Annotated in this window: 119 protein-coding genes and 2 pseudogenes (2 of these 121 only partly in view); 70 read left to right on the top strand and 51 right to left on the bottom strand. The window is 37.1% G+C overall.

Going from position 1 to position 115343, the window contains the following annotated elements; translation table 11 throughout:
* The 3 genes in view from NDQ75_RS02095 to radC are tightly spaced (at most 2 nt apart) and all read right to left on the bottom strand, a layout consistent with a single transcriptional unit that may run on beyond the window.
* Window positions 1–406, bottom strand: the 5' portion of a protein-coding gene (locus NDQ75_RS02095) for a YjjG family noncanonical pyrimidine nucleotidase (RefSeq protein ID WP_202029104.1). It extends 290 nt beyond the left edge of the window; only the first 406 of its 696 coding nucleotides appear in the window; its start codon is at window positions 404–406; its stop codon lies beyond the left edge, outside the window.
* Window positions 403–1701 (bottom strand): polysaccharide deacetylase family protein, encoded by a 1299-nt coding sequence (locus NDQ75_RS02090; RefSeq protein ID WP_202029103.1) that lies wholly within the window; start codon window positions 1699–1701, stop codon window positions 403–405. The genes NDQ75_RS02095 and NDQ75_RS02090 overlap by 4 nt, the downstream gene beginning before the upstream one ends.
* Window positions 1702–1703: 2 nt before the next feature.
* Entirely contained in the window at window positions 1704–2402 is a 699-nt protein-coding gene (gene radC, locus NDQ75_RS02085; RefSeq protein ID WP_202029135.1) for a RadC family protein, read from the bottom strand.
* 132 nt (window positions 2403–2534) lie between these two features.
* On the opposite strand from radC, the gene NDQ75_RS02080 reads away from it, so the two are divergent.
* Window positions 2535–2981, top strand: a complete 447-nt coding sequence (locus NDQ75_RS02080) for a DUF1569 domain-containing protein (protein WP_202029102.1) — start codon at window positions 2535–2537, stop codon at window positions 2979–2981.
* Here the strand turns inward: NDQ75_RS02080 and NDQ75_RS02075 are convergent.
* From NDQ75_RS02075 to NDQ75_RS02045, 7 genes and pseudogenes are all read right to left on the bottom strand, one after another.
* Window positions 2978–4330 carry a UDP-N-acetylmuramate--L-alanine ligase gene (locus tag NDQ75_RS02075; RefSeq protein WP_202029101.1) on the bottom strand — a complete coding sequence of 451 codons (1353 nt, stop codon included), beginning with the start codon at window positions 4328–4330 and terminating at the stop codon, window positions 2978–2980. The genes NDQ75_RS02080 and NDQ75_RS02075 overlap by 4 nt on opposite strands.
* A 449-nt stretch (window positions 4331–4779) precedes the next feature.
* Window positions 4780–5094, bottom strand: a complete 315-nt coding sequence (locus tag NDQ75_RS02070) for a hypothetical protein (RefSeq protein ID WP_202029100.1) — start codon at window positions 5092–5094, stop codon at window positions 4780–4782.
* Window positions 5095–5270: 176 nt separating this feature from the next.
* The gene (locus tag NDQ75_RS02065) at window positions 5271–6122 is read right to left on the bottom strand and encodes a DUF2726 domain-containing protein (protein ID WP_202029099.1); all 852 of its coding nucleotides are present in this window, start codon (window positions 6120–6122) and stop codon (window positions 5271–5273) included.
* A gap of 100 nt (window positions 6123–6222) precedes the next feature.
* Window positions 6223–7119, bottom strand: coding sequence for a tetratricopeptide repeat protein (locus NDQ75_RS02060; RefSeq protein ID WP_202029098.1), 897 nt, complete (start codon window positions 7117–7119; stop codon window positions 6223–6225).
* 11 nt (window positions 7120–7130) lie between these two features.
* Window positions 7131–7655, bottom strand: coding sequence for a DUF4136 domain-containing protein (locus tag NDQ75_RS02055; protein ID WP_202029097.1), 525 nt, complete (start codon window positions 7653–7655; stop codon window positions 7131–7133).
* Window positions 7656–7698: 43 nt separating this feature from the next.
* Window positions 7699–8709, bottom strand: a complete 1011-nt coding sequence (gene obgE, locus NDQ75_RS02050; RefSeq protein WP_202029096.1) for a GTPase ObgE — start codon at window positions 8707–8709, stop codon at window positions 7699–7701.
* Between the two features lie 190 nt (window positions 8710–8899).
* Window positions 8900–10007 (bottom strand): annotated as a pseudogene (locus NDQ75_RS02045) (adenylate kinase).
* A 259-nt stretch (window positions 10008–10266) separates the two neighbouring features.
* On the opposite strand from NDQ75_RS02045, the gene NDQ75_RS02040 reads away from it, so the two are divergent.
* On the top strand, window positions 10267–11421 hold the full coding sequence (locus tag NDQ75_RS02040; protein ID WP_202029093.1) for a 5-(carboxyamino)imidazole ribonucleotide synthase: 1155 nt from the start codon (window positions 10267–10269) through the stop codon (window positions 11419–11421).
* 211 nt (window positions 11422–11632) lie between these two features.
* Here NDQ75_RS02040 and NDQ75_RS02035 read toward each other — a convergent pair whose 3' ends face one another.
* Window positions 11633–13147, bottom strand: a complete 1515-nt coding sequence (locus NDQ75_RS02035) for a GH3 auxin-responsive promoter family protein (RefSeq protein ID WP_202029092.1) — start codon at window positions 13145–13147, stop codon at window positions 11633–11635.
* A gap of 40 nt (window positions 13148–13187) precedes the next feature.
* Here NDQ75_RS02035 and NDQ75_RS02030 point away from each other — a divergent pair, with 40 nt between their 5' ends.
* Window positions 13188–13988 (top strand): DUF2797 domain-containing protein, encoded by an 801-nt coding sequence (locus tag NDQ75_RS02030; RefSeq protein WP_202029134.1) that lies wholly within the window; start codon window positions 13188–13190, stop codon window positions 13986–13988.
* Window positions 13989–14159: 171 nt separating this feature from the next.
* On the opposite strand, the gene NDQ75_RS02025 is transcribed toward NDQ75_RS02030, so the two are convergent.
* Complete coding sequence (locus NDQ75_RS02025) at window positions 14160–15437, bottom strand: replication-associated recombination protein A (RefSeq protein WP_202029091.1); 1278 nt, start codon at window positions 15435–15437, stop codon at window positions 14160–14162.
* 216 nt (window positions 15438–15653) lie between these two features.
* Between NDQ75_RS02025 and NDQ75_RS02020 the strand changes: the two genes are divergently transcribed.
* Entirely contained in the window at window positions 15654–16397 is a 744-nt protein-coding gene (locus NDQ75_RS02020; RefSeq protein WP_202029090.1) for a rhomboid family intramembrane serine protease, read from the top strand.
* Window positions 16398–16438: 41 nt separating this feature from the next.
* On the opposite strand, the gene rlmB is transcribed toward NDQ75_RS02020, so the two are convergent.
* The 10 genes and pseudogenes from rlmB to NDQ75_RS01980 form a co-directional block, all read right to left on the bottom strand.
* Window positions 16439–17173 carry a 23S rRNA (guanosine(2251)-2'-O)-methyltransferase RlmB gene (rlmB, locus tag NDQ75_RS02015; protein WP_202029089.1) on the bottom strand — a complete coding sequence of 245 codons (735 nt, stop codon included), beginning with the start codon at window positions 17171–17173 and terminating at the stop codon, window positions 16439–16441.
* A gap of 126 nt (window positions 17174–17299) precedes the next feature.
* On the bottom strand, window positions 17300–18850 hold the full coding sequence (locus tag NDQ75_RS02010; RefSeq protein WP_202029088.1) for a SusD/RagB family nutrient-binding outer membrane lipoprotein: 1551 nt from the start codon (window positions 18848–18850) through the stop codon (window positions 17300–17302).
* A gap of 12 nt (window positions 18851–18862) precedes the next feature.
* Window positions 18863–22012 (bottom strand): SusC/RagA family TonB-linked outer membrane protein, encoded by a 3150-nt coding sequence (locus NDQ75_RS02005; protein ID WP_251762019.1) that lies wholly within the window; start codon window positions 22010–22012, stop codon window positions 18863–18865.
* Between the two features lie 505 nt (window positions 22013–22517).
* Window positions 22518–22655 carry a hypothetical protein gene (locus tag NDQ75_RS15960; protein ID WP_317191291.1) on the bottom strand — a complete coding sequence of 46 codons (138 nt, stop codon included), beginning with the start codon at window positions 22653–22655 and terminating at the stop codon, window positions 22518–22520.
* A gap of 48 nt (window positions 22656–22703) precedes the next feature.
* On the bottom strand, window positions 22704–23021 hold the full coding sequence (locus tag NDQ75_RS15955) for a RagB/SusD family nutrient uptake outer membrane protein (RefSeq protein ID WP_317191290.1): 318 nt from the start codon (window positions 23019–23021) through the stop codon (window positions 22704–22706).
* Window positions 22951–23979: a RagB/SusD family nutrient uptake outer membrane protein gene (locus NDQ75_RS02000; RefSeq protein WP_317191289.1), complete on the bottom strand. Its 1029-nt coding sequence runs from the start codon at window positions 23977–23979 to the stop codon at window positions 22951–22953. The genes NDQ75_RS15955 and NDQ75_RS02000 overlap by 71 nt, the downstream gene beginning before the upstream one ends.
* Window positions 23980–23991: 12 nt before the next feature.
* The gene (locus NDQ75_RS01995; RefSeq protein WP_202029086.1) at window positions 23992–24138 is read right to left on the bottom strand and encodes a hypothetical protein; all 147 of its coding nucleotides are present in this window, start codon (window positions 24136–24138) and stop codon (window positions 23992–23994) included.
* Window positions 24139–24267: 129 nt separating this feature from the next.
* Window positions 24268–25617, bottom strand: a pseudogene (locus NDQ75_RS01990) (TonB-dependent receptor domain-containing protein); the annotation flags it as partial.
* Window positions 25584–26183, bottom strand: coding sequence for a hypothetical protein (locus NDQ75_RS01985; RefSeq protein ID WP_202029085.1), 600 nt, complete (start codon window positions 26181–26183; stop codon window positions 25584–25586). The pseudogene NDQ75_RS01990 and the gene NDQ75_RS01985, both read right to left, overlap by 34 nt.
* Before the next feature lie 218 nt (window positions 26184–26401).
* Window positions 26402–26824 (bottom strand): hypothetical protein, encoded by a 423-nt coding sequence (locus tag NDQ75_RS01980; RefSeq protein WP_202029084.1) that lies wholly within the window; start codon window positions 26822–26824, stop codon window positions 26402–26404.
* A 507-nt stretch (window positions 26825–27331) separates the two neighbouring features.
* On the opposite strand from NDQ75_RS01980, the gene rpsL reads away from it, so the two are divergent.
* From rpsL to NDQ75_RS01765, 43 genes are all read left to right on the top strand, one after another.
* Window positions 27332–27706, top strand: a complete 375-nt coding sequence (rpsL, locus tag NDQ75_RS01975; RefSeq protein WP_143954394.1) for a 30S ribosomal protein S12 — start codon at window positions 27332–27334, stop codon at window positions 27704–27706.
* Window positions 27707–27728: 22 nt separating this feature from the next.
* Window positions 27729–28205 (top strand): 30S ribosomal protein S7, encoded by a 477-nt coding sequence (gene rpsG / locus NDQ75_RS01970; protein WP_202029083.1) that lies wholly within the window; start codon window positions 27729–27731, stop codon window positions 28203–28205.
* A gap of 12 nt (window positions 28206–28217) precedes the next feature.
* On the top strand, window positions 28218–30347 hold the full coding sequence (fusA, locus tag NDQ75_RS01965; protein ID WP_202029082.1) for an elongation factor G: 2130 nt from the start codon (window positions 28218–28220) through the stop codon (window positions 30345–30347).
* Window positions 30348–30358: 11 nt separating this feature from the next.
* Window positions 30359–30664: a 30S ribosomal protein S10 gene (gene rpsJ, locus NDQ75_RS01960; protein WP_008613600.1), complete on the top strand. Its 306-nt coding sequence runs from the start codon at window positions 30359–30361 to the stop codon at window positions 30662–30664.
* A gap of 233 nt (window positions 30665–30897) precedes the next feature.
* Window positions 30898–31515: a 50S ribosomal protein L3 gene (gene rplC / locus NDQ75_RS01955; protein WP_202029081.1), complete on the top strand. Its 618-nt coding sequence runs from the start codon at window positions 30898–30900 to the stop codon at window positions 31513–31515.
* Window positions 31515–32144: a 50S ribosomal protein L4 gene (gene rplD / locus NDQ75_RS01950; RefSeq protein ID WP_202029080.1), complete on the top strand. Its 630-nt coding sequence runs from the start codon at window positions 31515–31517 to the stop codon at window positions 32142–32144. Before rplC ends, rplD begins: the two co-directional genes overlap by 1 nt.
* 7 nt (window positions 32145–32151) lie before the next feature.
* Window positions 32152–32442: a 50S ribosomal protein L23 gene (rplW, locus tag NDQ75_RS01945; protein WP_202029079.1), complete on the top strand. Its 291-nt coding sequence runs from the start codon at window positions 32152–32154 to the stop codon at window positions 32440–32442.
* 13 nt (window positions 32443–32455) lie between these two features.
* On the top strand, window positions 32456–33280 hold the full coding sequence (gene rplB / locus NDQ75_RS01940) for a 50S ribosomal protein L2 (protein ID WP_202029078.1): 825 nt from the start codon (window positions 32456–32458) through the stop codon (window positions 33278–33280).
* Between the two features lie 9 nt (window positions 33281–33289).
* Entirely contained in the window at window positions 33290–33568 is a 279-nt protein-coding gene (gene rpsS, locus NDQ75_RS01935) for a 30S ribosomal protein S19 (protein WP_008613595.1), read from the top strand.
* Between the two features lie 9 nt (window positions 33569–33577).
* The gene (gene rplV, locus NDQ75_RS01930) at window positions 33578–33985 is read left to right on the top strand and encodes a 50S ribosomal protein L22 (RefSeq protein ID WP_202029077.1); all 408 of its coding nucleotides are present in this window, start codon (window positions 33578–33580) and stop codon (window positions 33983–33985) included.
* Between the two features lie 9 nt (window positions 33986–33994).
* A complete protein-coding gene (gene rpsC / locus NDQ75_RS01925) occupies window positions 33995–34714 on the top strand; it encodes a 30S ribosomal protein S3 (RefSeq protein WP_202029076.1) in 720 nt (239 codons plus the stop codon).
* Window positions 34715–34733: 19 nt separating this feature from the next.
* On the top strand, window positions 34734–35153 hold the full coding sequence (gene rplP / locus NDQ75_RS01920; RefSeq protein ID WP_202029075.1) for a 50S ribosomal protein L16: 420 nt from the start codon (window positions 34734–34736) through the stop codon (window positions 35151–35153).
* Window positions 35154–35170: 17 nt separating this feature from the next.
* Window positions 35171–35362 (top strand): 50S ribosomal protein L29, encoded by a 192-nt coding sequence (gene rpmC, locus NDQ75_RS01915; protein WP_202029074.1) that lies wholly within the window; start codon window positions 35171–35173, stop codon window positions 35360–35362.
* Between the two features lie 17 nt (window positions 35363–35379).
* A complete protein-coding gene (gene rpsQ, locus NDQ75_RS01910) occupies window positions 35380–35637 on the top strand; it encodes a 30S ribosomal protein S17 (protein ID WP_008613590.1) in 258 nt (85 codons plus the stop codon).
* Window positions 35638–35639: 2 nt separating this feature from the next.
* Window positions 35640–36008 (top strand): 50S ribosomal protein L14, encoded by a 369-nt coding sequence (gene rplN / locus NDQ75_RS01905; RefSeq protein WP_202029073.1) that lies wholly within the window; start codon window positions 35640–35642, stop codon window positions 36006–36008.
* A gap of 11 nt (window positions 36009–36019) precedes the next feature.
* On the top strand, window positions 36020–36334 hold the full coding sequence (gene rplX / locus NDQ75_RS01900) for a 50S ribosomal protein L24 (RefSeq protein WP_202029072.1): 315 nt from the start codon (window positions 36020–36022) through the stop codon (window positions 36332–36334).
* Between the two features lie 2 nt (window positions 36335–36336).
* Complete coding sequence (gene rplE / locus NDQ75_RS01895) at window positions 36337–36888, top strand: 50S ribosomal protein L5 (RefSeq protein WP_202029071.1); 552 nt, start codon at window positions 36337–36339, stop codon at window positions 36886–36888.
* A gap of 1 nt (window position 36889) precedes the next feature.
* A complete protein-coding gene (gene rpsN / locus NDQ75_RS01890; RefSeq protein ID WP_202029070.1) occupies window positions 36890–37159 on the top strand; it encodes a 30S ribosomal protein S14 in 270 nt (89 codons plus the stop codon).
* Window positions 37160–37223: 64 nt separating this feature from the next.
* The gene (gene rpsH / locus NDQ75_RS01885; protein ID WP_202029069.1) at window positions 37224–37622 is read left to right on the top strand and encodes a 30S ribosomal protein S8; all 399 of its coding nucleotides are present in this window, start codon (window positions 37224–37226) and stop codon (window positions 37620–37622) included.
* Between the two features lie 19 nt (window positions 37623–37641).
* Entirely contained in the window at window positions 37642–38184 is a 543-nt protein-coding gene (gene rplF, locus NDQ75_RS01880) for a 50S ribosomal protein L6 (RefSeq protein ID WP_202029068.1), read from the top strand.
* An 11-nt stretch (window positions 38185–38195) separates the two neighbouring features.
* Complete coding sequence (rplR, locus tag NDQ75_RS01875) at window positions 38196–38552, top strand: 50S ribosomal protein L18 (protein ID WP_202029067.1); 357 nt, start codon at window positions 38196–38198, stop codon at window positions 38550–38552.
* A 6-nt stretch (window positions 38553–38558) separates the two neighbouring features.
* Window positions 38559–39083, top strand: a complete 525-nt coding sequence (rpsE, locus tag NDQ75_RS01870) for a 30S ribosomal protein S5 (protein ID WP_178949693.1) — start codon at window positions 38559–38561, stop codon at window positions 39081–39083.
* Between the two features lie 12 nt (window positions 39084–39095).
* A complete protein-coding gene (rpmD, locus tag NDQ75_RS01865; protein WP_202029066.1) occupies window positions 39096–39275 on the top strand; it encodes a 50S ribosomal protein L30 in 180 nt (59 codons plus the stop codon).
* Between the two features lie 13 nt (window positions 39276–39288).
* Window positions 39289–39741, top strand: coding sequence for a 50S ribosomal protein L15 (gene rplO / locus NDQ75_RS01860; RefSeq protein WP_202029065.1), 453 nt, complete (start codon window positions 39289–39291; stop codon window positions 39739–39741).
* 13 nt (window positions 39742–39754) lie between these two features.
* Window positions 39755–41110, top strand: a complete 1356-nt coding sequence (gene secY / locus NDQ75_RS01855; RefSeq protein ID WP_202029064.1) for a preprotein translocase subunit SecY — start codon at window positions 39755–39757, stop codon at window positions 41108–41110.
* A 2-nt stretch (window positions 41111–41112) separates the two neighbouring features.
* The gene (infA, locus tag NDQ75_RS01850) at window positions 41113–41328 is read left to right on the top strand and encodes a translation initiation factor IF-1 (protein WP_008613577.1); all 216 of its coding nucleotides are present in this window, start codon (window positions 41113–41115) and stop codon (window positions 41326–41328) included.
* 4 nt (window positions 41329–41332) lie between these two features.
* Window positions 41333–41449, top strand: coding sequence for a type B 50S ribosomal protein L36 (ykgO, locus tag NDQ75_RS01845; protein WP_178949689.1), 117 nt, complete (start codon window positions 41333–41335; stop codon window positions 41447–41449).
* 3 nt (window positions 41450–41452) lie between these two features.
* Window positions 41453–41827, top strand: a complete 375-nt coding sequence (gene rpsM / locus NDQ75_RS01840) for a 30S ribosomal protein S13 (RefSeq protein WP_202029063.1) — start codon at window positions 41453–41455, stop codon at window positions 41825–41827.
* A 105-nt stretch (window positions 41828–41932) separates the two neighbouring features.
* On the top strand, window positions 41933–42325 hold the full coding sequence (gene rpsK, locus NDQ75_RS01835; protein ID WP_178949687.1) for a 30S ribosomal protein S11: 393 nt from the start codon (window positions 41933–41935) through the stop codon (window positions 42323–42325).
* A gap of 83 nt (window positions 42326–42408) precedes the next feature.
* Window positions 42409–43014 (top strand): 30S ribosomal protein S4, encoded by a 606-nt coding sequence (rpsD, locus tag NDQ75_RS01830; protein ID WP_202029062.1) that lies wholly within the window; start codon window positions 42409–42411, stop codon window positions 43012–43014.
* A 21-nt stretch (window positions 43015–43035) separates the two neighbouring features.
* A complete protein-coding gene (locus tag NDQ75_RS01825; RefSeq protein WP_202029061.1) occupies window positions 43036–44028 on the top strand; it encodes a DNA-directed RNA polymerase subunit alpha in 993 nt (330 codons plus the stop codon).
* 65 nt (window positions 44029–44093) lie between these two features.
* Window positions 44094–44615 carry a 50S ribosomal protein L17 gene (gene rplQ / locus NDQ75_RS01820; RefSeq protein ID WP_202029060.1) on the top strand — a complete coding sequence of 174 codons (522 nt, stop codon included), beginning with the start codon at window positions 44094–44096 and terminating at the stop codon, window positions 44613–44615.
* A gap of 93 nt (window positions 44616–44708) precedes the next feature.
* Window positions 44709–45830: a glutamine-hydrolyzing carbamoyl-phosphate synthase small subunit gene (carA, locus tag NDQ75_RS01815; protein ID WP_202029059.1), complete on the top strand. Its 1122-nt coding sequence runs from the start codon at window positions 44709–44711 to the stop codon at window positions 45828–45830.
* Window positions 45827–47116, top strand: a complete 1290-nt coding sequence (gene eno / locus NDQ75_RS01810; RefSeq protein ID WP_202029058.1) for a phosphopyruvate hydratase — start codon at window positions 45827–45829, stop codon at window positions 47114–47116. Before carA ends, eno begins: the two co-directional genes overlap by 4 nt.
* 179 nt (window positions 47117–47295) lie before the next feature.
* On the top strand, window positions 47296–48912 hold the full coding sequence (locus NDQ75_RS01805) for a glycogen synthase (protein ID WP_202029057.1): 1617 nt from the start codon (window positions 47296–47298) through the stop codon (window positions 48910–48912).
* Window positions 48913–49051: 139 nt separating this feature from the next.
* A complete protein-coding gene (locus NDQ75_RS01800; protein WP_202029056.1) occupies window positions 49052–50335 on the top strand; it encodes a citrate synthase in 1284 nt (427 codons plus the stop codon).
* A gap of 506 nt (window positions 50336–50841) precedes the next feature.
* Complete coding sequence (locus NDQ75_RS01795) at window positions 50842–51756, top strand: dimethylarginine dimethylaminohydrolase family protein (protein WP_202029055.1); 915 nt, start codon at window positions 50842–50844, stop codon at window positions 51754–51756.
* A 21-nt stretch (window positions 51757–51777) separates the two neighbouring features.
* A complete protein-coding gene (locus NDQ75_RS01790) occupies window positions 51778–52152 on the top strand; it encodes a nuclear transport factor 2 family protein (RefSeq protein WP_202029054.1) in 375 nt (124 codons plus the stop codon).
* Window positions 52153–52238: 86 nt separating this feature from the next.
* Entirely contained in the window at window positions 52239–53171 is a 933-nt protein-coding gene (ctlX, locus tag NDQ75_RS01785) for a citrulline utilization hydrolase CtlX (RefSeq protein ID WP_202029053.1), read from the top strand.
* Window positions 53172–53208: 37 nt separating this feature from the next.
* Window positions 53209–53634 carry an RrF2 family transcriptional regulator gene (locus NDQ75_RS01780; protein ID WP_202029052.1) on the top strand — a complete coding sequence of 142 codons (426 nt, stop codon included), beginning with the start codon at window positions 53209–53211 and terminating at the stop codon, window positions 53632–53634.
* A gap of 108 nt (window positions 53635–53742) precedes the next feature.
* Window positions 53743–54354, top strand: coding sequence for a phosphoadenosine phosphosulfate reductase domain-containing protein (locus NDQ75_RS01775; protein ID WP_202029051.1), 612 nt, complete (start codon window positions 53743–53745; stop codon window positions 54352–54354).
* Window positions 54355–54474: 120 nt separating this feature from the next.
* The gene (locus NDQ75_RS01770; RefSeq protein WP_202029050.1) at window positions 54475–55131 is read left to right on the top strand and encodes a peptidoglycan recognition protein family protein; all 657 of its coding nucleotides are present in this window, start codon (window positions 54475–54477) and stop codon (window positions 55129–55131) included.
* 6 nt (window positions 55132–55137) lie between these two features.
* Window positions 55138–56607 carry a M14 family metallopeptidase gene (locus tag NDQ75_RS01765; protein WP_202029049.1) on the top strand — a complete coding sequence of 490 codons (1470 nt, stop codon included), beginning with the start codon at window positions 55138–55140 and terminating at the stop codon, window positions 56605–56607.
* Between the two features lie 39 nt (window positions 56608–56646).
* Here NDQ75_RS01765 and NDQ75_RS01760 read toward each other — a convergent pair whose 3' ends face one another.
* Together NDQ75_RS01760 and NDQ75_RS01755 are read right to left on the bottom strand one after the other, a co-directional pair.
* On the bottom strand, window positions 56647–58122 hold the full coding sequence (locus NDQ75_RS01760) for a BCCT family transporter (RefSeq protein ID WP_202029048.1): 1476 nt from the start codon (window positions 58120–58122) through the stop codon (window positions 56647–56649).
* 17 nt (window positions 58123–58139) lie between these two features.
* On the bottom strand, window positions 58140–58568 hold the full coding sequence (locus NDQ75_RS01755) for a hypothetical protein (RefSeq protein ID WP_202029047.1): 429 nt from the start codon (window positions 58566–58568) through the stop codon (window positions 58140–58142).
* A 156-nt stretch (window positions 58569–58724) separates the two neighbouring features.
* Here NDQ75_RS01755 and argS point away from each other — a divergent pair, with 156 nt between their 5' ends.
* Window positions 58725–60509: an arginine--tRNA ligase gene (gene argS / locus NDQ75_RS01750; RefSeq protein ID WP_202029046.1), complete on the top strand. Its 1785-nt coding sequence runs from the start codon at window positions 58725–58727 to the stop codon at window positions 60507–60509.
* A gap of 371 nt (window positions 60510–60880) precedes the next feature.
* Here the strand turns inward: argS and NDQ75_RS01745 are convergent, their stop codons facing one another.
* Entirely contained in the window at window positions 60881–61231 is a 351-nt protein-coding gene (locus NDQ75_RS01745; protein ID WP_202029045.1) for a DUF6686 family protein, read from the bottom strand.
* A 292-nt stretch (window positions 61232–61523) separates the two neighbouring features.
* Window positions 61524–62429 (bottom strand): DUF6607 family protein, encoded by a 906-nt coding sequence (locus NDQ75_RS01740; RefSeq protein WP_202029044.1) that lies wholly within the window; start codon window positions 62427–62429, stop codon window positions 61524–61526.
* A gap of 113 nt (window positions 62430–62542) precedes the next feature.
* Here NDQ75_RS01740 and NDQ75_RS01735 point away from each other — a divergent pair, with 113 nt between their 5' ends.
* The 4 genes from NDQ75_RS01735 (at window position 62543) to NDQ75_RS01720 (ending at window position 66909) form a co-directional block, all read left to right on the top strand.
* Complete coding sequence (locus NDQ75_RS01735) at window positions 62543–64663, top strand: TonB-dependent receptor plug domain-containing protein (RefSeq protein WP_202029043.1); 2121 nt, start codon at window positions 62543–62545, stop codon at window positions 64661–64663.
* 6 nt (window positions 64664–64669) lie between these two features.
* Window positions 64670–66082: an HmuY family protein gene (locus NDQ75_RS01730; RefSeq protein WP_242513692.1), complete on the top strand. Its 1413-nt coding sequence runs from the start codon at window positions 64670–64672 to the stop codon at window positions 66080–66082.
* A gap of 1 nt (window position 66083) precedes the next feature.
* Window positions 66084–66530, top strand: a complete 447-nt coding sequence (locus NDQ75_RS01725) for a DoxX family membrane protein (RefSeq protein WP_202029042.1) — start codon at window positions 66084–66086, stop codon at window positions 66528–66530.
* A gap of 100 nt (window positions 66531–66630) precedes the next feature.
* Window positions 66631–66909: a hypothetical protein gene (locus tag NDQ75_RS01720; protein ID WP_202029041.1), complete on the top strand. Its 279-nt coding sequence runs from the start codon at window positions 66631–66633 to the stop codon at window positions 66907–66909.
* Here the strand turns inward: NDQ75_RS01720 and NDQ75_RS01715 are convergent.
* The 4 genes from NDQ75_RS01715 to gcvP all read right to left on the bottom strand — a co-directional run bounded on the left by NDQ75_RS01715 (window position 66906) and on the right by gcvP (window position 72375).
* On the bottom strand, window positions 66906–67757 hold the full coding sequence (locus NDQ75_RS01715; RefSeq protein WP_202029040.1) for a glycosyltransferase family 2 protein: 852 nt from the start codon (window positions 67755–67757) through the stop codon (window positions 66906–66908). The genes NDQ75_RS01720 and NDQ75_RS01715 overlap by 4 nt on opposite strands.
* Complete coding sequence (locus NDQ75_RS01710) at window positions 67757–68284, bottom strand: methyltransferase domain-containing protein (RefSeq protein ID WP_202029039.1); 528 nt, start codon at window positions 68282–68284, stop codon at window positions 67757–67759. Before NDQ75_RS01710 ends, NDQ75_RS01715 begins: the two co-directional genes overlap by 1 nt.
* A 1-nt stretch (window position 68285) precedes the next feature.
* Window positions 68286–69344: a 3-oxoacyl-ACP synthase III family protein gene (locus tag NDQ75_RS01705; protein WP_202029038.1), complete on the bottom strand. Its 1059-nt coding sequence runs from the start codon at window positions 69342–69344 to the stop codon at window positions 68286–68288.
* A gap of 181 nt (window positions 69345–69525) precedes the next feature.
* Window positions 69526–72375: an aminomethyl-transferring glycine dehydrogenase gene (gene gcvP, locus NDQ75_RS01700; protein ID WP_202029037.1), complete on the bottom strand. Its 2850-nt coding sequence runs from the start codon at window positions 72373–72375 to the stop codon at window positions 69526–69528.
* 233 nt (window positions 72376–72608) lie between these two features.
* Here gcvP and NDQ75_RS01695 point away from each other — a divergent pair, with 233 nt between their 5' ends.
* The gene (locus NDQ75_RS01695; protein ID WP_202029036.1) at window positions 72609–73424 is read left to right on the top strand and encodes a UbiA prenyltransferase family protein; all 816 of its coding nucleotides are present in this window, start codon (window positions 72609–72611) and stop codon (window positions 73422–73424) included.
* Here the strand turns inward: NDQ75_RS01695 and NDQ75_RS01690 are convergent.
* Together NDQ75_RS01690 and NDQ75_RS01685 are read right to left on the bottom strand one after the other, a co-directional pair.
* Window positions 73421–73675: a hypothetical protein gene (locus NDQ75_RS01690; protein WP_202029035.1), complete on the bottom strand. Its 255-nt coding sequence runs from the start codon at window positions 73673–73675 to the stop codon at window positions 73421–73423. The two genes, NDQ75_RS01695 and NDQ75_RS01690, sit on opposite strands and share 4 nt — an antisense overlap.
* On the bottom strand, window positions 73672–74232 hold the full coding sequence (locus NDQ75_RS01685) for a sigma-70 family RNA polymerase sigma factor (RefSeq protein WP_202029132.1): 561 nt from the start codon (window positions 74230–74232) through the stop codon (window positions 73672–73674). The genes NDQ75_RS01690 and NDQ75_RS01685 overlap by 4 nt, the downstream gene beginning before the upstream one ends.
* Before the next feature lie 96 nt (window positions 74233–74328).
* Between NDQ75_RS01685 and NDQ75_RS01680 the strand changes: the two genes are divergently transcribed.
* The gene (locus NDQ75_RS01680; protein WP_242513691.1) at window positions 74329–74706 is read left to right on the top strand and encodes a rhodanese-like domain-containing protein; all 378 of its coding nucleotides are present in this window, start codon (window positions 74329–74331) and stop codon (window positions 74704–74706) included.
* An 81-nt stretch (window positions 74707–74787) separates the two neighbouring features.
* Here NDQ75_RS01680 and NDQ75_RS01675 read toward each other — a convergent pair whose 3' ends face one another.
* The gene (locus NDQ75_RS01675; protein WP_202029034.1) at window positions 74788–75753 is read right to left on the bottom strand and encodes a sugar phosphate isomerase/epimerase family protein; all 966 of its coding nucleotides are present in this window, start codon (window positions 75751–75753) and stop codon (window positions 74788–74790) included.
* Between the two features lie 185 nt (window positions 75754–75938).
* Window positions 75939–76340, bottom strand: coding sequence for a VOC family protein (locus tag NDQ75_RS01670; protein ID WP_202029033.1), 402 nt, complete (start codon window positions 76338–76340; stop codon window positions 75939–75941).
* A 242-nt stretch (window positions 76341–76582) separates the two neighbouring features.
* Between NDQ75_RS01670 and NDQ75_RS01665 the strand changes: the two genes are divergently transcribed.
* Both NDQ75_RS01665 and NDQ75_RS01660 read left to right on the top strand, forming a co-directional pair.
* A complete protein-coding gene (locus NDQ75_RS01665) occupies window positions 76583–77965 on the top strand; it encodes an alpha/beta hydrolase (protein WP_202029032.1) in 1383 nt (460 codons plus the stop codon).
* A gap of 33 nt (window positions 77966–77998) precedes the next feature.
* Window positions 77999–78733, top strand: a complete 735-nt coding sequence (locus tag NDQ75_RS01660) for a class I SAM-dependent methyltransferase (protein ID WP_202029031.1) — start codon at window positions 77999–78001, stop codon at window positions 78731–78733.
* Here NDQ75_RS01660 and NDQ75_RS01655 read toward each other — a convergent pair whose 3' ends face one another.
* From NDQ75_RS01655 to NDQ75_RS01645, 3 genes are all read right to left on the bottom strand, one after another.
* Window positions 78734–79081 (bottom strand): MepB family protein, encoded by a 348-nt coding sequence (locus NDQ75_RS01655; protein ID WP_251762017.1) that lies wholly within the window; start codon window positions 79079–79081, stop codon window positions 78734–78736.
* Window positions 79078–79248 carry a hypothetical protein gene (locus NDQ75_RS01650; RefSeq protein ID WP_242513690.1) on the bottom strand — a complete coding sequence of 57 codons (171 nt, stop codon included), beginning with the start codon at window positions 79246–79248 and terminating at the stop codon, window positions 79078–79080. The genes NDQ75_RS01655 and NDQ75_RS01650 overlap by 4 nt, the downstream gene beginning before the upstream one ends.
* Window positions 79249–79326: 78 nt before the next feature.
* The gene (locus tag NDQ75_RS01645; protein WP_202029030.1) at window positions 79327–80529 is read right to left on the bottom strand and encodes an MDR family MFS transporter; all 1203 of its coding nucleotides are present in this window, start codon (window positions 80527–80529) and stop codon (window positions 79327–79329) included.
* 238 nt (window positions 80530–80767) lie between these two features.
* Here NDQ75_RS01645 and NDQ75_RS01640 point away from each other — a divergent pair, with 238 nt between their 5' ends.
* Window positions 80768–81427: a DUF1684 domain-containing protein gene (locus tag NDQ75_RS01640; protein WP_202029029.1), complete on the top strand. Its 660-nt coding sequence runs from the start codon at window positions 80768–80770 to the stop codon at window positions 81425–81427.
* Window positions 81428–81993: 566 nt separating this feature from the next.
* Here NDQ75_RS01640 and lnt read toward each other — a convergent pair.
* A complete protein-coding gene (lnt, locus tag NDQ75_RS01635) occupies window positions 81994–83580 on the bottom strand; it encodes an apolipoprotein N-acyltransferase (RefSeq protein ID WP_202029028.1) in 1587 nt (528 codons plus the stop codon).
* 112 nt (window positions 83581–83692) lie between these two features.
* A complete protein-coding gene (locus tag NDQ75_RS01630) occupies window positions 83693–85015 on the bottom strand; it encodes a Gfo/Idh/MocA family protein (protein WP_202029027.1) in 1323 nt (440 codons plus the stop codon).
* A 239-nt stretch (window positions 85016–85254) separates the two neighbouring features.
* Between NDQ75_RS01630 and NDQ75_RS01625 the strand changes: the two genes are divergently transcribed.
* Window positions 85255–86445 (top strand): glycoside hydrolase family 88 protein, encoded by a 1191-nt coding sequence (locus tag NDQ75_RS01625; protein ID WP_202029026.1) that lies wholly within the window; start codon window positions 85255–85257, stop codon window positions 86443–86445.
* Window positions 86446–86527: 82 nt separating this feature from the next.
* Here NDQ75_RS01625 and NDQ75_RS01620 read toward each other — a convergent pair whose 3' ends face one another.
* From NDQ75_RS01620 to NDQ75_RS01600, 5 genes are all read right to left on the bottom strand, one after another.
* Window positions 86528–87937: a purine-cytosine permease family protein gene (locus NDQ75_RS01620; protein WP_202029025.1), complete on the bottom strand. Its 1410-nt coding sequence runs from the start codon at window positions 87935–87937 to the stop codon at window positions 86528–86530.
* Between the two features lie 20 nt (window positions 87938–87957).
* On the bottom strand, window positions 87958–89103 hold the full coding sequence (locus NDQ75_RS01615) for an alpha-hydroxy acid oxidase (RefSeq protein WP_202029024.1): 1146 nt from the start codon (window positions 89101–89103) through the stop codon (window positions 87958–87960).
* A 5-nt stretch (window positions 89104–89108) separates the two neighbouring features.
* Complete coding sequence (locus tag NDQ75_RS01610) at window positions 89109–90482, bottom strand: FGGY-family carbohydrate kinase (protein ID WP_202029023.1); 1374 nt, start codon at window positions 90480–90482, stop codon at window positions 89109–89111.
* A 9-nt stretch (window positions 90483–90491) separates the two neighbouring features.
* Entirely contained in the window at window positions 90492–91772 is a 1281-nt protein-coding gene (locus NDQ75_RS01605) for a sugar isomerase (protein WP_202029022.1), read from the bottom strand.
* A gap of 177 nt (window positions 91773–91949) precedes the next feature.
* Window positions 91950–94055 carry a bifunctional aldolase/short-chain dehydrogenase gene (locus tag NDQ75_RS01600; protein ID WP_202029021.1) on the bottom strand — a complete coding sequence of 702 codons (2106 nt, stop codon included), beginning with the start codon at window positions 94053–94055 and terminating at the stop codon, window positions 91950–91952.
* A gap of 198 nt (window positions 94056–94253) precedes the next feature.
* Here NDQ75_RS01600 and NDQ75_RS01595 point away from each other — a divergent pair, with 198 nt between their 5' ends.
* Entirely contained in the window at window positions 94254–95294 is a 1041-nt protein-coding gene (locus NDQ75_RS01595) for a GntR family transcriptional regulator (protein WP_202029130.1), read from the top strand.
* Window positions 95295–95373: 79 nt separating this feature from the next.
* Here NDQ75_RS01595 and NDQ75_RS01590 read toward each other — a convergent pair whose 3' ends face one another.
* On the bottom strand, window positions 95374–96384 hold the full coding sequence (locus NDQ75_RS01590; protein ID WP_202029020.1) for a helix-turn-helix transcriptional regulator: 1011 nt from the start codon (window positions 96382–96384) through the stop codon (window positions 95374–95376).
* 342 nt (window positions 96385–96726) lie between these two features.
* Between NDQ75_RS01590 and NDQ75_RS01585 the strand changes: the two genes are divergently transcribed.
* Complete coding sequence (locus NDQ75_RS01585; protein WP_202029019.1) at window positions 96727–97290, top strand: DUF1543 domain-containing protein; 564 nt, start codon at window positions 96727–96729, stop codon at window positions 97288–97290.
* Window positions 97291–97312: 22 nt separating this feature from the next.
* Here NDQ75_RS01585 and NDQ75_RS01580 read toward each other — a convergent pair whose 3' ends face one another.
* Window positions 97313–97756, bottom strand: coding sequence for an Lrp/AsnC family transcriptional regulator (locus tag NDQ75_RS01580; RefSeq protein WP_202029017.1), 444 nt, complete (start codon window positions 97754–97756; stop codon window positions 97313–97315).
* A gap of 114 nt (window positions 97757–97870) precedes the next feature.
* Between NDQ75_RS01580 and NDQ75_RS01575 the strand changes: the two genes are divergently transcribed.
* The 9 genes from NDQ75_RS01575 (at window position 97871) to msrA (ending at window position 109110) form a co-directional block, all read left to right on the top strand.
* The gene (locus NDQ75_RS01575; protein ID WP_202029015.1) at window positions 97871–98296 is read left to right on the top strand and encodes a hypothetical protein; all 426 of its coding nucleotides are present in this window, start codon (window positions 97871–97873) and stop codon (window positions 98294–98296) included.
* Window positions 98297–98369: 73 nt separating this feature from the next.
* Complete coding sequence (locus NDQ75_RS01570) at window positions 98370–99245, top strand: NmrA family NAD(P)-binding protein (RefSeq protein ID WP_202029013.1); 876 nt, start codon at window positions 98370–98372, stop codon at window positions 99243–99245.
* Window positions 99246–99398: 153 nt separating this feature from the next.
* Window positions 99399–101267, top strand: coding sequence for an ABC-F family ATP-binding cassette domain-containing protein (locus tag NDQ75_RS01565; RefSeq protein ID WP_202029011.1), 1869 nt, complete (start codon window positions 99399–99401; stop codon window positions 101265–101267).
* A gap of 66 nt (window positions 101268–101333) precedes the next feature.
* A complete protein-coding gene (locus tag NDQ75_RS01560) occupies window positions 101334–101816 on the top strand; it encodes a hypothetical protein (protein WP_202029010.1) in 483 nt (160 codons plus the stop codon).
* 551 nt (window positions 101817–102367) lie between these two features.
* The gene (locus NDQ75_RS01555) at window positions 102368–102946 is read left to right on the top strand and encodes a cob(I)yrinic acid a,c-diamide adenosyltransferase (protein WP_202029008.1); all 579 of its coding nucleotides are present in this window, start codon (window positions 102368–102370) and stop codon (window positions 102944–102946) included.
* A gap of 141 nt (window positions 102947–103087) precedes the next feature.
* Window positions 103088–103309, top strand: coding sequence for a DUF2795 domain-containing protein (locus NDQ75_RS01550; protein WP_008612884.1), 222 nt, complete (start codon window positions 103088–103090; stop codon window positions 103307–103309).
* 270 nt (window positions 103310–103579) lie between these two features.
* Window positions 103580–106936: a preprotein translocase subunit SecA gene (gene secA, locus NDQ75_RS01545; RefSeq protein WP_202029006.1), complete on the top strand. Its 3357-nt coding sequence runs from the start codon at window positions 103580–103582 to the stop codon at window positions 106934–106936.
* 211 nt (window positions 106937–107147) lie between these two features.
* Entirely contained in the window at window positions 107148–108350 is a 1203-nt protein-coding gene (locus NDQ75_RS01540) for a sensor histidine kinase (RefSeq protein ID WP_242513689.1), read from the top strand.
* A gap of 79 nt (window positions 108351–108429) precedes the next feature.
* Window positions 108430–109110: a peptide-methionine (S)-S-oxide reductase MsrA gene (gene msrA, locus NDQ75_RS01535; RefSeq protein WP_202029004.1), complete on the top strand. Its 681-nt coding sequence runs from the start codon at window positions 108430–108432 to the stop codon at window positions 109108–109110.
* Window positions 109111–109608: 498 nt separating this feature from the next.
* On the opposite strand, the gene NDQ75_RS01530 is transcribed toward msrA, so the two are convergent.
* From NDQ75_RS01530 to NDQ75_RS01520, 3 genes are read right to left on the bottom strand one after another with little or no spacing between them, the layout of a single operon-like run.
* Window positions 109609–111078: a hypothetical protein gene (locus NDQ75_RS01530; protein ID WP_202029003.1), complete on the bottom strand. Its 1470-nt coding sequence runs from the start codon at window positions 111076–111078 to the stop codon at window positions 109609–109611.
* A complete protein-coding gene (locus tag NDQ75_RS01525; RefSeq protein ID WP_202029001.1) occupies window positions 111050–111637 on the bottom strand; it encodes a hypothetical protein in 588 nt (195 codons plus the stop codon). The genes NDQ75_RS01530 and NDQ75_RS01525 overlap by 29 nt, the downstream gene beginning before the upstream one ends.
* Window positions 111621–112163 carry an RNA polymerase sigma factor gene (locus NDQ75_RS01520; RefSeq protein WP_202029000.1) on the bottom strand — a complete coding sequence of 181 codons (543 nt, stop codon included), beginning with the start codon at window positions 112161–112163 and terminating at the stop codon, window positions 111621–111623. Before NDQ75_RS01520 ends, NDQ75_RS01525 begins: the two co-directional genes overlap by 17 nt.
* A gap of 189 nt (window positions 112164–112352) precedes the next feature.
* On the opposite strand from NDQ75_RS01520, the gene NDQ75_RS01515 reads away from it, so the two are divergent.
* Window positions 112353–113309 (top strand): aldose epimerase family protein, encoded by a 957-nt coding sequence (locus NDQ75_RS01515; RefSeq protein WP_202028998.1) that lies wholly within the window; start codon window positions 112353–112355, stop codon window positions 113307–113309.
* 147 nt (window positions 113310–113456) lie between these two features.
* Here the strand turns inward: NDQ75_RS01515 and trpA are convergent, their stop codons facing one another.
* Both trpA and trpB read right to left on the bottom strand, forming a co-directional pair.
* Window positions 113457–114221 (bottom strand): tryptophan synthase subunit alpha, encoded by a 765-nt coding sequence (gene trpA, locus NDQ75_RS01510; protein ID WP_202028997.1) that lies wholly within the window; start codon window positions 114219–114221, stop codon window positions 113457–113459.
* A gap of 12 nt (window positions 114222–114233) precedes the next feature.
* Window positions 114234–115343 carry the 3' portion of a tryptophan synthase subunit beta gene (trpB, locus tag NDQ75_RS01505; protein WP_202028995.1) on the bottom strand. It continues 75 nt past the right edge of the window, so only the last 1110 of its 1185 coding nucleotides appear in the window; its start codon lies beyond the right edge, outside the window; the stop codon is at window positions 114234–114236.

The raw sequence follows: 115343 nt of genomic DNA, 5'->3' as shown, positions 1-115343 counted from the left end.
CTTCAGCAAAACCATTGGTGATAATATGAAGATTATATTTAGGAGCCAAATACTCCAATGTTTCAATAGAATCTGAAAACAAGTGGTTGAAAGTGGAAAGATGTGTAATGTAATCGTCTGAAAGTGTAGTGATAAGTTTATTGTCCACCGTAAGTTTTAATGCATCAAAAGTACTTTTTAAACGTTCATAGCGCAGTTCTTCCTTCGCAATTTTATCTTCTTGGTAGAGCTTCCAAAGTTTGAAGTTGATAGGAACATACACTTCCAAAAAAGTATCCAAATCGATATCTAGCCTATGATCGGTGAAGATTTTTTGATAAGTAAGTTTGGAGTTCTTCTCGAAATCCCAAAGTGTATGGTCCAAATCAAAAAACACATCCGTTATTCCTTCATGTATCCATTTCATGCGTTGCTGTTCATTTTTAAAAAATTGACATAAAGTTCCTTCCAAGCATTTCGTTCGTTCAAATTCAATACTTCATTGGAAAATACGACAATAAAATTCCCTTTTACATCTTGAACATGTTTCGAGATTTCTTCTATTTTTTCTTGCGCTTTGGCTAGACTCTTGAATTTATACAACGCGGTATATTGAATGCAGAAAGGATTAACTTGAATGGGAATTTGCTCTTCAAAGCTAATGTCGTAAAAATAAAACGAGCTACAAGTGCCGGCCCTAAAGCCAATTTCTCCTGTGTAACCCATGGTATAATCTTCATTGAAACCAGCATCCACCATGAGGCGATAAGTATCTGGAATATTTAGTCGGTTAAAACGCTGTCTTACACGCTTTACAGGCCGGTTGATAAAAGAGATAAGCCTTTTACGCTCTTTCTTGAGCGTTGCGATTTCATTAAAACCTTCGTACGAAGCCATTAAGGAAACAATACTGTAATCGGCCACAGATTTTACCAAAGAACGAAATGTGGGATTGATAACCGAAATGTTTTTATCGTAAGTGGAATAATCCGCCATTAAAAAAAAGAATATTGCCGGAATTTTATACCGTTTATGAAGTGCGGTAACGGCATCGAAAAAATCCAATGGGTCCTTTTTAAACCGAAGCAATACCAAATAACGTTCAACCAATCGGCGAAGCTTAAAATGGAATAAATCCAACAACGTACCGCCCACCGTTCGCATGAATCCCTTTTTTAAATAAGCATAGGCAACACCAATATCCATTACCGAAATAGGTTGATACGTTTTTTTGGGAAATACCATTTCTGGAAACCTACGTTGTAAGGCAATCCTCATTTTCTTTACCCAAATATCAATTACGGGAATCTCCAAGAAATTATGCTGAAATGCCAAACTTTCTTCCACTGGAAAACGACCGTGTTCATCTTTTACATGCGGCAAATACTCCTCGTAACGGCTGATTAAATAAAAACTAGCTGCAAAAATATCATATGGAATAGCACATTTCTCTGTAGTCGGAAAAAAACAGGGCACTTCTTCCCATTTATGGATGTTTATTTCTACATCAGAGATGCCTTGTTCAAAGAGAAGTTCGTGACTTTTTACAAAGAATTCGTTCTGCAGTGGTTGTTTTGTATACGTGATTTTCGGACCGTTATGCGCTATAAAATCTTCTACCTTCGTAGTGATATTAATTTCCACACCCAGCATTTTTGTAAAAATATGCCGCATGATGTAGGTGAGTCTAGGCGTAACTTTATAAGTGTAAACTAATAGCATTTTTATAACAATCCTTCGTCTGCAAAGCTAAAGTACGTTTTTTCAGTTACAATGAGATGGTCTAGCAGCTTTATATCCATACTTCCGGCTGCATTTTTAATTTTTTGAGTAATATCTTTATCTGCTTCGCTGGCTTTTAGCGTGCCAGAAGGATGATTGTGTGCCAAAATCATGGCAGTAGCATTAAGTTCTAGTGCTTGTTTTAAAACCAAACGAACATCCACCAACGTTCCCGTAATGCCACCTTTGCTTAATTGCAATGTTTGTAGAACGGCGTTGGAATTGTTGAGGTAGATAATCCAGAATTCTTCATGTGGAAGTTCCCCAATTCGTGGTTGCATGAGTTCAAAAACATCTTTACTACTTCTTATTTTGAATTTATCCGGTGTTTCTTCCCCACGGCGTCTGCGTCCAAGTTCCATAGCAGCAATAATACCTATCGCTTTTGCCTCGCCAATACCTTTAAATTTCGAAAGTTGGGTAATGTTCATCTTACCCAATTCGTTCAGTTGATTGTCTACGGAAGCCAATATCCGTTTAGAAAGCTCTACAGCACTTTCATTTCTACTGCCGCTTCCAATTAGAATTGCTATCAATTCGGCGTCACTTAGAAATTCTTTTCCTTTGGAAAGTAATTTCTCCCTAGGACGGTCGTTTATACTCCAGTTTTTAATCGAAAAGGAAGATTGATTTTCTTTCATCACCTAAAAATAGTAATTTATAGTAAATAAACTCTATTTTGATGCAGGTGATTTTCAAAAATTTCTGCTAGATGACAGTAGAAATTTTTTAAGTAAAAATCGTAACTTTCAAGAACGCTAAAAACCAAAAACATGAAATCCATTTTTACTGAAGACGGTTATACCGATGCTAAAGCGCGAATAGCTAGTTTAAACCCTACAACAATGCCTGTTTGGGGTAAAATGAATGTTGGCCAAATGTTGCATCATTGTCAAAAGCCTTTTGCACTAATGTTGGGAAAAGAAACTGTAAAAGTACCCTTTATGGCTAAAGTAATGTCACGTTTTTACAAACCCCTGCTGTATAACGACAAGCCTTTAAAACAAGGATTACCAACGGCTAAAGAATTCGTGGTGAAAGACGATAGAGACTTTGAAAAGGAAAAAAATGTCCTTTTAGCGTTGATGGATGAAGTACACGAATTAAAAAAACAAGACAAATTTGCGCCGCACCCTATTTTTGGGAGTTTTACCAAACAACAGTGGGGACAAATGCAATACAAGCATTTAGACCATCATTTGCGGCAATTTGGGGTTTAAATTAATTCTTTCACTTTTTCAAAATTGAGTCCGCCATAATTTCCGCTACTCATTAAAAGTAATGCGGAATTTTTCAGGTTTAGTCCGAACACAAATTCTTGAAATTCTTCCGGATTAGTAAAAACTTTCAAATCTTCCCGTTGAAAAGCTTCTTCAATCTGTGAAGCCGTCACCGATTCCAACTGTTTTATTTTTACAGCTTCCGGAGAGAAAAATACCACGGCCTCATCGGCATTATCGAGGGTATTTTTATATTCCTTCAGAAAAGTAGCACTTAAACTACTGTAGGTGTGTAGTTCCAAACAGGCAATCACTTTTCTGTCTGGGTATTGTTCCCTTACTGCTGTGAGCGTGGCCTTTACCTTGCTAGGCGCATGTGCAAAGTCCTTGTAAATTACGCTATTTTCTTTTTCAGCAAGTTTGTCCAGTCGTTTTGAGGCTCCTTTAAAAGTGGCGATGGCTTCGAAAAAATCGTCTTCATCGACACCCATGTGCTGGCAAATCCATTTGGCACCAGCAAGGTTGTTTAAATTATGTCTGCCAAAAACTTCAATTGGCATTTCGCCCTCTGGGGTTTCAAGGTAGGTTGTGCCGTCTTCAACAGTAAATTCTGGCGTGTTGTACGGGATTTTTCGAATTTGATTTTCGCTTGCCTCCACAACTTTTACAACTTCTGGGTCTTCTTCGTTGTAATTAATGCTTCCGCCTTCCACAATGGAATCAACGAAGATTTTAAATTGTTCTACATAGTTCTCATAGGTAGGAAAAACGTTTATATGGTCCCACGCAATGCCGCTGAGCAAGGCAATGTTCGGCTGGTATAAATGAAATTTTGGACGACGGTCAATCGGGGAGGAGAGGTATTCATCACCTTCTAAAACAATAAAATCGTTTTCTTCGGTAAGCTTTACCATAGTATCAAATCCTTCCAATTGCGCACCAACCATGTAATCTACTTCCCTGTCGTGATAATGGAGTACATGCAAAATCATGGAAGTGATAGTGGTTTTGCCGTGACTTCCGCCAATGACTACTCTTGTTTTGTACTTGCTTTGTTCAAAAATAAATTCTGGATACGAATAAATCTTAATGCCTAATTCTTGTGCTTTTGCTAACTCAGGATTGTTGGGTTTGGCATGCATACCCAAAATAACCGCATCTAAATCCGTGGAAATTTTATCTGGAAACCAACCAAATTCTGGAGGACAGATTCCAGCTTTTTCTAAGCGCGACTTGGAAGGCTCGTAAATAACATCGTCGCTTCCCGTGATAGTATATCCTTTTTGTTGTAATGCCAGCGCTAAATTGTGCATGGCGCTGCCGCCAATGGCTATAAAATGTATTTTCAAGACTTTATTTTTTGAAGTTGTAAAGATAAAGGTAGATTATGCCAAACACAAGAAGGAGGGAAGTTTTCATGTGTTTTTATTCCTAAATCAAGTTTCCTTTTTTGTGTTTGAGTAGAGATTGAACTTTAAAAATAGGTGGTTCATTACAATTGCGTCCTAAAATATTACATGTTCATTTCCGCATGGATTCGGACGTAGTCTCACGAAGCTTCGGGACGTCGTAATTGCAGTTATATATTTTTGTGCGCAGTTATTTTTAATTTTTCTACTCATAAAATTTAATTCCAATTTGGAGGAATGAAGCTGGAATTATTCCCCAAATCATAGTGTATATTCCAATATAAATATTCAAAGAATTCCAAATTGATAAAAAGATGGAAATTACAAAATCACGATAGAAACAACGATAACTATTTTGGCTAATTTTCTAAAATAAGATGGGTTAAAATTCAAGCCGTTCCAGTTTTATTTTCTGAAAAGGTTTTGTTGAAATCACGAACTCTTTTGTTATTATCGAAAGATTCTCGATTTTCATATTCCGCCCACCAAATTACGTCTCTTGGGTCGTTTTTTGCGGATTCTAAAAATGATTTAAAACTTTCAATTCCATTATTAGCTAAAAAAATCACACAGCGAATAATTCTGTCCGAATTCAAATAGTCGTATTTAGTCAAATATTCCGTCAAAAATTTATTTGCAGTATCGAAGTCCGAATCAAATCGGATTTTCATTTCCTCAACAATATCTTTTGCTAATTCTTTCAATTTTTCTTTTAAATGTAATGCTTGGTTGATTGTTTGAAATGGTTCTGTTTAACAGTTAGTTTCGGTTTAATATGCGTTAATTTTCGGTTTAGCACTGAAGTTAGCAATTCCGAGTGGATTCGGACGTAGTCGAATCCGCCGTAACTGCGGTTACCATTGTTGTGCGTAGGCTTTTTTCATTCTGTTAATGTTCTTATTTCTCGTATTATTTCTTCAAATTCCGCTTCACTAACAGTTTTATCACGTTTTCTAATCCGATAAAGTTTTGAATTTGAGAGGCTAAAAATTTTGTCTTTTATTTTATCCTTTTCTTTTTGCTCTTTTGTGTCATGGTAAATACTATCGAGTTCGAAGAAATAAATTGGATAATAATTTTTGAAAGGCTCAAAAACTGCAAAGTCGATAGACGATTTGAAAAAAAAATTCCGTTCAGTTTGATTTAGTTGGTCTTTAATTAAATCATATTCGATTACATTGCTCAAAGCTACATTTGGATAAACTTGGTAAGTGTCAAAAACTCTTTTTAGGGCTACAAAAAACTCACTTTCCTGATAAGAGTTAAACATTGATTTCCGAGCATCAATTCCGTTTTCGTCAAGTGTGTTTTCAGTTGTTAGAATTCGATTTTCAGAATTATTGCTAATTTCTTTCGGAAACTCTTTATGGTATTTAGTAATTATACTTTTAGAAACCTCATTGTCGGGATATTTTTTGGCATAATTATAAGCAAGAGATAAGTTGTCAATTTTTGCATTTGCAATTGCGACATTGATAGCTTCGTCTTGTTCAGGTTTTAGTTTTATAAAATGTCCAGCATTCAACAAAGTCAGTTGACCTAAATTTTCAATAAAATCTGAATCAGTCTCTAATTCCATTGCTTTTTGAACCATAACAGAAATAGTAGTATCCGATGCAGTTTGAAGTAGTGGGTCTTTTTTAATTAAATCCTTATTTTGGTAGAATATTCCGATTAGTTCAGTCCAATTTTCTTTTTGTAAAAGCTGATATATATTTTCTTGATTAATCATTCGGTTTCTTGGTTTGGTCAGCTTACGCACAACTGTAAGTTATAACAAATTACAGATATTAAAATTTAACAAAATAGGATTTTAGATTTCATTGATTTAATTACATTTTTTCAATAAGACTGGCTTCTTCGGAAACTGTTTCGCTAGAATTGCCTTCTTCTTTAGCTTTCTGAATATAAAAAAGTGCTTTTTCTTTATTTTTTTGAAGACGGTACAACTTAGCTAAATAATAAAAAACGTTGCCCTTGGGCTGTATACTTTCTGGAGTGTGAAGCTCTTCGTAAATCAACAGGTGTTTAATGCCTGTTTCCGTTTTGTAATTGTGCTGCGCCGATACCTTCCCTAATCGAAAATGAATATCTGGCCGTTTGTAGCTTTTGGTAGGATATGAGTTGTTAAAGGCAATATCCAACGCTCTTTTATTGTAAACTTCAGCTAGCTCTTCGTTGCCTTCTTCCATTTCAATAAATGCACGGGAAAGATGCCCTTCCAATGGAACAATGGATGCCAATTCTTTGGAATATTTACGCGATTTGTTGGTGCTTCCTCCCAATATGCCTGGGAGTTTTAAGTATAAATCTACAGATGCCCAACGGACGTCCAAATGATCTGGGTCGAGTTCAGCTGCTTTTTTAAAGTGCTTTTTTACATCTCCCAGTACAGAGAGTGCCCTAATTTTACTTTCTAGGGCAATCATACCTAATACACCGCCGTATTTAAAATGATATACAGCATTTTCGGGATATGTATCTACCAGTTCTTTGTAATATTTCGATGCTTCATCCCAATTATCTTCTATTCCATAAACGTCGCCCAATCGCTCTGTAACTTTTGGGTTTTTTTGTTTTTTGTAGGAAGAAATAAGCAACTCTTTAGCTTCGTTAATCTTATTTTCTGAAATTAATACGTTAGCTTCAGTAACGACATTATTCTGTGCGGATAGCAGGGCATTACTCAGCAAAAAAAATAAAACACAAAAAAGATTAGTAATATTCATTTGAAGGCGTATTATTTTTCAGGAGGGTATTTAGAAAAGATTTTTTCCGCCACTTGCTTTAGTTTTTCATTTCTTGTGGCTGGAGTCATTTGTTCGGAAACAGTGCCTTCGCTCACGGCTTGCCAAACTAACTCATCGTTTGCGGCGTCTATAACATCTATTGTAATTTCCCGATATGATTCATTGCCTCCAACGGGTACACCTACGGAAATACCTCCGCCCATATTTCTACCTGTACCGCCAATTCCAATTCCTACAGAGCTGTTGCTTGGCTTAGGTCTGCTGGCACTTACAATATTTATGTAGATATCGGGAGTAGAAGAATTTTCGTACCCTTTGGTTTCCATGATACTATCAATGCTTTTAAAAAGACGCTTTTCGTCAAGCTGACTCAAACCCGTTTGTATATCAGGATAGTAATCGTAGCTTTTATATTGGGAAAAATCGTTTTTCTTGTCGTAATCGTATGCCACCTGCACACTACCGCAAGCGGTTAGTAAAAAGCAACAGCATATGGTAATTAACTTGAGGTTCATAGCACTTCTTTTTACTAAATGTACGTAAAAAAAATACTTTTCCCTATTCTTCTTTTTTATTAAGCATTTCCCACAACTTGTCCTTTAATTGTTGAATTCCCTGTTGCGCTACGGAAGAAATAAATAGGTATTCTACATTTTTAAACTTGCCATCCAATTCTTCAGTAAGTTCTTCTTTCAATTCCTCGTCGAGCATATCCGACTTAGAAATAGCCACCAGCTTGTCTTTATCCAATAATTCGGGATTGTATTCTTTTAGCTCGTTCAGAAGAATTTCGTATTCCTTGTAAATATCTTTTGCATCGGCTGGAACCAAAAATAAGAGCGTGGAATTGCGCTCAATATGTCTAAGGAAATAGTATCCCAAGCCTTTTCCTTCCGAAGCTCCTTCAATTATTCCGGGAATGTCTGCCATAACAAAACTTCGGAAATCGCGATATTCAACAATTCCTAGGTTGGGTTTTAGCGTAGTAAACTCATAATCGGCAATTTTTGGTTTTGCTGAAGTGATAACCGATAGCAAAGTGGATTTCCCGGCATTTGGAAAGCCAACCAAGCCCACATCTGCCAACAATTTTAATTCGAGAAGAATTTCGACCTCTTCACCTGGTAATCCTGGTTGGGCATATCGCGGAGTTTGATTGGTAGACGACTTAAAATGATTATTTCCCAGTCCGCCTTTTCCACCTTTGGCTACTATTTTTTCTTCACCGTCTTCAGTGATTTCAAATAAAACTTCATTGGTTTCAGGGTCTTTAACCTGTGTTCCCAAAGGAACTTTTATAAAAACATCCTCTCCATCGGCGCCGGTGCTGGTTTGTTTTCCACCATGTTCACCATGACCCGCTTGAAAACTACGTTTAAATTTAAAATGGAAGAGTGTCCAGAGATTTTTGTCACCTTGAACAATTACGTGTCCGCCGCGACCACCATCGCCTCCATCCGGACCTCCGTAAGCTACATATTTTTCCCTGCGTAAATGCGCAGACCCCTGTCCACCTTTACCAGATGCCACTTTTATCTTTACATAATCTGTAAAATTCCCTTCTGTCATTTAAATATGTTTTTTAAAATATAAATAGTAACGTAAAATTTTTGAAGAACCTAGTGTCAGTTTGAGCTGCTGAAGGATTTCAAAATTTATACTTGGACATACTGGAGCTACGTTCAGCACAAGATACTGAAGCAATGTTCAGCACGAGGGCTCAGTACGACAGTAGTATCTATATTTTTAATTGTGCTTTTTAAAGAGCAGCAATAACCTTGCTCAATCGCTCGGTAATTTCTTCTATGGAACCAATACCGTTAACGCTGTGGAATTTTCCTTGCTCTTTATAATACTGCATTAATGGAGCTGTTTTTTCATTGTACTCCTCGAAGCGGTTTCTTATTTTGTTTTCATCTTGGTCGTCGCTTCTTCCACTTACTTTTCCGCGTTCCAACAATCGTTTAATAAGTACTTCATCATCTGCTTCCAAAGCAATGGTAGCATGGATTTTCATATTCTTTTCAGTCATTAACTCATCCAGTGCTTCAGCTTGAGCATTGGTACGAGGAAAACCATCAAAAATAAAACCGTTTGCTTCAGGGTTTTTTTCCACTTCTGCTTTCAACATGTCGATGGTTACTTCATCTGGAACCAAGTCGCCTTTATCGATATACGATTTGGCCAATGTGCCTAATTCAGTACCGTTTTTAATGTTATACCTAAAAACATCGCCGGTAGATATGTGCTTTAAATTGTATTTTTCTTTTAAAAAGTTAGCTTGTGTACCTTTCCCTGCTCCAGGTTTCCCGAACAGTACTAAATTGATCATATTATTCTTCTTTTATTTTATATACTTCTGGTAAGTTTCTTCCTAATTCGTCGTAATCAAGTCCGTAGCCTACAATAAATTCATTGGGAATCTCGATGCCTACGTAATCTATATTGTATTCCCCGCTATAAACATCGGGCTTGTAAAACATAGAAGCTATTTTAAAACGCTTCACATTAATTTTTGAAAACATAGAAACCAGTTCTTTTACGGTTTTTCCGGTATCGATAATATCTTCCAAAATTACAACACTCCTGTTTTCTACACTATCGGGTACATCAAGAAGCGTTTTTACAATTCCTGTGGAGGAAATGCCGTGATAAGAACTCAGTTTAACAAAACTAATTTCACAATCTTGGTCGTATTGCTTCATAAAATCTGAAGCAAACATAAAAGCGCCATTGAGAACACAAATAAAAATTGGTGTTTCATCTTTAAAATCGGCTTTTACCTTAGCGACCATCTCTTTAATAGCTGCGTCTATTTCTTCGGCAGAAATAAAAGGTTCAAAATATTTGTCGTGAAGCTTAATCAATGTACTAAAAATTATAAAGTTGCAAAGATACCATTAAGATTTAAATTTACTTGTTTTCGTGAAAATTTACTTCCTTTTTTGTCTAAAAATGTCATTTTTAATAGAAATTCAACAAAATAAGCCGTGCTTTTAAAGTAAATTAACTTCCTTTTAAACGTTAGTAATTTTAATATTAAGCTGTATTTTTGCAGAGATTTTAGATTGTTAAATTTTTTCTTCTGAAATCAACGTTTCAGCATGCATAACTCAAAATTAAGCGATGAATTATTTTTCTTCTGATTTTAAACTTGGAATTTTAGGTGGTGGCCAACTCGGTAAAATGATGCTTTACGAAACCCGTAAGTACGATATACAAACTTTGGTAATCGACCCGAGTCCGGAAGCTCCTTGTAAAATTGCCTGTAACGAATTCTTTCAAGGGGATTTGATGGACTTTGATACTGTTTACGAATTCGGTAAGAAAGTGGATGTGCTTACTTTTGAGATTGAAAATGTAAATGTGGAAGCGTTGGCGCAATTGGAAAAGGAAGGTAAAACCGTCTATCCATCTGCCAAAACCTTGAAAACGATTCAGAACAAAGCAAAGCAGAAGCTTTTTTATGTTGATAACAACATCCCAACAGCCGATTTTACACGTTTTGCATATCCTGACCAAATTTTATCGGCCGTAAAAAATGACACCTTGGCTTTCCCTTTTGTGTGGAAAAGTGCCCGTTTCGGTTACGATGGGCAAGGTGTGAAAGTAATAAGAACGTATTCTGATTTAGAAGGTCTTCCAGAAGGGGAGTGCATTGTAGAAAAAATGATTCCTTTTAAAAATGAATTGGCTGTAATTGTGGTGCGCGATCCCAAGGGAAATGTTAAAACATATCCAGTTGTGGAGATGGAATTTCACCCTGAAGCCAATCAGGTCGAGTATGTAATTTGTCCGGCCAGAATAGACGATGAGGTGGCTAAAAAAGCCCAATTGGTTGCTTTGAAAGTTTCTCAAGCCTATAATCATGTTGGTTTATTGGCAGTTGAAATGTTTCAAACGGAAGAAGATGAAATTCTTGTAAACGAAGTGGCTCCAAGGCCTCATAACAGCGGCCATTACAGTATTGAAGCTAGTTACACCAATCAATTTGAACAGCATATCCGTGCGATATTGGGCTTGCCTTTGGGAGAAACAAGTAGCAAAGTGGCTGGAATCATGGTTAATTTAGTGGGGCATGAAGATTATACAGGTCCGGTACTCTATAAAAACATAGAAAAAATCATGGCGATGGAAGGTGTTACTCCGCATATTTACGGAAAGCGAGAAACCCGTCCTTTTAGAAAAATGGGACACGTAACCATTGTAAATGAAGACGTTGCGCAAGCAAGAATTATTGCGGAAGAGGTAAAGAAAAGTATTAAAGTGATAAGCGAGTAGCTGGTTTATTAATGAAGCAAAATAAAATTTCTTGACGGGCTTCGACAAGCTCAGCCTGACAGAAGTATATTTAAAACCAAGTAAGAACTAATTGACCTAATTATTAATAAGGTCACACTATTTCCTTATTTTTCAATAGTTCAATTATAAATATTCACATTTATATATCGAACCTAGATGAATTGAATCCTATTATAAGTACGACATCTTTTTACTGGTTCATTCCTAATAATTCCTCCAAATAATGACGGTTACTGGAGAGACGCGGAATTTTATGCTGACCCCCAAGTTTATCGTATTTCTTTAGCCAATCGTAAAAAAGGTCTTTCCTAGCGGTGTGGACAATGGGCAAGTTAAGCGTGATGTTGTTATAACGTTTTGCTTCGTAATCGGAGTTTAAAGATTTTAAGGTGGAGTCCATAATTTCCGTAAATGTGTCGAGACTTTCCGGAAGTTTTCTGAACTCAATCAACCATTCGTGTCCGCCCTTTTCTGTTCCTTTCATAAAAATAGGACCAGCGGTGTAATCTACAATTTCAGCAGAGGTTGCTTTACAGGCCACTTGCAAAGCTTCCTCAGCATTTTCAATAATAAGTTCTTCGCCGAATACATTAATATGGTGCTTGGTTCGTCCCGTAACTTTAATTCGGTATGGATTCGTAGATGTAAAACGTACGGTATCTCCAATAAGGTAGCGCCACAAGCCTGCATTGGTAGAAATCACCATTGCATAATTTTTATTAATTTCCACCTCCCAAAGCGGAATTACTTTTTCGTTTGGTGTGCCGTAGGTGTCCATAGGAATAAACTCGTAGAAAATACCGTAATCCAGCATCAGTAAAAGTTCATCAGAATTGTTTCTATCCTGAATGGCAAAAAAGCCTTCCGAAGCATTATAAATTTCGTAGTATCTAAAATTTTTCCGAGGTAATAATCGCTCGTATTGTTCTCTGTACGGATTAAAACTCACCCCACCGTGAAAATACACTTCTAGGTTTTCCCAAATTTCGAATAAATGGTTTTTACCCGTTTTCTCTAAAACTTCGTTCAGTAAAACCAGCATCCAAGAAGGAACGCCCGCCAAACTGGTAACGTCTTCTTTTACGGTTTCTGCAACAATAGCTTCCAGCTTGCTTTCCCATTCGCTCATTAACGAAACTTTATTACTGGGCGTGCTGCTCATTTCTGCCCAAAAAGGCATGTTGTCTATAATAATTGCCGATAAATCTCCAAAAAATGTATTGTTGTCTTGGTATAATTCCTTACTTCCGCCAAGTCGTAAACTTTTTCCCGTAAATAATTTAGAGTCCTCGTTATTGTTGAAGTAAAGCGAAAGCATATCTTTTCCGGCTTTAAAGTGACAATCCTCTAAAGACTGTGTGCTCACAGGGATAAATTTACTTTTGGCATTGGTGGTACCACTACTTTTCGCAAACCATTTAATGGCGCCGGGCCAAAAGATATTGCTTTCTCCCAAACGTGCCCTTTCGATCATTGGTTCTATGTCTTCATAGCGAACAATAGGCACTCTTTCGGAGAACGTCTTATAGGCGCCCATTTCACCGAAACCGTATTGTTTACCAATCTCTGTGTCCCTAGCGGAAGTCATTAAAGAGGTAAGCACTTCCGTTTGGACTTCTTGCGGATATTTTAAAAACAATTCCATTTGGTGGAACCGCTTTTTCAAGAGCCATGAAGCAATAGAATTAAATAATGGAATTGGCATTTTTTTAGATTATATTTGATAAAAATAGGAAAAATCTTTTATCATGTTTGAAGGTGTTCTCACTAAAATGAAAACCGAATTTACACAACCCGTAAATTACTACTTAGTGTTTGAAAATAACTATATAAATTTCAATCAATTACTGGATAAAACCATAGAAATTAAGTTTGTAAAATACGAGTGTTTAAATTGCCATTTAGACAAACCTATTTATCGCCAAGGCTTTTGTAAAAGTTGTTTTTTTGATGTGCCACAAGCGGCAGATTGGGTGTTAAAACCAGAGCTTAGTCAGGCGCACCTAGATATTGAAGACAGGGATTTGGCATACGAAAAGCAGGTGCAATTGCAGCCGCATATAGTTTATTTGGCCAATTCGAGCAGTATAAAAGTGGGCGTTACCCGAAAAAGTCAAGTTCCCACACGTTGGATTGACCAAGGAGCGCATGAAGCTATTGAAATTGCTGAAGTCCCCAATCGTTATTTGGCGGGGATAACAGAAGTTGCTTTAAAAGATCATGTGTCGGATAAAACCAATTGGCGTAAAATGCTTCAAAATGATATAAAAGATGAAGATTTGGCCCAATATCGAGCAGATTTAAGGCAGTATATTCCCGAAGAAGCGATGCCTTATTTCATTGAAAATAATACGGAAACCAATATTGAATTTCCGGTAAACGCATTTCCCGCGAAACCCAAAAGTCTAAATCTCCTGAAAACACCGGAATATCAAGGTGTTTTAAAAGGAATTAAAGGTCAGTATCTAATTTTTGAAGACCAGACAGTTTTCAACATACGTTCGAATGAAGGATTGGTGGTAAATATTTCTGTTTTGCCGAGTTAAAATTGCAAGGCAGGTTTTTGTTCGGGCTTTCTTTTGATCTGAAATAGTTGTAGTCGGGAACTCTTTGTTTTAAAAATAAGGCGTCGACTCCCGAAGTTTCAGGGCAGTCTGAAAATGAATTTCAAAAAAAACTTTCAATTAATTAAAAGCTAAACTCAAATAATGCATAAATTAATACCCATACTTATCCTTCCATCTTCTTTTTAAAAACTCACGTATGGCATTTTCCCTTTGGTTGTTTCCGGGCTCGTAAAAAGAGGTTTTTTCTATTTCCTTCGGAAGAAACTCCTGTTCCACAAAATTATTTTGGTAGGCATGTGAGTATTTGTAATCTTCGCCGTACCCTAAATCTTTCATAAGTTTTGTGGGGGCGTTGCGTAGATGAAGCGGCACCGATAAATCTCCTGTTTGTTTAACGGTTGAAATTGCTTTGTTGATGGCTTCATAGGAAGCATTGCTTTTTGCTGATGTGGCCAAATAAACAGCGCACTGACTCAGAATAATTCTTGCTTCTGGATAGCCAATTGTGGTAACGGCTTGAAAAGTGTTGTTCGCAATAACCAACGCCGTGGGATTGGCATTTCCAATGTCTTCCGAAGCTGAAATAATTAATCTTCGGGCGATAAATTTTACGTCTTCGCCGCCTTCAATCATACGTGCTAACCAATAAACCGCGCCGTTTGGGTCACTTCCACGGATGGATTTTATAAAGGCGGAAACAATATCGTAATGTTGTTCACCAGTTTTGTCATACAGAACCGTGTTTTTCTGAATTTTCTTCATCACCAAATCGTTGGTAATGGTAAGCTCATCTTTGGCTTCAGAATTGATGACCAATTCAAAGATATTCAACAGTTTGCGTCCGTCACCTCCGGAAAGTCTTAATAGTGCTTCTGTCTCTTCAAGGGTTATGTTTTTTTTGGAAAGAATGGAATCTTCCATCAGCGCTCTATGAAGCAAGGTTTCAAGATCATTTTTATCAAAAGCATTTAATATATAGACTTGACACCTAGATAAAAGTGCCGGAATCACCTCAAAACTGGGATTTTCCGTAGTGGCACCCACTAACGTAATCCATCCTTTTTCAACAGCCGCCAATAAAGAGTCTTGCTGACTTTTACTGAAACGGTGAATCTCATCAATAAATAAAATTGGGTTTTTGGTGGTAAATAAACCTCCGCTTTGCTTCGCTTTTTCAATTACTTCACGAATATCTTTAACACCACTGTTTATTGCGCTCAGCGTATAGAACGGGCGTTTGCTTTCCGTGGCAATAATGTTTGCCAAAGTAGTTTTTCCCGTTCCCGGTGGCCCCCAAAGAATTAGGGAAGGAATGTTTCCCGATTTTATTTGAGCAGTTAAAGACCCATCGTCGCCAACCAAATGTTTCTGACTGATGTATTGCTCTAGAGTTTTTGGTCTTATACGCTCTGCTAAAGGTTCGTTCATGTTTTGTTTATTAAAGCTGACTTCAAAATTACAATTTTAGATATAAATGGTTAGTTCATTTAGTTCTTATTAAGCTTATACAATGTTTTGTCAGGCTGAGCCTGTCGAAGCCCGTCATGGAGCTTCACGTTGCCCCCATTAATGATTTTACTTTTTTATGAGACTGACAATTAAGCAGCAATTTTAAGTTTGTGCTAAATTTGCTATTTTCACAATATGCAAAAAGACGAATCATTGGATTTTTCATTGTGGATGTTAATTTATCCGCTCTTTTTCGGACTCACAATTTGGGCAGTCTATTGGTTTGAGCTTACTTTTGGGTACGATTTTTCCGATTTTGGTGTTTATCCGCGTACCTTAAAAGGTTTAAGAGGCATTGTTTTTAGTCCGTTTATACACAGCTCTGTGGAGCATCTCTATAGCAATACCTTGCCAATTATGATTTTAAGTTCGGCGCTTTTTTATTTTTATAATAAGATTAGTTGGAAGGTTCTTCTCTTCGGAATTTTACTAAGCGGTTTTTTTACATGGCTTATCGGGAGACCAGCTAACCACATTGGGGCTAGTGGTTTGATTTACGTGTTGGTGAGCTTTATATTTTTTAAAGGGATTTTTGCTAAAAATAAACGGCTAATTGCGTTGTCGTTAGTTACTGTTTTTGCTTACGGAAGTATGTTTTGGTTTATTTTTCCCATTGATGATAAAATCTCTTGGGAAGGACATCTGTCAGGTTTTTTTGTAGGGTTATTGTTGGCTTTAATCTTCAGGAAAGAAGTGCTTCGGAAAGAAAAGTATGAATGGGAGCGTGACGACTACAACGAAGAAAACGATCCTTTTTTAAGACATTTTGATGAAAATGGAAATTTTATTGAAAATGTAGAAGAAACAATAAGTGAAGCTGAGAGCACTCCACCAAAAGTCATCTATCATTATAAAGAAAAAGATTCAAGTACAGATTAATTCATCTCTATTCTGAAAATCGATCGTCTTAATTCGTAAATCTAAAGTCTTTGTCGGACGGCTTCGTATAAAAAAGCGCCACAAGCAACCGAAACATTTAAAGAGCCAATTTCACCAAGCAAAGGTAATTTTGCTTTTTGATCTGCAATTTTAAGAATGGAAGGTGCAATTCCTACATCTTCCGAACCCATGACGATAGCGGTGGGTATGGAAAAATCAGCATCATAAAGTGTGTTTTCGGTTTTTTCTGTAGCAGCGACTACTTGAATTCCCGAAGCTTGCATATGAAAAACAGCATCTTTTATATGATCCACTTTACAAATAGGAACTTTGAAAACAGCTCCGGCCGAAGTTTTTACAGTATCTGCGGTTACGGGTGCAGCTCCTTTCTTTTGAATGATAATTCCGTGCACACCAGTACATTCGGCGGTACGAATAATGGCTCCAAAGTTTCGGACATCCGATAGTTGATCCAGCAAAAGAAATAGGGGAGTGGCCCCTGATTCCACAGTCTTCAAAATTAAGTTGTCGAGGTCATGGAATTCAATCGGCGAAATATTCGCAACTACCCCCTGATGATTTTTTTTGGTAAGCCGGTTAAGTTTTTCAATAGGAACAAAAGAAGTGTTTAGTTGCTCTTTACGCAGAAGTGTTTCAAGTTCTTGGGAAAGACTTCCTTTAAGCCCTTTTTGTATAAACACTTTATCAATAGTTTTCCCTGATTGAATGGCCTCGATGACAGCTCGAATTCCAAAAATTTGGTAGTTGTTTTCCATTTAGCAAAAGTACATGATTTTTTTGGATTGCCCTTTGGGTGTTCGCGTATTCCTAAGATTTCGGATATAAAAAAACCACCTCAATTTGAGGTGGTTTCTTAGCTAAATTATAATAATATTCTTGGATTAGTTAATATCCCAGAAAATCTTTGAGAACATTTGGTCTCCATCACTAAGAGTGTTTCGAGCCTCTTCCCAATTCGCTTTATTTAATAATTGCTCATTTTGTGGGTAAGTTACTCTACTTGGAATTTCATTTAGACCAGGAATTAAAGTAGTGAAGGTTGCTGTAACTGTTTGAGTAGTTCCATCTTCATTTTCTACTTCATAGTCATAAGTATCGCCAGGAACTGAAAGCGTCATAGGGAATCCAGTTCTTCTGTATTCAGTCCAACTTTCCATACCATCCATGTAAAGGGCAAGATATTTTTGAGTTAGAACTGTTTCTTCAGTAGCGGCAGGTAAAGCTGAAATGTAGCTTGATGCATCACTTGATGCTACGCCCCATCTTTCCATCGAAGCTTCAACACCGTTTAAATAATGGGTTTGATCCCATCCTTCAAATTCTGAACGGATAAACTCGATTTCAGCAAACTCAATAATTGGCTGAACGAAATCAGGCTTTATAATTTCAACATCAGGAATACCTTCATCAATTACATTTCTCGCTGGAGTATCACCAAATCCGTAAGGTACACCAATAATTGCATCTGTGTCATTACGAGTATCAAAAAACTGATCAACACGAGGGTCTTCATCGTTAATACTTGAAAAAGGTCCAACACGGTTGTACATTAAATCCATTAAAGACACGGTGGGAGCGAAATCTCTTCTAGCTCCTACAGTAAAAGCATCGTGCCAAGGACCACCAGTAAGGTCGTCGGTACCAAACGTAAATGAAATATTATCACTATTGCTCATCAAAGCTTTATCTGCAGATTCTGCATATACTTGCTGAGCTAAAGTTGGATTTACTGAGTTAAGGTGTGCTGCTAGTCTCAATCTTAAAGAGTGAGCAAATTTAACCCATTTGGCTGCATCACCATTACAGAAGGTATCTCCTTCAGTGAAAACTGTTTTAGATAAATCCATCATGTTTGCAGCTTGTTGAAGCTCGTTCAATAAATCATCATAAATTACTTCGTCAGAAGTGTATTTAGGACTATTGATACCTTCATCTAGTCTCAACGCTTGAAAATCTGCATTGTCTTTTTGGCCATAACTCCAGTAAGGAACTGGTCCAAAAGTATCTACTAATTTCGAGAAGGCATATGCCATCATAATACGTGCTGCTTGGATCTGGTTGTTATTATCACCATAAGCAGACATTAGATCTGCAGTAGCAGGATCTTCATTAAGACGGATAACCTCTTTTAAATCTGTTAAAATCCTGTAAGGATCATTCCAGAAATCGTTAATCTGACTAACACGTAGTTGATATCTGTTCTCATCTGTGTAAAAAGTACCTCCCCAATATTGTGAGAATCCTAATGTTCCGCGACCGGCAAGCCATTGGTCATTAAGGTTGAAGGCTAGGTCGAACTGCGAATTATTTACTAATTGAGTTGTTGGTGCAACTTCTGGGTTGTCCGGATCTGAAATATAGTCCGTATCACATGATACTGCCCCAAAGCAAAGTGTTGCGACTGCTATAAGTTTATATTTGAATGTTTTCATTTTCATTTTTTTTTAGAATGATACTTGTATATTCATACCGTAAGATCTAGTAGAAGGTTGTAAACCACCTTCAAGCCCTTGAATATTACCTGATCCTCCAGAAACTGTTTCTGGATCGATACCATCATAATCTAATCCCCAAGTATAAAGGTTTCTACCGAAAGCACTGATTCTTAATTGATCTACAAATGGGAAAAAGCTTTTGTTGAAGGTATAACCTAAGGTTATTTCTCTCAATTTCCAATAATCAGACTCAAAAACATTTTGAGCATCTACTGTACCAAAGTGAGATTTCGCATAGGTTTTAGCAGGGATATTTGTTGTGTTTGGAGCTGTGTTAGAAACCTCGTAAGTTCCGTCAGGGTTATAGGTAATATCTCCTGTTACACCCTCCAAAACAATTCCATCTTCTCTTATGTTATTATCAACAGTTTCTTGAAGCATACCAGAGTACATACCCCATTGGTGAGAGGTAGAGAAGTACTTACCACCTTGACGTGTGTCAATCAAGAAACTAAAATCTACATTTTTGTAACGTAAGCTGTTTCTAACACCTCCAGTCCATTCTGGAAGAACAGATCCTAAATTTACTAGATCTCTTGTGGCAGCGTAAGTTCCTCCGGAAGTAATTACCTTATTTCCTTCGTCGTCATATATATAATCGGTACCCATAATCACTCCATAAGTGGCTCCTGTGAAGGCAACTAATTGTGCGCGGAATGGTGCATTACTTAGCAATAAGGTTTCTAGTCCTTCATCCAAAGAAACAAGTTCGTTGACGTTTTTAGCAAAATTAACATTGATATCCCATTGGAAATCATTTGTTTGTACAGGAGAAAGATTTAATCCAACCTCAACCCCTTTATTGGTCATTTCTCCTGAATTAATCCATTTTGCGCCGTATCCTGTTGAATAAGACAAATCAACTGGGATAATTTGATCAGTCGTTCTATTGTTGTAATAGGTGAAATCTAAACCAACTCTTCTGTTGAAAAAGCTTAGTTCAGTACCAATTTCCCAAGTAGTAGTTGTCTCGCTACGAAGATCTGGATTTAATCGAGTATTAGGTAATGTTACTCTACCAGTTCCGTCGAATGGTGTTTGAATTAGCTGAGTAGTTACTACTCTGTATGGATCAGTGTCATTACCAATTTGTGCCCAACCTAATCTTAACTTACCAAACCAGTTGCTACCACCACCAGTGAATGTGTCAGAGAAAGACCATGCTGCAGAGGCAGAAGGGTAAAAATAAGAGTTGTTGTCATCTGGTAAAGTTGATGACCAATCATTTCTTGCTGTAAAGTCTAAGAATAATTGATTCGCAATTGAGAAGCCAAGACTACCAAAAATACTGTTTACTGTACGTAAATCAGTTGATGCTGGCTGTCCGTTCGGCTGATTGTCAATTGGTCCTAAACCATTACTTATGTTATAGATTCCAGGGATAGAAAGACCTCCAGTAGTAGAAAATCCTACATAAGTTCTTTTGCTGTCTCTTCTATTAGCTCCTGCTAATGCTGTTACTTCGAAGTTATCGCTAATTGCCTTTTGGTAGTTTGCAATAAACTCGTAGTTAAATTCGTAAAAATTATAATTACGCTCTAAATAATATGATTGAGCTTGAGAACCAACTGCAGCTCTCTCAGTATTCTTAAAGGAATAAACATCTCCGTAAACCGAACCTTTCAAGCTTAAGTCATCAGTTACTTGATAGTTTAAACTGAAATTACCAAATACACGATCTCTTTCATCTGTAGGATGGTTTTCATAAACAGTCCAGTAAGGGTTGTCAGAATAGTTTGGAGTAGCATCATCCCAAGCAATTCTGTTCCATGTTCTTTGAGTTCCATCTAAGTTTTTGTAATTGCTTAGACGATCGTAATCTAATTGTCGTTGACCCCACTGAAAGAATTTTTGGGTAACACTGTTGTCCCCGTATCCTATTGTAGGACGTTGACCTTGGGTTCTCGCATAGTTTAATACACTAGAAGCAGTTAGTTTATCAGATAAATTTTGATTTAAACTAACTTTCATATTATACTTGTCTAAGTATGTATTTGGAAGTGTTCCTGTTGTATTTTGGCTACCAAAAGAAAATAGGTAATTACCATTTTCCCCAGAGGTTGAAATAGAAACATTGTTCGTGTTAGAGACACCTACGTTGAAAAAAGATTCAACATCATTTTGCGGTGCTACCCATGCTCTTGGTTTCAAGTAGTCTTGTGGAAAACTTTCTTGATCGAAAGCGTCCCAGTGAAGTACCATTTGAGATGGATCATATTTTGGCCCCCAGCTTTCGTCAACAGCATATTCAACAAGTTTGTATTGTTGGCCATTAATGGTTTGAGTATCAAAGGTAAGCTTGCTTCCGCCACCATACTCTCTTTGCAAATCTGGAAGAATTGCGACTTGATCAAAAGAGATAGAAGAATTAACAGTGATACCAAGACCCTTCTTTCTTTTTCCTTTTTTGGTGGTGATTAATATAACCCCGTTTGCAGCTCTTGAACCATATAATGCAGCAGCCGCACCTTTAAGAACAGTCATACTCTCGATGTCCTGAGGGTTAATATCGTTAATAGCACTACCCCAGTCAACTCCACCGCCACCTCTTTGAGCGTCAGTTGTGTTGAAGTTTGAGTTATCCATTGGGATCCCGTCTACTACAAACAAAGGTTGGTTATTTCCAGTTACAGAATTCACCCCTCTTATTAGAATACGTTGAGATCCTCCTAAGTTACCAGTAGGAGTATTAACGCTCACCCCAGCAACTTTACCAGAAAGTGCACTAACCATATTGTTATTTTGAGCACTATTCAAGTTTTCTGAATCAACTTTAGGAGCACTAAATGCAAGTGCTTTTTCCTTTTTAGATATCCCCAAAGCTGTTACAACAACTTCATCCATAGCAATAGCATCAAGGCCTAAAGTCACATCAATCTTGCTAGATGCGCCTACCGTTCTTTCTTCTGTTTTTTGTCCAACGAAAGAAAAAGATAGAACATCACCTGTGCTCGCTTGGATGGAGTAATTTCCATCAAAGTCTGTTTGGGTTCCATTAGAGGTACCCTTTACTACTACATTCGCTCCAGGAAGCGGGAGACCATCTTGGTCTGTAATCACCCCTGTAACGGTTTTTTCTTGTGCAAAAGTGAGTTGCACAAGCAACGCTAGTATTAGCGTCGAAAATACACTAAACTTTGTTCTCATTTTATAAATTTATTTGAATTAGCTTTCGCGAAAGTGATAATTTTATGTTAAGAATGCAAATTTCTTTAATGTTAATTTATGATAAACAAATCTCTAAGATGTTAAAACGATTGGTTCGTAAGAAAGGAATTAATTTCGATAATACAGGATTAAGGGTAATATTGATCGACAAAAAGCACTTGTAAAAAGTTGATTTACATAGGTTTTTAATTGATTGTTCAACTTTTGTTATGTTTTCTTTATTTGAAAGTCAATTATTCTTAATAGATTGTATTCTCTGTAATTATTGTAGTTTTTTATGTATTAGTATAGGTTTATTATTGTTAAATATGTATTATTATTTAACATTTTTTACCAAAATAATAGGATTTAGATAAAAAATGTTTTTGACGTGTTATTCATCAATAAAAAAAGACCTCTCAACTGGAGGTTTTTTAAATTAGCTAAATAATTCATATTAATTTATGTTCAGATTGTTTTGAATTTCTATTTGTGGAATTTCCAAAGTTAGCCTGTCGTCGTCATAGCTAAATGATTCTCCAGGATATGAAAGGTGGTTTGGCCCACGTGTTATGGTTGCTTTGTTCCTTTTCATAGCTAAGTAGCTTTTTCCTTCTCCCCAAAGCTCAATTCTTGTTTGAAGCTAGGTTTCATTTAACAAAGCGTTGCCTGAAAGGGCATCTATATATGAAGTGTCATCCATTCTTTTGTCTAGTAGTGTTTTTAGACTTGCAATGGCGCTGGCTTCATCTCCTGTTCTTGCAGCGGCTTCTGCATTTAACAAGTAAATTTCAGCAATTCTCATGTAAACATAGTCCGTCTCAATATTACGTTTCCCCTCAATCTCTCTTCCAGGGGCGTAAAACTTACCAATAGGGTATAGTACTCCATCACCATAAGCATCTACAAATTGATCTTTTTCTGATCTCTCCTTCTTTAATGTATGAATATAAATTATCATCAATAGATTTAGGGTCTCCTGCCCATGCATAACTGTATGTGAACAAGTCTACTTGCCCCCACCAAGATACCAGGTCAAGATTGTTGTCTAGTGTGATGTCAGTTCCCCACATCCAGCATGGGGTAGCAACGGTGTTAAATCCTCCAATAACTTCTTCGGCGGTCATAATTGGATAGGCGCCGCTGTTTATGATTTCTTGGGTTAGGCTTTTAACTTGGCTATACTCTCCCTGAGCAGCATAGGCGTATGCTAAAAGGTCTTTGGCGATCCATTTGTTAATTTCACTTTTGGTTCCGCTAAATCCTTCAAGAAGAACCGTTGCTTCCATGAGGTCCTTGATGATAAGGTCATATACTTCCTTTGTGGTTGAAAGCGGTTGGTTTTGATCTTCAGCTTCAGTATAAATAGGAAGTATTTCTTCTGTTGGGTTATATCCTTCAGCATAAAGGTTCGCCAAGTAGAAATATGCATAGATTCTCATTGCCTTTGCTTGCCCCATGTTGTGTTTGTCTGAAACGCTTTCTGGGGTAGTTTCATTGCCTCCTAAAGAAAGGACGATTTTATTCGCTTGGTAAATAATGCGATAATAATATCTCCAAGGTTTTGCATTGTCTGGATTAGTAAAATCAATTGTTGTTTGCAATTGAGGAACTTGAGAATACCAGCCATAGGTTAATCCAGCCAATACCATATCTCCGGAAAGTATGTCTGAATAGATATCCCATCCTTTTTGGCCGAAATCGTCATGGTCTAAATCTGTTCCTCCAGTTCCCTTGGTGGACATCAACGCGTAGAGTCCTCGAACGGTTCCTTCGGGAACTTCCGGGTTAATCTCAGTAGCATCATCTATTTGGTCTTGAGAAGTGAACTCTGTTGGTTCACTTTCCAAAAAGTCATCTCCACAGCTTGCAAGCATTAGTGTGCTTGCAAGTGCTGATAATATAATATTTGATTTCATTTTCTTCATTTTTTAAAATTTAGCTCTAATTCCAAAGGTCACTGTAGATAGTGGTGCGTAATTGTACCAGTCTGATGTTCCAGTTTCGCTTGTTGTTGGGTTGAATCCGTCTCTTTCTGAAAGAAGCATAAGATTGTCACCGCTTAACCAAAATTCCATTTGGGATAACCCAATTTGTTGAACATAGTTTTGTGGGATAGTATAGCCGAAACGAATGTTATTTAGGCTTAAGTAATTTGCCTTAGTTAAAAATCTTGTCGAAGTAGAAGCAAAATTTTGGTCACCAGTCTAATTGCTTGAAAGTCTAGGAACATTAGTGATGTCTCCAGGTTCCTGCCATCTGTTTAAAATATCTTGGTGCCAATTGTTGTTTCCTACTTGGTCGTTATCCATTAAGCGCGAGTAAACAAAGTCGTAGGAGTGTCCTCCAAGTCCGTATAAAAATTGAGCGCTTAAGTTGAAGCCTTTGTAGCCGGTAGAAAGACGGAAGGCACCGCGGATATCTGGTATAGCAAATTTGTCTACATACTTTTGCGTTGCCTCTTGGTAAACTTTTGTTTGAGTTTTGCCGATAGCGTCTTTTCTTTCAGGATATTGTGCTAAATACTCTGCCATAGAGGTAATTGTTTCCTCTCCTGATTGCAAAGCACCATCGCCATTCGCGTCAAAGTAGTATAAATTCCACATGGCAGACCCATCTGCTGAGTCAAATCCAGCCCATTCTCTTATATAAAAATCGTAAATGGAGTGTCCTACAGATTGTCCAAAGTATCCATCAATATTTAATGCTTTTTGTTCTCCGGTTGATGGATCGATGGGCATAGCGGTTAATTCGTTATTCAATATTTCACCATTAACACCTAAGTCTAAATACAAATCTTCTGTTCTAAAAATGTGTCCTTGAACGTCAAACTCAATACCGGAGTTTCGTAATTTACCATCGTTTACTTGGATAGATTCGTAACCGATGGAGGTTCCTGTTCTTCTGTCGAAAATCAGATTATCTGTGCTTTTGATATAATAATCTACAGTAACATCCAAGAAGTTGCCATAGCTAGTTTCAATTCCGGTTTGGAACATTTTAGAAGTCTCCCGAGTTAGGTCTGGGTTTCCTTTTGTGTCGAATATCAAAGAAATGTCTCCATTAAGATTCCCTACGTTATATAAATCGTAGCCGGGGTAATAGCCTACACCGCCTTGCTCACCAATTATACCGTTGCTGGTTTTTACTTTAAGGTTGTTAAAGATATTTTGATTTTGCATAAACTCTTCTCTGCTTACAACCCAAGCATCACCTACGGAACCGAAAGTTCCCCATTTATCGTTTTTAAATCTAGAAGAGCCATCACGTCTAACTGTACCAGATAAAAAGTATTTGTTTCTGAAGTTGTAGTTTAATTGAGCAAAGTAGCTTTCTAAGGTGAAATCTTCTGTATATGATAAAGGAGGGGTTGTAACCGCTGCATTGCTTAATCCGTCTCCATCTGGATCAACCAAGTTGGATTTAGAAGCTTCTAGGAATTTTTGCTCCCATGAATTAGCTTCGTGTGCTACCAAGGCTTCAATACTGTGGTTTCCAAACGTGTTTTTGTAACGGATTAAGTTTAAGATATTGTAGCTGAAAATTTTGTAGATAGAGCCGTTTTGAGAGGCGCTTGGGCCGTAAAACGGACTATTTCTATTGTTGAAGCTGTCGTAAAATACTGTAGGCCAATCGTGTTCTCAAATGTAAGATGATCTGAAAACTTGAAATTTAATGAAGCGCTCGAGTTTATTTCATGACGTTTCGTTTCGCTTGTTGAATAAATTGCATCCGCGATGGCGTTTGTTAAACCTCCGAAGCCTCTGCCTTCACCATAGTCATATTGAGGGCCACCATAAATAGGGTCTTCTACAGTGTTTCCGTTGTTGTCTCTTAAGAATAAGGGGTAAATGGACGGGATGTTGTCTACGAACAAGAAAACACTTCCAGAATCTTCAGATTGTCCGTTGTTGTTGGCATCAGAAATGGTGTAACCAACATTTACAGATCCTGACAACCATTCTCTAACTTCATGTTGAAGATTTAGACGAGTCGTGATTCTTTCATGGTCAGAATTGATTGTGTATCCGTTGTCTTTAAGGTGTCCAAAAGAGGTAAAGTACGTTCCCGTCGCCAGTCTTAAAGGTCGTCTTATGGTCTCGATATCATGCAAATCGATCATTATGGAAGCACAATCTAGAAGATGGTTGGATGAAGTTCTTTAAAATAATCTTCTTGAGGCAAAATCAGGTTGTAAAAGAGCGCAGTTTTGTGAACCGGTGTGGGCTTAATGTGTAGCTTTACGTTTTTATAATTGGATTTTAAGGTTCTTTAAAAAAATAAAGAAGGCTGTCTTTTTACATTTTAGACAGCCTCTGGTCAAGCGGATAAAATATTTAATTAGTCTGCGTGTTCGAAATCATGGAGTGGCGGATTTGGTGTTGTCCCTGGTGTGTATGGATCAGGGGTTGGAGTTTCAGGGTTAGGTTGCTGGTCTCCGTCTGGAGGCTGGTTGTTTGGATTTAGTCCTGGATAATCAATGTCTCCAATTCCGTCCGGGTTTGGGTCGTAATCGTTTGGGTTGTCAGGGTTGGTTACGGGTCCACCCTCGTCATCTGAGGGGTTGCCTCCGCCAGTAGTGGGGTTCTCTTTCAGATCATGTAATGCTTGAAATTCATTATTTAAATTTCCATAGTTAGAAGTTTCATTGATTTCTTCTTTTTCGCAGGATATGACTGCGATTATGAGAAGTGATAATGATGTTAGTTTGGTTAATAATTTTGATGTTTGGAGGGCTTTCCTTCCAAATGGCGAATTTTTCATAATTAAAGAATATTTAAAATTGATTAATGCATATTTAACAGTTAATGAATGTTATTCCAATTTTTTTAAGATAAAGTTCTTGTGTAGGTCTTATTTTAGTGAAGTAATCATTTTTTTAAATAATTAATTTTTATAATTTTAAGTTTTAACTTAAAATATTGAGGGTTTCGGCATTTTTAGAGTGAAAAGGCATTTTTTTTAACAAATACTTGTCTTTTGTTGATTGTACACTATAATTGAAGCTGTAAACCCTATTTTTTTAATATTTTATTAATAAATAATATTTGATGCTGTTTTTTGAGTACCTCCCTTCAAAGTGATTCTTATTGCTTTTTTTTGCTACAACCCTTAATTTCTTGAAAATAAATCGCTAAAGGTTTGATTTATAAATAAATATTTCTACCTTTGCCACCCTTTTAAACGAGAGGTTTGTTCAGTTGTGAGCTGAAAGCCAGCGTTTTATGAGGATTTTTTAATTAATAAAACATAATTATTGTTTAGTAGATTATGCCAACAATTTCACAATTAGTACGAAAAGGAAGAGCCACAATTACTAAGAAGAGTAAATCGGCTGCTTTGGATTCGTGTCCTCAAAGAAGAGGGGTTTGTACGCGTGTTTACACTACTACGCCTAAGAAGCCAAACTCTGCTATGCGTAAAGTAGCAAGGGTCCGTCTTACGAATGGTAAGGAAGTGAATGCTTACATCCCTGGAGAGGGTCACAATTTGCAAGAGCACTCGATAGTATTAGTAAGAGGCGGAAGGGTTAAGGATTTACCAGGTGTTAGGTATCACATTGTTCGTGGTGCGCTAGATACGGCTGGTGTTCAAGGAAGAACGCAACGTAGATCAAAATACGGAGCAAAACGCCCTAAGAAGTAATTAAAACTTTTAACAAGAAGAAATGAGAAAAAGACAGGCCAAAAAAAGACCTCTTTTACCGGATCCAAGATTTAATGATCAGTTAGTGACGCGTTTCGTTAACATGATGATGTGGGATGGTAAAAAGTCGGTAGCTTTTAAAGTTTTCTACGATGCAATAGATATTGTGGAAGAGAAAAAACAAGACGAAGAAAAAACTGCTTTGGAGATTTGGAAAGACGCATTGTCTAATGTTATGCCGCACGTAGAGGTGAGAAGCCGTCGTGTAGGTGGAGCAACATTCCAGATTCCTATGCAGATCAGACCAGATAGAAAGGTGTCCATGGCTATGAAGTGGTTGATTGGATATTCTCGTAAGAGAAATGAAAAATCAATGGCTCAAAGATTAGCTTCTGAAGTACTTGCTGCTGCTAAAGAAGAAGGTGCGGCGGTTAAGAAAAGAGTGGATACTCATAAAATGGCTGAAGCAAATAAAGCATTCTCTCACTTTAGATTTTAGTAAAAAAATAAAATGGCACAAAGAGATTTAAAATATACAAGAAATATAGGAATTGCGGCTCACATTGATGCTGGTAAAACAACAACAACAGAGCGTATTCTTTTTTATACTGGTGTTTCCCATAAAATTGGTGAGGTGCACGATGGTGCGGCTACTATGGACTGGATGGAGCAAGAGCAGGAGCGTGGTATTACCATTACTTCTGCGGCCACTACCTGTACATGGAGATTTCCAATGGAAAATGCACAGGAAACTCCAGAAACCAAAGGTTATCACTTCAATATTATCGATACTCCCGGTCACGTGGATTTTACCGTAGAGGTAAACCGTTCTTTACGTGTATTGGATGGATTGGTTTTCTTGTTTAGTGCGGTTGACGGTGTAGAGCCTCAGTCTGAAACTAACTGGAGATTGGCTGATAACTACGGTGTTCCAAGAATTGGTTTCGTGAACAAAATGGACCGTCAGGGGTCTAACTTCTTGAATGTTGCTAAGCAGGTGAAAGAAATGTTAGGATCCAATGCAGTTCCAATTGTATTGCCTATCGGTGATGAAGCTGATTTCAAAGGAATCGTAGATTTGGTTAAAAACCGTGCTATTGTTTGGCATGAAGATAACTTTGGTTCTACTTTTGACGTAGTGGATATTCCTGAGGATATGAAGGAGGAAGTTCATGAGTACAGAGCTAAACTTATTGAAGAGGTTGCTGAATATGACGAAAATCTTTTAGAGAAATTCTTCGAAGACGAAAGTTCTATTACTGAAGAAGAAATTCATGCAGCACTTAGAGCGGCTGTTATGGATAGAGCAATCATTCCTATGATTTGTGGTTCTTCATTTAAAAATAAAGGTGTTCAGTTCTTGTTAGACGCTGTTTGTCGTTATTTGCCTTCGCCGGTAGATAAGGATGGTGTAACTGGAACGAATCCTGATACTGGTGCAGAAGAAAAACGTAAGCCGGATGTTAGTGCTCCTTTTGCAGCATTAGCATTTAAGATTGCTACTGATCCTTTCGTAGGTCGTTTGGCATTCTTCCGTGCGTATTCTGGTAGATTAGATGCTGGGTCATATGTATTGAACAACAGATCTGGTAAAAAAGAGCGTATTTCTCGTATCTATCAAATGCACTCTAATAAGCAAAATGCTATCGAGTATATTGAGGCAGGAGATATTGGAGCAGCTGTAGGTTTTAAAGATATTAAAACTGGTGATACGTTGTCTGATGAAAAAGCACCTATCGTACTTGAAAGTATGGACTTCCCAGATCCAGTAATCGGTATTGCTGTGGAGCCTAAAACAAAAGCTGATGTGGATAAAATGGGTATGGCTTTGGCTAAATTGGCTGAAGAAGATCCAACGTTTACCGCTAGAACAGATGAGGCTTCTGGGCAAACTATTATTTCTGGTATGGGTGAGCTTCACTTAGATATTATTGTAGACCGTTTGAAGCGTGAGTTCAAGGTTGAAGTAAACCAAGGACAGCCTCAAGTGGAGTACAAAGAATCGATTACGCAAAAAGCACAGCACAGAGAGGTTTACAAAAAGCAGTCTGGTGGTCGTGGTAAATTTGCAGACATCGTATTTACATTGGAGCCTGCAGAAGAAGGTAAGATTGGTTTAGAGTTTGTTTCTGAAATTAAAGGTGGTAACGTTCCTAAGGAATTTGTTCCGTCTATCGAGAAAGGATTCAAGGAGGCAATGAAAAATGGTCCGTTAGCGGGGTATGAAGTAGATGCTATGAAGGTTACTTTAACTGATGGTTCTTACCACGATGTGGATTCCGATCAACTTTCGTTTGAATTGGCAGCAAAACTAGGATTTAAAGCGGCAGCTAGAGCAGCTAAAGCGGTAATCATGGAGCCAATCATGAAATTAGAAGTGTTAACTCCTGAAGAAAGTATGGGAGATATTGTAGGTGACCTTAACCGTCGTCGTGGTCAAGTTAATAACATGAGCGACAGAGCAGGTTCTAAAGTAATTAAAGCGAGTGTTCCGTTGTCAGAAATGTTCGGTTATGTAACTTCTTTACGTACCCTATCTTCTGGTAGAGCTACCTCTACAATGGAATTCTCACATTATGCTGAAACACCTTCAAATATATCTGAAGCTGTAATTAAGGAAGCAAAAGGAGTTGAAGCTTAAATTTTAAGAAAATGAGTCAGAAAATCAGAATAAAACTAAAATCATACGATTATAATTTGGTAGACAAATCTGCTGAAAAAATCGTTAAAACAGTAAAAACTACTGGTGCTGTGGTAACTGGACCAATTCCATTGCCAACTCACAAAAAAATCTTTACTGTATTACGTTCTCCGCACGTTAACAAGAAGTCTAGAGAACAGTTTCAATTAAGTTCTTACAAAAGACTTTTGGATATCTACAGTTCTTCATCTAAAACTATTGATGCTTTGATGAAGCTGGAGTTGCCAAGTGGTGTTGAAGTAGAAATTAAGGTGTGATAAATTCCCGCGTAGGTGGGAATCTCAAGAACGCCAAAAGAGGATCCTGCCTTTGCAGGAGGCGACATGTCCGGCGCTAGTAAGCAAAGGAAAAACGGTAAAAATACATTCAGGGTTGAAAGTATTTTTGACCCTGAAGTTTTTTAGATAAATAAGTAATTAATTAACAAAAAGGTTGGCGGCCAATAGGAAGTTGTTTTCGAAAGGCTTAAAACCGTAAATCGTAATTTAGAATGTCTGGGTTAATAGGAAAAAAAATCGGTATGACCAGCATCTTCGATGAGAATGGAAAAAACATTCCATGTACAGTAATCGAAGCTGGACCATGCGTAGTTACCCAAGTCAGAACCACAGAGGTTGACGGGTATGAGGCTCTTCAGCTTGGTTTCGATGACAAGGCAGAAAAACGTGCAAGCAAGGCTGAGTTAGGTCATGCTAAAAAAGCAGGGGTTTCTCCTAAGAAAAAAGTCGTTGAATTCAAGGATTTTAAGAGCGAACACAAGTTAGGGGATACTTTAACAGTAGAACAATTTGTAGAAGGAGAATTTATTGATGTTACAGGTACATCAAAAGGTAAAGGATTCCAAGGGGTTGTTAAACGTCACGGCTTTGGTGGTGTAGGTCAATCTACCCACGGTCAGCACAACCGTTTAAGAGCACCTGGTTCTATTGGTGCTGCATCTTATCCGTCTCGTGTATTTAAAGGTATGCGTATGGCTGGGCAAATGGGTGCAGAAAAAGTAACAGTACAAAACTTAAGAGTGTTAAAAGTGGTTCCAGAGAAAAATCTTTTAGTAGTTAAAGGATGTGTTCCTGGCCATAAAAACGCTTATGTAATCGTTCAGAAGTAATGGAAGTAGCAGTTTTAGATATCAACGGAAAAGAAACTGGCAGAAAGGTTGAGCTTTCTAAATCAGTTTTCGGTGTAGAGCCTAATACGCACGCTGTATACTTAGACGTAAAGCAGTACTTGGCAAATCAACGTCAAGGAACGCACAAGTCTAAAGAGAGAGCAGAAATTGCGGGTAGTACACGTAAGATCAAAAAGCAAAAAGGTACTGGTACTGCGAGAGCAGGTAGTATCAAGTCTCCTGTATTTAAAGGAGGTGGTAGAATTTTTGGTCCAAGACCTAAAGATTATACGCAAAAACTTAATAAAGGCGTTAAGCGTTTGGCAAGACGTTCAGCTTTGTCAATTAAGGCGCAAGAGAAATCAATTATCGTTTTAGAAGACTTCAATTTTGAAGCTCCAAAGACGAAAGATTTCACTAAAGTTTTGAAAGCTTTAGGGTTAGAAAATAAAAAATCCCTCTTTGTGTTGGGTGATTCAAATAATAACGTATATTTGTCGTCACGCAATTTAAAGACCTCTGAAGTTGTAACTTCTTCAGAATTAAACACTTACAAAATTGTTAATGCAAGTAATGTAGTGCTTTTAGAGGGGTCTATAGAAGGAATTGAGTCGAATTTAAGTAAATAAGGAACCAATGAGTGTGTTGATTAAACCAATAATTACCGAAAAAGCAACTGCAGATAGCGAGTTGCATAATCGTTATGGTTTCATGGTAAATCATAGTGCAAACAAATTGCAAATAAAGGATGCTGTTGAGGCTACTTATGGTGTTTCTGTTGAAAAAGTTCGTACAATGAATTACGGTCCTAAAAGAAGTACTCGTTATACGAAGACAGGGATCCAGCACGGAAAAACCAATAAGGTTAAAAAAGCTATTGTTCAAGTAGCTGAAGGAGATATTATTGATTTTTATAATAATATATAAGTAAAGACAAAAAATGTCAGTAAGAAAATTAAAACCAGTAACTCCTGGACAGCGATTTAGAGTAGTAAACGGATTTGACGCGATTACTACTGATAAGCCGGATAAGAGCTTGCTCGCTCCGTTAAAAAAGTCGGGAGGTAGAAACAGTCAAGGAAAAATGACCATGCGCTACTTAGGTGGTGGTCATAAGAGAAAGTATCGTTTGGTTGATTTTAAAAGAGCTAAAGCTAATGTTGAGGCTACTGTAGAGTCAATTCAATACGATCCAAACAGAACTGCGTTTATTGCATTAATCACTTATAAAGACGGAGAAAAGAGCTATATAATTGCTCAAAACGGTTTGCAAGTAGGTCAAACGGTTGTTTCCGGTTCTGGAGTGGCTCCTGAGATAGGAAATGCAATGCCTTTAAGTGAGGTTCCATTAGGTACTATTATATCTTGTATTGAATTACGTCCTGGTCAAGGAGCTGTGATGGCTCGTTCGGCTGGTGCTTTTGCTCAGTTAATGGCAAGAGAAGGTAAATATGCTACTGTGAAGCTTCCTTCTGGTGAAACTAGATTGGTATTGGCGGGTTGTTTAGCAACTATTGGAGCTGTATCTAATTCAGATCATCAGTTAGTAGTTTCTGGTAAAGCAGGTAGAAAACGTTGGTTGGGTAGAAGACCAAGAACTAGACCGGTAGTTATGAACCCGATTGATCACCCAATGGGTGGTGGGGAAGGCCGTGCTTCTGGAGGTCACCCAAGATCAAGAAAAGGTATACCTGCTAAAGGTTTTAGAACTAGAGCTAAAGCTAAAGCGAGTAATAAGTATATTGTAGAACGTAGAAAGAAATAATATTAAGAGATGGCACGTTCACTAAAAAAAGGACCTTACGTTCACTATAGTTTAGAGAAAAAAGTTCAACAGAATGTTGAATCTGGTAAGAAGACAGTTATTAAAACTTGGTCTAGAGCATCTATGATTACTCCAGATTTTGTTGGTCAAACAATAGCTGTACATAATGGTCGCCAATTTGTTCCTGTGTATGTAACAGAGAACATGGTAGGGCATAAGTTAGGAGAATTTTCACCAACAAGATCTTTCAGAGGTCACGCTGGTGCGAAAAATAAAGGAAAAAAATAATAAGTAGCCATGGGAGTTCGTAAAAGAGAAAGAGCAGAGCAAATAAAAGAGGCTAAAAAAAGTTTAGCATTTGCAAAGTTGAATAACTGCCCAACGTCACCTAGAAAAATGAGGTTAGTAGCTGATTTGGTTCGTGGTGAAAAAGTTGAGAAGGCACTTGCTATTTTAAAATTTAACCAAAAGGAAGCATCTCGCCGTTTAGAGAAATTGTTGGTTTCTGCAATTGCAAACTGGCAAGCTAAAAACGAAGATGCAGACCTAGAGGAAGCAGATTTATTTGTACAAGAGATCAGAGTAGATGGTGGAGCGATGTTGAAAAGACTTCGTCCAGCACCTCAAGGTCGTGCACACAGAATTAGAAAACGTTCAAATCACGTAACATTGGTGGTTGGAGCTAAAAATAATACACAAAGTTAAGATTAGAGTATGGGACAGAAAACAAATCCGATCGGAAATCGCCTTGGTATCATTAGAGGATGGGAATCCAACTGGTATGGAGGTAATGACTATGGAGATAAACTTGCTGAAGATGATAAAATCAGAAAGTATATCCATGCTCGTCTATCGAAAGCTAGTGTTTCTAGAGTAATTATTGAGCGTACGCTTAAGCTTGTAACCGTTACTATCACTACTGCCCGTCCTGGTATTATTATCGGTAAAGGTGGTCAAGAGGTAGACAAGCTAAAAGAAGAGCTTAAGAAAATTACCGACAAAGAAGTTCAAATTAACATCTTTGAAATTAAGAGGCCAGAACTAGATGCTAACCTTGTTGCTGCAAGTATAGCTCGTCAAATTGAAAACAGAATTTCATACAGACGTGCTATCAAAATGGCTATTGCTGCAGCGATGAGAATGAACGCCGAAGGTATCAAAGTTCAAATCTCTGGACGTTTAAACGGGGCTGAAATGGCACGTTCTGAAGCGTATAAAGATGGTAGAATTCCTTTGTCTACATTTAGAGCTGACATTGATTACGCATTACATGAGGCTCATACTACTTATGGTAGATTGGGAATCAAAGTGTGGATCATGAAAGGTGAGGTTTATGGTAAGAGAGAGCTTTCTCCGCTTGTTGGAATGTCCAAAAAGCAAGGGAAAGGTGGAAATAATGCCGGTGGAGCTAGAAAATCTCGTCGTAGAAAGTAATTTTTTAAAGTAAAAGAAAATGTTACAGCCGAAAAGAACAAAATACCGTAAGCAGCAGAAAGGCCGAATGAAAGGCATTTCGCAAAGAGGGCATGAATTGTCAAATGGTATGTTTGGTATAAAATCAATGGATTCATCATTCATCACAGCGCGTCAAATTGAGGCGGCTCGTGTTGCAGCAACCCGATTTATGAAAAGGGAAGGGCAGTTATGGATCAAAATTTTTCCAGACAAACCTATTACAAAGAAGCCACTTGAGGTGCGTATGGGTAAAGGTAAAGGTGCTCCAGAATATTGGGCAGCTGTAGTGAAACCAGGTAGAATTATGTTTGAAATAGGTGGTGTGCCTATGGATGTAGCCAAAGAGGCATTAAGACTTGCGGCGCAGAAATTACCTGTTAAAACAAAGTTTATTGTAGCTAGAGATTATTCAGCTTAATTTAATTTAAGAAGATTATGAAACAATCAGAAATAAGAGAATTATCTACTGCTGAGCTACAAGAACAGCTTGGTATTGTTAAAAAACAATATGCAGATTTAAAATTAGCTCACGCTATTACACCTTTGGAGAATCCACTTCAGTTGAGACATACTAGAAGAACGGTGGCTAGATTAGCAACGGAGCTTACTAAAAGAGAATTACAATAATTCGATTCTGCTAGAAGATGGAAAATAGAAATTTAAGAAAAGAAAGAATAGGGGTAGTTACAAGTAACAAAATGCAGAAGTCGATCGTGGTTTCTGAAGTAAAACGAGTAAAGCACCCTATGTACGGTAAGTTCGTGTTGAAAACGAAAAAATACGTTGCACACGACGAAAAAGACGATTGCAATATTGGTGATACAGTAAAAATAATGGAGACACGTCCATTGAGTAAAACCAAATGTTGGAGATTAGTTGAAATCATTGAAAGAGCGAAATAATTATGGTACAACAGGAATCAAGATTAAAAGTAGCAGACAACACTGGAGCTAAGGAAGTATTAGCTATCCGTGTTTTAGGAGGTACTAAAAGAAGATATGCTTCTGTTGGTGACAAAATAGTTGTTACCGTAAAAGATGCTACGCCTAACGGAAACGTTAAAAAAGGGCAAGTGTCTACAGCAGTAGTTGTTCGTACCAGAAAAGAGGTAAGAAGACCAGATGGTTCTTACATCCGTTTTGATGATAACGCTTGTGTACTTCTTAATCCACAAGGTGAAATGCGTGGAACACGTGTTTTTGGACCAGTGGCTAGAGAATTGCGCGACAAGCAGTTTATGAAAATTGTATCATTGGCTCCAGAGGTGCTTTAATACATTAAGACATGATAAAACTAAAGATAAAATCAGGAGATACGGTACGAGTAATTGCTGGGGACCATAAAGGTTCAGAAGGGCAAGTGCTTAAAGTAGATCGTGAAAAGAATAAAGCGATAGTTGAGGGGGTTAATCTTGTGTCTAAACACGAGAAACCAAGCGCTAAAAACCCTCAAGGAGGTATCGTTAAGAAAGAAGCTCTTATCCATATTTCAAACTTGTCGTTGCTAGATCCTAAATCAGGAGAGGCTACACGTGTAGGTTATGAAGTAAGAGATGGTAAGAAAGTGAGATTTTCTAAAAAATCTAATGAAGTAATTTAATTATGGCTTACATTCCAAGATTAAAACAAGAGTATAAAGAGAGAATTGTTTCTGCTCTTACAGGAGAGTTTGGGTACACAAACGTTATGCAAGTGCCAAAACTGGAAAAGATTGTTATTAGCCGTGGAGTTGGTGCAGCAGTGGCAGATAAAAAGTTAATCGACTATGCAGTTGATGAGCTTTCAAGAATTTCTGGCCAGAAAGCGGTAGCAACCATATCTAAAAAAGACGTTGCTTCTTTTAAACTTCGTAAAGGGATGCCAATCGGCGCAAAAGTAACTTTACGTGGTGAAAGAATGTACGAATTTTTAGATAGATTGATTACTTCTGCATTACCACGAGTAAGAGATTTTAATGGTATCAAAGCAAATGGTTTTGACGGACGTGGAAATTATAACCTTGGTATTACCGAGCAAATTATCTTTCCAGAGATCAATATCGATAGAGTTAACAAAGTGGCAGGTATGGATATTACCTTTGTTACTTCTGCAGACACCGATAAGGAAGCAAAATCATTATTAAGCGAATTAGGATTACCTTTTAAAAAGAACTAGTATGGCTAAAGAATCAATGAAAGCCCGTGAGGTGAAAAGACAAAAATTGGTAGATAAGTATGCTGAAAAAAGAAAAGCTTTGAAAGAAGCTGGAGATTATGAAGCATTGCAAAAATTGCCAAAAAATTCTTCACCGGTACGTTTGCACAACCGTTGTAAGTTAACTGGAAGACCAAGAGGGTACATGCGTACTTTCGGTATTTCTCGAGTTACTTTCAGAGAGATGGCAAACCAAGGTTTGATCCCAGGGGTTAAAAAAGCAAGTTGGTAATAAATTTTAACGGGTAGTAAGTTCAGTAATGTTTACTGAAAACTGTTACCGCAAATAGAGATAGATGTATACAGATCCTATAGCAGATTATTTAACAAGAATTAGAAACGCAAACAGTGCAGGGCACAGAGTGGTAGAAATACCTGCTTCTAATTTGAAAAGAGACATAACTAAGATTTTATTCGACCAAGGATATATTTTGAGTTATAAATTTGAAGATGACGGAGTTCAGGGTATCATTAAAATAGCTTTGAAGTATGATAAGCTAACCAAAGAGCCTGTTATTAAAAGATTGAAGCGTGTAAGTACACCAGGTTTACGTAAGTATGCCGGTAAAGATGAACTTCCTCGAGTTCTTAACGGTCTTGGTATTGCCATTATATCTACTTCTCATGGAGTGATGACGAGCAAGCAAGCTAAGCAAGAGAATGTAGGTGGAGAAGTATTGTGTTACGTTTACTAATATATAAAGACAAGAAGAAATGTCAAGAATAGGTAATAGTCCAATAGCAATTCCAGAAGGGGTTACTGTAGATATTAAAGAAGACGAAGTTACCGTAAAAGGTAAACTTGGAGAATTAAAGCAAACATTTTCTGATGTTACCGTAAAGGTAGAAGAGGGAAGCGTTGTAGTGGAGCGTTCTTCAGAGGTGAAAAATGTTAAAGCTAAGCACGGTCTTTATAGATCATTGATTAACAATATGATCGAAGGTGTGTCTAACGGCTTTACTAAAGAGTTAGAATTAGTTGGTGTAGGTTATAGAGCTAGTAACCAAGGACAAAAATTAGATTTGGCCATTGGTTTTTCGCATAACATTGTTATCGATTTAGCTCCTGAAGTTAAAGTGGAAACTGTTTCAGAAAAAGGTAAAAACCCAATCGTAAAACTAACCTCATTCGATAAGCAATTAGTTGGTCAAGTAGCAGCTAAGATTCGTTCTTTCCGTAAGCCAGAGCCTTACAAAGGAAAAGGAATTAAGTTTGTTGGTGAACAATTAAGAAGAAAAGCAGGTAAATCAGCTTAATAATTAGCACTATGGCATTATCAAAGACTGAAAGAAGACAAAGAATCAAAAACAGAATCCGCAAGGTAGTTTCTGGAACAGAAGCTAGACCTAGATTGGCTGTTTTTAGAAGTAATAAAGAAATTTATGCTCAATTGATAGATGACGAAACAGGGAAAACCTTGTTGTCTGCATCTTCAAGAGATAAAGAAATTAGTTCTGCAGAAGGTACTAAAATTGAAATAGCTGCTCTAGTAGGAAAAGCTATTGCAGAGAAAGCAAAAAGCGCTGGGTACGAAGCCATCTCTTTTGATAGAGGAGGTTACTTGTACCACGGTAGAGTAAAATCGTTAGCAGAAGGTGCTAGAGAAGCAGGACTTAAATTCTAAGAAAATATGTATCAAGATTATAAAAACGTAGAATTAGTAAAACCTGGTGGACTAGAATTGAAAGATCGTCTAGTAGGGGTGCAAAGAGTTACTAAAGTTACTAAAGGAGGTAGAGCCTTCGGATTTTCTGCAATTGTTGTTGTAGGAGACGAGAACGGTGTAGTAGGTCACGGATTAGGAAAGTCTAAAGAGGTAGCAGATGCTATTTCTAAAGCGGTAGAAGACGCTAAGAAAAACCTTGTTCGTATCCCTCTTAACAAAGGTACATTGCCTCACGAGCAGAAAGGAAAATACGGAGGTGCTAGAGTTTACATTCAGCCAGCTTCACACGGTACCGGGGTTATTGCCGGTGGTGCAGTGCGTGCGGTATTGGAAGCAGTAGGAGTACACGATGTACTTTCTAAATCTCAAGGTTCTTCAAACCCACACAACGTGGTTAAAGCAACTTTCGACGCTTTATTGCGTTTAAGAGATGCTAGAACTATTGCAGCTCAAAGAGGAATTTCTTTAGAAAAAGTTTTTAAAGGATAAACCAAGGATAAGATGAAAAAAGTAAAAGTTACGCAAGTAAAAAGCAGCATTAAACGTCCTGAAACACAAAAAAGAACGTTAAAAGCGCTAGGCCTTAAAGGAATTGGTCAAGTTGTGGAGCACGAGGCAACGCCAAGCATCCTTGGTATGGTAAAAAAAGTTGAACACTTAGTTTCTTTTGAAGAAGCTTAATAACAATATAGTTATGAATTTAAGTAACTTACAACCTGCTGAAGGTTCAGTACATAGAGACGGAAAAAGAGTAGGACGTGGTCAAGGTTCCGGAAAAGGTGGTACAGCCGCTAGAGGTCATAAAGGAGCCAAGTCCCGATCTGGTTACTCTAAGAAAATTGGTTTTGAAGGAGGGCAAATGCCACTTCAACGTCGTGTTCCTAAATTTGGTTTTAATAACATCAACAGAAAGGAATACGCAGGAATCAATCTTAACAAGTTACAGGAATTGGTTGATAAGGGTGTTGTAAAAGACACTGTAGATTTAGATGTTTTAGTAAGCAACGGAGTTGTAAAATCTAACGATCTAGTAAAAATATTAGGTGGTGGAGAACTAAAAGCTAAATTAAAAGTATCAGTACATAAATTTACCGCCAGTGCAAAAGCAGCTATCGAAGCAGCCGGAGGTGAAGCAGTAAGTTTATAACCAACAAGTAACCATGAAGAAATTTTTTGAGACATTAAGCAATATCTGGAAAATTGAAGAATTAAAGGGCAGGATTTTAATAACTCTTGGCCTTTTGTTAGTGTACCGTTTTGGTGCGCAGGTAGTTTTGCCAGGTATTGATACACAGCAATTGGCAGAATTATCGTCTAGAACAGATGGTGGTGGATTATTAGGTGTTTTAAACGCATTTACAGGGGGAGCTTTTGCAAATGCTTCTTTCTTTGCGTTGGGTATTATGCCTTATATTTCTGCATCTATCGTAGTACAGTTGATGGGATTAGCCATTCCTTACCTTCAGAAATTACAAAAAGAGGGAGAAAGTGGTAGAAAAACACTAAACCAAATAACGAGATGGTTAACCATTGGTATTTGTTTGGTGCAGGCACCAGCTTATCTTTACTCTTTAGGTTCTTTAGGTGTTCCAGATAGCGCCTTTATCTTAGGAAAAGGACTGGATTTTATGATTCCTGCCGTACTTATTCTAGTAACAGGAACCATCTTCGCCATGTGGCTGGGAGAAAAAATTACCGATAAAGGTATTGGTAATGGAATCTCTCTGTTAATCATGGTGGGTATTATTGCAACGATGCCACAGTCTTTCGTGCAAGAATTTGTGTCTAGAACTTCAGGTTCTAACGGAGGTTTAATGTTGATATTAATTGAATTGATTTTATGGTTTGTTGTAATTCTAGCATGTATTATGTTGGTAATGGCAACGAGACAAATTCCGGTTCAATATGCACGAAGAACTGCTTCTGGAGGTTACGAGAAGAATGTTTTTGGGTCAAGACAGTACATCCCTTTAAAATTAAACGCTTCTGGAGTAATGCCAATTATCTTTGCGCAGGCTATTATGTTTGCCCCTGCATATATTGGTAGAATAGGAGCTTTAAAAGATACAGGAGTTGGTCAATGGCTACAAACAGAGTTTAGTAATATCTTTGGATTGTGGTATAATATTGTTTTTGCACTGTTAATTATAATATTTACGTATTTTTACACCGCAATTACAGTACCAACAAATAAAATGGCTGACGATTTAAAGAGAAGTGGTGGATTTATCCCTGGGATTCGTCCGGGTAAAGAAACCTCTGATTATTTGGATAAGATAATGTCTTTAATTACGTTCCCAGGATCTTTGTTTTTGGCGCTTATTGCTGTATTACCAGCAATTGTAGTTAAATTAATGGGAGTACAACAAGGTTGGGCATTGTTCTACGGAGGTACATCGCTATTAATTTTAGTAGGTGTAGCTATAGATACAATGCAGCAAGTGAATTCATATTTGTTGAACAGACATTATGATGGCTTGATGAAAACAGGTAAAAATAGAAAAGTTGTAGCTTAATTATGGCAAAACAACCCGCAATAGAACAAGACGGAAGTATTATCGAAGCATTGTCTAACGCAATGTTTCGAGTTGAATTAGAAAACGGTCACGTGGTAACGGCTCATATCTCTGGTAAAATGCGTATGCATTACATTAAATTATTGCCAGGAGATAAAGTAAAACTTGAAATGAGCCCTTACGACCTTACCAAAGCAAGAATTACTTATAGATATTAAAGAGATGAAAGTAAGAGCATCACTAAAAAAGAGAAGTCCCGAGTGCAAAATTGTGCGTAGAAAGGGTAGATTGTATGTAATCAATAAAAAGAATCCTAAGTTTAAACAAAGACAAGGATAAGTTATGGCTAGAATCGCAGGAGTAGATTTACCAAAGAACAAAAGAGGGGTTATAGGTTTAACTTACATCTTTGGTATAGGAAAAAGTAGAGCTAAAGAGATCTTGGAAAAAGCTCAGGTTAGCGAAGACAAAAAAGTTAACGACTGGGTAGATGAAGATATCGCTGGTATTAGAGAGGCAATTGCTTCCTATACAATAGAAGGTGAGCTACGCTCTGAGGTGCAATTAAACATTAAACGTTTAATGGACATCGGGTGTCAAAGAGGTATTCGTCATAGAGCAGGTCTTCCTTTACGAGGACAACGTACCAAGAATAACTCTAGAACTAGAAAAGGTAAAAGAAAAACTGTTGCTAACAAGAAGAAAGCAACTAAATAATTAAAGACAGTAGTCATTAGTGTTTAGAAGTTAGATGAATCTGCTTGAAATAGAAATGTTTAGGATTCTAACAACTAAAAACTAACAGCTAGAAACTAAAACAATATGGCAAAGTCAAATACAAAAACTGCTAAGAAACGTAAAGTTGTAGTAGAATCTGTAGGAGAAGCTCACATCGCTGCATCCTTCAACAATGTAATTATTTCCTTAACGAATAAAAAAGGAGATGTTGTTGCTTGGTCTTCAGCAGGAAAAATGGGATTCCGTGGTTCTAAAAAGAATACACCTTACGCTGCTCAAATAGCTGCAGAAGATGCTGCAAAAGTAGCTCAGGAAGCGGGTCTTAGAAAAGTTAAAGTGTACGTTAAAGGTCCTGGATCTGGTAGAGAATCTGCTATCCGTTCTATCCATAACGCTGGTATCGAAGTAACAGAAATTATCGACGTTACTCCATTGCCACACAACGGATGTCGTCCACCAAAAAGAAGAAGAGTTTAATTAATTTATGTTTAAAAGAAGGTTTTTACGATTATCGAAGGATAAGCCTTAATTCATAATCACCTTCAAAATTTTACAAAAACATGGCAAGATATACAGGTCCAAAAACTAAAATAGCCCGTAAATTCGGTGAAGCTATTTTCGGAGATGATAAATCATTCGAAAAAAGAAATTATCCTCCAGGACAACACGGTAACAACCGTAGAAGAGGTAAAAAATCAGAATATGCTATCCAGTTAATGGAAAAGCAAAAAGCAAAGTATTCTTACGGTATTCTAGAAAGACAGTTTAGAAACCTATTTGAAAAAGCAAACCGTAGCAAAGGTGTTACTGGTGAGGTGCTTTTACAACTTTGTGAATCCCGTTTGGATAATGTGGTATTTAGAATGGGGGTTTCTCCATCTAGAAGAGGTGCTAGACAGTTGGTTTCTCACCGTCACATTACCGTTAACGGAGAAGTAGTAAACATTCCTTCTTACCAATTGAAGCCTGGCGATGTTGTTGGGGTAAGGGAAAAATCAAAATCTTTGGAGGCTATCAACAATTCATTGGCCAACAATAGTAGCGTTTACGAATGGATTACCTGGAATAACGAGAAAAAAGAAGGAACATTTGTAACAGTTCCAGAGCGTTTACAGATTCCAGAAAATATTAAAGAGCAATTAATCGTCGAGTTATACTCTAAATAATAATTAGACAGCAGTCGTACTATGGCAATACTAAATTTTCAGAAGCCCGATAAAGTTATAATGATCGATTCTACCGATTTCGAAGGTAAGTTTGAATTCAGACCTTTGGAACCTGGTTATGGATTGACCGTTGGTAACGCATTACGAAGAGTTCTTTTATCTTCATTAGAAGGTTTTGCAATCACTTCTACAAGAATCGATACAGTAGAACATGAGTTTTCTACAATCGAAGGAGTAGTTGAAGACGTTACCGAAATCATCTTGAATTTGAAACAAGTTCGTTTCAAAAGACAAATAGAGGATATCGACAACGAAACCGTTTCTATTTCAATCTCAGGTAAAGAACAGATCACTGCTGGAGATTTCCAAAAGTTTATTTCAGGTTTTCAGGTATTAAATCCAGATTTAGTAATCTGTAATTTAGACCCGAAAGTTACCATAAACATGGAGATAACAATTGAGAAGGGTAGAGGATATGTTCCTGCTGAAGAAAACAAGAAGGCAAACGCGCCTCTTGGTACAATCTTTACAGATGCTATCTATACGCCTATTAAGAATGTAAAGTTTAGCATTGAAAACTATCGTGTAGAGCAGAAAACAGATTACGAAAAATTAGTTTTCGAAATTGTTTCTGATGGTTCTATACATCCTAAAGATGCCTTAACAGAAGCTGCTAAAATCCTTATCCACCACTTCATGTTATTCTCTGATGAGCGTATAACATTAGAGGCAGATGAGATTGCGCAAACAGAAACTTACGACGAAGAGTCATTACACATGCGTCAACTTTTGAAGACGAAATTGGTAGATATGGATCTTTCTGTAAGAGCATTAAACTGTTTGAAGGCTGCTGAAGTTGATACATTGGGAGATTTAGTTTCTTTCAATAAGAACGATTTAATGAAATTTAGAAACTTTGGTAAGAAATCACTTACTGAGCTAGAAGAACTTGTGAACAACAAAGGATTGAGCTTCGGTATGGATTTATCCAAATACAAATTAGATAAAGATTAACACCCAATCAGCATAATTTGCTCCCCAAAAGAGGTTGAGCAAGATGTTGGTTTAAATGAAACGTCATGAGACACGGAAAGAAATTTAACCATTTAGGTAGAAAAACTGCCCACAGAAAAGCTATGTTGGCAAACATGGCGTGTTCTTTAATAGAACACAAGCGTATTAACACCACCTTGGCAAAAGCGAAAGCTTTAAAGCAGTTTATTGAGCCTTTGGTAACAAAATCTAAAGAAGACACTACACACAACAGACGTATTGTTTTTAGTAGAATTAGAGACAAATATGCGGTTACTGAACTTTTTAGAGAAGTAGCAGCTAAAGTGGGTGACAGACCAGGAGGTTACACTAGAATTATTAAACTAGGAAACAGACTTGGAGATAACGCTGACATGGCCATGATTGAGTTGGTTGATTACAACGAAACTTACAATGCAGGTAAGCCAGCTAAGAAGAAAACTACAAGAAGAAGTAGAAGTAAAAAAGCTGAAGATTCTGAAGCAGTAGCTACAGAAACTAAAGCTGCTGAGGCTCCGGCTAAAGAAGAAGCTTCTGAAAAAGATAAACCAGAAACTTCACAAGAATAGTGATTAATGTTATCGTAACATATCAAAAAGGATAAACGCTTTAGTTTATCCTTTTTTTTATGTTATTTTGTAAAACTTTTGTAACGTACAAAAATGAAGTATCAATCTAGAAAAAAAGCAATGGTCCTCTTAGCAGATGGTACCATTTTTTATGGAAAGGCTGTAGCCAACAAAGAAGGAAGTGCATTTGGGGAGGTTTGTTTCAATACTGGAATGACTGGGTACCAAGAAATCTTTACAGATCCGTCGTATTTCGGGCAACTTATGGTAACTACCAATGCGCATATTGGTAATTACGGGGTGAAGGATGACGAAGAGGAATCTGATTCAGTGAAAATTGCAGGACTTATCTGTAAAAACTTCAGCTATGTTCCTTCAAGGGTGAGCAAAACCGATTCTTTGGAAAACTATTTAGATGAAAGTAATTTATTGGCGATATCAGATGTGGATACAAGGGCTTTGGTGAGCTATATTCGTGATCACGGTGCCATGAATGCGGTAATATCTACTGAAATTGATAAGATTGAAGAGCTAAAAGAAAAATTGGCGGCAACTCCAGATATGAAAGGATTGGAGCTGGCATCAATAGTTTCTACAAAAGAACCTTACTTTTATGGCGATGAAAATGCAACATTTAAAATAGCTGCATTGGATTTAGGGATTAAAAAGAATATCCTTAGAAATCTTGCCAAACGTGATTGCTATATAAAAGTCTTTCCTTATAATGCTTCTTTTGAAGATATGAAGGCATTCGAACCAGACGGTTATTTCCTTTCGAATGGTCCTGGTGATCCAGAACCTCTAGAGAGTGCTATTGAAGTAGCAAAAGAAATTATTGATCGTGACCTTCCGTTATTTGGTATTTGTTTAGGACATCAAATTATTGCTTTATCTCAGGGGGTTTCTACCTTTAAAATGTACAATGGACATAGAGGGATAAACCATCCAGTAATTAATCACTTAACTGGGAAAGGTGAGATTACTTCGCAAAACCATGGATTTGCTATTAACAGACAGGAAACAGAAGATAATGCAGATCTTGAAATTACCCATTCACACCTTAATGATAACGAGGTAATGGGCATACGTCATACCAAGAAAAACTGCTTTTCGGTACAATATCACCCTGAAGCTGGTCCAGGTCCTAATGACGCCACCTATTTATTCGACCAATTTATAGATAATATTAAACAACAAAAACTTACAACAGTATGAGTATAATTATAAGCGTACATGCGCGACAGATATTGGATTCCCGTGGAAATCCAACGGTAGAAGTAGATGTAGTAACAGAAAACGGTGTTTTAGGTAGGGCAGCAGTTCCTTCTGGAGCTTCCACTGGAGAGCACGAAGCAGTAGAATTACGTGATGGAGGAAACGATTACATGGGTAAAGGTGTTGCCAACGCTGTTAAAAACGTAAACACAATAATTGCTGAAGAATTAGTAGGTGCATCTGTTTTTGAACAAAACTTGATTGATCAAACCATGATTGATCTTGACGGTACGCCAAATAAATCAAAACTTGGAGCAAACGCTATTTTAGGAGTGTCGCTAGCTGTGGCAAAAGCTGCTGCAAACGAACTTAACATGCCATTATACCGATATGTTGGTGGAGTAAGTGCCAATACACTTCCTGTACCAATGATGAATATCATTAACGGAGGTTCGCATTCTGATGCGCCTATCGCTTTCCAAGAGTTTATGGTTATGCCGGTTAAGGCAAAGAATTTTACGCATGCCATGCAAATGGGAACGGAAATTTTTCATAATCTTAAAAAAGTATTACACGATAGAGGTTTAAGTACAGCCGTGGGGGATGAAGGTGGATTTGCACCAACATTGGACGGAACAGAAGATGCGCTTGATACCATCTCTAAGGCCGTTGAAAAAGCTGGGTACAAAATGGGGGATGAAGTTATGATTGCCCTTGATTGTGCCGCTGCTGAATTTTATGTAGACGGAAAGTACGATTACACCAAGTTTGAAGGCGATAAAGGAGCTGTTAGAACTTCAGAAGAGCAAGCTCAATACTTAGCAGAACTTTCATCAAAATATCCAATTATTTCTATTGAAGATGGGATGGATGAAAACGACTGGGATGGTTGGAAAGCATTGACTGAAAAAATTGGAGATAAAGTACAATTGGTAGGAGACGATTTATTTGTGACCAATGTAGAGCGTCTTTCAAAAGGAATTGATAATGGAATTGCCAATTCAATTCTTATTAAAGTAAACCAAATAGGGACACTTACGGAGACTATTGCTGCTGTAAATATGGCTAAAAATGCTGGGTACACTTCTGTAATGTCTCACCGTTCTGGAGAAACTGAAGACAATACTATCGCAGATTTAGCGGTAGCTTTGAATACAGGTCAGATTAAAACTGGATCTGCTTCCCGAAGCGACCGTATGGCAAAGTATAACCAATTGCTAAGAATAGAGGAAGAATTGGGAGCGGTAGCTTTCTATCCTCAAGAGAAAGCATTTAAGGTAAACTAAATACTTTTAAAAGTTAAAATAAGAAGCTCCTCAATTTTGAGGAGCTTTTTTTGTTTATTCACAATTTTTTTGGTGTTAACATTGATTTAATAGGGATAATTTACTAAATGTCATATTTAATGGTTAACTTAAAGGTAATTATTTGTGAGTTGACCCATTAACCAAAAACATGATTATTTGTGAAGACTAATTTCCTTTTTGTTTGTGCTGAAAATGACGGAATACCTAACTGTAAAGCTGGCGGCATGGGAGATGTGGTGCGTGACGTGCCTCGCCAAATAGCTTCCCATGGAGACACTTCCCATGTAATAACACCTTCCTATGGAAGATTGCATCAAAATGGGGAGAAAATAGCTGAACTTTCATTCATTTATCGCGGTGTTCCCCAAGAAGCTCATCTGTATGAAGTTCCTGGGAAGAAAGTAGATGAGAATATAAAGCATTATGTAATTGATCATCCTGAAATTAAATCAGGGGACATTGCCCATATCTATTTTAACGATCCGGAGCAGCCTTTTTATACGGATGCCTGTATGTTTTCCCTTTTCTGCACGGCGGTAGCGCAAGCGGTTAAACAAGATGTTTTTGGGGAGCTTCAAATAATTCATCTTCACGATTGGCATACCAGTTTATTGCTGTTTTTAAAAGAATTTCACCCTTCTTTTTCAGTATTAAAAAATATTAGATTTGTCTATTCCATACATAATTTAGCTATTCAGGGAATACGTCCATTCCGCAACAATCACTCTTCATTGAAAGCTTTTTTTCCGGAGGTTATGATTGATGAAGACCGACTTAAAGATCCGCGTTATCATGATTGCATCAATTTAATGGCATTGGGAATTCGCTTTGCTGATGCTGTACACACTGTATCTCCATCCTATAAAGAAGATATTAAGAAGCCGAGTGATTTTCCTGCTTTCGTTGGAGGGGAGGGATTGGAAAACGATTTGACAAAAGCGGACGAAGAGGGAAGATTGTTTGGAATTTTAAACGGAAGTAATTATAAAAATATAAACAGGGCCAAAAGGAACGAGCTCTATAAAAATAGCTTGAAGGCGATATTTAAATGGCTTCAGGAACCCAATAAAAAATACAAAGCAGACTTTTTAGCGCATACCGGAAATAAAGTTTATTCATTATCACTTAATAAACCAAGCTTTATTTGTGCAAGTGTAGCCCGTTTAACGGAACAAAAATTTTATTTCTATAAAGATAATCCAGATACTCTTATACAACTTTTGGATCTTCTAAAGGAGAAAAATGGTGTTTACATTGTTTTGGGTACAGGAGCGCCGGAATATGAAGAGTTACTGCGGGATATAAGTTATCAAAAAGAAAACTTTATTTTCATTAATGGACAATCAGAAGAAATTATAGATTCACTTTATTTTGAATCCAATATCTATTTAATGCCAAGTTTGTTTGAACCATGTGGGATCAGTCAAATGTTGGCCATGAGAAACGGGCAGCCTTGTTTGGTACATGCCACTGGAGGATTAATTGATACGGTAGATCATTTAAAATCCGGCTTCAGTTTTTCAGGAGGAACTATGTTTGAGAAGCATGCCAATTTCGTAAGCGTGTTTGAAGATGCATTAAACCTATTTTTTGACGAAAAAGAAATTTGGAAACACATCAGCAAAACGGCAAAGGGAAAAAGATTCAGTTGGGAGCGTTCCGTGAAAGAATATTACAGCCAACTTTATCTATTGGAACCTCCTGTGGATAATAATTTTCAAGCAAAAAGGAGAAGTACTAAAAGTAAGTCCAGTAAATTTATATATAACAAATAGAAGTGGTTTTGATAAAGAGTAGCATTTTCGCATATTTTTAACTATTTACAAAGCCAAAAAGGACTTTCCTGACACCATAATTAATTGATTATTTCGTATTTTCGCAACACTTGAAAAAAATAAAAACTAAAAATACATTATGTCAGATACGGCTACTTTTGAGTATAAAGATAAAAAGATAGAATTTCCAGTTGTAGAAGGTACTGAAAACGAACTAGCAATCGATATTAAAAAGCTAAGAGCGTCTACAGGGATTATTACTTTAGACCCAGGTTATAAGAATACCGGTTCTTGCGAGAGTGCCATTACTTATTTAGATGGTGAAAAGGGGATTTTAAGGTATAGAGGATATGCTATTGAAGATTTAGCTGAAAAGGCCAATTTTTTAGAAGTTGCTTATTTGTTGATTTTTGGTGAATTGCCTAATAAAGATCAATTAGAAAAATTCCACAACGATATTAAAGCCAATTCTGAAGTTGATGAAGATGTTAAGAAAATCGTAGATAGTTTTCCTAGAACTGCACACCCAATGGGAGTACTGTCTTCATTAACCAGTGCATTAACGGCTTTTAATCCATCTTGTGTTGATATAAATTCAGAAGAGGATATGTACCAAGCCATTGTGAAAATAATGGGTAAATTTCCAGTATTGGCAGCTTGGACTCTTAGAAGAAGAAATTCTAAGCCTTACGACTATGGTGACTCTTCTCTTGGGTATGTAGAGAACATGCTTTATATGATGTTTAAAAAGCCCAACGAGCAATATAAATTAAACCCTGTAGTAGTAGATGCTTTGGACAAGCTTTTAATTCTACATGCCGATCATGAGCAAAACTGCTCAACGTCAACCGTAAGAATCGTTGGTTCGTCGCACGCTGGTTTATTCGCTTCATTATCCGCAGGTGTTTCTGCACTTTGGGGGCCACTTCACGGTGGTGCAAACCAAGCGGTAATTGAGATGCTGGAAGGCATAAAACAAGATGGTGGAGATACCGCCAAATACATGGAGAAAGCGAAAGACAAAGAAGATCCTTTCCGTTTGATGGGCTTCGGACACAGAGTTTATAAAAACTTCGATCCAAGAGCTAAAATCATTAAAAAGTCCGCTGATGAAGTGTTGGCAGATTTAGGTGTAGAGGATCCAGTTTTATCCATCGCAAAAGGATTGGAAAAACAAGCCCTGGAAGATGATTATTTTGTTAAAAGAAAGCTTTATCCAAATGTAGATTTCTACTCTGGAATTATTTACAGAGCATTGGGAATACCAACAGAAATGTTCACAGTAATGTTTGCCTTAGGAAGATTACCGGGTTGGATTGCTCAGTGGAGAGAGATGCGCTTGAAAAAAGAACCAATTGGAAGACCGAGACAAGTTTATGTAGGTGAAAACCTTAGGTCTTTTGTGGAAGTTGAGAAAAGATAATTTCCTATAAAATTTTTACGAAAGGGCATGTTTCAAAACATGCCCTTTTTATTTATTTATAGGTTTTTAAAAGTCAGTCCGATGTTGGAGTGGTACATGTTAAAAACAACTGACCTATTTTAAAAGTGTTGAAAATCAAGGAAGCAGCGTTTGGCTTAAAGATAAAAAGCTGTTTGAGCGTAGCGAGTTCTTTTTATCTGTGGAGGTTGTTTCCGTAGATTTTTTTATACTTTTTAAATCAGTCTTGACTTTTTTGTTTCGTTTTTGTGTCAAGACAAAAATGAAAGGAGGGTTGTGTCTTACGAAATCAAATCTAAATTATGCAGATTGCATTGTATCTTGTGTCAAATTCAGATTAAGTAAAATTTCTAAATCATTCATGTGCTAGTTTTTAGATTAAATACAATACCATAATCTAAGGACAGAAAAGGAAATTTAAATTTTTCATTTTGTTTATGATAATCTTTTATTGATTTCATATTTTAGCGCGTTCAAAATTGAGATTTATGTTGAAATTACATGTTGAAAACGAAACCTCAAAGCTAAAAGCAGTGGTTTTGGGTACCGCTAGAAGTAATGGCCCCATTCCAACTGTTGAAGAAGCTTACGATCCTAAATCTTTGGAGCACATTAAAGCAGGAACATATCCGAAAGAAGAAGATATGGTGCCAGAAATGGAAGCATTTAATGCTGTTTTTGAAAAGTACAACGTAAAAGTTTTTAGACCAGAGGTGTTTAAAGACTGCAACCAAATATTTTCTAGGGATATTGCTTTTGTAATAGACGATTACTTAATAAAATCCAATATTCTTCCAGATAGGGAAGTAGAGCTGGAGGCGATTCAATATGTTATCGATCAAATTGATCCTGCTAAAGTGATTACTCCTCCAGAAGAAGTGCATATTGAAGGGGGAGATGTAATGCTATGGAACGATTATATCTTTATAGGAACTTACAAAGGAGAAGATTATCCCGACTACATAACGGCCAGAACAAATATGCATGGGGTGAATTTTATTAAGGAAATGTTTCCGAATAAAATCGTCAAGGAGTTCGATTTAAGTAAATCCAATACCGTGGCAGAGGACAATGCCTTGCATTTGGATTGTTGCTTTCAGCCTGTTGGGGTAGATAAGGGAATAATACATAAAGAAGGCTTCAGAAGTGAAGAAGATTATCAATATTTGGTGAATCTCTTCGGTGAAGAGAATCTATTTCATATCGATAAAAAGGAAATGTATCATATGTTTAGCAATGTTTTTTCCATTGCACCTAATGTGGTCGTTTCAGAAAAGAATTTTACACGGTTGAATAATTGGTTAAGGGAAAACGGATTTACTGTTGAAGAAATTCCATACTCAGAAATTGCCAAACAGGAAGGCCTTTTACGCTGTTCTACCATGCCTTTAATAAGGGAATAATGTAATTCAAAAAATGTGATTATGAATGAGGAGATGAAGAGTAATGCAGTGGCTTTTTATAAGATGGCTTATGAAGGAAATCCCAAAAAAGCGGTTGAATTATATGTAGGAGATCAATACATTCAGCATAATCCTGCAGTGGAAGATGGGAAGGAAGGTTTTATTGCTTATTTTGAGAAAATGCATAAAGAATACCCTAATAAATCCATCAATTTTGTAAGAGTTATTTCCGAAGGTAATTTGGTAGCGTTGCATTCGCATCAAATTTGGCCTGATAATGATCAATATGTAACGATGGATTTCTTTCGGTTTGATGCAAACAATAAAATTATAGAGCACTGGGATTCCATTCAACAAATACCAAATACATCAGCCAACAACAATACCATGTTTTAATACAATCGTTAATAACATTTTTCAAATTCATCAAGAATAACGCAAAGTCGTGTTTATAGCTTTGCAAGCTTAATTCAAATCAATTTATGAGTCAGATTACCAACACCATTTTAATGGTTCGTCCTATACGTTTCAGAATGAATGAGCAAACCGCTGTGAACAATTATTTTCAGGAGGATTTGGATGTATTAAATGAAACGGTAAATGCAAAAGCGCAGCGTGAATTTGATGCTTTTGTAGAAAAATTAGGGGCTGTAGGCGTTAACGTTATTGTTGTCCAAGACACGGAAAACCCAGACACTCCAGATTCTATTTTCCCCAACAATTGGGTGTCTACTCATGAAGATGGTACCTTAGCTTTATATCCCATGTTTGCCGAAAACAGGCGTTTGGAGCGTAATGAGGATGTGCTTAAGGCCTTGGAAGAGGAAGGTTTTTCTATAAAAGATGTAATGGATTATACCGCTGCTGAAGAAGAAGAAATTTTTTTGGAGGGTACGGGAAGTATTATTTTAGATCGTGTAAATAGAAAAGCATATTGCGCACTTTCACCAAGAGCCGATGAAGAATTGTTTATTGAGTTTTGTGAAGATTTTGAATACTTTCCTGTAATTTTCACAGCAAACCAGTCGGTTGATGGTCAAAGAAAACCTATTTACCATACCAATGTTATGATGTGCGTTGGTGACGATTTCGCTGTGATTTGTCTAAGTACTATCGACGATAAAAAAGAACGCAAAAACGTGGTGGATCACCTCAAAAAAGATGGTAAAGAAATAATAGACATTACGGAAGCACAGATGAATGAATTTGCTGGAAATATGTTGCAAGTACAGGGTGGTGATGCTAAGAAGTATTTAGTAATGAGTCAATCTGCTCATGATTGCTTAACAGAACTACAAAAAGCCACAATTGGAAAATATGCTACCATTTTGTCTTCTAATCTAGAAACCATTGAAACTTGTGGGGGCGGAAGTGCCCGTTGTATGATGGCGGAGATATTTCTGCCAAAAAAATAGTATATTAGAGGCATACCCATCTATATTTAAATAATTTATGCTTTCAAAAAAGACAAAATACGGACTGAAAGCGCTTACATACATGGCCAAGAAAGAAAGTAAGAAACCAGTCCTAATTTCTGAAATTGCAGAAGAAGAAAACATCTCAAAAAAATTTCTGGAAATAATTTTACTTCAACTAAAAAACAGCGGCTTCCTTGGGTCGAAAAAAGGAAAAGGTGGCGGCTATTATCTTATTAGGGAGCCTGAAAAAATTACAGTAGCCTCTCTGATTAGGGTGCTGGAAGGGCCTATCGCTATGTTGCCTTGCGTGAGTTTGAATTTTTATGAAAAATGCGATGACTGTAAAAATGAAGAAACTTGTTCGTTGAGTAAGTTAATGATTGAAGTGAGAGATAGTACGCTAAAAATTTTGGAAAATAAATCTCTGGCGGATCTCACAAACTCAACCATGTCATTGTAATATTTTGATTTTTAGTTGTTTTTGAAATTAATTGTGATTTTTTCGTTAAAAACCTACTAATTAACTAGACTATTAATATCTTTGCTGTTCTATTACATTGAAAGCATTATGGATTTACAGCAGATAAATAAAGATTTAAAAGAGAAATCGCCACTGCAAATTGTGGAATGGGCTTTAAAGCAGGGTAAAAAACCTGTCGTAACTACCAACTTTAGGCCATACGAAGCGGCAATTTTACATGCTACAACACAAGCCAAGAAGGATATTCCTGTGATTTGGTGTGATACAGGGTATAATACCAATAAAACCTATTTGCATGCAGAAAGACTGATCAAAGCATTAAATCTTAATGTAAAACTATACGTTCCAAAGCAAACCGTAGCGCATAGAAATATAGTGATGGGAATTCCAGATATAAACGATCCCTTGCATAAAGTTTTTACGGAACAAGTAAAACTAGAGCCTTTTAAAAGAGCGATGCAAGAGAATACGCCTGATATTTGGTTTACCAATCTTAGAAAAGGACAAACAGCCTTTAGAGACACCTTGGATATCGTAACGAAAGGCGAAGATGGAGTTCTTAAAGTGAGTCCGTTTTTCTATTATTCTGACGAAGAATTGGACGTATATCTTGAGGAAAACAATCTTGAAAACGAGTTTAACTATTTCGATCCTACCAAAGTTCTGGAAAATCGGGAATGTGGTCTGCACGTAAGTTAATCTTTTAAAAAAATTAATGAATAAAAAGTTGTCTTTCGTAATAAAGGCAGCTTTTTTTTATGAAATATTCTGCCTTAAAAAGCTACATTATTTATACTTTTATTTCAGATTCTGGTTATAATGAAGAAGAAAAATACATTTCTGTTGGTAGCGATAGTTTCGATACTGTTTTCCTGTGGCCCGAAAATAGTAGAAGAGCCGATTCTATTTAATGACGAAAGAAATGCGTTGACGAAAGATTATATGAAAATGCATTACGATCTGGATGTAGATTCACCTACGATTTTACCTAAAATGGTAGTGGTGCATTGGACGGCAATTCCTTCTTTTCAAAAATCTTTTGATGCTTTTTATGACGTGCACTTGCCCAGTTTTAGAACGGCAATTTCCGGAGGGGGGAGCCTTAATGTGTCCTCACACTTTTTGGTTGATCAAGATGGCACCATCTATAAACTAATGCCGGAAACCACTATGGCACGCCATGTAATTGGTTTAAATCATTGTGCTATTGGTATTGAAAATGTAGGTGGACCCGATATGCCACTTACAAAAGCGCAATTGAAAGCGAATATCAAACTTATAAAGTACCTTAAAAAGAAATACCCCATTGATTATGTGATTGGACATTATGAATATCAGTTGTTCGAAGATCATGAGCTGTGGCTGGAGCAAGATGAAGGATATCGCACCGAAAAAAGCGATCCAGATGAAGCATTTATGGCTGATATACGAAAAAACATCGCGCACTTAGATTTAAAAACATTACCGGAAAACTAATTAAACATGAAGAGATATTTGAGAGCTATTTTTTTTTTCTGTCTATTATTTACAGCCGCAGAGGTAGCTTCCGCACAGGATTTTTATCAGGAATTGTTTGAGAAATACGATACCTACAAGGAGGAAAGCATCACAAAGCGAAGGTTCTCTTATGAGAAAATTTCACCCTTAATAGAAAACTTAAAGGAGGATTCCTTTTTTGAAGTTCAAAAAGTGGGAAATTCTATTAAAGGAACGCCGCTGAACTTAATCAGTTTTGGAGAAGGGGACGTGGACGTGTTCCTTTGGTCGCAAATGCACGGAGATGAATCTACCGCTACCATGGCTGGATTCGATATTTTCAATTTTTTTAAATCTAATGACTTCAAAAAAGAAAAGAAAGAAATGCTCTCTAAATTGCGCATTCACTTTTTACCGATGCTGAATCCAGATGGGGCAGAAAGGTTTACAAGAAGAAATGCCCTTGGGATTGATATCAATCGGGATGCTTTGAGATTACAGTCACCAGAAGCAAAAACTTTGAAACGTGTTCGGGATAGTCTGGAAGCCGACTTCGGGTTTAATTTACACGATCAAAGCACTTATTACAATGCTGCTCGAACACCAAAGCCTGCCACTATTTCTTATTTAGCGCCTGCCTATAATTATGAGAAAGAGGTAAATGAAGTACGTGGAAATGCTATGAAATTAATTGGCTACATGAACAACATTCTTCAAAAATATGCACCAGGCCAGGTGGGTAGGTACAATGACGATTTTGAACCGAGAGCTTTTGGGGATAACATCCAAAAGTGGGGAACGAGTGTAGTTTTAATCGAATCTGGAGGATATCCCAATGATCCAGAAAAGCAATTTATTAGAAAGCTCAATTTTGTTACCATACTCTCTGCAATTCATGCCATTGCTACAGAAGAATTTAAAAACACATCTAAAGATGAGTACTGGAAAATTCCGGAAAACGATAGAAAGCTTTTCGATTTAAAACTTGTTGGTGTACAGTACGAATTGCTCGGTGACACTTATACAGTAGATCTCGGGTTGAATAATTATGAAATCTCATCCAATACGGAATCAGGGATTTACACTAAAGGCAGCGTAGCAGATATGGGTGATCTTTCTACCTATTATGGTTATAAGGAAATGGATGTTTCGGGTTATAAAGTAGTGCCAGGTAAAGTTTATCCTTCGGTAATTAAATCTATTGGAGCGTTAAGGGAAATGGATTTTGCATCGCTGCTGAAAAAAGGGTATGCCTATGTTCAAGTTGAAAATATTCCGCAGGATAAAAATGCTATGCAGATTCCAATGCACGTTATAACCGATAAGAAAAATACGGACGTCAATCTTTACGTAGGTGCAAACCCAACTTTCTTTCTTAAAAAGAATGATGCGTTAAAGTATTTGGTTATCAATGGTTATTTGGTAGATCTTCAGGCGCCTGATAAAAACTTTGGAAATGCATTAATTTACAATTGATTATTTCTTTAATGGAAAATCGTAACTGTATCTTTCGTTTTACTTATTGAGTAGATCCTTCAGAAATAAAAAACTCATCACAGGAATAAACAATGCAAAAGGGAGCGACGTAATTATTAAAACTTTTTGAAGTGCGATAAGTACATCAATTTCAGGTTTTACATTTCCTAAAACCAACATGGCAACGCTAAAAATGGCAATAATCACGGACCAAATAGTGCGATGCGATTTTTTAGGATTGGGATTTCCGCGGTCGCTAAACATGCTCAGCACAAAAATAGCCGAATCTACTGAGGTTAAAAGAAAACCTGTTAAAAGTAAAACAACCGTAGCATTTACTAAGAATTGCATGGGGTAGTGCTTCAGAAATATAAAAATAGAGGTGAAAACATTCCCAAACTCATTGTTGTAATTACCCCAATTATCAATAAGCTGAAAAGCATTTTCGCCAAACACCGTAAACCATAAGAAAGAACCTAGGGAAGGAATAATCATTACGCCTAGCAACATTTCCCGAAGCGTTCGCCCTTTGGAGATACGTGCAATAAAAACACCGGTAAAAGGCGCCCAAGCTAACCAAAAAGCCCAATAGTAATAGGTCCAATCAGTAAGGAACTGTATTCCGGGATCAAATTTTCCAATGGCAAGGCTCAGTGGAATGAAATCTTTTAGATAACTAAATAAAGCTTCGGAAAAACGTTTGGAGATTATTATTAAATCACTTTGTGACAAAACAAATAAAAGCAACAAAATGGTGACGAAAATATTGACTTTTGAAATGTTTTTTATCCCTTTATTGATGCCTTTCCACGCTGAGAGAAATGCCACCCCGCAGATAAAGAGCGTTAAAATGATAGTGGAAAGTAAACCTAAGTCACCTTTCAACAAATGATTTACCCCACCATTTATTTGTGTGGTTCCCAAGCCAACTGCACCAACTAACCCAAAAACCGTGGCTAGAATCACAATGATGTCTATTGATTTTAAGAGAGCCTTATTTTTAAATAGATGGGAAACGGAACTGCTTACCAGTGCTTTCTTGTTTTTAGCAAATAAATAATGACCTATAACCAATGCAAAAAGGCCATAAAATGCCCAAGCGGTGAAACCCCATTGGTAAAAAGTATATTCCAAGGCCAATGTTTTATCGGATGCGCCTGTGGTAATGGGAGGATTTAAATACATGTAAACAGGCTCTTGCACGGCCCGTAAGAGAATTCCAGCTCCCATGCCTGCGCTATACAGCATGGAAATCCATGCCCAACGCGTGTATTTTGGCTTATCAGTTGGTTTTCCTAGTTTTAATTTTCCAAGCGGGGAAAGGGCGATTCCTAATAAAAAAAGTACACAGAATAGCCCCAAGTACAAGTAAAAGTTGCCAAAATAATCACGTATCCAAATAGAAAAAGATTCAATACTATTATACGCCCGTTTTGGGAACAAAAAAATAGCGCCCGAAAGCAATAGCAAAATGCCGCAGGAAATACTTAAAAGTTTATTTCGGAAAATATTCAAAAGCTTTATTTGAAATTTTAGTTTGGATTATCGTTTTGGTTGGGGAGGTGTTGAATTTTTCTATCCGAAATTTTCTTTACAAAATTATGAATTCCTTTGGTTTTAGCCGCAACCCTTATAAAATGATGGTCTTTGTGAAAGGTATATTCTTGGGAAGAACCTTTGTAGATGGACAGTTTATAGAAAGGAATAATGAGCGCATATGTTTCTAAAATGGATCGAAACCTAATGATAATCCCTTTTTCCCTAATTTCAATATTACAAGTATTTAAGTTGTTGTCTAACAATAATAAGTTGTTAATTGCTACACTGGCTTGGGTAATAAATAGTTTCGGAGAGCCAGAGCCTCCAATTTTCAATCGCTCTCTTAAATTAATGATTCCGCCCACTTCATCGAAAATGGTTTTCTCTTGCTTAGGATCGTTATAGGATACATTTAACAACATACAATAAAGATAGTTTTTTCTGAATGCAATTACTCATCAAGTTCACTTTAATACAAAAAATCACCTACTAAAAACGTACTTAACCTTTTTTATGGTTGAAGCATTGGTGTTAACTTTTTCGAAATCCGTATCTTTGCAGCCAAATTTTTCAAAAGAATGGATATTCAGAATATCATTATAAATAAGGTAAAAGAAGCAGTAACTTCTATTTTTGGTAAAGAACTTGAAACTGTCGAGTTGCAAGCTACACGTAAGGAATTTGAAGGAGATGTTACGGTAGTGGTTTTTCCAATGTTACGCGTTGTAAAAGGCAATCCACAAGTTATAGGTGAAGAAATAGGAGCCTACTTACAGGCAAATGTTGCTGAGGTTGAAAAATTCAACGTGGTAAAAGGCTTTTTAAACTTAGTTATCTCCGATGCTTTTTTCCTGAACTTTTTCAAAGAGGTTAGAAATGACTCCACTTATGGGTTTGTCAATCCTTCAGAAGGAGATAAAGCGGTAATGGTAGAATATTCGTCGCCGAACACCAATAAACCCCTTCATTTAGGTCATATTAGAAATAATTTGTTGGGATATTCGGTTGCTGAAATTATTAAAGCGGCTGGTAAAAAAGTGTATAAAACCCAAATCATTAACGATAGGGGGATACATATTTGCAAATCGATGTTGGCTTGGCAGAAATTTGGTAACGGAGAAACTCCTGCATCAACCGGACTGAAAGGTGACAAATTAGTAGGTAATTATTACGTAGCGTTCGATAAAGCTTACAAAGCAGAAATAGAAGCTATGGTTGCAGAAGGAACCGACAAAGAAACTGCCGAAAAAGAAGCGCCCATACTTTTGGAAGCTCAGGAAATGCTTAGAAAGTGGGAAGCTGGAGAACCAGAAGTGGTTAAACTTTGGGAAACCATGAACGGATGGGTATACGACGGTTTTGATATTACCTATAAGAACTTGGGAGTTGATTTTGATAAATTATATTACGAAAGTAACACCTACTTGCTGGGAAAAGATGTAGTTGCAGACGGTCTGGAAAGAGGGATATTTTTCAAAAAAGAAGATGGTTCTGTTTGGATCGATCTTACTGACGAAGGATTGGATGAAAAAATTGTTCTCCGTGCTGATGGAACAGCCGTTTATATGACGCAGGATATCGGGACCGCGATTCAGCGTATAAAAGATTACCCAGACGTTGGTGGGTTGGTTTATACAGTTGGAAATGAACAGGATTACCATTTTAAAGTATTGTTTTTAATTCTGAAAAAATTAGGTTTCGATTGGGCAGATAATCTTTATCACCTAAGTTATGGAATGGTAGATTTGCCAAGCGGAAAAATGAAAAGTAGGGAAGGGACTGTTGTAGATGCCGATGACTTGATTGAAGAAATGGCCAATACTGCCGGAGAAATTTCAGCAGAATTAGGTAAGTTGGATGGTTTCAGTGAAGAAGAAAAGCAGGAACTCTATAAAACCATAGGTTTGGGAGCACTTAAATATTATATTTTGAAAGTGGATCCGAAGAAGCGAATTTTATTCGATCCTATGGAATCTATCGATTTTCAAGGGAATACAGGTCCTTTTATACAATATACCTATGCTAGGATTCAATCTATTTTGAGAAAAGCAGATTTCGATTTTAGTAAAGACCAAATAAATTTAAGTTATGCCCTACATGAAAAGGAACGTACGCTGATAAAACAATTGCAGTTATTCCCAGAAGTGGTTCAAAATGCAGCGGCCAACTTTAGTCCGGCAGTGATTGCAAACTACGCGTACGATTTGGTAAAAGAATTCAATTCCTTCTATCAAAACGTATCTATTTTGGGCGCAGAAGATACTTCAGAAAAAATATTCAGAGTGCAGCTATCGCAAAAAGTAGGCGAAGTAATTGCCAGTGCATTGCTTTTGTTGGGAATCAACGTTCCGGAGCGTATGTAAAAAAATAAATTTGTTAGTGAAAAATAGCCGTTAAAAAAACTCCTTATCCTCAGAATAGGATTCAAAAGCTCCGAAAGCAGGAGCGTAGGCACGGAGCGACGCGGAGTTTTGATTTCGGTTTTTCGACTTAATGGTCGAAAAAATTCCTTGGATAAGGCGCCTTTTTCTTTGTTTCGTTTCTTTTGGGCGAACAAAAGAAATGAAAAGACATTCTAGTAATCGAAAAATTTAATATTTGTCATCGTAAAATAAGTTTGAGTCAAAAAATAAATAAAACATTAGAAAGCCCGAAAAAAAGACAAGTTTTTCGGGCTTTTCTTTTGCTGCAATTTGCAGCAACAACAAACTAACAAACTCAAATAATATAAAATTTAATTAGAGAACAATTTATAATGAATGTCATGAATAGGTAACAGTTTGTATTCATGAGGCCTCAGTTTTACAAGTGATTTTAGTTCCAATACTTCTTGCTTGTTTAGAAGAATAAGCAAATTGGATTGAATAGTGGGAATGGGAATGCGTTTATCGTAAATAGAATATCTGTACTCTTCTTCCCAATAATCTACCTCCAAATTGAATAGATATTTATGAAAACTCTCAAATTCCGCTTCAGTAAAATTAAAATTGAGGTTATTGTAAAGCAATTGATACATGTTATTGTTTTTACAATAAATAAGGATTCCATTTCTAGATCTATTTAATATTTGAAGGTGTTTACACATCAGCTTTGAATTGTTATATTTAATGGATTTTAAGTTAAAGCACAGTTGAAATTATCAATTTATATAATTTCCTTATCTGGAGAATAGTAATCAAAAGCTCCGAGAGCAGGAGCGTAGGCACGGAGCGACGCGGAGTTTTGATTACGGTTTTTCGACTTTAGGGTCGAAAAAATTCCTTGGATAAGGCGCCTTTTTCTTTGTTTCGTTTCTTTTGGGCGAGCAAAAGAAATGAAAGGAGCTTCTATGAATCAATAAATATCATGTTTGTCTAGGAACAATTAAACTTTATTTTTCATTCCTCTGCTATAAAACTATCTATTACAGCTTCTATATCCTTTTTACTACTATTGGCTGGCATACTAAATAAGTGGGCAAAAAGAGGTTTATTATCCACGCTCTTCTTTAAATGAATGTCTTGATTTCTCTCAAAAACTTTGTTCCATTTATTTCGTACAATTTTCCAAAATTTATCATTTTCTTTCCACCAATCTTGGGCGGCTTTGCATTTTTCATCAGCAACTTTAGTATAGGTGTCATACCCTTTTTCTTGAGCTAGTACAAAATCTTCAGCGCCGTCTTTTCTTATAATTTTGTCGTTGTCTTGTTCGTGCAACCATCCGTAATCGGTTATGGCGTGAATATTTCTACGCTTCATAACATTGTAGTCATCGCGAATGGTGTGCTCCCTTCTTGGTAATGGCGCGTCCGTGGTGTTAGTCCAATAATCTTTACCATCAACATGCACCCAGGTAGCGGTTCCTTCATAACGCGGACTGTCATCCACTTGATACACTTTCTGCGTCCATTGCCCTTTTACTTCACCGTTGGAAAGCTTCTCGTACTTCCATGTTTTGTCCTTGTGAAACTGATAGAAATCGGTGTTTTCATATAACCAATCCTGTCGCCAGTGTTTTATAATCATAGTATCATTAGCGATAAGAAGATGCTGCATAACAATTTTGTCAGCTTTATCTTCTACCAGTTCAACCCATTCTAAAGCACCCACTTGTTTTACTTTAGAAGGTTGGTAGGTTGAATCTTTTGCATTGTTAAAGGTTTCAGCAAAGTTGAAACGCACTTCGTAACATCCGCACATATCCTTTATGCTTTCTTGATCTAACTTTTTCTTATTGTTTTGAGCGGTTAATTGAAATGCTGACAGCCCTGTTGCCATGCATACTAACATTAGTTTTTTCATTTCTGATTTAATTAGGTTTTGAATTTCTGACAGAACAAAAATATAAAATTTATTTAGATTGAATAAAAATAACATATATATTTGCTGAAAATTATTCAGAATCAATCTAAATAATGAAACAGCTAACCCTTATATTTTTAATACTTTTTTTTAGTTCCATTACGGCTCAAAATATTTCTGTATCAGATTCTTTGTCCATAAACAATTTGGACGAGGTAGTAGTTACAGGTCAGTATAACCCACAATCCATAAAAAAGTCGGTTTATGAAGTATCGGTAATTAGTAAAGCAGATATTGACCGGCAGGCGGGCAATAATTTGGCAGATGTTTTAAATCAAACTTTGAACATTTCTATAATCCCAAATGCCTCTACCGGAAAATCACAAGTGCGGATGTTCGGATTGGACGGACAATATGTAAAAATACTGGTCGATAACATTCCTTTGGTAAACGATGAAGGTTTTGGAAACAATACCGATCTCACACAGATAAATCTAGATGACATTGAACAGATTGAAATCGTAGAAGGAGCAATGGGCGTTCAATACGGAACCGATGCGGTTGCTGGAGTTATAAATATTATCACTAAAAAATCTTCGCAAAATACGTGGGAAATTACTCCCTACCTTCAAGAAGAAACCATTGGCGATGAATACAGCTGGTTTGATGAAGGAAGGCATATTCAATCGATTAGCGTTAGCCATAAAATGTCTGATAAATGGTACGCCAATGCCATGATCACCCGAAACGATTTTGCAGGTTTATGGGGCGAAAGGGAAGGGCGAAATTATGCCATAAATGATGGAAAACGTGGTTATGAATGGTTACCAAAGATTCAATACAACGGGAAGGCGCTGCTAAGTTATCAAGGCAACAATACACGCTGGTTTTACAAATTTGAATACTTCAACGAAAAAGTCTCTCGCTACGATTCCGTAGTGCGCATGAATTCAAACCCTTCAACAGGAACTAATAATCCCGTTTCTTCTGATGAGGTTTTTACCTCCAATCGGTTTATGCACCACTTAAACGGAAATGGCAACTTCAATGGCGGTATTCGCTATGATGTGTCTTTTTCATTTCAGCAACAAAAAAGAAATGCCGAAAATTATAATTACCGCATTCCTTCCCGTGAAAAATTTGATATTGAAAACTTTGAATACGAATCTAGAAAGGTCTATTATTCTAAAGGAATGCTCAGTGATTTTCTGAATAATCAAACATTTGATTTTCAGTTGGGTTACGAAGTTAATGCCAGCGACGGCTATGCTTCTGCTGTGGCAGGCGATTTCGGGGGAGAGAATATTAATCGGTATTTGGGAGCTTACGATATTTTTGCTTCCGCAGAATACATTCCCAATAACAGATTTTCGCTACGCCCTGGAGCAAGGGTTTTCTTTTCCAATAAATTTAATGCCCAAACGGCGTTGGAAATTTCATCCAAGTATACTTTCAATAATAATTTCGAGCTTCGTGCCGTGGTGGGAACAGCACCGCGAATGCCTAATTTCACAGAACTATATTCCTATTTTGTAGATGCCAATCACGATGTGCGCGGCAATGAAAACTTACAGCCTGAGCAAGGAAGTTCTGTCTTTGTTCATCTTAAAAAGCCTTTTGCTTTAGGAAGTGAATTTCTGTTGAAAAGCAAATTAACATTGGGTTATCTTAATGTAGAAGACCGAATAGAACTTACCATTGTAAACAATTCCCCATTAGCATTTCAATATAATAACATCGACAGATACCGTACCTGGAATGTGTCCCTGGCCAATGGTTTCTTTTACAGAAATATTAACGGAAACCTTGGAATATCGTATTCAGCAGTTTCCAAAGTATTGGACAGTCGCGATTACAATGATGACTACTTAAATGCAGTACAACTCAATGCAAATTTGTCTTACAGCATTCCTAATTGGGGAACTACTTTTTCAACGTATTATAAATACAACGGACCAGAATATCAATTTGTACAGGAGCAAGATGAAAATGGGGAAGATGTGTTGGTGCGTGGCAGACAGGCGCCATACAGTTGGTGGGATGCATCGGTAAGGAAACTACTATTAAAAAATAAGATGGAGCTGACATTGGGGGTGAGAAATCTATTAAATGTTACCCGTGTAAATACCACAGCAATGGAAGGCGGGGCACATTCTGGACCGCCGAGCAGCGTGTTGTTAGGCTACGGAAGATCTTACTTTATAAAACTATTGTATAATCTAAATTTTAACTAATTAATCATGAGAAGAACACTATTATTTGGAAAAATCATCATGGCGCTATTACTGTTTTCTTGCAGTAGCGACGACGATGCTGGAGAAGCACAACCTTTCGTGGCTGCTTTTGAAAATCCTTCCGTAAGTTTTACTGCGGAAGATACAGATAAAGAAATTACCTTGGTTTATTCTAAAACGGCTACTGAAGCGGGAACAGCCACTATAAGTTATACTTCAGTGAACGCTGAATATGGTACACATTTTATTACGTCTCCTTCCGGAGAAAATGGAATCTTGGAGGTACCTTTAACAGCCGGCAGTAATTCTGCTACATTCAACTTTACGAAACTACAAAACCCTGTTGAAGGAACAGAAATGTCTGTGACCTTTAAACTGGATGCTGTGTCCAATACCAACAGTTCCCTTCAGGGAAATACTACCTTGGCGGTTAGTTTTACAGAATCTGCTGCTCTGGGTGGAGTCTTGTCACCAGAGGTTGGCGGTCCAAATCAACCCAATCAGGTATATGTCGATTTAAGTTCGCAAACACAAACTACGGTCAAGCGAGATACTTGGGACCTAGGTTTCTATAGCGGAGAAGATTTTAGGGTAGTTTTGAATGGGTCTCTTTACATGGCGGCGAAGGAATTAGAATCCACTGATATAGATGCCATTTCCGAAGCTGATGTAACAGCATTTCAGTCGGCAGTAGCGGTTGGAACCTTTAGCGCAGAAAGTGCTGATTATATAGATGATCCTTCAGGGAATATAAGAGAAACTGCTATTGCCGAAATTTCTGAAACAGCTTCGGAAAATAAAGTGTATCTGGTAAACCTTGGAAGTGCCATTGGTACCGAAACACCCGAGAAAGGTGGTATTGATATTACGGATGATTCCCGAGGCTGGAAAAAAATTAGAGTGCTTCGTCAAGGGAATGATTATGTTTTGCAGTATGCAGATTTAAATGCAACTACTCATAACGAAGTTGTAATTGATAAGAATGAAGATTACAATTTTACTTTTTTCAGTTTTAATACAAATGAAGAAACGACAGTTGAGCCGGAAAAGACAAAATGGGATCTAAACTTTACGGTTTTTACAAATATAATACAGGGTTATGGTGCGTATGGCTATGCCGATTTTGTGGCTACCAATTTAAAGGCGGGGGCAAAGGCATATCAGGTGAATGCGGCTGATTTCTCTTATGAAAACTTTTCTGCGGAAGATATTATAGAAGCCAACCTTATTGAAGATCAAAGAGGAATTGGAAGTGACTGGAGAAATGGAGGCGGTCCAAATACTTTACCTTCTTTAAAAGAGGATGTGTTTTTTGTCCTAAAAGATTCCGACGGAAATTACTATAAAATTCGCTTTACGGCCTTGTTGAGTGAAAGCGGTGAACGTGGATATCCAAAATTTGAATATAAATTGTTGTAATATGAAAACTGTAAACATTCTATTTATAATACTTCGTCTTGTTTTAGGCGGACTTATGGTGTATGGTGGCATTAATAAGTTTGAAAAGCCCAGTCCAACGCCTGTAGAGGTAGTGGAAAAAGCCGAAAAATTCACTCAACCGGATAAAGAAAGTACGTTGCAAAAAATATTGTATATCAGCGGAGCAAAACAAACAGGCTATTTTTGGCAAGTTTTAGGTATCTGCGAAATTTTATTCGGGTTGTTGCTTCTTTTTCAGGGAACTAGTTTTGTGGGAGCTCTCTTTTTGTTGCCCATAACGTTACATATTTTCTTATTTCATTATTTTTTAGAGCCCGAAGAAATGGGAGAGCTTCTAAAAACAGCTGCGCTATTCCTAATTAATATAGCTTTAGTATTAAAAGAATACAGTAAGTGGAAACATTTACTTTGGATAAAGCCTATTTAGGCGAAAGAAATTTAATTGGCGACCTGCTAATTAAATGTTTAGTTTATTCATTTATTCACGTGGTTAAGAGGTGCTTTTATTACAAAGCACCTCTTTTTTCATGATAGAACTGTATATCCCTGTCAGGGAAAAGTATATTTTAATGAAGGAACTGTATATTCTCGTCAGGGAAAACTATATTTTAACGAGGGAACTATATAATCTTGTCAGGGAAATTTATATTTTAATGAGGGAACTATATATTCTTGTCATGGCAAACTATATTTTAACGAGGGAACTGTATATTCTTGTCATGGAAAAGTATATTTTAACAAGGGAACTCTATATTCCTGTCAGGGAAAAGTATATTCTCACGGGGGAACTGTATATACCTCTCTAAAAAAGCTTTTGCCTGATATTTTTCCAGCGATAAGCCCTTATAAAACTTCCTTCTTCTTCAGTAACAATAAAAGGGTTGCTTTTCTTTTTGGCATTAAAATAACCAGTCATATTATCATTAAAAATAGAAGACTTCTTATATTTTAAAGCCATTTTTAAAGAAGCAATGCAGGTTATAAAAAAACCATACCGCATGCCGTACATGGCTTCTCCTTGAAGAAGTTTTGCTTTTTTATTGTAGGATTTCCCAGTGGGGCGGAGGTGTTTTACCTGAAGATTGTCGTTTGTAGATATTTCATATCCGTGGTATTTTGCCAACAATTCGTCCACGGTGTCCCAGCCCATGGCTGGTTTTAATCCGCCTATGGCGTTGAAACAGTCTCTGGAATAAGCTTTAAAAGCACCGCGCACGTGATCGTTATTCATGGGGTGATTACGTTCCCAATCACCATTTTCATTTGTTTCATAAACAAAACCTCCAGCGATACCAACGGCTTTATTTTTACCAAAAGTTTGGGCGATAGTTTCAAAATATTCTACAGGAAGAATAAGATCTGCGTCTAATTTTACTATAAAATCGTATTTATCGTCAAGTAGGGCGAGTCCTTTGTTAAAAGCATTTACCACCTTGCTCCCTGGCATATGTTCGGTAGAGGATTGGGTGTTATATTTTTCAATAAAGCCATATTCGTTGGCAAAAGCATCAATGATGGCTTCGGTACCATCTGTAGAATTATCATTCACCACAATCACTTTTTTGGGAAGTAGCGTTTGCAAGACTAAACTCTCCAAACAAAGATTGATGAAATCTTCTTCGTTATGCGCAGGTATAACTACATAATAGTCCATTATTGCTTTTTTCTTTCAGCATACACAATATAATAACGAGGGGTAAAACTGCGAAGAAGAGGCCTTATGCCTATTTTTTTAACAGGGTTTGTCCATTTGTCGCGTTTTTTTATTTCCCAACCTGCTTTTTCCAGAAGCCAATCAAATTGCCAATCTTCAAATTCATGGTAATGTTGATCCCATTTATCCGTTTTACTGCGGTAAGCAGGGGAAAACCACAAACGTAGAGGGATGGAGGCTATCAGTTTATCAGATTTTATTTCCCTTAAAACGTTGAAAGGCGCCAATAGATGTTCAAAAATTTCAAAAGCGGTTACCACTTCCGCATCAGAATTAATAACTGTTGAAAAATCAATATCGAGATCTTCCCCTTTTGTGTTTTCAACTTGATATCCACGTTCCTGCATAATTTTACTGAAAGGATTTTCTACCCCTAAATCAAGAATAGAAGTGGGTTTGGGAACGGATGATTCTAAGAATTCTATGGTCTTTTTATAGCGTTTGTTAGGGAAGCTATTTTCGTACATATTATATTTTATAAACGAGCGCGTTGATATTCATTCCTGCGCCTACACTTGCAAATATAACAACATCTCCTTTATTTACTTCTTGATTTTTTATGAATCCTTTTCTTACTGAATCGAATAGAGTAGGGATGGTTGCTACGGAACTATTTCCCATTTCGTGAATGTTCATAGGCATAATTCCGTTTGGAACAGACATTTTATAAAGTCTGAAGAAACGTTTAAGGATGGCTTCATCCATTTTTTCGTTGGCTTGGTGGATAAACACTTTTTTTACGTCTTCTATTGCAACCCCGCTTCTGTCCAAACATTCTTTCATAGCATTGGGTACATGGGTAACGGCAAATTCATAAATTTTCCTACCGTACATTTTGATGTACTTAGTATTATCTAGTTGGTCCTTATCGTACGATTTACCCATGAAAAGATAATGAGCTTCCTCTGCTGCGTAGGTAGCTGATTGATGCGCTAACAATCCGCCTTCTTCACTTGTCGCTTCAATAATCGTAGCGCCAGCTCCGTCAGCATAAATCATAGAATCACGGTCGTTGTTATCCACTACTCTGGAAAGGGTTTCTGCCCCAATAACCAAACATTTTTTAGCTATGCCAGCTTTAATAAATGCGTTCGCTTGTACAACACCCTCTAGCCAACCAGGGCAACCAAACAAAACATCATAGCCTACACATGCTGGATTTTTAATTTGCAGTGCATTTTTTACACGGGAAGCAATGCTGGGGACACAATCCGTTTGGGTAGAACCTTTTTCTACATCACCGAAGTTATGGGCAACAATTATGTAATCCAATGTCTCTTTATCAATGCCAGCATCCTCAATTGCTTTTTCAGCAGCTAAGAAAGCAATATCAGAAGTAGTGTATTCATCTTTTACATACCTTCTATTTTCAATTCCAGTAATGGCTTTGAACTTTTCAATTATGATTTCGTTGGTGGTATCAAAAGTGCTTCCATCAGCATTTAGGAATACATTTTTTAAAAAGGATTGGTTCCCAGTAATTTCTGAAGGAATATAAGACCCCGTACCAGTGATTTTTATGTTCATTTAGCTTGAATTTGATCAAAGGTACAGTAACTTCCTTAAATATTATGCGTGCATAGTTTTTTTTACGATGTCCAGTATTGTTTTTATGACTTATAAAAGCATGAAGATGGATAAAGAAAAGGCTCTGTTGAATTTTCAAAATTCCAACAGAGCCTTTATATACTGATTATTTGTGGTTTTTCTAAGCTTCTATATAATCTTCAATAGGAGCGCAGGTACACATTAAATTACGATCTCCATAGGCTTCATCAACACGTCTTACGGTAGGCCAAAACTTATTATCGGCAATATAATCCATAGGAAATGCCGCTTTTTCCCTTGAATAAGGAAAATCCCAGTTGGAAGACGTCAACATTTTTAACGTATGAGGCGCATTTTTCAAAACATTATTTGTATCGCCTTCTTCCAATTCTTCAATTTCTTTTGTTATGGCAATTAAAGCATCACAAAAACGGTCTAACTCTGCTAGGTTTTCACTTTCCGTAGGCTCAATCATCATTGTTCCTGCCACTGGGAAAGAAACCGTAGGCGCATGGAATCCGTAGTCGATAAGTCTTTTGGCAATATCGGTAACCTCAATACCTTTTGCTTTAAATGGGCGACAATCGATTATCATTTCGTGGGCAGCTCTTCCTTTTTCTCCTGTATACAATACATCAAAAGAACCGCTCAATCTGCTTTTAATATAGTTTGCGTTTAAAATTGCTGTGCTTGTAACTTGTTTCAAGCCTTTAGCACCAAGCATTTTAATGTATCCGTAGGAAATCAAACAAACCAATGAGCTTCCCCATGGCGCTGCTGAAATCGCATCGATAGCATTTTCTCCACCGGTTTTTATAACAGGATTGGAAGGTAAGAACTGAACCAAATGTGCGGCTACACAAATAGGGCCAACACCAGGGCCTCCACCACCATGCGGGATGGCAAATGTTTTATGAAGATTCAAGTGACAAACGTCGGCTCCAATAGTTGCCGGATTTGTAAGTCCTACCTGAGCATTCATGTTTGCACCGTCCATATAAACTTGTCCGCCGTTATCATGAATAATTTGGGTAATTTCTTTAATGGAAGATTCAAAAACCCCGTGTGTTGAAGGATAAGTAACCATTAAAGCAGCCAAATCTTCTTTGTGCTTTTCTGCTTTTTCGCGTAGATCTTCAACATCGATATTCCCTTTGTCGTCGGTTTTTGTAACCACCACTTTCATTCCAGCCAATACTGCAGAAGCTGGATTGGTTCCGTGAGCGGAAGCAGGTATCAAACAAATGTTTCGATGAGATTCATTACGGGATTCGTGATACGCACGAATTACCATTAGTCCTGCATATTCTCCCTGTGCACCTGAATTTGGCTGAAGAGAAGTTCCGGCAAAACCAGTGATTACGTTAAGTTGTTCTTCAAGCGTTTTCAACACTTCTTGGTAACCTTGGGCTTGCTCTACGGGTACAAACGGGTGAATATTTCCCCATTCATCCCAACTTAAAGGTAGCATTTCCGAAGCAGCATTTAGCTTCATGGTACAAGACCCTAAAGAAATCATAGAATGGTTTAACGCCAAATCTTTACGCTCTAATTTTTTGATGTAACGCATTAAAGCGGTTTCAGAGTGGAAAGAGTTAAAAACTTCATTCTCTAAAAATGGAGATACACGTGCGGTACCGTTTAGTACAGCTGTATTTTCCATTAACTTATCAATGGTAACTGTGTTTTTTCCAGCGGCGTCAGCAAAAATCTGTACAATTTTGTTGAGGTCTTTAAGCGTAGTGGCTTCATTTAAAGAGATTGCCACTTTATCGCCATCCACATATAGAAAGTTTACATTTTCCAATTCCGCAATATGTCTAACATTTTGTGCATCGGCTTTAACCAAAATAGTATCGAAATACGACTCGTTTAGTTGCTCATAACCTAATTCAGAAAGCGCTTTGGAAAGCGCAATAGCAGAATTATGAACCTTATCGGCGATGTATTTTAAACCTTTTGGGCCGTGATAAACAGCATACATTCCAGCCATAACCGCCAATAAAACTTGAGCTGTACAAATGTTAGAAGTAGCTTTATCTCTTTTTATATGTTGTTCCCTAGTTTGGAGCGCCATTCGCAATGCACGGTTTCCGTCCATATCTTTTGTAACTCCAATAATTCTTCCAGGGATGTTTCTTTTATAAGCTTCTTTTGTAGCGAAATATGCTGCGTGTGGGCCACCATATCCTAACGGAATTCCAAAGCGTTGTGTAGTTCCAACTACTACTTCTGCTCCTAATTCTCCAGGAGGAGTAAGGTTTACCAAACTTAAAATATCGGCTGCAAAAGCAACTTTAATGTCATTTTTATTGGCTTCGGAAACGAATTCGCCATAATTGTAAACAGCACCGTATTTTCCTGGGTATTGAAGGAAAGCACCAAAGAATTCCTTTGAAAAATCAAAAGAAGTATGGTTGCCTACAACCAATTCAATTTCTAACGGAGCAGCGTGCGATTTTAATACCGATAAAGTCTGCGGTAAAACTTCATCTGAAACAAAAAACTTATTGATATTATTTTTCTTTTGCTCCCTACTTCTTGCACCGAAAAGCATAGACATCGCCTCTGCAGCAGCAGAACCTTCATCTAATAAAGACGCATTGGCCAATTCCATCCCAGTGAGATCGCAAATCATGGTTTGGAAGTTTAACAAAGCTTCCAATCTTCCTTGAGCGATTTCCGCTTGGTAAGGAGTGTATGCAGTGTACCATCCTGGATTTTCTAAAATATTCCTTTTGATTACTGAAGGCGTAATAGACTCGTGGTAACCAAGACCAATATAGGTTTTGTAAACACTGTTTTTGGCCGCCAGTTGTTTTAAATGGCCTAAGTACTCATGCTCTGTCATTGCCTCCGGAAGGTCTAAATCCGATTTCAATCGGATGCCATCTGGAAAGGTTTCGTAGAGTAGCTCGTCCATATTTTTAACACCAACTGTAGAAAACATGGTGCCTAAATCATCTTCTTGTGGGCCGATATGGCGGGAAATAAAAGAATCTGTTTTCATTATAACCGTCTAAAAAATGTTTTGCCCTCTGGGAGGGCTTGTTCCTTCGGTTTTATTGGCCGAAAAGAATTAATTTGTTTTCCTTTGTATACCTAGAAAATTAACTTTCAGGTAGTTGATTTTGCGCAAAAGTACACATAATTATGGTTAAAAAAAGTACTTTTAAAATGGCTTTAACTAAAGTTTTGAACACCCAATAACAGAATTAACATTTTGCTGTCTATTTTATTGAAATGAAGCTACTTAAACGCATTTTTGATTTTTATTTGGATACTAGTATTCATGTGGGTTTGAGCGTTTTTGCGTTGGCACAGGTTACCTTTTACAATTTAGGATTGCCATTTGATGATGCGTTGAGTTATGCTTTGTTTTTTGGAACTATTGTGGAGTACAGTTTTATAAAATACAGTCCGCTTGCAAAACATTATATTTTTGTAACGCAAAAGTACATTCGATCCATACAGTTATTTAGTGCAATTTGCTTTTTAGTAGCGCTGTATTTTGTGTTTCAATTACAGGCTATTACAGTTATAATCGCTTCTGTGTTGGTCCTTTTGGCCTTTTTGTATGTAGTCCCCGCTATTTCTTCAAAACAAAATTTTAGAAGTCTAAAGGGGGTGAAAATTTATATTGTTGCAATAACTTGGTCTGTTTCTACCGTAATTTTGCCATTACTGAATAGCGATTCAAAAATAGAATGGATTGGATTTCTAGAGTTTTTACAGCGCTTTTTGTTCATTATTATTTTAATGATACCTTTTGAAATCAGGGATTTAAAAGCGGATGAACCTTGGTTGCGAACACTTCCGCAGGTGCTTGGGGAGAAAGGAGTTAAGGTTTTTGGAGGGGTGTTAACTATTTTATTCTTGATTATTGCAATAGTTAAAAGCCATTTCTTCGGAATGGATAATTTAGTGGTCGAATCGATCATTAGTGGCTTGTTGGTTTTAGCAGTAGTTTTTGCTAAAAAAGAACAATCCAGCTATTTTTCAAGATTTTTCGTGGAGAGTATTTCTGTGATTTGGTGGCTGCTGTTGTGGGCTATTTAAACTTCTTGCGATTCAAGACGTTTTTTCATTTCATTTTTCTTCTCTTCATTGAGGGTTTTAATTTGAGCTTCGTTACAAAGTTTGGTGAGTGTCCCGTTACGTTTCGTGTAAGATTTTGTTGCTCGACACCATAGAAGACGAAGATTTAGTTTTAATCGTTCCCAAATACTGGCTTCGCCATATTGAACTTTATCACAAATATGCTTGGCCTCTTCGCAAGAGATAAAGAAAGTGCTTTTTTTTGTACTCATTTTTTAAACCAATTATTTTCCAAACAATCCATTAACGCAGTTCTTGCTCGATGGATAATTACCCATAAATTAGACGCGGAGATATTTAATTCTTTACAAATATCTTCGGTTTCCATTCCTTCAATCGTTTTTTTTATAAAAACATCGGCCTGTTTTTTAGGCAATTTCATTAAACATTCTTGAATGGCCACACCCAACTCTTCGTTTTGAAGCACATCTTCGGCATTCATATCAAAGGGGTCTGCTACTCGGTCTTCCAGCCAATCGCCTTCCTCTTCATTTCGATTAGAATAGCCCATTTTAACTTCGGCTTTTCCTTTTTTCGAATTAATTTTCCGATAATGATCAATAATTTTTCTTTTCAATATAGAAATCAACCAAGTACGTTCTGCGGCTTCTCCTTTAAAGTTTTTAGCCGATTTTAACCCAGCCAAAAAGGTTTCCTGTACCAAATCTTCTGCAACAATGGTATCGTTTACCCGAGAGATGGTATAGTTAAAAAGGTAGTCTGCATAGAGATCTACCCATTTGGAGGGATTAAGTTGGTTTTTGGCCACGAAGTTGTAATTTTCTTTCAAAAGTATAACAAAAAGTTTAAAAAACACGTTTGTTATTCTGTACTTTGCGGTATAACTTTTTTTTACACCAAAGGCATGAAAATAAAATATATAATATATTTCCTATTAATAATTTCAGTTCAGCAACTTACGGCTCAAGTTAATGAAATGAATATTTCTGATTTTAAATTGAAGGATACTTCAGAATCGATTTTAATCGATGTTCGAACACCAGAGGAGTTTTCTAGCGGCCATTTGAAAAACGCCCAGAATATTGATTATAAATCTGAAGATTTTGCTGAAAAAGTAAGCAAACTTACCAGGGATAAAAAGGTGTATGTTTATTGCAAAGCTGGTGGACGTAGCGCTAAAGCGTCTAAAATTCTTGACTCTTTAGGATTTAAAGATTTGGTTGACTTGCGGGGAGGTTTTGACGAATGGGAAGAAAGTGGCGGAGAAATCGTTAAAGAATGAGTGTCTTCCGGTAGAAAATAAAATAAAGAAAGCCCAAAACAACATTTTGCATTTTGGGCCTTCAATATATTCTTTTATGATTTAGGCAGATAGTTGTTTCCCAACTTTAATCAATAAATCACGGGTTGCAATGATCCCTTTTTCTTCAGATAAATTACCACCTTCGTATTCGATACCAACAAAACCTTTGTAGCCGCTGTCTTTTACCATTTTCATCATTTTTAGAAAATCGGTATGGGTTTCATTTCCTTCAGCATTAAAATCGTGAGATTTAGCACTAATAGCTTTGGCGTAAGGTAGCAATTCTTTAACGCCTTTGTAACGATCGTATTCTTCCGCACAGCTGTCTTTTCCTCGTTCAATACAGAAATTACCAAAATCGGGTAAGGTACCGCAATTTTCCATGTCAACTTTTTCCATTATCCCGGCCACCCAAGATGCGTTCGAGGAAAATCCGCCGTGGTTTTCTACAATTACATTTATATTTTCCTGAGCCGCAAATTCAGACAGTTTTTGTAAAGAGTCTATTCCTGCTTTGGCAGCCTCTTCCATTTCTTTTCCGCCACCTATATTTACACGGATAGAATGACAGCCTAAATAATTGGCAGCTTCCACCCATTTGTAATGATTTTCTACTGCTTCCAGTCTTTTTTTAGCTTCTGCATCAGCCAATTGTCCTTCCCCGTCGATCATGATAAGCACGTTTTCAACACCCTCAGATTTTGCTCTGTCATTCATTTGGTTCAAGTAAGCGGTATCTTTTGCTTTATCTCCAAAGAATTGATTTACATATTCCAAGCCTTCACATCCTAATGATTTTGCTTTGGCAGCAAATTCTAAATTATCCATTTCTCCAGATTTTAAGGCTCGGTGTAACGACCACTGTGCCAAAGAGATTTGAAAAAATAAAGCTTCGTCTTTCTTAATGGCCTCTTCAACAACTTCAGAAGTTTCTTTCTTACTTTGTTCTTTACAAGCCATAGCTCCTAAAAAGGTTAAAGCAAGGCTGGATTTGGCAGTGGTGTTTACAAATTGTCTACGTTTCATTGTTTTTTATTAGTTAGTTAATTTTCTAAACGGCTTTAAAAATATTCAATTTTATTTCGAAAAATAAAGAAATGGATGTCATTTTAGAGAATTGAAAAGTTTTTTTAACAGTTTTGTAGGTGAAATCGGAATAAAAAAAATCAGCTCGAAAGCTGATTTTAGTTTCTTTAATAAGAATGGTTAACTTATTCTTTTGCATTTACCATCCATTGAATATTGTATTTGTCGGTACATCTTCCGTAATAATCTCCCCAACTGGATTTTTCAAACGGTTGATGAACACTTCCTCCGCTACTCAGTTTTTTAAAAATCTCGGCAGCTTCGTCTTTGGAGTCTGCATCGATACTCATGTACAAATTAGAACCAGAAGTTATAGGCGTGTCTGGCGCTGCGTCGTAGGCCATAAAGTGAAAGCCTTTTCCTTTCAATTCGGCATGTTGTAGATTGTGTCTATAACTTTCAGGAATGTCGATTTTCTTGTCCTCGTAAGTCTGTTTGTTAATTACTTCGCCACCAAATATGTTTTTATAATAATTGAGTGCTTCTTCACATTGATTTTTAAATGCTAAATATGCTTGGATTTTCATAGTTGATATTTTTAAATTACTGATTTGATTCTACTTAAATATCCATATTTTACGGGAAATAAGGTGTTAAAGGATACTCAATAAAGAATATCTTAACATTTAATTGGGCTAAATTTAAAGTTTGAGGTAGTGCAATAGGGTGACTGATATAAATAAAAATTCCTCTAAGTTTAATAGATGTGTATTTTTATGAATAAATTTAATGGCAACTTTTTTGCTGAATTTACGTTTGATAAGCTTTTATGAAAAAACTGTTGATTTTATTTTTTCTGACTTCCCTTGCCTGGAGCCAAGAAAAACCTGTGTTAGGTAAAGTAACGGATGCACTTTCCATTACGCATTCCAAGGATACTTATTCGGTTTATCTTCCAACGGACTATACAAGTGATAGAAAATGGCCCGTAATTTTGGTTTTCGATCCCAATGGGAGGGGTGCTTTGGCTACTGAAAAGTTTAAGGAAGCTTCTGAAAAATATGGTTACATCATAGCTGCTTCCAATGGCGTAAAGAATAGCACTTATCAAGAGAATCTCAATATAGCTCGTAACTTTTATGCGGAAGTTTTGCAGGCTTACAGTGCAGACGAAAATAATATTTATGTCGCGGGATTTTCCGGGGGTGCCCGTTTGGCGGTGACTATTGCCGTGATTTCAAAAAATGTGAAAGGTGTAATAGCCTGTGGTGCTTCGTTCGCCAATAATGAAATGTATACTCCAAAGAAAAATAATTTCTTGTTTGTGGGAGTTGTTGGGGATGAAGATTTTAATTATCGGGAGATGAAACTTGCCGATGAATACCTTACCAAACGCAAATTTGATGCCGAGTTAGTGTTTTTCTCCGGCGGACATGTCTGGCCTCCAAAAGAAACTATTAATAAGGCGGTACGCTTGCTTACCCTTCAGTCCATGACAAGAAATATTATTCCGAGGAATGATGAAGAAATCGCTCAATTTTATGCTGAAGACCTTGCGTATAATGAAACTTTAAGAACGCAGCTGGAAATGTACCGAGCTTATAACGATTTGGACGATATGATGGAGAACTATCGTTTTTATTTTGAAAAAGACACGCTGAAAGAGCTTCAAAAAGAAATTCGGCGAACTAAACTCTATCGCTCGCAACGGAGTGACCACGCTTTCGTAAACATGGTGGAACCTAATTATTACATAGACTATGTTAATTTCTTTCCCAAGGACGTTGCTTCTGGCGAATTAAATTCTTTGTCCTATTGGGAAGGGGAAGTTACGGACATAAATAAAGAGTACATTAATTCTGCCAGTGCTGTTAAAAAGCGAATGGGTAAAAGGATTCTCAATTTTATGAAGATACTTCCCAGTGAAATGAAAACATCTTACAAAGAGCCAGAGCAGACGCAAAATTTATTGTATCTTTCTATTTATAGCACAATTGTTGACCCCACCGATTACGAATCGTACTATCCTATTTTAAAATATTCAGTGCAAAGTGGAGACTATGGAATGGCACTGTTTTACTTGGATAAAATGCTGGCAAACGGTTATAAAGATATAGAAACGTTAAGGCAACAGGACGGAATTACGCTATTGCGAATTCAACCGGAATATAATGAGTTGTTGGAATCTTACGGGTTTGATACGATGTACTAAATTTGGTGTTTAATAATCTAAAAAATGAGAGTTATGAAAGCGATGATTGATAATTTTTCTACGGAAGCTGAAAACTATGCTGCTTTTAGACCTATTTTTCCTGAAGATTTTATTTCTGAATTGGTCAAAAAAGTCCATTATTCCAAAAAAGCCTTGGATGTTGGTACGGGAAACGGACAAATAGCTAATATTTTAAAAAATAGTTTTGATCAGGTTTATGGAATCGATATCAGTGAAGAACAATTAAAAAATGCTATTCCTGCTGATAATATTGATTATCGAGTATCGCGTGCGGAACAAACCCCTTTTTACGATAACTATTTTGATTTGATTACGGTGGGGCAAGCCTTTCATTGGTTTGATTTTGAAGCTTTTTTTACGGAAGTCAAACGGATTTTAAAACCAGGCGGATTGTTGGCTATTTTTGGTTACGGACTACACAAAGGGGATGATGAATTTAACGAGAAGCTATTTCATTTTTATGAGAATGTTATTGGCGATTTTTGGGATAAAGAACGCATTTATATTGAAAAAGAATATAAAAATGTAGACTTCCCTTTTACGGAAGAAACCCTTTCAAAAGATTTTGAAATAAAAGTACGTTGGACACCCAAGCAGTTGGAAGGCTACCTGAAAAGTTGGTCTGCCGTAAAAAAATACAAAGAAAAGAATCAGAAAAATCCCGTGGATGATTTTATGGCAAAACTTACAACTAAAGAAACATATTCTTTAAAGTTCCCTGTATTTTATAGAATTGGAAGAATGTAACTATACGTCGCAGTTGTATAACTTTCTTACTGCTTTCAAATCAGTTTTTTCATTAATCTCATAAAAGTAATTTAACTGCCATTTCTGTGTTGTTGCTGCCTGTTTATTTAGCACTTTTTCCCAAATAGGGTAAACTCTAAACCCTCTTTTCCCATCCTTTTTTTCAGAGGTTACATAACCTTTGTTAATTAATTCGGATTTCGGGAATACAAATTGTCCGAAACGATTTTCCGATTTTATATTAATTACGTAAAAATCAAATTGGTCATTTTCAGAATAGGGCTCTGTTTTTCCATTTGGATTTCGTTTCCAAAATGTGACGAATTGGCCAACTTTTTTAGGTGTTATTTTGAGCTTCTAGAAATAATTTTCAACCCATTAAGCTCAAATTGGCAAGCATCATATTCGGTTCCTTCAACTTCATTATTTATTTTAGAAATTTCGAGAGAAAGTTTATCGTAAATTTCAGTTTTAACATCAATAAGTTTTTGGTTTAGTGTTTCCTTTTCTACCATTAGTCAATAATTATCTCTTATGTTGAAGGCTCTCGCCGTTATTTTTTGCATTAAACTGAATAGCTATTCTCCATATTTTTAATTTTCCATAGCAAGTTTTCTTTTTAAGTACATTAAAAGCAAACAACCCAATATACCCAAAACAACCATAAAATACCATGTAAACTCAAAACCGAACATGTCGATTAAGTGAAAACCGGAATTATGGGCAAGAATATGGGAAAAGGAAAAGGCAATGCTGTACAATGCTAAATACTCCCCCTGATTGCCGCGTTTGGCACGTTTTAGTGCAAAAGCATTGGAAAAAGGAAATACCAACATTTCCCCGAAGCTCATCAAAATCATTCCAACGATAAGTATTCCTAAAAACGGGAACATGTTTAGCACCAAAAAGCTTAGGAATGTTAAAATCAATCCGAAGATAACGCTGGATAAGGATGTCCATGACTTTTTCTCGAAATACTGCACGAGGGGCATTTCAAAAATAAATACCAACAAGCCATTAAAGGCCAATAACAATCCAATTTCATCTTCCGTCAAGGCAAATATTTCCTTGTAATAAAGTGGAACGGTAGAGAAATACTGTAAGAATATAAATCCGAAGATAATCATGGCGATAAAGAATATCCAGTACAAAAAATCGGAGTAAGCAGAAGTGGGATTGTCATTTTTAACTTCATCCAAAACTCTTGCTTTTTTCGGATTGAGAACATTTAGCAATAATATTCCGGCAAAGAAGCATGTAATCCCGTCCACCCAAAAAAGTCCGTCGTAACTTATGTTGGTAATGATGAGTCCGCCAATGGCAGGTCCAGCCGAAAAGCCTAAGTTAATGGCTAAGCGGATTAACGTTACCGAACGGGTCTTATTTTCGGGTTTGCTGTAGGCACTTAATGCCACAAACACCGCAGGGCGAAACATATCCGCCACTAACATAACCAGGAAAATTCCTAAGCAAAGACTCCAAAAAGAAGTGAAAAACTGCAGCAATACAAAGAAAAGGGCAGAAGAAAGTAAACTGAATGCCATTATTTTATAATAACCAATCCTGTCTGTCAATTTTCCGCCAATCCAAGAACCCACCACCGAACCGAGTCCAAAACAGCTCATTATCCAGCCTACTTCCGCCAAGCTGAAGTTTAAAGATTGCGTAAGATAAAGCGATAAAAACGGTATAACCATGGTGCCGGCACGGTTAATTAAAGTGATAAGCGCAAGCCACCAAACCTCTTTAGAGAGGCCTTGAAAGGATGAAATATATCCAAAGTATAGTTTCTTCATTTGGACGAAAGGTTGATTAAAAAAGTTCAATAAAAAAGCCCGACGTTCTTTTTGCGTCGGGCTTTCATAAATTTATAATTGTAATTTTCTACAACATACAAAAGCACCGACTGCGAAGCAGCGATTTTACATTAGACTTTGTATATGTGGTAAAAAATGTCATTTCTTCTATTTGTTCAAACAAAGCTAGTTAAAAATGCCGTAAGTTGTATTTTTGTTACTGAAAAAATTGATGGGAATGAAAAAATTGAAGTTGTTAATTCTGTGTTTGCCGTTATTAATTGCATGCAACGATGGTAAAAAATATCATAATGCTAATGAAGTTGAGGTTGTTTCTGAAGCAAAATCAATTCCCGAAAGTAAGGTGGCAACTGCAAAACGATTTCAACAGGAAATAAACGAAGAATACAACCATCCTGAAAAAACACCTCTAACAAAAGAAGATTTTTTAGGATTTGAAGGATTGGATTTTTTCCCAATTGACACCTCTTTTTCGGTTATTGCAAAATTGGAGCGCACCCCCGATGCACAACCTTTTTTAATGCCCACAACTACAGGGGATAATTCTCAAGAAAAAGTATATGGAATACTTCATTTTTCATTACATGGAAAGGATTTTCAGTTGAATGTTTATCAAAATCAGCAATTAAAAAATACGGAAGAGTACCGCAACTATTTGTTTTTGCCTTTTTCAGATAAAACCAATGGAAATGAAACGTATGCTGGCGGTAGATACATCGATTTAAGTATACCGGAAGGAGATTCCCTTGCACTAGATTTCAACAAAGCCTACAATCCTTATTGCGCATACAACGAAAAATTTTCTTGTCCGATTGTTCCCAAAGAAAACAACTTGGACTATCCTATAACGGTAGGGGTGAAAAAGTTTACGAAGTAAGTGGAACAAGGTTCAAAGTTTTTATTGCTCAGTGAACACTGAGTACTGCTCACTGAATACTGAACACTGCCAACTGAGTGTCTGCCTACTATTTTCAAACTTCAAAAGATAAACAATTCAACCCAGAAGCAAACAAAAACGATTTCCCACATGAAAAAGAGCCATTCCCGCGGCGAGGGGAGGGTCATTGGCTCGTGGGGAAGGTTGCAAACCTTGAGGGGAAGGTCATTGGGTCGAGGGGAAGACTTCAGGCTCCGAGGGGAAGGTCATAGGGTCGAGGGGAATGTTACTTAAGCCGTGGGGATGCTGAAAGGTGCGAGGGGAAGGTCAACATGATGAGGGAATTTTTTTTGAGTCTGTGGGGAAGTCAGGCAAAAGGTAGTTGTTATGATTTTTAAAGCTTGAAATCCAAAATCAAAATTTCGTATATAACCTACCGCCTACAGCAACCGTAAATTTGTTGAATTGGTTAATTGAGAGGCAGAGGGGCAAAGGTTCAAAGTTTTTATTGCTCACTGAACACTGAACATTGACCACTGCCTACTGAATATCAGCCTATAATACCATTACCCCTTCTTTCTGGCGATTGCGTATAGTAAAATCATTCCTGCGAATAAAACGGAAATCCGTGCAATAAAATCACCGTACTTTACGTAAAAAGTCTCTTTAGAGTTAATTGAAATTTCGCCAGAGAGTGCGCCTTTTTGGTTATATGCCAACGTTTTTTCTACTTCACCCTTTTCATTGATAAATGCAGAAATACCCGTATTGGCACTTCTAGCAACACTTTTTCGGGTTTCAATGGCGCGTAAACGAGCATAACTAAGATGTTGTTTGTGACCTTGGGTGTTGTCCCACCAAGCATCATTGGTAATGATAGCCAGAAAATTAGCTCCATTTTTCACATACCCAGTAACAAATTCGCCGTAAATAGATTCGTAACAAATGATGGGTGCAGCTACAAATTGTTGGTTATTGGAAGTGAAGACACCGCGTTCCTTTTGCGTTGCCCGCATGGCTACTGTGCCGCCAAGGTCGAGCATAACATCGCCAAGCAAAGGTTCCAGAAAACTTTTAAAAGGGAAGTTCTCCACCCCAACCACTAATTTTGACTTTACATATTTTTCTGAAACTTTATTTTGGTTTATTTGTACAGCGGCATTGTAAAAATCGAACCATCCGTTTGGACCGTAATAGTTTGCGGTGGCGCTAGGTTGTTTTTTGTCCCTGTAATGTCGGTAAAAATCTACCCCAGTGATAAACTGCATATTGGGAAATTGCAACACAAAATTTTGAAGCATTTTCTTCTCCATGCTGTTGTCAAACTTATCAATTGGTGCACCTTTTGCAATAGCTGTTTCCGGGGCAATCACATAATTTGTTCCTGAAGTAACATCGCTTTTCGCCAAATCGATCAAATCTTTTGTCATTTGAAGATTGGAGATATTATACTTTTCAGAATAGGGATCGATATTTGGCTGCAGTAGCGTAACCTGCGCTTTTTCTTCTGCTTCTTTGTAGTTATGTAATAAAAATAAGGAAACAATCACGGGAATGGCAACGAGCAATACATTTCTAGCAATCCCTTTAGTTAGAACATTCCTATTCTTAGTTTGTTGATACTTTATAATAGTCTTATAAACACCGATGTTGATAATCCAAATCCATAACGCACCGCCAAAGGTTCCTGTGTATTCATACCATTGAATCCAAGTAGTATATTCAGAAAAAACATTTCCAAGGCTTAACCAAGGCCATGAGAAATCCCAGTTGAGGTGAAATTTTTCGAAAGCCATCCAAATAGCAGGAAGAAAAATTAAGTGGATTTTAGCCGGAAGTCTTTTCGCTACAAAATGATACAACGAAAAAATAATGGTCATGAGCAAGGAATTTACAGCCAGCGCAAAGAACATTCCAAAGGGAGTGGAATACCAAATCCACCAAGTTGTAATACTATTCCAAATAATAAAAGCAAGGTAGGAGGTAAAAAAAACTTTAGCTCCTTTTCTTTTAAGTTCCGACTCCCGAATTTGTTTCTCTGCCAACAATAGTGGCACGAAACCAATGAATGCCAAAATAGGAATTCCGTAAGTAGGCCAAGCTAGTGCGAGAAGTAATCCAGAAAGTATGGCGAGTAAAATAGATTTTTTCATGAATCAATTTTGATACGGTAAATATCTTAATAATCTTTTACTTCCGTCTTGCTCCTATTTATAAAAATAACTAAAAGAAGATTATTGATTTATTTCAGTTTGAATAAGGTATTTATAAAGTTTCGTATTCGCGGTCTTCCCTTTTTATCATTTTATTCGCTTCCTTATCTTTTATGAATTTTTCTTTCTTAGGATCCCACTCCAACGTTCTGCCAAGGTCGTATGCAATGTTGGCAATGTTGCAAATTGAGGCAGTTCTATGGCCAACTTCAACCGGACAAATAGTTTTTTGTCGGGTCTTCATGCAATCTAACCAATTTTGATAATGATTTCCTCGGTCTTTGAAATACTTTTCCGGATTGGACACGGGCTTCGGGAATAGGATAGTGGAAGGCGTTGTTTCTAAAAACTGACGGCTAACATCCATACTTCCTTCAGTACCGATAAAGCGTACCGCCCATCCTCTTCCAAAATCTTCATGAACCATTTCAATACCGTTGTCATATTTCATTTTTAAACCTCGAACGGCACTTTTTTCGGTAGGAGGAATGTAAGTTACGGGTCCGGAATTGTCCATGTGCAAACACCATTGAACAATATCAAACATATGTGCTCCCCAATCCGATAGAATGCCACCTCCGGTTTCCGTAAAATCTCTCCAATCGGGATAAAAACTAACTTCCTTGGGTGCTATTCTGTGATTATAGGTTAACAGCGGTGCTGGTCCGCACCACTTATTCCAATCGATTCCATCAGGTAAAGATTCCTCTGGTAGATTGTAACTAACTGCAGGGTCTCCTACGTTCACCAACACCTTTTTTATTTCCCCCAGCTTTCCAGTTTCAACAATTTCTTTAGCTTTTCTAAAAATCTCCCATGAACGCTGCATACTGCCCGTCTGGAATACCGTGTTGTATTTTGCTACTGCCTTGGTCATTTGTATTCCATCATCAATCGTATTGGTTAGTGGTTTTTCACAATATACATCTTTACCCGCTTTCATGGCATCAATGGATTGAATTTTATGCCAATGGTCTGGAGTAGAAACGATTACACCGTCAATGTCCTTTCTTTGCAACATTTCTTGATAGTCTAAATATGTTTCAATACCATTGTAGGAAGGAAGGTTTTTCTTTTCAGCATATAGTTTTTTAACATGCATTTTAAAGCCATCTCTTTTGGTGTTCCAAACATCACTTCCGGCTACAATCTGCGCTTCGGTATGCGTAATAAAATTATTGGCTAAAATATGTCCTTGTTTTCCAAGCCCAATGACACCTAGATTTATTTTATCGCTAGGAGGGGTAAAGCCTTTTCCCATAACATGTCTGGGAATGATGCTTATGGCTCCCAAGGTAAATGCACAGTTTTTTATGAATTTTCTTCGTGAATTCTTGTCCAAAAAGGATGATTTGGAAGGGTTGTTTTTTTTCATAATAGGTAAATAGTCGGTTTATGGTTCGTTAAATAAAAATGGCAACTTGAAGCTACAAGATATAAAACTTATATGTTTTCTATTGTTACAGACTACAAGTTACGGCTGTTTATAGATTATTTAAAATTATCAATTTCAAAAATGCATATTTTTTACAATCGATTGTAGTTCATATAAAATTGCGTTATATTGTTTTCAGAATTAAATAATTATAAACCAACTACCGAAAAATAAGAATTATGAACAAAATAGGAATATTCGCCTCTATACTGGTGTTTTTGACGATTAGCTGCAAACAGTCCAAGGAAAATACCAGTGAAGAACCAGAAACAACTACTCTAAATACCGATTCTCTTTTAAAGATCCGGTATGAAAAATTATTAAAGTTTGATGTTGATTCTTTAAAAATCCCGAGAAGTTATTCTGAAGAAGAAGGTGTTCGAGGGGTTCCTTCAAAAGATTGGACATCTGGTTTTTTTCCGGGAAGTCTTTGGAAAATATATCAATTAACCGAAGATGCTAGGTTTGAAGAAAAGGCATTGGAATGGACTAAGTTTATTGAAAAAGAAAAATTTGATAGCACCACCCACGATACTGGGTTTAAGGTATTTTGTAGTTACGGAAGTGCTTTGCAATCAGAAAACAATCCATTATACGAGGAAATTGTTGTAGAAACGGCGAATACGTTGATTGGCAGGTATAACAAAAACGTAGGAGCTATAAAGTCGTGGGACTGGAACGTGAATGTATGGCAATATCCTGTGATCATAGACAATATGATGAATTTGGAATTGTTGTTTGAGGCTACGAAATTTTCCGGCGATAGTACATATTACAATGTTGCCAATAATCATGCGAATACAACGCTCAAAAATCATTTTAGAAAAGATAACAGTTCTTACCACGTCGTGGTGTACGACACCATTAATGGATCGGTGAGAGAAAAAGTTACTCACCAAGGTTTTAATGATGAATCTGCCTGGGCTCGTGGACAGGCATGGGGTATTTACGGTTTTACCATGACGTATAGGTACACCAAGGATAAAAATCATCTGGAGCAGGCGGAGGCCATAGCTCAATTTTATTTGGAGCATGAAAATTTACCTGAAGATGGCATCCCTTATTGGGATTTTAACGATCCCGGCATACCCGACTCTCCGCGGGATGTTTCTGCAGCAACTATTGTGGCATCCGCTTTTCTGGAGCTTTACGAATATACCAAAAACGATAAATACAAAAACTACTCACAAAAAGTTTTAAAGGCTTTAAAAACTTCTGAATATTTATTGGGACCCGAGGTGGAAGCACCTTTTATTTTAAAGCATAGTACAGGAAATTGGCCGGGTAAAGATGAAGTGGATGTAGCAATAAATTATGCAGATTACTATTTCTTGGAGACAATGTTAAGAAATAGAGCTTTAAAAGAATAAACGTATTTCATATTTCTGATACGTTATTGAATCGCTTGGGCTGTGATGTTTTTTTCGCACAGCCCTTTTTTTGAAAAAAGTATTAATTTCTCTTCTGAAGGAATTTACTAAATATCAAATACAAAACACCACAGCAAATCCATGCTGGAAGTGTAACAAAAGATAAAAATACATCAAATTGTACTGAAATGAAGTAGAAAACTCCAAAGCTTATCATCCATGCCCCCAATACAGCCCAATTGAAATTCAATGATTTTTTTTCAGCATAAAAAGATTGAATACCCACTTTTTTTCCGAAGAAATATTCAAATACTATAATGGCTCCAATGGGAGCTAAAATAAACCCGTACAAGGCTACAAACCCTAATAACTTCATGGCAAAAGCGGGAAACAAACCAGCAATGGTTGCCACACTTCCTGCAATTATGGTCACCCAAAAAGTCGAGGTTTTCGGAATAATGGCTTGAAAAGCCAATCCAGCTCTGTAAATCGTGGGGTTGGCAGTTGTCCAACCAGCAAGAACTACCGCGATAATACCAAAAACACCAATTGCATTGTACGCTAAGGGGCCAGGTGCCACCGACGGAGCTTCTCCATTGCTCAACATGGCTTGGGCCTCAGGAGATTTTAAGTAAACAGCATATAAAAGTGCCGCAGCAATCCATGCAACATAATGACCAATATAAATACCGGCGGCGGTTGTCCATCCGGCAGAGGCTTTCTTGGCAAATCTAAATACAGAAAGGTCAGACATACCGATGTGCATCGCAGCATTGGCAAACCAAGACCAAAGGACTACATGCCAAAAAGTATATTTTACCTGCCCTGGAAATGGTTCGCCGCCATCACCCCAGATGTTCCAAAAATCAGAAAAATTACTTACTTCAAGTTGATATAGCGCTACAATCCCACAAACCACAAATGCTAATACGATAAAAGGTGACATCCAATTGGCAGCTTTTGCCACCGTGCTGTAGCCTTTTGCAGCAATTACCGAAATAACAGCTCCAATGCACAGCACAATAATGATCCATGTGGCGCTATTGGGCATGGTATCGGTTAGTTTGGGCATTTCCATATTAAACGGAATCCCAACTGCGGTTGCCGAAACAGTAATCATCGCACCTGCCAGAAAACAAAAAAGAACTCCGTTCGCTAAATTATAAACGTTAACTAGCTTTTTACCACAAATTTTTTCAAGATGAAAATACAGCGTGTATCTAAATTTCGTGCCAATTTCAGCTGTAAGGAAACGCCAACTAAGCACGGCCATTAAATTCCCAAGAAGTAATCCTACAATCAGGTCGAAAGCACTCACGCCTGTAGTTAAAAACAAAGGTCCGATTACAAATTCGGTTCCCGCGGCGTGCTCGCCAGCATACATTCCAAGGAAACTTTTCCAACCTTTTAATTTAGAATCGGGTACGCGTTCTCTTTCATATTCCCCTCCAGCTACTTGTTCAATGTCTTCTTCAATAGCGTATTGTGTCATCGTTAGGTGTTTTCGGTTCGTTAAATTAAATGATTAGGTAAGTCTTCAATTTTTTCGCAGCAAAGTTGGTCCATTACTTGTTTCAGTTGCACTTTAAGCATGGAAATAGTATGGTCTCCGCCTTTATTCCCTAAGGCACCGACACCGTACATGAAAGACCGCCCCATAAAAGTGAATTTTGCTCCGCTAGCCATTGCTCTGGCAATATCAGGGCCGGAACGAACACCGCTATCCATCATCACTTCAATTTGATTGCCATATTTTTCAGCAATCGTGGTAAGTGGTTTTATGGTAGATTCCCCTGCGTCGAGTTGCCTTCCGCCGTGATTGGATACAATAATTCCATCAAATCCCAGGCGAATGGCTTCTTGGGCATCCGCTTCGGAAGCTACTCCTTTTAAAACTAATTTCCCTTTCCATTGGTCCCTGATGGGTTTTATGCGTTCTTCATTCAATTTTCCCGAAAAGGTCTTGTCCATAAATTTCCCCAATTGCTTTAAATTCAATCCTTCCGGCATGTACGGAGTAAGATTTTCAAAAGTTGGTTGTCCGTATTTTAAGGTATTAAAAGCCCAAGTGGGATTGGCCAGTATTTGAAGGATGTTACGAATAGACATATTTGGCGGTAATGCAAGTCCGTTTCTAAAATCCCTCGGACGATATCCAAAAGTGGGTACGTCGCACAAGAGCACTAGAACAGGGCAACCGGCATCGCTCGCCCGTTTAATGATATCTTTTCTAATATGGTCTTCTACCGGATTGTAAAGTTGAAACCAAGCGTTCCCTTCGGTAAGTTCGCTGGCTTTTTCAATATCCATGGTAGTAACCGTACTTAAAATAAACGGGATGTTGTGTTGAAAAGCAGCTTTGGCCAATATCTGTGGTGCATTTGGCCACATAAGTCCTTGTAGGCCAACAGGCGCGATTCCGAATGGAGCATCATATTCCTTTCCGAATAAAGTAGTTTTTATGGTAGCCTCATTATAATTTTTTAAATAACGCGGTTCCAGTTGTACTTCCCTTAATTCTGAAGTATTTCTGTACAGGTTAATATCTTCATTGCACCCGCCATCTAAATATTCAAAGGCAAACCGAGGCATTCTTTTTTTTGCCTTTTCTCTAAGGTCTTCCACGGAAGGGTATTGATAATTAAAGGTAAATGCCATAAAAATTATTTTACTATGAGTGGAACGTGTTTTTTGAGGGAATAATTCTTTTTAAGGAATTTTGAATTCAGTTTCGTGTCCGATATACTGATTGCGGCCCCCAAAGCCGAGCCTAGCGAAGCATTGGTAGTGCGTAATTCCATGTTTCTCAAATAATGAGACAAGAGTTTTATATACACATCATTATCACTGAAACCGCCATCTACATACAATTTATGGATGGTGTCGCCGCCTTTGGCTGTTTCGATGCTTTTTACCTGAAGCATCACCAATTCAATCATCAAATGATGATACGCATGTTCGAAAGTATCGTACGGTAATTTTGTGTCGGTAACTTTTTCGTCCGGTTGGATGCTTTCCCATGCAAAAAGGTGTTCAAACTCTTTTGTAATTTCATAATAGGCCTCTTCATTAAATTTAACCGTTTTATGATAATCGGGAGCTACATTATAGGCTTTAGCCAATTTTTGGACTTGAATTTTATATTCGTTCCCTAGGAACAAACGTGAAGCCTTTACCGGTTTTCCGTTGATTCGCATATAGTTTATGCAGTCTTTTTCAATATCGTTAACGGAAAGCGCTTCCGTAGTAAACGGATTTAAAGCAATGCTCCAGGTACCTGTAGAAACCAAAATAAAAGGTTCCTCAAGGCTCCTCACATATGGAAGCAGGGCAGAAGAGCTGTCGTGTATACCCACACCAATTTTAATGCGTTTCCCGTTATAATTCATGTTTATACTGGTTTCCGTAGAAACAATTGGAGGCAGTATTTTGTGAATTTCCTCCTCGTAAACCCAGCGATGGTAGTCCTTTTTTGTGTAGTCCCACAATGCGGTATGACATCCTATGCTGGTATATTCGCTTAACGGAATTCCTGTAAAAATATAACTGAGATACTGAGGTAAATGCAAAGAATACTTGATTTTCTTGAAGAGTTCCGGTTTGGTCTCTTTTAACCAATACAGTTGCATTCCAGAATTTAAAAGGCCCTCTTTGGAAGAGCCTGTGGCTTGGGTAAACGCTAGTTCAGGCCCGTAAGTTTTATAAAATTTATCAGTAACTTCTTCTGAAATGGGTTTCGTGTAATTATAAAGCGGGGTAAGCGTATTACCATTTTCATCTAAATGAACAAGACTTGCTCCATAGGAAGAAAAATTGATAGCTTTAATATCAAACTCTTCTGCTTCCAGAATACGGTGAAAAAGGGATTTTAACCAATCCTGAAGCGCAGGAAGGTTTTCGGTAGGATAGCCATCTTCATCTTCAATAGGGTTAAAAGTGGTGTACTCACGATAAACTTCTTGGAAATCTTCATCAAATAGGAAAAATTTCTTATTGGTCTTTCCGATGTCAAAAACAGCAGTAACTTTTTTCTTCATAAGCAAACTTTAGAGTCCGGTAGCTACGGTGTTTTTTCCTCTTTCTTTTATCAATTGTTTTCTTACAGCTATAGAACGATATTGCTGAAGCGGATTAAGGGCGCCGTTTCTTTTTAGACGGGCTTCCTTAACCAGCGGTCGCACGTCTGTTAAGTAAGCGTTTTGCAGAATCTCTTGACATAAAGTAACATCGTGATTTTGCTGTGCTTGTTTCAAGTCGTCTTGATTTACCAGTAAAGCTTTGGCATAAGCAATTTGTATGGCCTCCAATGATTGAATTAAATCCTCCAAAGGATCTTTTAAATTGTGACTGGCATCAATCATCCAAGAAAGATCTGGATTCTGCGGATTGTTTTGCATTCCATACACCAATTCATTGAAAATTAAGAAAAGGGCATATGGCTTTATGGAGCCAACGGTAATGTCATCATCGCCATACTTACTATCATTAAAATGAAAACCACCCAGCTTTCCTTTCAGCATAAGTGTAGAAACAATCTGTTCAATATTGGTGTTCGGTAAATGATGCCCTAAATCTACTAGCGTATACGCTTTCTCGCCACATTCATTTGCCAACATAAAAGAGGTTCCCCAATCTTGAATTACCGTGCTGTAAAAATAAGGCTCATACGGTTTGTACTCAATGAACATTTTCCAATCTTCAGGAAGGTGCTTATAAATATCTTTTAAGCTGTCTTGCGTATGTGATAGAGCCGTTTGAAAATTGGATTGGCCCGGAAAAGAACTTCCATCTGCCAACCAAACAGTAATACTTTTAGAGCCCAGTTTATCTCCAATGTTTATAACATCAATGTTATGGGCAATTGCTTGATCTCTTGAAGCTTTACTCGTATTGCTCAAAGAACCGAATTTATAGGATTCTTTTGCGTTTTTTTGATCCTGAAAAGTGTTGGAGTTTACCGCATCAAACTTTATATCCAAACTTGTAGCAAGTTCTTTAATCGCATTGTAATCTTCTGGTATATCCCACGGAATATGAAGGGAAATGGCACCAGCGGTTTGCGTAAGCGCATGGATTACACCGATATCTTCTAGTTTCTGTTCCAAAGAAGAAGGTTCGCCTTGGTAAGAAAATCTTCCAAAACGGGTGCCGCCAGCCCCCAATGCCCAACTGGGAATCGCAACTTGAAAATCGGCTAGTTGATTGATTATTTTTTCGGTATCAACTCCATGTTTTGATAGGTTGTCGCTGAGATTTTCGAATTGATTTTGATGCAGGCTTAGCTGCTCTTTGTTATAATTTTGAAGTTGATCTTGGCTAATCTTCATTTTGAGTGTATTTTTTTTGAACTTTAAGAAGTTTAAACGTACTAAAAAAGTTCAAACGATTTCGTGAAACATTTAAAATTTAAATGTCCATGGGTGTAAAATAAACCCATGGAACATTTATAACCGTTGTCTAAAGCTAACTATTTGGGGAGGTTAAGGCCCCTTTTTATAATTTATTTACCTTACAAAAGCATTGGCCATTCCTCCGTCAACATTAATAATGTTTCCGGTGGATTTATCTAAAATAGCTACCAATGAAAATACGCCGTTAGCGATATCTGCTGGGTAGATAATTTCGTTCAATAAATTTCTTTTGGCGTAGTGAGCAGGCAATTCCTCAACGGTGATTCCATAAGCTTTAGCTCGACCTTCGGCCCAATCACCTTCCCAAATTTTACTTCCAACAATTACTCCGTCTGGGTTTACTGTATTAACGCGGATTTTAGCTTCTCCCAATTCTGCAGCCAACAAACGCGTCATATGTTGTTGGGCAGCTTTTGCAGTACCGTAGCCAACATTGTTAGGTCCAGAAACGAGTCCGTTTTTACTAGCAATATTTACAATATCACCTCCCAAACCTTGATTTTTAAGGATGGTTACACCGTGCTGTGCCATTAAAAACTGACCTTTCACAAGAATATCCTGAAGCAAATCCCAATCTTTTTGGGTAGTATCTTCCAAAGATTTTGAGATGGCCAATCCTGCTGAGTGAACAATTATATCTACCCCACCAAAAGCCAGTATTGCCTGTTTGTAGGCTTGTTTTATTGAATCTTCTTTGGTAACATCGCAAATAGCCGTGGCTACTTGGTCTTTTTTATAGGTTTTTACAGCTTCTTTTAATGATTCTTCACTGATATCGGTTAAAACAACATTGGCGCCTTCCGCAACTAATTTGTCAGCAATGGCTTTTCCAATACCCCCGCCAGCACCGGTAACAATGGCGATTTTTCTGGAAAGCGGTTGTTCTGCGGGCATTCGCTGTAATTTTGCCTCTTCCAAAAGCCAATATTCAATGTCGAATGCTTCTTGTCTTGGTAATGAAGTGTATGCTGAAATAGCTTCTGCGCCACGCATTACATTAATAGCATTCACATAAAATTCGCTAGCCACCCGGGTTGTTTGTTTGTTTTTTGCAAAGGAGAACATTCCTACCCCTGGATATATTATAATAACTGGATTGGCATCACGCATGGCCGGACTATTGTCGTGTTTGCAGCTATTGTAATAATCTGCATATTCCTGTCGGTACTGCTCGAAAGCGGGCTCCAGTTTGTGTAATACAGAAATAGTATCAGTAAGGTCTTCATCTTTATCCAGCTCCAATACCAACGGTTGTATTTTAGTGCGTAAAAAGTGGTCTGGACAAGAAGTTCCCATTGGAGCTAAGCGGGAAAGATCATTACTGTTTATAAATTCCAGTACTGTATCGCTATCGGTAAAATGACCAATCATATTTTGTTCCGAAGAACAAAGTCCTCTTAGCAAAGGCATCAATTGTGCAGCCTTTTCTTTGCGTTCGTCTGCAGGAAGGCTTTCCACTTTTTGTCCGCCAAATACGCTTCCGTTTTCTTTTATCTTGTTCTCAATATATTCAGAAGCCGTTTCAATAACCTCCAAACTATTCATATAACATTCATAAGAAGTATCTCCCCAAGTAAACAATCCGTGACTGCCAAGTACAATACCGCGAATACCTGGATTTTCGTTCAGGCATTTCTCCAATTGAAGCCCAAGATCAAACCCTGGACGTTGCCATGGCACCCAGCCCATGGTATCTCCCCATATTTCTTTGGTGACTTTCTCACTGTCTTTTGCGGCCGCGACTGCAATAAGCGCGTCGGGGTGAAGGTGATCAATATGTTTAAATGGCAATAGACCGTGAAGTGGCGTATCGATGGAAGGGGCTTTACTGTCTAAATCGTAAATACAGTGGTTAAAAAGTCCCACCATGCGGTCCTCATCTTCCAGTCCGCCATATACATTTTTAAGATTTCTAAGTCTTTCGGTATATAAACCAGCAATTCCGGCACGGGTGAGGGTACCTATATCACCACCAGAACCTTTTACCCACATTACTTCCACCTCTTCATTAGTAAGCGGGTCTTTTTCCATGGTTTTGCAACTAGTATTTCCTCCGCCGTAATTGGTAATTCGTAAATCGGCGCCCAAAATATTAGATCGGTATAGAAACAGTGCCACTTGGTCATCTCCCAAGCTGGCTGCTTTTTTATCATCCCATAAGTAATTTACATGCTTAAATTTTTTGGCCAAGTTGTCCATTGTTCTCTTTTGGTTATACAATTTGTTACTGCTAAACTAATTGATACTAATTTGTTATCTGTCCTGTACTGTACCGTAATCCATAAAAAAAATCTTAAAGTATTAGAATTTACTGGCTCTTTGCATTATACTTGCGAAGGAATTGTAAATAATTTTCAAAGTAAAAACCATCCTTTAAACCTTAAAGCGTTTACGATTATGTTGGCATCTATAAGCATAGACGAAAGTTCAAGAAAGCCTAAGTACAAACAGGTGGTAGATGCAATTATTCAAAACATTTCTACAGGAAACTTAAAAGTGGACGATAAAATACCTTCCATTAATCAATTTAGTGAAGAGTTTTACCTTTCCAGGGATACAGTAGAAAAAGCATATAGTATTTTAAAGGAGCGTAAAATTATCACCTCTATTCGGGGTAAAGGATATTACATTACTAGAACTCAATTGATATCAAAAATCAATATTCTAATGTTAATCAATAAGCTGAGCTCTTATAAAATGCGTATTTACAATTCGTTTATTGATTCTATTGGAGGGAATTCGCATACCGATCTTCATATTTATCACTGCGATGAAACCTTGTTTTTAAATTTACTTGAGAAGAACTTAGGGGCGTACGATTATTATGTAATTATGCCTCATTTTAAGAGTAAAGATCTTCAGCACCTTAGTTCAAATGATGCTATTGCCAATGCCATAGATAAAATACCAAAAGAAAAATTGGTAATAATGGATAACAACAAAGTCGGTTTAGATGATAGTATTGCTGAAATTTACCAAGATTTTGAAAATGATATCTATGAAGCTTTAAAAGTTGGTCTTGATAAAATTAAAACGTACAAAAAGCTTTTTTTAATTTATCCTGAAAAATCAGTTTACCCTTATCCCAGGCGAATATTGCATGGTTTTAGGAAGTTTTGTGTTGAATTTGGTATCGATTTCGACATTATTGATGAAATCTACGAAGATATTATTTTAAAGGAAGGCGATCTTTTTATAACTATTGAAGAGTCGGATTTGGTGAACTTGATTAAGCAAATTAGGGAGAAAGATCTTGTTTTAGGAGAGAATATCGGCGTGATTTCATACAATGATACCCCGCTCAAAGAACTTTTGGGAATCACGGTAATTTCTACTGATTTCAAAAAGATGGGGGAAACAGCAGCCCAAATGATTATCAATAAAGAAAAAGGAAAGATTAAGAATCCTTTTAATTTTATTGAAAGAAAATCACTTTAACTACCGCTGATTCTTCTATTATCTCTTCTTCAAACTTCTGAATAAAAGTTTAGCCTTTCGTTAGCAAGAGAGTCTTATTTTATTTTTCCAAATGACTTTTACGGTATTCTGAGGGTAAAGAACCGCTGTATTCTTGAAATTTTTTGCTAAAGTAGCTTCTATTGTTAAAACCTATTTTATAGCTCACTTCAGAAATATTTAAGGAAGGATTAAGAAGCAAGGAAGCGGCAAAATCCATTTTCAACTTTAATATATAATTGTTGGCAGATAATCCGTACGTATTATTAATTATTTGTTGAAGCTTGGTAGCGTTTATTCCAGCGGCGAGTTGAAGATCTTTAAGTTTGAAGTTTTGATCAATATGTAAATTAATGTAGTTATCTATCGCTGCAATCTCTTTGTGATATTCTTTTCGGGTAGTATCTATATTAGAAAGGAAGACGTTTTCAAAGTACTTTATCTGGCTCACCAAAATTTGAAGCACCGTGCTATGTATCTGAAGCTGATTTAAAACTTCTGAAGAATGAGATGCCCAAAGGCTCTCCGCTACTTTATTAGCGGAAATGTCTATGCCTCCTGCAAAATGAAAATAGCCATTGTTCATATTCTGCTCAATATATTCCCGAAAACTGCTATTGAGTAAAAAGGGTTTGTTTAAATCGTCAATTTGGAGTAACAAACTTGTGTTGATTACGATATATTGGAGGCGAATATTTGCAGGTAGCTTGGCGTGATGCTCAAATTCTCTTTCTAAGTAGAATAGATTATGGTGCATTTCTTTTAGAGTGATATAATCTTTCTCCTCAGCAGATTTTTGAAGCATATAACCTTTATGAAAAAACAGGAAATAAAGAAGATTTTCATCGTCTTCTGTAATGGAGTAATTAATTTCCTCTAAAAAAGTTATATCATAAATTAGGGCATCAATTCGTCCAAATAAATGTACCGCTCGTATTTCCCCAACGGCCATTGCATTATTCACTCTAAGTATTTTATCCCTACCGGATGTTTCCACTACACCGCCCAAAGTGCCTTGGAGGTCATAAAGAACAGAGGAGACGCTCTCCTTAGTCATTCTTATATCTTTCATTCTTAAAGTGACACGTGCTTAAATTGCTAGAAGCAAAAATAATTATTAAAAGCTTTGCTGTCAAGTTGCTTTTTTTAGAAATAGCCACAAAAATGAACGAAATTGCCACTTTTTTGCAAAAAAGCTTCTTTTTTAATAGATGATTTTCATGTATGTTAAGGCTATATGTTCCGAAGCTATGCGTTATTTGTCATATCGATTTTGATTTTTCAAATATTTACGGTAAAAATAAATAAGGTGGGGTGGGGAGTTTAAGTCTTCAAATAATTCAACTTAACATCTTTTTGCCAATGAAGTTTAATTACAAGATTTATCTTTGCGCAAATTTCAAATTTTATAAATATGACTTCAGAAAGGAAATTGTTTATGGTAATGTTGGGCTGCAAACCCGAAGGTAGGTTTACTGAACAGCACGATATTTTCTTCGGAATTGGCTCCTCGTTAAAAGAATTGGTGCCAGCCATGAAATCTTTCTGGCCTGAAGCAAAAGGGCAAATCCATATTGATGCCTGGCGTGAAGTTACTTCGGTTGATGGCTACAAGATTACTATTCAAGAGCGTAGTGAAAACGATACTTCTGAAGATCAATTGTTTTTTGTAAATCTAGGCGGATACAAAGAAAATGAGTTCGAAGAATATCATTATAAAATTTTAGCGGTTACCAAAACAAAAGCGGAAGCCATAAAAAAGTCCAAAGCCACTACGTTCTACAAACATTGTGGTTTTAAAGGTGCAGAATCTCATATTGATGATAAATACGGAGTCGATGTAGATGATATTTACAATATCGAAGAAATGCTTTCCAATGAATTTAAAGAGAAATACCAACTTTCTTATACCCAAATGGATACTATTTCAGAAGATGAAATGCATGTGGGCTATGTTAAAATAGCTTCTTTAAAATAAATCAAAAAATAGATTGTTAGCACTATCTATTCTTGCCAATCGGTTTGTTTGAGATTACATTGGAGAGTACAATAGAAGTTCGCACTTCACCATAGGTAATTAATTTGTCTATAAACTCTTCCAAATGAAATTGATCGTAAAAGACCACTTCCATAACCAAATTTTCATTGCCCGTAATCCGGTAGCAGTTTAATACCTCTTTAAACTGTTTTACCTGTTCCAAAAACGGTTTTAGTTTTCCCATAAACGCCCGCAAGGTAATAAATGCTTTTAATTGATATCCTGCTTGAATATGGTTCACTTCAGCAGTATATCCATCAATTACACCTACATCTTCCAATTTTTTAATGCGTTCGGCAACTGCGGGTGAAGAAAGGCCCACTTTTCTCCCTATTTCGGCATGGGAATAACGTGCATTTTCCTGTAAAAGTTTTAAAATTGCCCAATTCAGGTCATCTATTTTCATATTAAGCTAAATTACCTTAAATACTTTAATTATTAATGCAAATTACGCTTTTTGCTTTAGAATAGAAATAAGATTTTTTCTTTTCCGCAGTAAATTTGGAGTAAAGAAGCAAAGGTGAAGAAAAATTATTTTCGACATGGTTACCGAAGGCGAAATGTAACCAAGTTACCGGTTTACAAAAAGGCCATTCACATCTTTACGCTGAGTAGACAAATTGTTGAATACTTGCGGGGGGAAAAATCTGTTATGGAATTACATCGTTCACAAAGTCTGGATGATGTCTATTCTGACAAGTTAATCATGACTTCTTTGGGGCTGGCACCTAAAATTGCAATGGCTGAAACCTCGCCGGATATCAACGTAAAATTAGCTTCTCTTTCGTCACTGGAAAAAACTACCGCTTCTTTAATCCATTACTGCGAAAAGTTAGAAATCAGAAGTCAACAAGGCAGGGAATTTTTATCGCTGCTGCGTCAAGAGATTAAAAAATTTGGTCATTTGCAGACCAAATGGGCTGGTAGCATACACAGCAAGAACTAATTGCGAACTTTTATTTTACTATTCTAAAATTCATTACCTTTCTTCTTAATGTGAAGAATAAGCAGGTGTTGAAATGAAAAATGTGCTAATTACCGGTGCTACGGGGAATATTGGTAGTGAGGTTATTCATTATTTAAATGAAATACGCTCTACCGACCAAATTTTTGCTGGCGTTCGTAATTTAGAGTCTGCCAAAGCCAAATTTCAGCATATTCCAACACTTCAATATCGGATTTTTGATTTTGAAAATTCAGAAACGTATCAACCCGCTTTGCACAACATTCAGCTTTTATTTCTATTGCGTCCTCCACAAATTGCCGATGTAGATACTTTTTTTAAACCTCTCTTGGAAACTGCTAAATCGGTAGGAGTCCAGCAAATTATATTTTTATCCGTGCAAGGGGCTGAAAAAAGTAAAATGATTCCGCATTACAAAATTGAAAAGTTAATTCTGAAGCTGAATTTTAAATATATATTTATTCGTCCCAGTTATTTCATGCAAAATTTAACCACAACCCTTTTACCTGAAATTAAGACAAGAAAACAAATAACGTTGCCATCAGGAAAGGCTAAATTTAACTGGGTGGATGTAAAAAACATTGGAGAAAATACAGCAATTTGTATTCATGATTTTAATGACTTTAAGAATCAGGCGCTTGAAATTACAGGGAAGGAAAATAAAAACTTCTTTGAAGTTACTGAGATTATGAGTCGCATAATTGGCGAAGAAATTCGCTTTCGCAGTGTTAATCCAATTTCATTTTACATAAAAAAGCGGAGGGAAGGAATGCCCAAGGAATTTGTTCTTGTAATGCTAATACTGCATTTCTTGCCTAGGTTTCAAAAAGTGCCAAAATTGAGCAACGCTTTTCAAAAAATAACAGGCAAACAGCCCACATCGCTGGAAGAATTTATAAAAAGGGAAAGGGATGTGTTTTTAGGTGTTTAATCTGGCAAGGTCAAGATCGCAATTTAAAAGTTAACAGTGCAAATTATAAAAACCTCAAGCAACTAACATCCGGCATTCAGTAGTCTTCTCAGGAATCATCAAATTTTATCGTTTGCAAACTTGAAATTGCTTTAATTTGCAAAAAATGTATTTGTGAACTATCTATCAGTAGAAAATATAGCCAAATCGTATGGCGAACGTGTTCTTTATACCGACATTTCCTTCGGAATCAATAAAGATCAAAAAATAGCATTCATAGCTAAAAATGGTACTGGAAAAACTTCCTTACTGAATATTATCACAGGAAAGGACACTCCTGATAGCGGTCAGGTAATTTCACGGAATGGTATTCGAATTTCCTTTTTGTCGCAAGAACCCGATTTGGATCCTAATTTAACTATTGAAGAGACCATTTTTGCTTCTGAAAATAATGTGCTGAAAACTATTCAGCAATATGAAAAAGCATTGCAAAATCCGGAAGATACCGAAGCTTACCAAAAAGCTTTTGAGCAAATGGATATTAAAAATGCTTGGGATTTTGAAACACAATACAAACAAATTCTTTTTCAGCTGAAGCTGGAGAAACTGGATTTAAAAGTAAACAAACTCTCGGGCGGACAAAAAAAACGTTTGGCGCTCGCCACTATTTTACTCAATACTCCCGATTTGCTCATTCTCGATGAGCCTACCAACCATTTGGATCTGGAAATGATTGAATGGTTGGAACAGTATTTCGCAAAAGAAAATATAACGCTATTTATGGTAACACACGACCGTTATTTTCTGGAGCGTGTGTGTAACGAAATTATAGAGCTAGACCACGGGAAACTGTACCAATATAAAGGAAATTATTCTTATTATTTAGAAAAGAAAGAGGCGAGACTTCAAGCAGAGCAGGCGTCGGTAGATAAAGCAAAAAACTTATTTACAAAAGAACTGGATTGGATGCGGCGCCAGCCGAAAGCCCGAACCACTAAGTCCAAATCTAGAATTGATGATTTCTACAAAATAAAGGAAAAAGCTCACCAACGCAGGCAAGACCATAAAATTCAATTGGAAATTAATATGGAGCGTTTGGGGAGCAAAATTGTGGAGTTTCATAATGTGTCCAAAAGTTTTAAAGACAAAAAAATACTGGATAAATACGAATACACCTTTAAAAAAGGCGAACGTATTGGAATTATCGGTAAAAATGGAACTGGAAAATCTACTTTTTTAAATGTTCTTACGGGTAATGTTTCACCTGATGCAGGAAAAGTAATCATTGGTGAAACTGTAAAATTCGGTTATTATACGCAAAGCGGTATCAATCCGAAGCCTGCACAAAAAGTAATTGATATTATAAAAGAATACGGCGAGTTTATCCCGCTGACGAAGGGAAGGCAAATTTCTGCGGCTCAATTGTTGGAAAGATTTTTATTCGATCGTAAAAAACAATACGATTACGTCGAAAAGTTGAGTGGGGGAGAGTTGAAAAGGCTGTATTTGTGTACGGTTCTTATTCAGAATCCGAATTTCCTTATTCTTGATGAGCCAACCAATGATTTGGATATTGTAACCCTTAACGTTCTGGAAGAGTTTCTATTGGATTTTCCGGGTTGTTTGGTGGTGGTTTCTCACGACCGTTATTTTATGGATAAAATCGTAGATCACCTTTTTGTTTTTAAAGGTGATGCTGAGATTGAAGATTTTCCAGGGAATTACACCGATTACCGCGCGTATGAAAGCAGTGAGCCCGAAAAGGAAACTAAAACTACCTCGGAAGAGAACACTAAAAAAACTTGGAAAAAAGATGCCAATGCTGGATTGAATTATGAAGAGCAAAAGGAGTATAAACGACTGGAACGGGACATAAAAAAACTGGAAGAACAGAAAAAAGAGGCCGAAGCTGTTTTTGCTACTGGAGAATTGGTTGGCGATGAAATTGATAAGCAATCCATAAAGCTTCAAGAAATTATTGATGCTATTGAGGAAAAAACAGAAGCTTGGTTTGAACTTTCCATGAAAATGGAAGAGGGGTAGTGGTAGTTGGCAATATTCAGTATGCAGTACTCAATATTCGTTTTTAAGAAAGCTAAAACCAGAAACTTGAAACCTTTTAAGTACATAAAATATCTATTCACATCCACTAACCGCCATGGGGTGCATTCGCCTTTTGTGTATGAATATTTAACAAACGGACTTTATAAAAACCAACGGTTTGGGGAGCATAAAATGTTGATGGAATGGAAGGAAAGGGCTCCATTTTCAAAACGAAAACAGAAAATCATCAATCGTACTCTTCATTATTTTAATGATATGGATTTTTCTAAGTTTCACGAAAATTGCTTCCGAAGTGACAAAACTGAATATTTTTCATTGAAAACTGATTGTGTTGAAGAAATTCTGGGTGCTTCTGATGATTTCAGTTTACTGGTGATAGATCATATTTCAGCAACAAACCTTCAGAAAAAACAGTGGGAGCATTTAAAAAAGAACACAAAATTTCAAGTGTCTATCGATTTTTTTGATATCGGACTCTTATTCAGGAAGAAAGGTCAGGTGAAAGAAGATTTTTCTATTCGAATTTAATTTGTTATTTTAAATGGAGTGGCGGGAAAGTCCTGCCAATTTTAATGTAAAAAGTCATTTAAAAACTATTCCCAATTAAGTAGTAAGATCTACAAGAGTAGTTGTTTTGATTTGGGTTGTTCTAGCTTAAAATAGCGTTGAAATCAGCCGCAAAAAAACTCCTTATCCTCAGAATAGTAATCAAAAGCTCCGAGAGCAGGAGCGAAGGTACGGAGCGACGCGGAGTTTTGATTGCGGTTTTACGACTTAATGGTCGAAAAAATTCCTTGGATAAGGCGCCTTTTTCTTTGTTTCGTTTCTTTTGGGCGAGCAAAAGAAATGAAAAGGCACCCTATGAAATGATAGATACTATATTTCTCACTCAAAACTGAACTAGAGCCATTTGGATTGTTATATTAGCTGTTCTATTTATCTTCGTTTGGTTGAATAATAAACGCAACATGAAGCGAATGAGAGATAGACGGAACAACAGGTTTGAAGACCGTTATAGTTCTAAAAGAAAAGAGCGGTAACCTTTTGTCAAACTTGGAACATTATTAAAATTATAAGTATTGAAAATTTACACGAAAACTGGGGATAAAGGGACAACCGCATTGTACGGCGGATCACGTGTTCCCAAGCATCATATTCGAATCGAAGCTTACGGAACCGTTGACGAACTCAATTCCTGGATGGGACTTATTCGCGATCAAGACATAGGTGAGAGCTATCAACAAACGATTATTGAAATTCAGGATCGGCTTTTCACCGTTGGAGCAATTTTGGCCACGCCACCGGAAAAAGAATTTTTAAAAAGTGGAAAAAAGCGATTGAATATTCCATCTATAATTTTAGGCGACATTGAGTTTTTAGAGAATGAAATCGACAGAATGGATGCTAGCTTGCCTCAAATGACTCATTTTGTTTTACCTGGAGGTCATACAACTGTGTCATATTGTCACTTGGCTAGAACCGTGTGTCGCAGGGCAGAACGAAAGGCTACGTATTTGTTTGAAAACGAAGCTTTTGATGAGTTGGTTTTGCGTTATTTAAATCGTTTGTCGGATTATTTATTTGTGTTGGCACGGAAGTTGACTTCTGACTTGAAGGCTGAGGAAGTGAAATGGATCCCCAACAAGGAGAATGGTTAAAACAGACCTTTAAATATTGAACAATAATCAATATAACGCCCTAAAAACTACGTTCTTAGAAATAATATGTAAATAATATAAATTTTACTTGACTTTTTACTTTAAAAATTTATTTTTGCACAAAATTAAAATCTATAGCAGATGTATTGGACTTTAGAATTAGCATCCTATTTAGACGATGCCCCTTGGCCCGCGACAAAAGATGAATTAATTGACTATGCTATTAGAACCGGCGCTCCATTAGAAGTAGTAGAAAATCTACAAGCTATGGAAGACGAAGGCGATATGTATGAATCTATTGAAGAGATTTGGCCGGATTATCCAACAGAGGAAGATTACCTTTGGAATGAGGATGAATATTAACAACACTTAACATTATAAAGCAAAAAAGTCTCTTCTGAGGCTTTTTTTTTGCTTAATTTTGACGAAGTGATCTAAACTTTTAAAATTGAAGTTTACCCGCCTTGATGGTAGGGAGAAATTGTTGGTTTTGTACCCTTTGAAGCGTTTTTATGAAAGGAATAGCACAGCGCTACAAAGCAGTAAAAACCCAAAATAAATGGTGTGAAAAGCAATTTTTAACCGATTTTATAAAAGATTATATCACTTGAATACCTAAATACAAATAAAAACATGAGTTTACTCGATTCCGTTTTAAAAGTTTTCGTAGGAGATAAGGCGAAGAAAGATGTGAAGGCTTTGCAACCTATTGTAGACCAAATAAAATCTTTTGAAGATAAGCTATCTCAGCTCACTAACGATGAACTTCGTTCTAAAACACAAGAGTTTAAAAATAAGATAAAAGCTGCTACCGCTTCTTTTGATGAAAAGATTGCTGAACTAAAGGCAGAAGCAGAAGCTTCCAACGACATCGATCGTAATGAAGATATTTATACTGAAATAGATGCTTTAAAGGAAAAAGCGCAGGAAGCTTCAGAAAAAACACTTAACGATATACTTCCAGAAGCGTTTGCCGTAGTTAAGGAAACTGCTAAACGTTTTGCCAATAACGAAACCATTACCGTTACAGCCTCAGCATTCGATAGGGAAATTTCTGGAAAGAATGATTATGTTACGTTAGAAGATGACAAAGCGATTTGGAGCAACTCTTGGGACGCCGCAGGTAAAGAAGTAACTTGGGATATGGTGCATTACGATGTGCAACTTATTGGAGGTATTGCCCTTCACCAAGGAAAAATTGCCGAGATGCAGACAGGGGAGGGTAAAACGTTGGTGGCAACCTTGCCAGTTTACCTAAATGCCCTAACTGGTAACGGTGTTCATTTGGTAACAGTAAACAACTATTTGGCACGTAGGGACAGCGCTTGGATGGGTCCTTTATTTGAGTTTCATGGCTTGTCGATAGACTGTATCGATAACCATCAACCGGGCTCTGTAGGTCGTAGAAAAGCATATTTAGCAGATATAACATACGGGACGAACAATGAGTTTGGTTTCGATTATCTGCGTGATAACATGTCGCATACACCAGACGATTTGGTACAGCGCACACACAATTATGCTATCGTGGATGAGGTCGATTCTGTATTGATTGACGACGCGAGAACACCATTGATTATTTCTGGACCGGTTCCGCAAGGAGATCGTCATGAATTCAATGAATTAAAACCAAAGGTAAGCGATCTTGTAGCTAAGCAACGCCAATATTTAACGGGTCTCTTAGCAGAAGCTAAAAAATTAATTGCTGAAGGAAATACCAAGGAAGGAGCGTTTCAGTTGTTACGTGTTCACCGCGGATTGCCAAAGAATAAAGCACTTATTAAGTTTTTAAGTGAGGAAGGGATAAAGCAGTTACTTCAGAAAACGGAAAACCATTACATGCAGGATAATAACCGTGAAATGCCGGTTGTAGATGAAGCATTGTGGTTTGTTATCGATGAAAAGAACAATCAAATTGAACTTACTGACAAGGGAATTGAATATTTATCAGGGGATACCGATCCAGATTTCTTTGTGATGCCAGATATTGGTACGGAAATAGCTCAAATTGAAAATAAAAATCTTTCTCCGGAAGAAGAAGCGGAACTTAAAGAAGAGCTTTTTAAAGATTTTTCAGTAAAAAGTGAACGTATCCACACTATGAACCAACTTTTAAAGGCGTACACGCTTTTTGAAAAAGATGTGGAATATGTTGTGATGGAAAATAAAGTGATGATTGTAGATGAGCAAACGGGGCGTATTATGGATGGCCGTCGTTACTCAGATGGTCTTCACCAAGCTATTGAGGCTAAAGAAAATGTAAAGATCGAAGCGGCAACACAGACTTTTGCTACCGTAACTTTACAGAATTACTTTAGAATGTATAATAAATTGTCTGGTATGACAGGTACTGCCATTACCGAGGCGGGAGAGTTTTTGGAAATCTATGATTTGGATGTGATGGAAATCCCAACCAATAGACCGATTGCCAGAAAAGACATGCAAGACCTTATTTACAAAACGAAAAGGGAAAAATACAATGCCGTAATCAAAGAAGTAATTCGATTGGTAGGTGAAGGTCGCCCAGTATTGGTAGGTACTACTTCTGTAGAGATTTCCGAGTTATTATCGAAATCTCTTTCCATGAACAAAATTCAGCATAACGTATTGAATGCGAAGCTTCATAAAAAAGAAGCCGACATCGTTGCGGAAGCTGGTAAGCCAGGAGTGGTAACTATTGCGACCAACATGGCAGGTCGTGGTACCGATATTAAACTTTCCAAAGAGGTTAAAGACGCTGGTGGTTTGGCCATTATTGGTACAGAACGTCACGATTCCCGTCGTGTTGACCGCCAGTTAAGAGGTCGTTCCGGTCGTCAAGGAGATCCTGGAAGTTCGCAGTTCTATGTTTCTTTGGAAGATAATTTGATGCGCCTTTTCGGTTCTGAAAGAGTAGCAAAAATGATGGATAGAATGGGACTGGAAGATGGAGAGGTAATTCAGCATTCCATGATGACCAAATCCATTGAAAGGGCTCAGAAAAAAGTAGAAGAAAATAACTTCGGGGTACGTAAACGTTTATTGGAGTATGACGATGTTATGAACGCTCAACGTGAAGTAGTTTATAAAAGAAGAAGGCACGCCTTGGAAGGGGAACGTCTTAAACTGGATATCGCCAATATGGTGTTTGATACCTGCGAGGCTATCGTAGAGAGTAACAAGTTGGCTAGCGACTTTAAAAACTTCGAGTTTGAGTTGATTAAATATTTCTCTACTACTTCTCCTATAAACGAAGAAGAATTTAAAAAGAAATCCGCTAGGGAAATTACCGATGTGGTTTACAAAGCAGCGCTTCAATATTACCAAGATAAGATTGAGCGTAATGCCAAAACAGCGTATCCGGTAATTAAAAATGTTTATGAGAACGAAAACAATAAGTTTGAACGTATTGTAGTTCCATTTACAGATGGTATTAAAACCTTGAAAGTGGTAACCAACCTTAAAGATGCTTATGAATCTGAAGGGAAGAAGTTAATCACCGATTTTGAAAAGAACATTACCCTTGCCATTATTGATGATGCATGGAAGACGCATTTACGGAAGATGGATGAATTGAAGCAATCTGTGCAGTTAGCGGTCCATGAGCAAAAAGATCCTTTATTGATTTATAAGTTTGAAGCTTTTGAACTTTTTAAAGGGATGATAGATAAGGTGAACAGGGAAGTGATATCTTTCCTATTCAAAGGAGAACTTCCAACAGAAGACACATCCAACATTCAAGAAGCTCGGGAAACGAAGCGGAAAGAAGATTATAAAACGTCTAAAGAAGAAATTCCAAATAGTGATGAGTTAGCGGCACAAAATAGAGCTGCCGGTCAAACTCAGCAACGCCCACAGGTTACAGAAACTATTGTGAGAGATAAGCCCAAAATTGGACGAAACGACCGTGTTACTATTAAAAACGTAATGACGGGAGAAAATAAAACTCTTAAGTTTAAACAAGCGGAACCCCTTTTAACCAAGGGAGAATGGGTACTTGTAGAAGACTAAAAAAGGTAAAAAAGTTTTTAAAAGCGATAGAACGTATGTTTTTATCGCTTTTTTTTTGAAAAAAAACGATATCTTAGGAGCTTGAAAACCAATAAATAAATGGCTTCTTATACCTAGAAAATACGGGTTGTTTGCGTTTGAAAATTCAAATTGACATCGTTTTTAAAGGAAAGAATGCTTCTATTCTTTTAACACATAAATATGCACCCCCATGCAATTTGTTTTTATGGGACTCAATAAAGGCGCTTCAGATAGCTTGCAGGAAAAAATAGATCTTATTCTAAATACCAACTATTTTTCCTCAATTATCATGTTGTGCTTTGCGCCTATTTGTTATTTCATTTTAGATATAACTGAAGTAATCCCGCAGACTTTCCTTGTTTATGGTATTGCCAATTTGGTAAATACTTTTATGTATTACAAGCATGGAAAAGTAATGTACATTTATTTGGGCACTTGCTTTTTGGCGCTTATAGGGTCGGCCGTAGTGACGTTGTACAGTGGCGGTCTTAACAGTCCATTTGCTTTCGTTATGCTTCTTATTGTATTCGGGGGATATGTATCTACTAGAGCCTACGGAAGATTTAATCTAATTATTATATTAACATTTATCCTGGCGGTTTATTTTCATGAATCGCTCCATTTTTCAGTAAAAAACAAAGTGCCGCCGGCCTCGCAGGAAACATTTAGTTTAATCGTTCTCCTTTTCAGTATGTACATTTTGGGCGCCATTCTAGGGAGAATATTGCTGCGCAACTACAACCGACTTTTAACATCCAAAAAAGAAATTGAAAAGAAAAGCAAGGAGAACGAAGTGCTTTTAAAGGAGATCCATCATCGGGTGAAAAACAATTTGCAGACTATCTCCAGTTTATTAAACATGCAAGCGAGGAACTCTACAAGCGAAGAAACTAAAAGAATGCTCTCCAGCAGCCATAACCGAGTGCTCTCTATGGCCATTGTGCATGAAATGTTATATGCTAGGGAAGATCTTGCCAGAATAGAATATCAAGATTATATAGCTCAATTATGTAGTTTTTTAGATAATTCGTTAAACAAGAATGATAAGAAAATTGTTTTTCAAACGAATATTAAGAATATAAAGTTTAATGTTGAAACAGCCATTCCTTTAGGCTTGCTGATTAGTGAGTTTATCACCAATTCTTTTAAACATGCCTTTCCGCATAAAGACGAAGGAACTATTACTATTTCTATTGAACAAACAGATTTGGAATATTTTCGCCTTACCTTAAGCGATGATGGCGTTGGTTACGCCGAAGACAATTGTACCAGTTCACAAGGTTCTATGGGACTCAAACTTATTAATAGTTTAACCCGCCAACTTAGAGGGTCTATAAACAAACTGGAAGCAACCAATGGTGTAACCTATTTAATCCGGTTCAAAGAAATTTAGACTGGAAAGTTGATTTGTTATGAATATGATTTTGTAAGGTTTTAGGTGCTAATCGGACTCATACTAAAAACAAATTTTTATGAAATTCATACAACTTAATGCACTTCTTTTATTGAGCTTTTTTACGGTGAGCTGCCAGTCATCCACCAAAAAAGAAGAAAAACCAGCTCAAGTTACTGCGAAAACAACTTTCGAGAAACCACAACAAGATTTATCTAAATATGAAACTGCCTATTTTGCGAGCGGATGTTTTTGGTGCGTGGAAGCAGTTTTCGAAAGTGTAAAAGGGGTAAAAGAAGCAGAATCTGGTTATGCCGGGGGAAGCGAGAAAAACCCAACCTACCAAGAAGTTGGTGGTGGAAAAACATCGCATGCAGAAAGTGTAAAAGTATATTACGATCCTAAAGAGGTTTCTTTTGAAACTTTAGTGCGTGTCTTTTTTGGCTCGCATGATCCTACACAATACAACCGCCAAGGTCCCGATGTTGGTCCGCAATATCGTTCCATTGCTTTTTACAAAAATAACAAGGAAAAAGAAATTATAGAACGCTATATAAAGCAGTTAGAAAAAAAAGAAATTTTCACAAAGCCTATCGTTACGCAGGTGGAACCGTTTGAGAAATTTTGGATAGCAGAAGAGTATCACCAAGATTATGAGAAGCGGAATCCCAATAATCCGTATGTACGCAATGTATCTATTCCGCGGCTGCGTAAATTTCAAAAGAAATATCCTGAGCTTCTAAAGGAAGAAGCGCATTAACATATAGAATAACATTCATCAAAATATAAAAGTTAAGGCCAAACAAATATTAAATTTGTTTGGCCTTTTTTGTTTGTTAATCTGTTTGGCAAAATTTCTTTTGTAACCAGTAGAATAGTTGCTGTTTATTTTCAAAAGAGAAATGGTTGTCTTCAGAATAAAACTACTCGATTACACAAATGAAACGAATGTTTACAGGAATAATTTATTTGTTCGCTCATACAAAGTAAACGGTATCAATAGAACAGTAATTGTCTGCACAAATGAAATATCTATTTACAGAGACGAAATGCTTATTTACATAAAAGAAACACTTGTTTACAGAAGAGAAATGAATTTTAGCAACAGGAAATGGCTGTTTACAGAAAGAAAGTGTTTGTTTACGAAAAAGAGGCACTTGTTCACATAAAGCAAATGGTTGTTTGCGCAATGGAAGTGCTAATAAACGGGAAATAAATGAATGATATCAGAGGAGAAATGGAAGTTAACGCACTTGTATTATTGTAAAACCACATTACTGAAGTTAGCTACAAGGTTAATGGTTCTGTTGCTGTTCTTTTGGGAGAAATAGCCATTGGCAACTTCGTTGTTGTATTGCTTGGAGACCTTTAAGATTAAGCTCTTGGGGTACTTGATAGAAGAATTGGAGGCATTGCTGTAAAAAGTGAAGGCCGTTTTTGGGAGGGATAGCTTTGCGTCGGAATTATCTAACACTATGTTGAGGTTGCTAAAGTCGTTTGAAACCGCACCTACGGACAAGTCGCCAAAGCTACCATTAATGATAGCATCGCCAGTGAGGTTTTCTATCACGACATTGGAAGATTTTGAGGTAAGCTTTATACTTTTTACCTGCTTCAAGTTAATAGCTTCAGCATAATTGGCTTTTAGTTCACCTTTGTTCCAACGTTCTACTACGAGAGGCGAGTAGGAGGCTTCTATAAATGAGGATTCCCCAGTCACCATAGGGGCATGCAACCTTGTGTAAGACAAGGTTGCATTGATATTGGAATAATTTTCGGCCAGGGTGACTTCCCCATGGCGTACATTCATTTTTAGTTTAGCGCCTTTCGGTATTTTAATCTTGATAGTTTTTTTAACCTTTACATTTTTGTCGTCTTTGGAAGAATCGTAGAAAAATACATTAGGCGATTGTCCGCCAGGCGCTACATTCCAACGCATTATCTTAGCTTGAGTTTCCCTTGCTGCCGCATGGGCTTCTCGGGCTGCCTTATGTGCTTCCTTCTGAATTTTTCTTATTTCAATACGTTGTTTTTCACGCTCTTTTTGCATTTGTTCTCTTTCCTTCACCATTTCTTTTCGAACCACTTGCCACTCCGTTTGGTGCTCCTTTACTTCTTTCTTCCATTCTTCTAAATTAGCTTTTACCTCCTCATCAAAACTTTCATTGAATTGTTTTTTCCATTTTTCTAAATAAGCGTCACCTTCCTTTTTATACGCTTCATAATCAAAAGAAAAGTTATCAAAATCAAAGGGCAATGGCGGCATTGGGGGCATCGGAGGGATAATTATCAAAGAATCCATCTCTGGTAAAGGTGGCATGGGTGGCATAGGAGCCATATGTATGGAGTCGTTAAAGGCAAAAACCATATTGTCTGAATCAGTGACAAAAACCACATCTTTTCCATGTCCCCATCTTGATCCACTAGATGTTTTAATGGTTACTTTATTGCTGTTTCCTTGCGCTGTAAAGCCCCACTTTTTAAAATAAGCTGCCGCATCTTCTTTAGAAAGACCTTCTACTTCAATTATAGCTTCAATTTCTACTTTATTTTTGTTCCAAGTATCAAAAGTAACATCGGCGTAGCTCGTATTAACATCTACTACCACATCGTCATTTACGTTGAAGGATTCTTTGTAGGTTTTTGTTTCTGTTTGGGCATACATGCCAGCAGAAGTAAGCAACATGACTGCAATAAACCTATACATTTTGTGTTGTAAATTCTTCATTTGTTGTTTGTTTAAGTTCTTTAATCTTTTCTTTCAATCGGTATAGTAACTGTAAACGTAATTGCAGGTTGCTAATAAGTGCATTGATGGTTTGGTCGTTTGGACCTACTTCATTGAGTTCAACCGTAAGGTCTTGGTAAGCGTCGTTCAATTCGCCAAGACGCGTCATATAGCCATCTAGTAATTTTTTATTTGCTTCGGAAAGATCAATTTCCGCCAATTCCAAATTAATATTAGCTACATAATAGTCTTCCACCTTTTTCAAATCAGGAGAAATAGACCCTAAAGTGATAGATTCACTGTTTGGGGCGCTATTTTCTGTATTCGCCACACCCTTTTCAGAAGTTGTTATTTCTTTATTATTGCTGAAGAATACAGTGCCCACTCCAATTAAAACCAATACGGCTGCCGCTACTTTCCAGAACAAAAAGGATTTATTTTCTTTTTTCTGCGGAAGTTCTTGCTCCAACAATTTAGAAAATGCCTCGCGATGCCCTTGTGGCAGCTCATGTTTTTCTTCAAAACAATCTTTCAATAGCTTTTTAATATCCTGTGCCATCTATTTTGTGTTTTAAAAGTGATTGTAGCTTTTGCTTTCCCCGCATTAAATGGGTGCGGGAAGTGTTATTATTAATATGCAATATTTCTGAAATTTCCTCATGGTCAAATCCTTCCACCAAATAAAGCATTACCACAACCTTGTATTTGTTAGGTAATTTTTCAATGGCATTTACAATTTCTTCTTTGGATATATCGCTTTCCACCTGCCAGTTTTCGTCTTCCTCAACATGCATAAAACTTTCGTCTAAAGAATAAATTTGATGTTGCTTTGCCTTTAAAAAATCAATACACTTATTAATTACAATTCGTTTTAACCAAGCCCCAAAAGTAACTTCTGCCTTAAACTGATCTAGTTTTTGAAAAGCTTTAATAAAAGCTTCCTGCATGGCGTCCTGTGCGTCATCTGTGTTTTTCAAATACCGCATGGCAACACAGAACATGCCGTGACAGTACATGTCGTAAAGCTGCATTTGCGCTTTTCGGTTGTTGCTTTTGCATTTCTCAATAAGATCTATTTCAAGCATGCCGGCTTGTTACTTTTAGTTGGCTTTGTTACTATCTACTCTTAAAGACGACGCAAAAAGTAAAGCGTTTCATTTTTTTAAAGTTTTCTTTTAAATTCTTCGAAATCATTATTTATTCCCTCGAATAGCGATAAAAAAGAACACTTTTTTGTAGTTTCGTTTGTCTGTAAAACTACCTAAAAATTTAACATGAAGACCTTTGCCATTCAGAATGAATATATAAAAATAGTTGCCGTTTCTACAGGAGCAGCGCTTCAGCAAGTAATTGTAAAAGATAGAAACAACAGCGATGTAAATGTTATTATTGGTTATGAAAATGTTTCTGATTATAAAAACAACAGTATTCATTTAGGAGCGACGGCGGGACGTTTTGCTGGACGAATCCATAAAGAAGGTTTCGTGCTTAATGGAAGAAAATATCTATTGGCCAACAATAGTAAGGGAGTTCACTTGCATGGAGGCGAAGAAGGTTTTGGTTATAAAGATTGGCAACTACATCAACGCGAGGAGGGGGAGAATCCATTTATCACTTTTTCGTATGTAAGTGAAGCTATGGAAGAAGGTTATCCCGGAGAGCTTCATGCCTTTTGTACTTATCAATTACAAGGGAATAAATTGATAATCCGCTACAAAGCGACCGCTACGGAAGATACTATTGTTAACCTTACCAACCATAATTATTACAATTTAGCGGGGAAGGGTTCTGTTTTAGACCATGAATTGAAAATTAATGCAGAGGAGATTTTAGAAAAAGATCAATACAATGTGGCGAATGGAAATTTTAAACCTGTTGCCAATACCTATTTTGATTTTAGGAAACCAATCCGTATTGAAGACCACAAAGATTTTAAAGGACTAGACGATTGTTATGTTATTACTGAAAAAGAACCGTTAGCTACATTGTATAGCGAGCAATCGGGTATAGAAATGAAGATCTCCAGCAATCAGCCTGGAGTCGTGGTGTACACCCCTGAAGCTATGGAAGAAAGCAAAATGATGAATAATCCATTGGAGAAATATCCAAGCATCTGTTTTGAAACACAAAACTTTCCGGATGCCCCCAATAACGATCACTTTCCATCAGCTGTGTTAAAAAAAGGGGAAGCATATTTAAACGAAAGTAGTTTTGAATTCGCTGTAAAATAACTCCCCTATTTGTTTTACTTATTAATGGAGTAGGATAAAGTTTTATGATGGGCTTCGACAAGCTCAGCCTGACAACAGAATACTTAAACCCAAAAAAGAACTAGTTACCTAAATTGTTAATAAAAAGCTTTTTCAGAAAGAAAACGTTTATAATCGGATGGATTTAACAAAATCATCGATACCTTCAATTCCTTTTTCTTTAATCATTTTAATAAAAGCCGAGCCAATAATGGCGCCTTTTCCATACTTGGTAGCCGCTTTAAACGTTTCGGCATTACTAATTCCAAACCCCACAATTTGCGGTGATTTCAGTTTCATATTGGAAATTCTTTCAAAATACTGGTTTTGTGCATCCCCAAAGGTGTTTTTAGCTCCAGTAACGCTGGCCGAACTCACCATGTAAATAAATCCGTTGGAAACAGAATCGATAAATCTAATACGATCTTCGGAGGTTTGTGGCGTAATTAAGAACACGTTGATGAGGTTGTACTTTTCAAAAATAGATCGGTATTCTTCGTTGTAAACATCCACAGGGAGATCGGGAATTATGAGTCCGTCAATCCCAATTTCGTTACATTTTTTACAAAAAGCCTCAACGCCATATTGCATCATGGGGTTAAAATATCCCATGATGATTAAAGGAATATTAACAGTTTTTCTAATATCTTTTAGTTGCTCGAACAGTTTTGCAGTTGTCATTCCGTTTGTAAGGGCATGGGTAGAGCTCTCCTGAATGGTAGGTCCGTCAGCAAGCGGATCGGAAAATGGGAGTCCGATTTCCAACATGTCCACACCGCTTTTTTGCAATTGCTCAATAATCGGTACGGTATCTTCTAGGTTGGGGTATCCTGCTGTAAAATATATGGACAATAATTTTTTGTCTTCCTGTAATTTTTTATGAATTCTATTCATTGATATTCTTTTTTACAAATCAAAATAATCGATGTATGTGTTTAAATCTTTGTCGCCGCGGCCCGAAAGGTTGATTACAATGACATCATCCTTTTTGAATTTTTTATGATGGAAAATTGCTAAAGCATGCGAACTTTCAATAGCCGGAATAATACCTTCCGTTTTACACAATTCCAATCCGGCTTTCATGGCATCTTCATCGGTAATGGAGAAGAATTCACCACGACCAGAGCGGTACAAATGTGCGTGCATGGGTCCCACGCCAGGGTAATCCAATCCCGCAGAAATAGAATACGGCTCCGTTATTTGTCCGTCTCCTGTTTGCATCAGCAAAGTTTTACATCCATGAATTATACCTTCTTTTCCCAATGCGGAAGTAGCAGCACTTTCACCAGAATCGACTCCTTTTCCAGCAGCCTCTACAGCGATAATTCCTACTTTTTCATCCTCTAAAAAATGATAATAGGTTCCTGCGGCGTTACTTCCGCCACCAATACAAGCGACCACATAATCCGGATTTTCGCGACCTTCTTTTTCTTTCAGTTGCCATTTTATTTCCTCTGAAATGATACTCTGAAAACGCGTAACCATATCTGGATAAGGATGCGGACCAATAGCGGAACCAATAATGTAATGTGTATCTACCGGATTATTAATCCAGTCGCGAATGGCTTCGTTGGTGGCATCTTTCAGAGTGCGGCTACCCGACTTTGCTGGTCGGACCTCGGCGCCCAACATTTTCATTCGGGCAACATTTGGCGCTTGGCGGTCAATGTCTATTTCTCCCATATAAACCACGCAATCTATTCCCATAAGCGCACAAACAGTAGCGGTAGCAACACCATGCTGCCCAGCACCTGTTTCGGCGATAATTCGGTTTTTGCCCAATCGCTTTGCCATTAAAATCTGACCAATGGTGTTGTTTATCTTGTGCGCTCCAGTATGGTTGAGGTCTTCTCGCTTAAGATAAATTTTAGCGCCATGTTTTTCAGACATTCTTTTGGCAAAATACAAGGGGGAAGGACGGCCGACATAATCTTTTAAAAGTTGATGGAACTCCTCTTTAAAAGAATCCTCATTCATAATAGAAAGATATTGTTGACGTAACTCTTCCACATTTGG

Origin of the sequence: Galbibacter mesophilus (assembly GCF_023721415.1) — a bacterium.
GTDB lineage: Bacteria > Bacteroidota > Bacteroidia > Flavobacteriales > Flavobacteriaceae > Galbibacter > Galbibacter mesophilus.
Note: the sequence above shows the minus strand (reverse complement) of the source record. Positions and strands in the feature narration are given on the sequence as shown.

What these genes read in the sequence shown, in the direction of transcription:
- NDQ75_RS02090 (WP_202029103.1), bottom strand. Translation starts at nt 1,701, where the DNA reads ATGCTATTAGTTTACACTTATAAAGTTACGCCTAGACTCACCTACATC.
- radC (WP_202029135.1), bottom strand. Translation starts at nt 2,402, where the DNA reads ATGAAAGAAAATCAATCTTCCTTTTCGATTAAAAACTGGAGTATAAAC.
- NDQ75_RS02080 (WP_202029102.1), top strand. Translation starts at nt 2,535, where the DNA reads ATGAAATCCATTTTTACTGAAGACGGTTATACCGATGCTAAAGCGCGA.
- NDQ75_RS02065 (WP_202029099.1), bottom strand. Translation starts at nt 6,122, where the DNA reads ATGATTAATCAAGAAAATATATATCAGCTTTTACAAAAAGAAAATTGG.
- NDQ75_RS02060 (WP_202029098.1), bottom strand. Translation starts at nt 7,119, where the DNA reads ATGAATATTACTAATCTTTTTTGTGTTTTATTTTTTTTGCTGAGTAAT.
- NDQ75_RS02055 (WP_202029097.1), bottom strand. Translation starts at nt 7,655, where the DNA reads ATGAACCTCAAGTTAATTACCATATGCTGTTGCTTTTTACTAACCGCT.
- obgE (WP_202029096.1), bottom strand. Translation starts at nt 8,709, where the DNA reads ATGACAGAAGGGAATTTTACAGATTATGTAAAGATAAAAGTGGCATCT.
- NDQ75_RS02040 (WP_202029093.1), top strand. Translation starts at nt 10,267, where the DNA reads ATGAATTATTTTTCTTCTGATTTTAAACTTGGAATTTTAGGTGGTGGC.
- NDQ75_RS02035 (WP_202029092.1), bottom strand. Translation starts at nt 13,147, where the DNA reads ATGCCAATTCCATTATTTAATTCTATTGCTTCATGGCTCTTGAAAAAG.
- NDQ75_RS02025 (WP_202029091.1), bottom strand. Translation starts at nt 15,437, where the DNA reads ATGAACGAACCTTTAGCAGAGCGTATAAGACCAAAAACTCTAGAGCAA.
- NDQ75_RS02020 (WP_202029090.1), top strand. Translation starts at nt 15,654, where the DNA reads ATGCAAAAAGACGAATCATTGGATTTTTCATTGTGGATGTTAATTTAT.
- rlmB (WP_202029089.1), bottom strand. Translation starts at nt 17,173, where the DNA reads ATGGAAAACAACTACCAAATTTTTGGAATTCGAGCTGTCATCGAGGCC.
- NDQ75_RS02010 (WP_202029088.1), bottom strand. Translation starts at nt 18,850, where the DNA reads ATGAAAACATTCAAATATAAACTTATAGCAGTCGCAACACTTTGCTTT.
- NDQ75_RS15960 (WP_317191291.1), bottom strand. Translation starts at nt 22,655, where the DNA reads ATGAAAAGGAACAAAGCAACCATAACACGTGGGCCAAACCACCTTTCA.
- NDQ75_RS15955 (WP_317191290.1), bottom strand. Translation starts at nt 23,021, where the DNA reads ATGATAATTTATATTCATACATTAAAGAAGGAGAGATCAGAAAAAGAT.
- NDQ75_RS02000 (WP_317191289.1), bottom strand. Translation starts at nt 23,979, where the DNA reads ATGAAATCAAATATTATATTATCAGCACTTGCAAGCACACTAATGCTT.
- NDQ75_RS01995 (WP_202029086.1), bottom strand. Translation starts at nt 24,138, where the DNA reads ATGGAATTTTGGTTAAGCGGTGACAATCTTATGCTTCTTTCAGAAAGA.
- NDQ75_RS01985 (WP_202029085.1), bottom strand. Translation starts at nt 26,183, where the DNA reads ATGATCGATTTGCATGATATCGAGACCATAAGACGACCTTTAAGACTG.
- NDQ75_RS01980 (WP_202029084.1), bottom strand. Translation starts at nt 26,824, where the DNA reads ATGAAAAATTCGCCATTTGGAAGGAAAGCCCTCCAAACATCAAAATTA.
- rpsL (WP_143954394.1), top strand. Translation starts at nt 27,332, where the DNA reads ATGCCAACAATTTCACAATTAGTACGAAAAGGAAGAGCCACAATTACT.
- rpsG (WP_202029083.1), top strand. Translation starts at nt 27,729, where the DNA reads ATGAGAAAAAGACAGGCCAAAAAAAGACCTCTTTTACCGGATCCAAGA.
- fusA (WP_202029082.1), top strand. Translation starts at nt 28,218, where the DNA reads ATGGCACAAAGAGATTTAAAATATACAAGAAATATAGGAATTGCGGCT.
- rpsJ (WP_008613600.1), top strand. Translation starts at nt 30,359, where the DNA reads ATGAGTCAGAAAATCAGAATAAAACTAAAATCATACGATTATAATTTG.
- rplC (WP_202029081.1), top strand. Translation starts at nt 30,898, where the DNA reads ATGTCTGGGTTAATAGGAAAAAAAATCGGTATGACCAGCATCTTCGAT.
- rplD (WP_202029080.1), top strand. Translation starts at nt 31,515, where the DNA reads ATGGAAGTAGCAGTTTTAGATATCAACGGAAAAGAAACTGGCAGAAAG.
- rplW (WP_202029079.1), top strand. Translation starts at nt 32,152, where the DNA reads ATGAGTGTGTTGATTAAACCAATAATTACCGAAAAAGCAACTGCAGAT.
- rplB (WP_202029078.1), top strand. Translation starts at nt 32,456, where the DNA reads ATGTCAGTAAGAAAATTAAAACCAGTAACTCCTGGACAGCGATTTAGA.
- rpsS (WP_008613595.1), top strand. Translation starts at nt 33,290, where the DNA reads ATGGCACGTTCACTAAAAAAAGGACCTTACGTTCACTATAGTTTAGAG.
- rplV (WP_202029077.1), top strand. Translation starts at nt 33,578, where the DNA reads ATGGGAGTTCGTAAAAGAGAAAGAGCAGAGCAAATAAAAGAGGCTAAA.
- rpsC (WP_202029076.1), top strand. Translation starts at nt 33,995, where the DNA reads ATGGGACAGAAAACAAATCCGATCGGAAATCGCCTTGGTATCATTAGA.
- rplP (WP_202029075.1), top strand. Translation starts at nt 34,734, where the DNA reads ATGTTACAGCCGAAAAGAACAAAATACCGTAAGCAGCAGAAAGGCCGA.
- rpmC (WP_202029074.1), top strand. Translation starts at nt 35,171, where the DNA reads ATGAAACAATCAGAAATAAGAGAATTATCTACTGCTGAGCTACAAGAA.
- rpsQ (WP_008613590.1), top strand. Translation starts at nt 35,380, where the DNA reads ATGGAAAATAGAAATTTAAGAAAAGAAAGAATAGGGGTAGTTACAAGT.
- rplN (WP_202029073.1), top strand. Translation starts at nt 35,640, where the DNA reads ATGGTACAACAGGAATCAAGATTAAAAGTAGCAGACAACACTGGAGCT.
- rplX (WP_202029072.1), top strand. Translation starts at nt 36,020, where the DNA reads ATGATAAAACTAAAGATAAAATCAGGAGATACGGTACGAGTAATTGCT.
- rplE (WP_202029071.1), top strand. Translation starts at nt 36,337, where the DNA reads ATGGCTTACATTCCAAGATTAAAACAAGAGTATAAAGAGAGAATTGTT.
- rpsN (WP_202029070.1), top strand. Translation starts at nt 36,890, where the DNA reads ATGGCTAAAGAATCAATGAAAGCCCGTGAGGTGAAAAGACAAAAATTG.
- rpsH (WP_202029069.1), top strand. Translation starts at nt 37,224, where the DNA reads ATGTATACAGATCCTATAGCAGATTATTTAACAAGAATTAGAAACGCA.
- rplF (WP_202029068.1), top strand. Translation starts at nt 37,642, where the DNA reads ATGTCAAGAATAGGTAATAGTCCAATAGCAATTCCAGAAGGGGTTACT.
- rplR (WP_202029067.1), top strand. Translation starts at nt 38,196, where the DNA reads ATGGCATTATCAAAGACTGAAAGAAGACAAAGAATCAAAAACAGAATC.
- rpsE (WP_178949693.1), top strand. Translation starts at nt 38,559, where the DNA reads ATGTATCAAGATTATAAAAACGTAGAATTAGTAAAACCTGGTGGACTA.
- rpmD (WP_202029066.1), top strand. Translation starts at nt 39,096, where the DNA reads ATGAAAAAAGTAAAAGTTACGCAAGTAAAAAGCAGCATTAAACGTCCT.
- rplO (WP_202029065.1), top strand. Translation starts at nt 39,289, where the DNA reads ATGAATTTAAGTAACTTACAACCTGCTGAAGGTTCAGTACATAGAGAC.
- secY (WP_202029064.1), top strand. Translation starts at nt 39,755, where the DNA reads ATGAAGAAATTTTTTGAGACATTAAGCAATATCTGGAAAATTGAAGAA.
- infA (WP_008613577.1), top strand. Translation starts at nt 41,113, where the DNA reads ATGGCAAAACAACCCGCAATAGAACAAGACGGAAGTATTATCGAAGCA.
- ykgO (WP_178949689.1), top strand. Translation starts at nt 41,333, where the DNA reads ATGAAAGTAAGAGCATCACTAAAAAAGAGAAGTCCCGAGTGCAAAATT.
- rpsM (WP_202029063.1), top strand. Translation starts at nt 41,453, where the DNA reads ATGGCTAGAATCGCAGGAGTAGATTTACCAAAGAACAAAAGAGGGGTT.
- rpsK (WP_178949687.1), top strand. Translation starts at nt 41,933, where the DNA reads ATGGCAAAGTCAAATACAAAAACTGCTAAGAAACGTAAAGTTGTAGTA.
- rpsD (WP_202029062.1), top strand. Translation starts at nt 42,409, where the DNA reads ATGGCAAGATATACAGGTCCAAAAACTAAAATAGCCCGTAAATTCGGT.
- NDQ75_RS01825 (WP_202029061.1), top strand. Translation starts at nt 43,036, where the DNA reads ATGGCAATACTAAATTTTCAGAAGCCCGATAAAGTTATAATGATCGAT.
- rplQ (WP_202029060.1), top strand. Translation starts at nt 44,094, where the DNA reads ATGAGACACGGAAAGAAATTTAACCATTTAGGTAGAAAAACTGCCCAC.
- carA (WP_202029059.1), top strand. Translation starts at nt 44,709, where the DNA reads ATGAAGTATCAATCTAGAAAAAAAGCAATGGTCCTCTTAGCAGATGGT.
- eno (WP_202029058.1), top strand. Translation starts at nt 45,827, where the DNA reads ATGAGTATAATTATAAGCGTACATGCGCGACAGATATTGGATTCCCGT.
- NDQ75_RS01800 (WP_202029056.1), top strand. Translation starts at nt 49,052, where the DNA reads ATGTCAGATACGGCTACTTTTGAGTATAAAGATAAAAAGATAGAATTT.
- NDQ75_RS01795 (WP_202029055.1), top strand. Translation starts at nt 50,842, where the DNA reads ATGTTGAAATTACATGTTGAAAACGAAACCTCAAAGCTAAAAGCAGTG.
- NDQ75_RS01790 (WP_202029054.1), top strand. Translation starts at nt 51,778, where the DNA reads ATGAATGAGGAGATGAAGAGTAATGCAGTGGCTTTTTATAAGATGGCT.
- ctlX (WP_202029053.1), top strand. Translation starts at nt 52,239, where the DNA reads ATGAGTCAGATTACCAACACCATTTTAATGGTTCGTCCTATACGTTTC.
- NDQ75_RS01780 (WP_202029052.1), top strand. Translation starts at nt 53,209, where the DNA reads ATGCTTTCAAAAAAGACAAAATACGGACTGAAAGCGCTTACATACATG.
- NDQ75_RS01775 (WP_202029051.1), top strand. Translation starts at nt 53,743, where the DNA reads ATGGATTTACAGCAGATAAATAAAGATTTAAAAGAGAAATCGCCACTG.
- NDQ75_RS01770 (WP_202029050.1), top strand. Translation starts at nt 54,475, where the DNA reads ATGAAGAAGAAAAATACATTTCTGTTGGTAGCGATAGTTTCGATACTG.
- NDQ75_RS01765 (WP_202029049.1), top strand. Translation starts at nt 55,138, where the DNA reads ATGAAGAGATATTTGAGAGCTATTTTTTTTTTCTGTCTATTATTTACA.
- NDQ75_RS01755 (WP_202029047.1), bottom strand. Translation starts at nt 58,568, where the DNA reads ATGTTGTTAAATGTATCCTATAACGATCCTAAGCAAGAGAAAACCATT.
- argS (WP_202029046.1), top strand. Translation starts at nt 58,725, where the DNA reads ATGGATATTCAGAATATCATTATAAATAAGGTAAAAGAAGCAGTAACT.
- NDQ75_RS01745 (WP_202029045.1), bottom strand. Translation starts at nt 61,231, where the DNA reads ATGTGTAAACACCTTCAAATATTAAATAGATCTAGAAATGGAATCCTT.
- NDQ75_RS01740 (WP_202029044.1), bottom strand. Translation starts at nt 62,429, where the DNA reads ATGAAAAAACTAATGTTAGTATGCATGGCAACAGGGCTGTCAGCATTT.
- NDQ75_RS01735 (WP_202029043.1), top strand. Translation starts at nt 62,543, where the DNA reads ATGAAACAGCTAACCCTTATATTTTTAATACTTTTTTTTAGTTCCATT.
- NDQ75_RS01730 (WP_242513692.1), top strand. Translation starts at nt 64,670, where the DNA reads ATGAGAAGAACACTATTATTTGGAAAAATCATCATGGCGCTATTACTG.
- NDQ75_RS01725 (WP_202029042.1), top strand. Translation starts at nt 66,084, where the DNA reads ATGAAAACTGTAAACATTCTATTTATAATACTTCGTCTTGTTTTAGGC.
- NDQ75_RS01720 (WP_202029041.1), top strand. Translation starts at nt 66,631, where the DNA reads ATGATAGAACTGTATATCCCTGTCAGGGAAAAGTATATTTTAATGAAG.
- NDQ75_RS01715 (WP_202029040.1), bottom strand. Translation starts at nt 67,757, where the DNA reads ATGGACTATTATGTAGTTATACCTGCGCATAACGAAGAAGATTTCATC.
- NDQ75_RS01710 (WP_202029039.1), bottom strand. Translation starts at nt 68,284, where the DNA reads ATGTACGAAAATAGCTTCCCTAACAAACGCTATAAAAAGACCATAGAA.
- NDQ75_RS01705 (WP_202029038.1), bottom strand. Translation starts at nt 69,344, where the DNA reads ATGAACATAAAAATCACTGGTACGGGGTCTTATATTCCTTCAGAAATT.
- gcvP (WP_202029037.1), bottom strand. Translation starts at nt 72,375, where the DNA reads ATGAAAACAGATTCTTTTATTTCCCGCCATATCGGCCCACAAGAAGAT.
- NDQ75_RS01695 (WP_202029036.1), top strand. Translation starts at nt 72,609, where the DNA reads ATGAAGCTACTTAAACGCATTTTTGATTTTTATTTGGATACTAGTATT.
- NDQ75_RS01690 (WP_202029035.1), bottom strand. Translation starts at nt 73,675, where the DNA reads ATGAGTACAAAAAAAAGCACTTTCTTTATCTCTTGCGAAGAGGCCAAG.
- NDQ75_RS01680 (WP_242513691.1), top strand. Translation starts at nt 74,329, where the DNA reads ATGAAAATAAAATATATAATATATTTCCTATTAATAATTTCAGTTCAG.
- NDQ75_RS01675 (WP_202029034.1), bottom strand. Translation starts at nt 75,753, where the DNA reads ATGAAACGTAGACAATTTGTAAACACCACTGCCAAATCCAGCCTTGCT.
- NDQ75_RS01670 (WP_202029033.1), bottom strand. Translation starts at nt 76,340, where the DNA reads ATGAAAATCCAAGCATATTTAGCATTTAAAAATCAATGTGAAGAAGCA.
- NDQ75_RS01665 (WP_202029032.1), top strand. Translation starts at nt 76,583, where the DNA reads ATGAAAAAACTGTTGATTTTATTTTTTCTGACTTCCCTTGCCTGGAGC.
- NDQ75_RS01660 (WP_202029031.1), top strand. Translation starts at nt 77,999, where the DNA reads ATGAAAGCGATGATTGATAATTTTTCTACGGAAGCTGAAAACTATGCT.
- NDQ75_RS01650 (WP_242513690.1), bottom strand. Translation starts at nt 79,248, where the DNA reads ATGGTAGAAAAGGAAACACTAAACCAAAAACTTATTGATGTTAAAACT.
- NDQ75_RS01645 (WP_202029030.1), bottom strand. Translation starts at nt 80,529, where the DNA reads ATGAAGAAACTATACTTTGGATATATTTCATCCTTTCAAGGCCTCTCT.
- NDQ75_RS01640 (WP_202029029.1), top strand. Translation starts at nt 80,768, where the DNA reads ATGAAAAAATTGAAGTTGTTAATTCTGTGTTTGCCGTTATTAATTGCA.
- lnt (WP_202029028.1), bottom strand. Translation starts at nt 83,580, where the DNA reads ATGAAAAAATCTATTTTACTCGCCATACTTTCTGGATTACTTCTCGCA.
- NDQ75_RS01630 (WP_202029027.1), bottom strand. Translation starts at nt 85,015, where the DNA reads ATGAAAAAAAACAACCCTTCCAAATCATCCTTTTTGGACAAGAATTCA.
- NDQ75_RS01625 (WP_202029026.1), top strand. Translation starts at nt 85,255, where the DNA reads ATGAACAAAATAGGAATATTCGCCTCTATACTGGTGTTTTTGACGATT.
- NDQ75_RS01620 (WP_202029025.1), bottom strand. Translation starts at nt 87,937, where the DNA reads ATGACACAATACGCTATTGAAGAAGACATTGAACAAGTAGCTGGAGGG.
- NDQ75_RS01615 (WP_202029024.1), bottom strand. Translation starts at nt 89,103, where the DNA reads ATGGCATTTACCTTTAATTATCAATACCCTTCCGTGGAAGACCTTAGA.
- NDQ75_RS01610 (WP_202029023.1), bottom strand. Translation starts at nt 90,482, where the DNA reads ATGAAGAAAAAAGTTACTGCTGTTTTTGACATCGGAAAGACCAATAAG.
- NDQ75_RS01605 (WP_202029022.1), bottom strand. Translation starts at nt 91,772, where the DNA reads ATGAAGATTAGCCAAGATCAACTTCAAAATTATAACAAAGAGCAGCTA.
- NDQ75_RS01600 (WP_202029021.1), bottom strand. Translation starts at nt 94,055, where the DNA reads ATGGACAACTTGGCCAAAAAATTTAAGCATGTAAATTACTTATGGGAT.
- NDQ75_RS01595 (WP_202029130.1), top strand. Translation starts at nt 94,254, where the DNA reads ATGTTGGCATCTATAAGCATAGACGAAAGTTCAAGAAAGCCTAAGTAC.
- NDQ75_RS01590 (WP_202029020.1), bottom strand. Translation starts at nt 96,384, where the DNA reads ATGAAAGATATAAGAATGACTAAGGAGAGCGTCTCCTCTGTTCTTTAT.
- NDQ75_RS01585 (WP_202029019.1), top strand. Translation starts at nt 96,727, where the DNA reads ATGACTTCAGAAAGGAAATTGTTTATGGTAATGTTGGGCTGCAAACCC.
- NDQ75_RS01580 (WP_202029017.1), bottom strand. Translation starts at nt 97,756, where the DNA reads ATGAAAATAGATGACCTGAATTGGGCAATTTTAAAACTTTTACAGGAA.
- NDQ75_RS01570 (WP_202029013.1), top strand. Translation starts at nt 98,370, where the DNA reads ATGAAAAATGTGCTAATTACCGGTGCTACGGGGAATATTGGTAGTGAG.
- NDQ75_RS01550 (WP_008612884.1), top strand. Translation starts at nt 103,088, where the DNA reads ATGTATTGGACTTTAGAATTAGCATCCTATTTAGACGATGCCCCTTGG.
- secA (WP_202029006.1), top strand. Translation starts at nt 103,580, where the DNA reads ATGAGTTTACTCGATTCCGTTTTAAAAGTTTTCGTAGGAGATAAGGCG.
- NDQ75_RS01540 (WP_242513689.1), top strand. Translation starts at nt 107,148, where the DNA reads ATGCAATTTGTTTTTATGGGACTCAATAAAGGCGCTTCAGATAGCTTG.
- msrA (WP_202029004.1), top strand. Translation starts at nt 108,430, where the DNA reads ATGAAATTCATACAACTTAATGCACTTCTTTTATTGAGCTTTTTTACG.
- NDQ75_RS01530 (WP_202029003.1), bottom strand. Translation starts at nt 111,078, where the DNA reads ATGAAGAATTTACAACACAAAATGTATAGGTTTATTGCAGTCATGTTG.
- NDQ75_RS01525 (WP_202029001.1), bottom strand. Translation starts at nt 111,637, where the DNA reads ATGGCACAGGATATTAAAAAGCTATTGAAAGATTGTTTTGAAGAAAAA.
- NDQ75_RS01520 (WP_202029000.1), bottom strand. Translation starts at nt 112,163, where the DNA reads ATGCTTGAAATAGATCTTATTGAGAAATGCAAAAGCAACAACCGAAAA.
- NDQ75_RS01515 (WP_202028998.1), top strand. Translation starts at nt 112,353, where the DNA reads ATGAAGACCTTTGCCATTCAGAATGAATATATAAAAATAGTTGCCGTT.
- trpA (WP_202028997.1), bottom strand. Translation starts at nt 114,221, where the DNA reads ATGAATAGAATTCATAAAAAATTACAGGAAGACAAAAAATTATTGTCC.